The 115343-nt window shown below is 43.1% G+C and carries 94 protein-coding genes (2 of these 94 only partly in view); 28 read left to right on the top strand and 66 right to left on the bottom strand.

From position 1 onward, the window contains the following. From M1D84_RS09840 to M1D84_RS09785, 12 genes are all read right to left on the bottom strand, one after another. Positions 1 to 1171, bottom strand: the 5' portion of a protein-coding gene (locus M1D84_RS09840; RefSeq protein WP_073205816.1) for a CoA-acylating methylmalonate-semialdehyde dehydrogenase. The gene continues 290 nt to the left of window position 1, outside the view; 1171 of the gene's 1461 nt are visible here — the first part of the coding sequence; the start codon lies at positions 1169 to 1171; its stop codon lies beyond the left edge, outside the window. Between the two features lie 314 nt (positions 1172 to 1485). Beyond that, positions 1486 to 2817 (bottom strand): alpha-glucosidase/alpha-galactosidase, encoded by a 1332-nt coding sequence (gene melA, locus M1D84_RS09835; protein WP_073205819.1) that lies wholly within the window; start codon positions 2815 to 2817, stop codon positions 1486 to 1488. 31 nt (positions 2818 to 2848) lie between these two features. Further along, positions 2849 to 3679, bottom strand: a complete 831-nt coding sequence (locus M1D84_RS09830) for a carbohydrate ABC transporter permease (protein WP_073205821.1) — start codon at positions 3677 to 3679, stop codon at positions 2849 to 2851. Beyond that, positions 3679 to 4611, bottom strand: a complete 933-nt coding sequence (locus M1D84_RS09825; RefSeq protein WP_342492905.1) for a carbohydrate ABC transporter permease — start codon at positions 4609 to 4611, stop codon at positions 3679 to 3681. The genes M1D84_RS09830 and M1D84_RS09825 overlap by 1 nt, the downstream gene beginning before the upstream one ends. A gap of 30 nt (positions 4612 to 4641) precedes the next feature. Continuing rightward, a complete protein-coding gene (locus M1D84_RS09820) occupies positions 4642 to 5898 on the bottom strand; it encodes an ABC transporter substrate-binding protein (protein WP_342492906.1) in 1257 nt (418 codons plus the stop codon). A 219-nt stretch (positions 5899 to 6117) separates the two neighbouring features. Then, a complete protein-coding gene (locus M1D84_RS09815; protein WP_342492907.1) occupies positions 6118 to 7158 on the bottom strand; it encodes a LacI family DNA-binding transcriptional regulator in 1041 nt (346 codons plus the stop codon). A 185-nt stretch (positions 7159 to 7343) separates the two neighbouring features. Beyond that, a complete protein-coding gene (gene alsE, locus M1D84_RS09810) occupies positions 7344 to 8036 on the bottom strand; it encodes a D-allulose 6-phosphate 3-epimerase (RefSeq protein ID WP_024425190.1) in 693 nt (230 codons plus the stop codon). 17 nt (positions 8037 to 8053) lie between these two features. Continuing rightward, positions 8054 to 9316: a PTS ascorbate transporter subunit IIC gene (locus tag M1D84_RS09805; RefSeq protein ID WP_044334557.1), complete on the bottom strand. Its 1263-nt coding sequence runs from the start codon at positions 9314 to 9316 to the stop codon at positions 8054 to 8056. Between the two features lie 25 nt (positions 9317 to 9341). Continuing rightward, positions 9342 to 9608, bottom strand: coding sequence for a PTS sugar transporter subunit IIB (locus tag M1D84_RS09800; protein ID WP_024425192.1), 267 nt, complete (start codon positions 9606 to 9608; stop codon positions 9342 to 9344). A gap of 15 nt (positions 9609 to 9623) precedes the next feature. Further along, positions 9624 to 11660 carry a BglG family transcription antiterminator gene (locus tag M1D84_RS09795; RefSeq protein WP_458106239.1) on the bottom strand — a complete coding sequence of 679 codons (2037 nt, stop codon included), beginning with the start codon at positions 11658 to 11660 and terminating at the stop codon, positions 9624 to 9626. A gap of 293 nt (positions 11661 to 11953) precedes the next feature. Continuing rightward, positions 11954 to 12394 carry a rhs-associated protein gene (locus M1D84_RS09790; RefSeq protein WP_283860129.1) on the bottom strand — a complete coding sequence of 147 codons (441 nt, stop codon included), beginning with the start codon at positions 12392 to 12394 and terminating at the stop codon, positions 11954 to 11956. Between the two features lie 277 nt (positions 12395 to 12671). Further along, on the bottom strand, positions 12672 to 13640 hold the full coding sequence (locus M1D84_RS09785) for a helix-turn-helix transcriptional regulator (RefSeq protein ID WP_151039540.1): 969 nt from the start codon (positions 13638 to 13640) through the stop codon (positions 12672 to 12674). Positions 13641 to 13748: 108 nt separating this feature from the next. Here M1D84_RS09785 and M1D84_RS09780 point away from each other — a divergent pair, with 108 nt between their 5' ends. Further along, a complete protein-coding gene (locus M1D84_RS09780; protein ID WP_212051850.1) occupies positions 13749 to 14228 on the top strand; it encodes a GyrI-like domain-containing protein in 480 nt (159 codons plus the stop codon). Positions 14229 to 14249: 21 nt separating this feature from the next. Beyond that, complete coding sequence (locus M1D84_RS09775) at positions 14250 to 14714, top strand: hypothetical protein (RefSeq protein ID WP_024425197.1); 465 nt, start codon at positions 14250 to 14252, stop codon at positions 14712 to 14714. A gap of 255 nt (positions 14715 to 14969) precedes the next feature. On the opposite strand, the gene M1D84_RS09770 is transcribed toward M1D84_RS09775, so the two are convergent. From M1D84_RS09770 to M1D84_RS09750, 5 genes are all read right to left on the bottom strand, one after another. Next, positions 14970 to 15389 carry a hypothetical protein gene (locus M1D84_RS09770; protein WP_332284300.1) on the bottom strand — a complete coding sequence of 140 codons (420 nt, stop codon included), beginning with the start codon at positions 15387 to 15389 and terminating at the stop codon, positions 14970 to 14972. 133 nt (positions 15390 to 15522) lie between these two features. After that, positions 15523 to 15885, bottom strand: a complete 363-nt coding sequence (locus tag M1D84_RS09765; RefSeq protein WP_122631316.1) for a hypothetical protein — start codon at positions 15883 to 15885, stop codon at positions 15523 to 15525. Between the two features lie 143 nt (positions 15886 to 16028). Continuing rightward, positions 16029 to 16388 carry a ribonuclease toxin immunity protein CdiI gene (cdiI, locus tag M1D84_RS09760; RefSeq protein ID WP_226340878.1) on the bottom strand — a complete coding sequence of 120 codons (360 nt, stop codon included), beginning with the start codon at positions 16386 to 16388 and terminating at the stop codon, positions 16029 to 16031. Between the two features lie 19 nt (positions 16389 to 16407). After that, on the bottom strand, positions 16408 to 18036 hold the full coding sequence (locus tag M1D84_RS09755) for a T7SS effector LXG polymorphic toxin (protein ID WP_446699465.1): 1629 nt from the start codon (positions 18034 to 18036) through the stop codon (positions 16408 to 16410). 361 nt (positions 18037 to 18397) lie between these two features. Then, on the bottom strand, positions 18398 to 18817 hold the full coding sequence (locus M1D84_RS09750; RefSeq protein WP_342492926.1) for a MarR family winged helix-turn-helix transcriptional regulator: 420 nt from the start codon (positions 18815 to 18817) through the stop codon (positions 18398 to 18400). A gap of 170 nt (positions 18818 to 18987) precedes the next feature. Here M1D84_RS09750 and M1D84_RS09745 point away from each other — a divergent pair, with 170 nt between their 5' ends. Next, positions 18988 to 20508 carry an MDR family MFS transporter gene (locus M1D84_RS09745; protein WP_133744067.1) on the top strand — a complete coding sequence of 507 codons (1521 nt, stop codon included), beginning with the start codon at positions 18988 to 18990 and terminating at the stop codon, positions 20506 to 20508. A gap of 38 nt (positions 20509 to 20546) precedes the next feature. Here M1D84_RS09745 and M1D84_RS09740 read toward each other — a convergent pair whose 3' ends face one another. The 5 genes from M1D84_RS09740 to M1D84_RS09720 form a co-directional block, all read right to left on the bottom strand. Beyond that, positions 20547 to 21416: a class II fructose-bisphosphate aldolase gene (locus tag M1D84_RS09740; RefSeq protein ID WP_044335845.1), complete on the bottom strand. Its 870-nt coding sequence runs from the start codon at positions 21414 to 21416 to the stop codon at positions 20547 to 20549. Positions 21417 to 21418: 2 nt separating this feature from the next. Continuing rightward, complete coding sequence (locus tag M1D84_RS09735) at positions 21419 to 21877, bottom strand: PTS sugar transporter subunit IIA (RefSeq protein ID WP_024427781.1); 459 nt, start codon at positions 21875 to 21877, stop codon at positions 21419 to 21421. A 15-nt stretch (positions 21878 to 21892) separates the two neighbouring features. After that, the gene (locus tag M1D84_RS09730; RefSeq protein ID WP_133744068.1) at positions 21893 to 23308 is read right to left on the bottom strand and encodes a PTS fructose transporter subunit IIC; all 1416 of its coding nucleotides are present in this window, start codon (positions 23306 to 23308) and stop codon (positions 21893 to 21895) included. 13 nt (positions 23309 to 23321) lie between these two features. Then, positions 23322 to 24236: a 1-phosphofructokinase gene (gene pfkB / locus M1D84_RS09725; protein WP_133744069.1), complete on the bottom strand. Its 915-nt coding sequence runs from the start codon at positions 24234 to 24236 to the stop codon at positions 23322 to 23324. Between the two features lie 130 nt (positions 24237 to 24366). Next, a complete protein-coding gene (locus tag M1D84_RS09720; protein WP_024425669.1) occupies positions 24367 to 25143 on the bottom strand; it encodes a MurR/RpiR family transcriptional regulator in 777 nt (258 codons plus the stop codon). A 159-nt stretch (positions 25144 to 25302) separates the two neighbouring features. On the opposite strand from M1D84_RS09720, the gene M1D84_RS09715 reads away from it, so the two are divergent. Beyond that, entirely contained in the window at positions 25303 to 26709 is a 1407-nt protein-coding gene (locus tag M1D84_RS09715) for a phospholipase D-like domain-containing protein (protein WP_342492908.1), read from the top strand. Positions 26710 to 26716: 7 nt separating this feature from the next. Here M1D84_RS09715 and M1D84_RS09710 read toward each other — a convergent pair whose 3' ends face one another. From M1D84_RS09710 to M1D84_RS09700, 3 genes are read right to left on the bottom strand one after another with little or no spacing between them, the layout of a single operon-like run. Beyond that, positions 26717 to 27202: a DMT family transporter gene (locus M1D84_RS09710; RefSeq protein WP_342492909.1), complete on the bottom strand. Its 486-nt coding sequence runs from the start codon at positions 27200 to 27202 to the stop codon at positions 26717 to 26719. 21 nt (positions 27203 to 27223) lie between these two features. After that, positions 27224 to 27904: a Crp/Fnr family transcriptional regulator gene (locus M1D84_RS09705; protein WP_342492910.1), complete on the bottom strand. Its 681-nt coding sequence runs from the start codon at positions 27902 to 27904 to the stop codon at positions 27224 to 27226. Positions 27905 to 27917: 13 nt separating this feature from the next. Next, positions 27918 to 28343 carry a DMT family transporter gene (locus M1D84_RS09700; RefSeq protein WP_024425673.1) on the bottom strand — a complete coding sequence of 142 codons (426 nt, stop codon included), beginning with the start codon at positions 28341 to 28343 and terminating at the stop codon, positions 27918 to 27920. A gap of 211 nt (positions 28344 to 28554) precedes the next feature. On the opposite strand from M1D84_RS09700, the gene M1D84_RS09695 reads away from it, so the two are divergent. Then, complete coding sequence (locus M1D84_RS09695) at positions 28555 to 29982, top strand: aldehyde dehydrogenase family protein (protein WP_025093179.1); 1428 nt, start codon at positions 28555 to 28557, stop codon at positions 29980 to 29982. A gap of 71 nt (positions 29983 to 30053) precedes the next feature. On the opposite strand, the gene M1D84_RS09690 is transcribed toward M1D84_RS09695, so the two are convergent. Continuing rightward, positions 30054 to 30452: a DUF3221 domain-containing protein gene (locus tag M1D84_RS09690; RefSeq protein WP_285711127.1), complete on the bottom strand. Its 399-nt coding sequence runs from the start codon at positions 30450 to 30452 to the stop codon at positions 30054 to 30056. A 260-nt stretch (positions 30453 to 30712) separates the two neighbouring features. Here M1D84_RS09690 and M1D84_RS09685 point away from each other — a divergent pair, with 260 nt between their 5' ends. After that, entirely contained in the window at positions 30713 to 32533 is a 1821-nt protein-coding gene (locus M1D84_RS09685) for an assimilatory sulfite reductase (NADPH) flavoprotein subunit (RefSeq protein WP_342492911.1), read from the top strand. Between the two features lie 33 nt (positions 32534 to 32566). Further along, positions 32567 to 34285: an assimilatory sulfite reductase (NADPH) hemoprotein subunit gene (cysI, locus tag M1D84_RS09680; protein ID WP_073205848.1), complete on the top strand. Its 1719-nt coding sequence runs from the start codon at positions 32567 to 32569 to the stop codon at positions 34283 to 34285. A gap of 29 nt (positions 34286 to 34314) precedes the next feature. Here cysI and M1D84_RS09675 read toward each other — a convergent pair whose 3' ends face one another. The 10 genes from M1D84_RS09675 to M1D84_RS09630 form a co-directional block, all read right to left on the bottom strand. Then, positions 34315 to 36249: an AMP-binding protein gene (locus M1D84_RS09675; protein ID WP_342492912.1), complete on the bottom strand. Its 1935-nt coding sequence runs from the start codon at positions 36247 to 36249 to the stop codon at positions 34315 to 34317. 13 nt (positions 36250 to 36262) lie between these two features. Beyond that, complete coding sequence (locus M1D84_RS09670) at positions 36263 to 37786, bottom strand: acyl-CoA carboxylase subunit beta (protein ID WP_197172901.1); 1524 nt, start codon at positions 37784 to 37786, stop codon at positions 36263 to 36265. Positions 37787 to 37804: 18 nt separating this feature from the next. Beyond that, on the bottom strand, positions 37805 to 38587 hold the full coding sequence (locus tag M1D84_RS09665) for an enoyl-CoA hydratase (RefSeq protein ID WP_122631302.1): 783 nt from the start codon (positions 38585 to 38587) through the stop codon (positions 37805 to 37807). A gap of 12 nt (positions 38588 to 38599) precedes the next feature. Then, complete coding sequence (locus M1D84_RS09660) at positions 38600 to 39508, bottom strand: hydroxymethylglutaryl-CoA lyase (protein ID WP_122631301.1); 909 nt, start codon at positions 39506 to 39508, stop codon at positions 38600 to 38602. An 11-nt stretch (positions 39509 to 39519) separates the two neighbouring features. Beyond that, positions 39520 to 39735 carry an acetyl-CoA carboxylase biotin carboxyl carrier protein subunit gene (locus tag M1D84_RS09655; RefSeq protein ID WP_041085385.1) on the bottom strand — a complete coding sequence of 72 codons (216 nt, stop codon included), beginning with the start codon at positions 39733 to 39735 and terminating at the stop codon, positions 39520 to 39522. Further along, positions 39732 to 41081, bottom strand: coding sequence for an acetyl-CoA carboxylase biotin carboxylase subunit (locus M1D84_RS09650; RefSeq protein ID WP_342492913.1), 1350 nt, complete (start codon positions 41079 to 41081; stop codon positions 39732 to 39734). The genes M1D84_RS09655 and M1D84_RS09650 overlap by 4 nt, the downstream gene beginning before the upstream one ends. An 8-nt stretch (positions 41082 to 41089) precedes the next feature. Beyond that, positions 41090 to 42727 carry an AMP-binding protein gene (locus tag M1D84_RS09645; RefSeq protein WP_342492914.1) on the bottom strand — a complete coding sequence of 546 codons (1638 nt, stop codon included), beginning with the start codon at positions 42725 to 42727 and terminating at the stop codon, positions 41090 to 41092. Positions 42728 to 42769: 42 nt separating this feature from the next. Further along, on the bottom strand, positions 42770 to 43912 hold the full coding sequence (locus M1D84_RS09640; RefSeq protein ID WP_283860136.1) for an acyl-CoA dehydrogenase family protein: 1143 nt from the start codon (positions 43910 to 43912) through the stop codon (positions 42770 to 42772). 143 nt (positions 43913 to 44055) lie between these two features. Beyond that, positions 44056 to 45597, bottom strand: a complete 1542-nt coding sequence (locus M1D84_RS09635) for a glycoside hydrolase family 10 protein (RefSeq protein ID WP_283860137.1) — start codon at positions 45595 to 45597, stop codon at positions 44056 to 44058. Between the two features lie 24 nt (positions 45598 to 45621). Next, the gene (locus M1D84_RS09630; protein WP_283860138.1) at positions 45622 to 46428 is read right to left on the bottom strand and encodes a tyrosine-protein phosphatase; all 807 of its coding nucleotides are present in this window, start codon (positions 46426 to 46428) and stop codon (positions 45622 to 45624) included. Between the two features lie 150 nt (positions 46429 to 46578). Here M1D84_RS09630 and M1D84_RS09625 point away from each other — a divergent pair, with 150 nt between their 5' ends. Next, positions 46579 to 47343: a DeoR/GlpR family DNA-binding transcription regulator gene (locus M1D84_RS09625; RefSeq protein ID WP_133744081.1), complete on the top strand. Its 765-nt coding sequence runs from the start codon at positions 46579 to 46581 to the stop codon at positions 47341 to 47343. 17 nt (positions 47344 to 47360) lie between these two features. Here M1D84_RS09625 and M1D84_RS09620 read toward each other — a convergent pair whose 3' ends face one another. Beyond that, positions 47361 to 47939 (bottom strand): branched-chain amino acid aminotransferase, encoded by a 579-nt coding sequence (locus M1D84_RS09620; protein WP_458106457.1) that lies wholly within the window; start codon positions 47937 to 47939, stop codon positions 47361 to 47363. A 122-nt stretch (positions 47940 to 48061) separates the two neighbouring features. Between M1D84_RS09620 and M1D84_RS09615 the strand changes: the two genes are divergently transcribed. The 6 genes from M1D84_RS09615 to M1D84_RS09590 all read left to right on the top strand — a co-directional run bounded on the left by M1D84_RS09615 (position 48062) and on the right by M1D84_RS09590 (position 55787). Beyond that, entirely contained in the window at positions 48062 to 49195 is a 1134-nt protein-coding gene (locus M1D84_RS09615) for a CdaR family transcriptional regulator (RefSeq protein WP_341320011.1), read from the top strand. A gap of 78 nt (positions 49196 to 49273) precedes the next feature. Beyond that, positions 49274 to 50683, top strand: a complete 1410-nt coding sequence (gene glcD / locus M1D84_RS09610) for a glycolate oxidase subunit GlcD (protein WP_216100431.1) — start codon at positions 49274 to 49276, stop codon at positions 50681 to 50683. Beyond that, a complete protein-coding gene (locus M1D84_RS09605) occupies positions 50680 to 52020 on the top strand; it encodes a (Fe-S)-binding protein (RefSeq protein WP_341320010.1) in 1341 nt (446 codons plus the stop codon). The genes glcD and M1D84_RS09605 overlap by 4 nt, the downstream gene beginning before the upstream one ends. A gap of 72 nt (positions 52021 to 52092) precedes the next feature. Beyond that, the gene (locus M1D84_RS09600) at positions 52093 to 53577 is read left to right on the top strand and encodes a spore germination protein (protein WP_213405122.1); all 1485 of its coding nucleotides are present in this window, start codon (positions 52093 to 52095) and stop codon (positions 53575 to 53577) included. 12 nt (positions 53578 to 53589) lie between these two features. Beyond that, a complete protein-coding gene (locus M1D84_RS09595) occupies positions 53590 to 54690 on the top strand; it encodes a GerAB/ArcD/ProY family transporter (RefSeq protein WP_332284286.1) in 1101 nt (366 codons plus the stop codon). Further along, entirely contained in the window at positions 54687 to 55787 is a 1101-nt protein-coding gene (locus M1D84_RS09590; protein WP_073205883.1) for a Ger(x)C family spore germination protein, read from the top strand. The genes M1D84_RS09595 and M1D84_RS09590 overlap by 4 nt, the downstream gene beginning before the upstream one ends. A gap of 10 nt (positions 55788 to 55797) precedes the next feature. Here the strand turns inward: M1D84_RS09590 and M1D84_RS09585 are convergent, their stop codons facing one another. Continuing rightward, complete coding sequence (locus tag M1D84_RS09585) at positions 55798 to 56028, bottom strand: hypothetical protein (RefSeq protein WP_232624300.1); 231 nt, start codon at positions 56026 to 56028, stop codon at positions 55798 to 55800. Between the two features lie 845 nt (positions 56029 to 56873). After that, entirely contained in the window at positions 56874 to 57104 is a 231-nt protein-coding gene (locus M1D84_RS09580) for an excisionase family DNA-binding protein (protein ID WP_268478743.1), read from the bottom strand. A 167-nt stretch (positions 57105 to 57271) separates the two neighbouring features. On the opposite strand from M1D84_RS09580, the gene M1D84_RS09575 reads away from it, so the two are divergent. The 3 genes from M1D84_RS09575 to M1D84_RS09565 are packed head-to-tail and all read left to right on the top strand — an operon-like array spanning position 57272 to position 59221. Next, positions 57272 to 57679, top strand: a complete 408-nt coding sequence (locus tag M1D84_RS09575) for a GtrA family protein (RefSeq protein WP_415475045.1) — start codon at positions 57272 to 57274, stop codon at positions 57677 to 57679. Between the two features lie 4 nt (positions 57680 to 57683). Continuing rightward, entirely contained in the window at positions 57684 to 58565 is an 882-nt protein-coding gene (gene galU / locus M1D84_RS09570; RefSeq protein WP_332284281.1) for a UTP--glucose-1-phosphate uridylyltransferase GalU, read from the top strand. A gap of 53 nt (positions 58566 to 58618) precedes the next feature. Next, positions 58619 to 59221, top strand: coding sequence for a DedA family protein (locus tag M1D84_RS09565; RefSeq protein WP_024425701.1), 603 nt, complete (start codon positions 58619 to 58621; stop codon positions 59219 to 59221). A 38-nt stretch (positions 59222 to 59259) separates the two neighbouring features. Here the strand turns inward: M1D84_RS09565 and M1D84_RS09560 are convergent, their stop codons facing one another. Next, positions 59260 to 60081, bottom strand: a complete 822-nt coding sequence (locus tag M1D84_RS09560; RefSeq protein WP_198457388.1) for a uroporphyrinogen-III synthase — start codon at positions 60079 to 60081, stop codon at positions 59260 to 59262. 142 nt (positions 60082 to 60223) lie between these two features. On the opposite strand from M1D84_RS09560, the gene M1D84_RS09555 reads away from it, so the two are divergent. Continuing rightward, entirely contained in the window at positions 60224 to 60844 is a 621-nt protein-coding gene (locus M1D84_RS09555) for an acetate uptake transporter (protein ID WP_024425703.1), read from the top strand. A 38-nt stretch (positions 60845 to 60882) separates the two neighbouring features. Here the strand turns inward: M1D84_RS09555 and M1D84_RS09550 are convergent, their stop codons facing one another. Continuing rightward, complete coding sequence (locus M1D84_RS09550; protein ID WP_332284278.1) at positions 60883 to 61902, bottom strand: LLM class flavin-dependent oxidoreductase; 1020 nt, start codon at positions 61900 to 61902, stop codon at positions 60883 to 60885. A 183-nt stretch (positions 61903 to 62085) separates the two neighbouring features. Here M1D84_RS09550 and M1D84_RS09545 point away from each other — a divergent pair, with 183 nt between their 5' ends. Next, positions 62086 to 68550 (top strand): hypothetical protein, encoded by a 6465-nt coding sequence (locus M1D84_RS09545; RefSeq protein WP_458106456.1) that lies wholly within the window; start codon positions 62086 to 62088, stop codon positions 68548 to 68550. Between the two features lie 20 nt (positions 68551 to 68570). On the opposite strand, the gene M1D84_RS09540 is transcribed toward M1D84_RS09545, so the two are convergent. The 9 genes from M1D84_RS09540 to M1D84_RS09500 form a co-directional block, all read right to left on the bottom strand. After that, positions 68571 to 69131, bottom strand: a complete 561-nt coding sequence (locus tag M1D84_RS09540) for a CatB-related O-acetyltransferase (protein ID WP_044333005.1) — start codon at positions 69129 to 69131, stop codon at positions 68571 to 68573. A gap of 64 nt (positions 69132 to 69195) precedes the next feature. Next, positions 69196 to 70563: an MATE family efflux transporter gene (locus tag M1D84_RS09535; protein WP_332284277.1), complete on the bottom strand. Its 1368-nt coding sequence runs from the start codon at positions 70561 to 70563 to the stop codon at positions 69196 to 69198. 25 nt (positions 70564 to 70588) lie between these two features. Further along, on the bottom strand, positions 70589 to 72073 hold the full coding sequence (gene dacB / locus M1D84_RS09530) for a D-alanyl-D-alanine carboxypeptidase/D-alanyl-D-alanine endopeptidase (protein ID WP_122630968.1): 1485 nt from the start codon (positions 72071 to 72073) through the stop codon (positions 70589 to 70591). 126 nt (positions 72074 to 72199) lie between these two features. Further along, positions 72200 to 73174 (bottom strand): pectinesterase family protein, encoded by a 975-nt coding sequence (locus M1D84_RS09525; protein ID WP_122630969.1) that lies wholly within the window; start codon positions 73172 to 73174, stop codon positions 72200 to 72202. Between the two features lie 88 nt (positions 73175 to 73262). Further along, positions 73263 to 73964 (bottom strand): DUF421 domain-containing protein, encoded by a 702-nt coding sequence (locus M1D84_RS09520; protein WP_122630970.1) that lies wholly within the window; start codon positions 73962 to 73964, stop codon positions 73263 to 73265. Between the two features lie 66 nt (positions 73965 to 74030). After that, positions 74031 to 74354, bottom strand: a complete 324-nt coding sequence (gene nirD / locus M1D84_RS09515; protein WP_024422642.1) for a nitrite reductase small subunit NirD — start codon at positions 74352 to 74354, stop codon at positions 74031 to 74033. 23 nt (positions 74355 to 74377) lie between these two features. Next, entirely contained in the window at positions 74378 to 76789 is a 2412-nt protein-coding gene (nirB, locus tag M1D84_RS09510) for a nitrite reductase large subunit NirB (RefSeq protein ID WP_024422643.1), read from the bottom strand. A 69-nt stretch (positions 76790 to 76858) separates the two neighbouring features. Further along, positions 76859 to 79018 carry an assimilatory nitrate reductase catalytic subunit NasC gene (nasC, locus tag M1D84_RS09505; RefSeq protein ID WP_024422644.1) on the bottom strand — a complete coding sequence of 720 codons (2160 nt, stop codon included), beginning with the start codon at positions 79016 to 79018 and terminating at the stop codon, positions 76859 to 76861. Beyond that, positions 79015 to 81264 (bottom strand): FAD-dependent oxidoreductase, encoded by a 2250-nt coding sequence (locus tag M1D84_RS09500; RefSeq protein ID WP_458106454.1) that lies wholly within the window; start codon positions 81262 to 81264, stop codon positions 79015 to 79017. Before M1D84_RS09500 ends, nasC begins: the two co-directional genes overlap by 4 nt. A gap of 170 nt (positions 81265 to 81434) precedes the next feature. Here M1D84_RS09500 and M1D84_RS09495 point away from each other — a divergent pair, with 170 nt between their 5' ends. Then, positions 81435 to 82637 (top strand): nitrate/nitrite transporter, encoded by a 1203-nt coding sequence (locus tag M1D84_RS09495; RefSeq protein WP_024422645.1) that lies wholly within the window; start codon positions 81435 to 81437, stop codon positions 82635 to 82637. Between the two features lie 60 nt (positions 82638 to 82697). Here the strand turns inward: M1D84_RS09495 and gltD are convergent, their stop codons facing one another. Both gltD and gltB read right to left on the bottom strand, forming a co-directional pair. After that, complete coding sequence (gene gltD / locus M1D84_RS09490) at positions 82698 to 84182, bottom strand: glutamate synthase small subunit (protein WP_024422646.1); 1485 nt, start codon at positions 84180 to 84182, stop codon at positions 82698 to 82700. Between the two features lie 16 nt (positions 84183 to 84198). After that, on the bottom strand, positions 84199 to 88770 hold the full coding sequence (gene gltB, locus M1D84_RS09485) for a glutamate synthase large subunit (RefSeq protein ID WP_073205909.1): 4572 nt from the start codon (positions 88768 to 88770) through the stop codon (positions 84199 to 84201). A gap of 153 nt (positions 88771 to 88923) precedes the next feature. Between gltB and M1D84_RS09480 the strand changes: the two genes are divergently transcribed. From M1D84_RS09480 to M1D84_RS09470, 3 genes are all read left to right on the top strand, one after another. Continuing rightward, on the top strand, positions 88924 to 89826 hold the full coding sequence (locus M1D84_RS09480; RefSeq protein WP_024422648.1) for a LysR family transcriptional regulator: 903 nt from the start codon (positions 88924 to 88926) through the stop codon (positions 89824 to 89826). A 94-nt stretch (positions 89827 to 89920) separates the two neighbouring features. Continuing rightward, entirely contained in the window at positions 89921 to 91657 is a 1737-nt protein-coding gene (locus M1D84_RS09475; protein WP_122630976.1) for an ABC transporter ATP-binding protein, read from the top strand. Further along, positions 91650 to 93479, top strand: a complete 1830-nt coding sequence (locus M1D84_RS09470) for an ABC transporter ATP-binding protein (RefSeq protein WP_025093146.1) — start codon at positions 91650 to 91652, stop codon at positions 93477 to 93479. The genes M1D84_RS09475 and M1D84_RS09470 overlap by 8 nt, the downstream gene beginning before the upstream one ends. A 50-nt stretch (positions 93480 to 93529) precedes the next feature. Here the strand turns inward: M1D84_RS09470 and M1D84_RS09465 are convergent, their stop codons facing one another. Further along, positions 93530 to 94357: a MerR family transcriptional regulator gene (locus tag M1D84_RS09465; protein ID WP_133744100.1), complete on the bottom strand. Its 828-nt coding sequence runs from the start codon at positions 94355 to 94357 to the stop codon at positions 93530 to 93532. An 87-nt stretch (positions 94358 to 94444) separates the two neighbouring features. Between M1D84_RS09465 and M1D84_RS09460 the strand changes: the two genes are divergently transcribed. Continuing rightward, positions 94445 to 95017, top strand: a complete 573-nt coding sequence (locus M1D84_RS09460) for a GNAT family N-acetyltransferase (RefSeq protein ID WP_133744101.1) — start codon at positions 94445 to 94447, stop codon at positions 95015 to 95017. Between the two features lie 67 nt (positions 95018 to 95084). Here M1D84_RS09460 and M1D84_RS09455 read toward each other — a convergent pair whose 3' ends face one another. The 3 genes from M1D84_RS09455 to proC are packed head-to-tail and all read right to left on the bottom strand — an operon-like array spanning position 95085 to position 98315. Then, entirely contained in the window at positions 95085 to 96353 is a 1269-nt protein-coding gene (locus tag M1D84_RS09455; protein ID WP_044332966.1) for a glutamate-5-semialdehyde dehydrogenase, read from the bottom strand. Between the two features lie 18 nt (positions 96354 to 96371). After that, positions 96372 to 97490 (bottom strand): glutamate 5-kinase, encoded by a 1119-nt coding sequence (gene proB, locus M1D84_RS09450; protein WP_024428364.1) that lies wholly within the window; start codon positions 97488 to 97490, stop codon positions 96372 to 96374. Positions 97491 to 97517: 27 nt separating this feature from the next. Next, positions 97518 to 98315 (bottom strand): pyrroline-5-carboxylate reductase, encoded by a 798-nt coding sequence (gene proC, locus M1D84_RS09445; RefSeq protein WP_024422653.1) that lies wholly within the window; start codon positions 98313 to 98315, stop codon positions 97518 to 97520. 470 nt (positions 98316 to 98785) lie between these two features. Here proC and M1D84_RS09440 point away from each other — a divergent pair, with 470 nt between their 5' ends. Next, positions 98786 to 99982 carry a cytochrome P450 gene (locus M1D84_RS09440; protein ID WP_044332959.1) on the top strand — a complete coding sequence of 399 codons (1197 nt, stop codon included), beginning with the start codon at positions 98786 to 98788 and terminating at the stop codon, positions 99980 to 99982. Positions 99983 to 100112: 130 nt separating this feature from the next. After that, the gene (locus tag M1D84_RS09435) at positions 100113 to 102155 is read left to right on the top strand and encodes a molybdopterin oxidoreductase family protein (protein WP_044333012.1); all 2043 of its coding nucleotides are present in this window, start codon (positions 100113 to 100115) and stop codon (positions 102153 to 102155) included. A 240-nt stretch (positions 102156 to 102395) separates the two neighbouring features. On the opposite strand, the gene M1D84_RS09430 is transcribed toward M1D84_RS09435, so the two are convergent. The 3 genes from M1D84_RS09430 to xylA form a co-directional block, all read right to left on the bottom strand. Continuing rightward, positions 102396 to 103082 carry a glycoside hydrolase family 11 protein gene (locus tag M1D84_RS09430; protein WP_044332956.1) on the bottom strand — a complete coding sequence of 229 codons (687 nt, stop codon included), beginning with the start codon at positions 103080 to 103082 and terminating at the stop codon, positions 102396 to 102398. An 87-nt stretch (positions 103083 to 103169) separates the two neighbouring features. Further along, complete coding sequence (gene xylB / locus M1D84_RS09425) at positions 103170 to 104669, bottom strand: xylulokinase (protein WP_458106453.1); 1500 nt, start codon at positions 104667 to 104669, stop codon at positions 103170 to 103172. Positions 104670 to 104704: 35 nt separating this feature from the next. Continuing rightward, on the bottom strand, positions 104705 to 106042 hold the full coding sequence (xylA, locus tag M1D84_RS09420; RefSeq protein WP_025093137.1) for a xylose isomerase: 1338 nt from the start codon (positions 106040 to 106042) through the stop codon (positions 104705 to 104707). A gap of 210 nt (positions 106043 to 106252) precedes the next feature. Between xylA and xylR the strand changes: the two genes are divergently transcribed. Beyond that, positions 106253 to 107413: a transcriptional repressor XylR gene (gene xylR, locus M1D84_RS09415; protein WP_283859460.1), complete on the top strand. Its 1161-nt coding sequence runs from the start codon at positions 106253 to 106255 to the stop codon at positions 107411 to 107413. Between the two features lie 46 nt (positions 107414 to 107459). Here xylR and M1D84_RS09410 read toward each other — a convergent pair whose 3' ends face one another. From M1D84_RS09410 to csaA, 3 genes are all read right to left on the bottom strand, one after another. Beyond that, complete coding sequence (locus M1D84_RS09410) at positions 107460 to 109067, bottom strand: glycoside hydrolase family 43 protein (protein ID WP_458106452.1); 1608 nt, start codon at positions 109065 to 109067, stop codon at positions 107460 to 107462. A 24-nt stretch (positions 109068 to 109091) separates the two neighbouring features. Further along, positions 109092 to 110483 carry an MFS transporter gene (locus tag M1D84_RS09405; protein WP_034621364.1) on the bottom strand — a complete coding sequence of 464 codons (1392 nt, stop codon included), beginning with the start codon at positions 110481 to 110483 and terminating at the stop codon, positions 109092 to 109094. Positions 110484 to 110995: 512 nt separating this feature from the next. After that, positions 110996 to 111328: a chaperone CsaA gene (gene csaA, locus M1D84_RS09400; RefSeq protein WP_034621362.1), complete on the bottom strand. Its 333-nt coding sequence runs from the start codon at positions 111326 to 111328 to the stop codon at positions 110996 to 110998. 246 nt (positions 111329 to 111574) lie between these two features. On the opposite strand from csaA, the gene M1D84_RS09395 reads away from it, so the two are divergent. Then, the gene (locus M1D84_RS09395) at positions 111575 to 112054 is read left to right on the top strand and encodes a hypothetical protein (RefSeq protein ID WP_024422662.1); all 480 of its coding nucleotides are present in this window, start codon (positions 111575 to 111577) and stop codon (positions 112052 to 112054) included. On the opposite strand, the gene M1D84_RS09390 is transcribed toward M1D84_RS09395, so the two are convergent. From M1D84_RS09390 to M1D84_RS09375, 4 genes are all read right to left on the bottom strand, one after another. After that, positions 112051 to 113679, bottom strand: a complete 1629-nt coding sequence (locus tag M1D84_RS09390; RefSeq protein ID WP_458109644.1) for a YndJ family protein — start codon at positions 113677 to 113679, stop codon at positions 112051 to 112053. The two genes, M1D84_RS09395 and M1D84_RS09390, sit on opposite strands and share 4 nt — an antisense overlap. Then, positions 113669 to 114277: a DUF4166 domain-containing protein gene (locus M1D84_RS09385; protein WP_268423792.1), complete on the bottom strand. Its 609-nt coding sequence runs from the start codon at positions 114275 to 114277 to the stop codon at positions 113669 to 113671. Before M1D84_RS09385 ends, M1D84_RS09390 begins: the two co-directional genes overlap by 11 nt. Further along, positions 114240 to 115121: a membrane protein gene (locus M1D84_RS09380; protein WP_044332938.1), complete on the bottom strand. Its 882-nt coding sequence runs from the start codon at positions 115119 to 115121 to the stop codon at positions 114240 to 114242. The genes M1D84_RS09385 and M1D84_RS09380 overlap by 38 nt, the downstream gene beginning before the upstream one ends. A 148-nt stretch (positions 115122 to 115269) precedes the next feature. Beyond that, positions 115270 to 115343, bottom strand: partial view of a TetR/AcrR family transcriptional regulator gene (locus M1D84_RS09375; RefSeq protein WP_122630988.1) — the end only. Its footprint extends 499 nt past the window's final position; 74 of the gene's 573 nt are visible here — the last part of the coding sequence; its start codon lies off the right edge, out of view; the stop codon is at positions 115270 to 115272.

The raw sequence follows: 115343 nt of genomic DNA, 5'->3' as shown, positions 1-115343 counted from the left end.
CTGGGGCGAAAATCTCGTCCTGCCAAATTTTCATTTGATTTGTGACATGATCAAAGATTGTCGGTCCGACGAAATACCCTTCTCCATTTGTTTCGTGGTCTTGCCGGCCATCACGAATAAGGCTTGCTCCTTCTTCAATCCCTGACTGGATGTATTGAAGCGTTCGTTCTTTATGTTCCTTTCGAATGACTGGACCAAGAAAGACGTCTTCATTGATCCCGTTTCCAATGACGAGCTCGTTTGATTCATCCACTAATTTTTGAATCAACTCATCAGCCACTTCTTCTTCCACTGCGACAACGGCTGCGGCCATGCAGCGCTCTCCCGCTGATCCAAAGGCAGCCCCAATGATTTGTTTCGTTGCTGCGTCTAAATCCGCATCTTTGAGGACAATGGAGTGATTCTTTGCGCCTGCAAGTGCTTGGACACGTTTGCCATGCTCCGTTCCTTTTTTATAGACATATTCAGCGACTGGCTGAGAGCCGACAAATGATATGGCTTTGACCTTTTGATGTTCAAGCAGGCCGTTGACGACATCATGAGCTCCATTGACAATGTTGAGAACACCTTTTGGAAGACCCGCTTCTTCAAACAGTTCTGCTAACCGTGCTGCAAGAATAGGTGTTCGTTCTGAAGGTTTTAAAACAAACGTATTTCCGCAGGCAATTGCAAGCGGGAACATCCAGCATGGAACCATCATTGGAAAGTTAAATGGCGTAATGCCGCCGATGACGCCAATTGGATAGCGGTACATGCCTGATTCAAGTCCAGTCGCAATATCTGGCAGCTGTTTTCCCATCATTAACGTCGGTGCGCCCGCAGCAAATTCCACACATTCAATCCCGCGCTGTACTTCTCCTTTTGCCTCTGTTACACTTTTTCCGTTTTCGATCGTTACGAGTTCAGCCAGCTCATCCCAGTTCTCAACGAGTAACTGCTGGTATTTAAATAAAATGCGTGCACGGCGGGGAACAGCAGTTTTAGACCAAGTGGTAAACGCTTTCTGTGCTGCTTGTACCGCACGTTCAACATCCGTTTTTGTTGAAAGCGGCACTTCCGCGATGATTTTGCCAGTAGCTGGGTTATACACTGCCTCTGTTTGACTTGTTTCTGCCTCAATCCATTGTCCGCCAATATAATTTTTCAACATTTGTACATCTGTTTTGGTCATGTTCCCTCTCTCCTCTTTGTTAAAGAATGTCATGCTTAAAGGGTGTGTATGTATCGTCATTGTCTCATCTAACGGGCATTCATCTGTATACACTCTTTGTCAAATCAAACGGCAGTTTTGGTTTACGTTGTGATAATCTGGTTTGTTTGTGACATATGACACTAGAACGCCAAAAATCAATGATGTATTTTTGATTAACTGTTGGTTAACTTTAGAGAAATCATAATATGAAAATGACCCTCAGTCAATCCTCTTTTTGCTTCATAAGAAAAACCTGATGCGCGGTGCATCAGGTAGAGGCTGGTTCATTGATATTATTTGGTTGATGCGGCATATTGATTTGGTTCTATATAATTTGGCAGCATCTCTCCATGTGTTTCAATGAGTTCATCACATAATTTAATGGTGTCATCAATTGATAGTTCAGCGCTTGTGTGTGGATCCAGTAGAGCTGCTTGATAAATGTGTTCTTTTTTACCGCTGATCGCTGCTTCAATCGTCATCAGCTGTGAGCTGATATTCGTTCGGTTGAGTCCTGCCAATTGTTCAGGTATTTCTCCGACATAGCATGGCATGATGCCGCTTCGATCTGCCACACACGGTACTTCTACACAGGCTTTTTCAGGCAGGTTGTCAATGAGCCCGCCAGTGTTCAGAACATTTCCGCCAAATTTAAAAGGAACGTTCGTTTCAATCGCTTCAATGATCCGGGAACCATATTCTTTTGAGCGGGTATGTGTGATCTGTGTGTTTCCCACAAGGTTATGCTTCATTGTATTCCAATTGTTGATTTGTTCCTCGCAGCGTCTCGGGTATTCATCGAGCGGAATGTTAAACTGACCGATTAGTTCTGGGTACCGTGATTTGACGAAATATGGATGGTATTCGGCATTGTGCTCTGAGGATTCTGTGACATAGTAGCCGAATTTATCCATCAGTTCAAAACGAACCATATCATGATGCCTCGATTGCTGCTTTTCTTTTGCTCGTCTTTTGATTTCTGGATACAAGTCTTTTCCGTCCCGTTTCACCTCTAATAACCAAGCCATATGGTTAATGCCGGCGATTTTTTCTTCAATGCCTTCATGTTCCATTTCAAGAGATTCAAATAGGTCCTTTGTACACACCTGCACACTATGACAGAGACCAACCGTTTGAATCTGAGTATAGCGCAGCATCGCACCTGTCAGTGTGGCCATTGGATTCGTGTAATTTAACAATAAAGCATTTGGACAAACGTCTTCCATATCCTTTGCAAAGTCTAGCATGACAGGAATCGTCCGAAGGGAGCGAAAGATGCCGCCGATTCCTACCGTATCCGCGATCGTTTGTCTTAATCCGTATTTTTTAGGTATTTCAAAATCAATGACAGTACTTGGCCGATAGCCTCCAACTTGGATGGCATTGATGACATATTTTGCATCCTTTAAGGCTTCTTTGCGGTTGTGATAGGACTGAATGGTCACGTTTGCACCGTAATTTGCTTTTAAATGCGACAGCATTGTTTCTGATTCTTTCAGCCGGTTGTGGTCGATATCATATAATGCAAATTCAAAGCCTGCAAGGGCGGGAACAAACAGACAATCTCCTAATATATTTTTAGCAAACACGGTACTCCCTGCACCGATAAATGTAATTTTAGACATAGACGACTCTCCTTTTTACATCCATATTGGGCTAGCCTTTGACAGAGCCTTGTGAAAGCCCTGCGATAAAATATTTTTGCAAAAATAAAAACATCGTGACCATTGGCAGCATCGCAATGAGTGCAGCTGCCCCAACGAGCTGAAGCTGATGCTGATTTTGACCAAAAAAATGGGATAAGGCGACTGTGAGTGTATGCATCTCTTTATCTTGCAAAAAGAAGATAGCAAATTGATAGTCGTTCCAAATATACACGCAGGCAATGATTAATACAGAAGCGGTAATGGGCTTCAGAAGCGGAAAAACGACTGTGAAAAAAACTCTGAGTGTCCCTGCTCCATCAATACGGGCAGCTTCTTCAAGCTCCTTTGGAATTGTCGACCGGATAAAGCCTGCGTATAAGAAAATTGTCAGCGGCAAAAAAGCAGCCACATTATTTAAAATAGCCATTTGATAGGTATTCATCATCCCGATTTGAACGACCATTTTATAGAGCGGGACAAGGGCTGTAAGCGGTGGAATGACCATAATGGCAATAAATAAAACATAGACTGCTTTATTCAGCTTTGTGTTCCTTCTTGCAAGCGGATAGGCTGCAAGAGATCCAAAGATAATGAGCAATACAGCGGAACTGAACGTAATGATCACTGTATTCAAAAAGGACTGGCCAAGCTGAGCCTCTGTCCATGCTGTGCGGAAGTTTTCAAGATGCAGCGCTTTTGGAAACAGCCATTTTGAACTAAAATCTCCTATCCCCTTTAATGATGTCGTCACCAAAATATAAAATGGAATGAGGTGCAGCAATGTGATCAATAGTGCGAGGACGGAGTACCATCTTTTCTTGCGTTTATAGGCGTTATCCATCACACCTCGGTCTCCTTTCGTTTGAAATAAATCAGCGCTGCGACACTAATGACAAGGATGATGACTGCCATGAACACCCCTTGCGTCGCTGCATAGCCTGCATCCTGACGTTTGAAATACAGATCATACATAAAGGTCGACATGGATTGCGAGGAATCTCCAGGTCCGCCGCCCGTGAGTGCCACAATGACATCAAAGAGCTTGAGCCCGCCAATGACATTCAGCACAACATTAATGGTGATCGACGGCATAAGCAGCGGCAATGTAATCCGCCTGAATTGCTGGAAGCTCGATGCGCCGTCTAATTGCGCCGCTTCATAATAATCCTTAGGAATACTTTGAAGTCCTGCTAAATAAATGATCATCGCAATCCCCACGAATTGATATGTGTTGACAAGCACGATGATCCATGTGTTTAATTCTGGGTTGCCGAGCGCATTTATTTGATCAAATCCAAAAAGCGTCACCACATCATTTAAGGCACCGCCTTGGTAAGCAAACACAAAATACCAAATATAGCCCATCGCAATCGGGCTGATCATGACAGGTAAATAGATGACCGTTCTTGTGATGGCTTTCATCTTTAAGCTTTGATTTAATAAAAGAGCATATCCAAGTCCGATGATATTTTGCAAGATGGTGCTCCCAATTCCATAGAGAAGCGTGTTTTTGACAACAAGCCATGTCGCTTGATCCTGAAGCAGCCTTTGATATTGCTCAAGACCAATCCATTGATAAGTTTGTGAGAAACCGTTCCAATTCGTAAAAGAAAGCTGAATGCCGTTCAAAAAAGGATAAATGATAAAGGTACTGACGACGAGAACAGCTGGCATGTACATCCACCAAAGTGATGAATTCTGGCGTTTTTGCCTCTTTACTTTTGGTAAAGAGGTGAATACGGCTGGCTGCTTTGCTTTTGTGATGTCATTCATTGGCTTCACTCCTGTTTCAGCATCCATCAGCTATTGTTTTTTCAGACGCTTATATTCCTCTTCCATTTTCTTTGATAACTGTTCTGGTGTGATCGAGCCTGCTAATAATTCTTGACCCGTTGTTGCCATGACCGCCCACATTCCGCTTGGTAAGTATTTTCGATCGAAATACGGTTCAATCTTTACCTGTTCGTATTGATCGTAAAATGTAGAGTAATAGTTTTTCGCTTTCACTTGTTTTAGAGCTGTTTCAGAGGATGTGCCCTCTGCGATTTTTTTTGCGTTTTCAGGTTTTGCTAAAAAATCGATGAATTGTTTTGCTTCTTTTAGATGCTTAGAGTCTTTCCAAGCAGCAACAGTAAAACGTTCTCCGCCAATCCAGCTTTGTTCATCTCCTTCATGAATGGCTGGAACAGGCATCGTGCCTACTTTGATGGATGAATTCAGCTCTGTTGCTTCAGGTCCTAAGGATCCTCCGACAAAAGTGAAGGCGATTTTGTTTTGTGCCATGAGTTCGGGCGCTTGAGAGAGTTTCGCTGTCAGGACATCCTTGTTTAAAAGGTCTTCATCCTTCAGATCTTTCATGAATTGTGCAAGCGGTGTATAGAGAGACCAATCAAATGATCCGTTTTCAAGTTCCTTTCCGTATTGATGCTTTTGATCGGTAATTAATAAAGGCGTCGCCAGCTCATCAAAGACTTGGGCTATATTTGAGTTATCTCCTCCTGGTATCCAGAGCGGCACAACATCTCCTTTGCTCTTTTCTTTCACTGTCAGCAAAGCAGATTTTAATTCATCAAGTGTTCTAGGCACTTCTATGCCATATTCCTTTAATAGATTGGCATTAAAGCTAAGCCCGTCTTTTGCTTGATTCAGCGGATAAGCGTACACTTTCCCATCTTGGTCTTTTAAAATCTGGTCGAGTGAAGGATCAAGCTGTTTGACCCAATCCATCTCTTTTAAATCAGCCACATACTCGCTATAGCGCAGTTTGGCCCAGCCATGTGTATCAAACAGGTCTGGCATATCGTTTGCTCCCATTTTGACGCGGATCATATCTTCATAGCTGTTGCCTGGGAAATTAGCATCGATTCGAATCTGTTGATGCTCCTTCTCAAACTCGCGAATGACTTCTTCAAACGCTTTTCTTTCCCCGCTGTTGCTCATCGTTGAAAATAGCGTCAAGGTGACCTTTCCATTTGCTTCAGATGAGCTGTTATTACCGCAAGCAGACAAAATCATGGTCAAGAACACGGCTGCAGTCAGCAGCATGATTTTTTTATTCATGGTTTCCTCCTTTTAATCACTGAAAATTCAGACGATAATCGATAGAATTCATGCAGTTGCGGAAACAAAGGAAGTCCATTATACTGGAATTCTATTCTTTTCAAAGAGATAAGAGAGCATATCGGTAGGCTGCCTTGTGTTCAGCATGATCTGGCCATCATGCTAAGCAGCTTGCTTTCTGCTTTTTTGTCTCTTTTTTTGTTAGCTGAAATCGATGGTTCACCTCCTTTCATGGATGAGACATGTACTGCCTCGCTCGATGAGTGTTGTTGGCACGACGACTTTTAGAGGAAGTTTTCTTCCGTTTATTCTCTCAAGCAAAAGCTTCAGCCCGACTTCCCCCATTTCTTCTGTATATACTTTGACGGTCGTAAGCGGCGGGCTTGAAAATGACGCGGCTTCAATGTCATTAAACCCAACAATGGATACATCTGAAGGTACGTGTAGACCGGCTTCATGCAGAGCGCGCATTGCGCCGATTGCCATCGAGTCACTTCCAATGAAAAAGGCTTGCGGCAGTTTTCCCTTTTTGATCGCTTGCTGCATAAGCGTATAGCCTTCTTGCATGGAGTATTCACCAATGTGGATGTCTTCCATATGAAGAGCTCCCGCCTCCTGCATTCTTTTTATAAACGTCGTTTGTCTTTCGTCCTCAATCACAGCATTACCTTCGAAATAATGCTCCCGCTCTTTCCCGCCAATATAGCCTAGATGTGTATAGCCGAGAGATTGCAGATGGCGAATGGCGCGATCTGCCGCTCTGACAAAATCCACATGTACACAATCATACAAATCTTCATCTGCATAATGATTGATAAAAACAATGTGTTCCATTCGATTTGTCATTTTTTCAACCGTATCGGGGCTGATTCGTCCAATGACGATCAAACCGTCAATATCCTTTAGTATCGCCCCTTTATCCATGCTTCTTAGGCGAAAGGTATGGAGAGTGGACAAGCCTTGTTTGGCATATTCTTTTTCAATTCCTTTTCGAATTGATGAAAAAAAGGGATCATTTAATTCTTCGTCAATGGATTGAGCGACAACGACACCGATGACTGGGGATTCAGATGGGCTTTTTTCTTCTGCTTGATCGGCTTTTCTTGCTCTCACTGGGGTATAGTTTAACTTCTTAGCAATGTCGAGGATGTTTTGTCTTGTTGCGTGTGAAACAGCAAGCGTTTGATCGCCATTTAACACACGGGATACAGTGGAAACGGATACTTTTGCATCATGAGCAATATCTTTGAGTGTGGTCATAGGCAAACTCCTCATCGTTATTTGACTAAATATTTACTAAAGATATTTGAAGGATAACACATAAATAAAGCGCTTTCAATTATGAATTTGTGATTTTTATGTTGTTTTTGGGTAAGTTTTGGTGAATGAATTGTGTTTTAGTAAAATTTTCGTAAAAAAGAGGATGGTTTTCATCCTCTCTTTTACTAACGTGATTCGATTGAGGCTGTTTCTTTTGCAAATATTTGCTTCATTCTTTCCCAAGCAGTGTCGAGTTCTTTATGAAGTCCAAATAAACCTGAGGTGCCGATGATGTAAATCTCATTTCCAGCCTCAGCAAGCAGCCGGAACGTGCTCTCATTACAAGAGCCGTCTACTTCAATTGAAAACGAGTATCCTCCGTGTTTTTTGATATCTCTCACCTGTTTAATTTTTTGAAGCATTTCTTTAATAAAAGGCTGTCCGGCAAAGCCTGGATCGATTGTCATAATCGTCACCCTGTCTATTAAATGAATAAAGGAATCTAATGCTGCAACTGGTGTGGCGGGATTTAGAACAAAGCCAACATCACATTTTCTTTGGTGAATATGCCGGATGATTCGAAAGGCATCTTTTTGCACGACTTCTGGGTGTAAACAAATCATCGTTGCGCCTGCATCAATACATGCATCGATTAAAAATTCCTGCGGATGTTCGGCCATTAGATGAACATCAATCGGTAAATTTGTCAGTTTCCGAAGCTGTTCAATGAAAAAGGGTGATAACGTCATATTCTTCACATAATGCCCATCCATCACGTCGACATGGTACCGGTCTGCTCTCGTGTTGAGAAGATGAATTTGTTCACGGAAGTGCGTTAGATCCATGCACATCAGTGAAGGTGAAAAAACGGCTGTCATTCTCAGGCTCCTCCTTTTTACAGCTGAAATAAAAACTTAATCAATCCAATCAAGATTCCGATGATACCAAAGTCTGTATCTCCAAACGTCGTCCCTTCAAAGCCAAGGGCTCCTAACACAGGTAATAAACAGGCAGGTAAAAAGGAAAGAAGCAATCCATTTACAAAGGCCCCAGCGACAGCACCTCTAACCCCTCCTGTTGCATTGCCATACACCCCTGCTGTAGCACCGCAAAAAAAGTGCGGGACAAGTCCAGGGACAATGACAGTTAAACCAAACAAAGGTAAAAGAAAAATGGATACGATGCCTCCTGCAAAGCTGCATAAAAAACCGATAATGACCGCATTTGGCGCAAATGGAAAAACGGTTGGCGCATCAAGTGCCGGCTTTGCCCCCTTCACGAATCGATCGGCAATCCCTTTAAACGCAGGCACGATCTCGCCAATGGCCATCCGTACCCCTGCTAAAATAATGTACACACCAGCAGCAAACGTAATCGCCTGAATGAGAATGAAGACAGCGAAGTTCGTGCCCCCGCTAATTTTTTCAATAAAAGGAATTCCTGCAAACGGTGCAATCGCAAAGAACAGCAAAGCCATCGTAATCGAAATGGCAACAGATGTATCTCTTAGAAAACCGAGTGATTTAGGGACTTGAATGGTTTCCGTTGATTTTTCAGGAGATCCAACCCATTTGCCGATCATTCCCGCAGTAAAATAACCGAAAGTACTGAAGTGTCCGAGCGCGAGATCATTGCTTCCGGTGACTTTCCTCGTAAACGGTTGAAGTATTGCGGGTGCAATGACCATAGCTGCACCTAATATCATGGAGCCAGTGGAGATGAGCAGCCACCCGTGCATGCCGGCTGTCGAAAGAACGACGGCGAGCATCGCCGCCATATACAACGTATGATGACCAGTCAAAAAGACATATTTAAAAGGTGTAAATCTTGCAAGTAACAAATTGACCAGCATACCAAAAATCATGATAAGTGCTGTCTGTGTACCGAATTCCTTTTGAGCAATGGCGGCCATAGCATCTGTATTTGGGACAACCCCTTGAATGTGAAAGGCTGCTTCGAACATCTTTCGAAAAACCCCAAGTGAATCAGAGACGACTGTAGCGCCCGCCCCTAATATTAAGAAACCCATGGTTGTTTTCAAGGTGCCTGACACAGTGTCTGCAGCTGATTTTTTCTGCAAAAGTAAACCGGCTAGTGCAAACAAACCGATGAGAATGGCAGGTGTGCCCAATATATCGTTCATGATTAGTTCTATCATGATGTGAATCCCCCTTTTTCATGACTTAAATGTGTTGACGAAGGACGTCTTTAATGGCTTCCTGATCTAACAAATTGTTTAAGCCAGCCACATTTCTTGTGCCGTCATTCAGCTGGTCAATAATATCAGCAGCTCCGATATAAAGGTCTGCTTGTTCATTTTTACTTGTACTGAGATCGGTATGATCCACTTCAGCTTTAAGACCTAATTCTTCTAATGCTTTTTTGACATTCATTTCTACAATAAAGCTGCTTCCTAACCCGTTTCCACATACAACAAGAATTTTTTTCATTTTCTTACTCCCCCTTTATACTTGTGAAAATTGATCAATTAGCTTTTGAACCGATGCTAAATCTTCTGCTTCAATCAATTGTTTCGTGCGTTTCTCTTCACTTAACAGCATGGTCAGCTGTTTGAGTGCTTTCAAGTGGCTCATGCTGTCAATAGCGGCTAACACAATGACGAGCCGCACCTGCTTTTTTCCATCCTTTGAAAACGAAATGGGCTGTTTGAATGACATGAGCGTCATGCTCAATTTGTTCACGCCATCCTCGGGCCTTGCATGTGGAATGGCCACTTGTGGTGCAATGACAATATAAGGACCATTTTGATGAACAGACTGTATCATGGCTTCTACATAACTTGGTTTAATAGCATTTTGATCAAGTAAAGGCTGCGCCGCTTTTGTAATCGCCTCTTGCCATGTGTCTGCTGTTTGGTGGAGCTTGATGGTTTGTTCTGTTAATAAATCATTTAACACTGGGTTCCACCCTTTCTGATAGGATACATATGTGGGATGTAGCAGCTCCCGAATGTCATGAAGCAGTGCTTGTTTATTTTGTACAATGGTATGCTGCTGAATGATGTTGAATAAAGCGTTTACATGCTTCTCGTCAATCTTCGCTTCGGAGCCTTTCCCGTATTGAAGTAATGTTTTTTTCTCATAGGCAGTTAAAATAGGATGAACGAGATGAACTGGTTTTCCTTTAAACGAAATAGGTGTTGTGGACACAACGAAATCTACATCAACTGCTGCTAATTCTTCATATGCACGCTTTGATAACAGTCCGCGTACTTCAATGTAGCCGATTAATTCGAGAAGCTGAGTTTTCAGCATGTTACTTGTGCCGATTCCTTCTCCGCAGACAATGTATACAGAACGTCTGACAATGGATGAAATTCCTTCTCTTCTCATCCAGCTGCCAAAATGCATGGCGAGATATGCAATTTCATGGTCACTCAACTTTGAACAGGCCGCCTTTTCTAAATGACATGCAACTTTTTGAGTGATTTCAAACACTTCTGGCTGTGCTTTTTTTATAGAATCCGTCAGTTCGTTGATCATACCAATGTGATAGATGAGCCTGTAATAGGCTGGAATTAAATGCATTGTTAAGTTTTGCTCCAATGCTTTAGGTTCTTGAAAGGAAATACAAGCATATCGCTGAAAGTCAAAGATCATTTGTCTGGCGATGGTGCGAATGAGATGTTCTTCTGGTTTTTTAATTGATGGAAGTTTTTGTTTTTTGGCACTGAGCCATAAGGTGCTAAGAAAATAGATCTCATCATCATGAACAATGAGACTTGCCTCTTTTTGAATCTGCGCCATGAAACGAATAGCCGCCAAGCATTCCTCTGTTTCCTGCAATGTTCGCTTTTCTTCGTTTGAAATGTGTACGGCATGCCCTAGCTTCATCCGCTTGAAGTAAAAAAAGAGATCCAAAGAGAGCTGATCCAGCATCTCATCTGCAAATTCAAGCTTAAGTTCTTGTTCTGACTGCTGGAGGAGATGGTGTACCCGTTTGGATGAAATAGGTCCCTTTAACCAAAACGACGGAAACGTTTTTTCGTTTTTTATCATGGTGCGAATGAAATGTATATAAGGTTTGAGTGCCAATCGAATGGCCCTTTCGTCTCCTGAAATGACATAACCGCTTGCTGCCTGATAGCGGAGTGTGATCTCCTGCTTTGAAAGCGCTTCTTTTAGCTGTTTCATATCCTCGAGTAATGTATTTCGGCTCACCTTTGTCATCTTCATAAAATCATCTATTCTTAGGCAATACTCGCTGCATGCAATGGTTAAAAGCAAGATAGCCCTTCGTTCCTTTACACATGGTTCATAATCGTGACCAACAAGAATGGTATCAGCTTTTTGAATAATGATTTCTTTTTCATGAGGATTTAAATAATAGCCAAGTTGGCCTTTTCGCTGCACACCACTGAGCTGATGAGTTTTCAGCCAGCTGTTCATTCGCTTGATTTCAGCGTAAACGGTTCGAGTCGAAACGTTCATTCGATTCTGCAAATCTTCTATTGATAGATAAGATGTCGTATGAAGCAGCATAGATAGTAACGTCGTGCCCCTTTTGGTTAAGTACAGTTGGAATTCCTCCTTTCTTTCCCTTTGTTATAAGTCTAATCAACTCACATGCATCAAAGAAGCCCAAATGTCTTCAGCACGTGCTGTGCAGCGATTGTGTGCTCTTTTCATAAGAAAAACACACCATTTGAGTGTGCTTTCAGGCTTGTATACAATTTGAGAACCAATAAACGCAAAAAACCTAGAATGGTATAGAGCCAGTCAAGGTTTTTTCATTTCTTATCATCTTTTATTTTTCTTATATGTGAAGCTCAAAATTATTTTTTGTTTAAACTAAATCCGAAATCCAAATCGTTTTCAAATGAAATACAAATACACCAATCGCCTTCTAAGGATATAAAGTAGTGGTGCTGTGGGATATCTAAAAAATAGACTAGTAACTCTTTTAAATGTTTTAATTCAAACTGGTACCCAAACTCTGTAAGGTTATCCCCTATGTAAATTACTTGTAAGTTATTATCTAAATATTTTTCTTTTAATTCGGTTATAAATAGAAGAGCATCAGAAAGTAACGATTCATGATTTGAGCTCTTACTATAATGTTTATTGGTTTGTAACCAATCTATTTTTGAACCAGCAAAATCAAATTTTTGTTCTATTAAGTCTAAATAAATTTTTGGATTTTTATGTACTTTGACATATTTAAGAAGGTCTTTTAATTCCAAATCTTTTATTAGATCTTCATCATAAGAATTCAATAAAATTACCCCCTTTTATGTTTTTTAATGTCTTTCTTGTCAAAATCCATAGGCATCGCTGTTTTGTCATTTTGTTGCAATCATTTCAGTGTACAATGCCATTGAAGCTTGCTGATCCGTCTCTGACAAAGCATATTTATCTTTCTTCAACAGCTGAGATCTAAAGAAGATGGAAATAAGATTGGTGGTTCATTGAGATTTTGTTCGAAACTTGGAGCAAGAATTTTTTGATACGACTCACGTTCATGTATCTAGTATGAGGTCTAACCAGCATTGATTATGGACATGGACAATATAGGAGTAGTCTCTCTTGTAAACTTTCCAAGATTTCTACAGGCATTTCCCGGACCTTAATATCATCGCCTAGGAAAAGTAGCCAATTTGTCATTTCCGTTATTTCTTCTGAATGATTAACATCGATAAAAGTCTTTAAAATGGCTGTAGTTTGGTAAGGATTCGTATAAGAAATTGACATTTTGAAAGGATGGTATTTTTTGAACTGTGCAATTGCCTTTGGACCAAGTTCAAGGACAAGGTTGATTACTTCCTCCTGCTTACTTAGTTTTTCTAAAATCTTTTTCCTGCTTAATCGATTATTTGTAGAGCATGGTTCAACATCTGTGAGGTTGTCGACAGGCAAAATCCGTTTCTTCTCTTCCTTTAAATCAAAGCCTTCAATCAGCCAAAGGCTTTTTTCACGATAAAGGTTCAAGAGGTAAATAGGATAGGACTTTATCACTTTCTCCTCTCTCATGGTTATCAGTAAATATCGATCCAAAATAAGCAGTTGGATTAATTTTTCTAACATGGGATGAGGGAGATCTGTCAAATCAAGCAGATCAGGATTATTCGGATTAGTCCCTTCAAATAGCAAGAGGCGATTTAACAGAACAAGGTCATCTTGCTGGGTTTCTGAGATGAGTCCTAGTAATTTTTCAGCTAAAGACTGGCGACTCTTTAAATAAGGGAGTTGTTGGTTTCTCGTGGCCATAAAGGCAATAAAAAGAGCTTTAATCTCATTATCGGTAAAACGAACAGTTGGCAGGACAGAGTTGTTCATCACAAAATATCCTCCGTCCCTTCCGACTTCTGCGACAAGCGGCATCCCCATAACTTCAATTTCTCTAATGTCTCTAATTGCTGTCGAACGAGAGATATGAAATTCTCTCATGATTTCAGAAATTGTAAAGTTGGCGCGGTTGTTAATATACCGCATGATGGTATTAATCCGTTCAACTTTTTTCATCTGATCCCCCTAAACAGTATCATTTTTTGACATGGTTTAAGCCTATTATATATTTATCAAGTGAAAAGAAAAAACATTTGATCAATTTTTCAAAAGGAAGTGTTGAATATGGCAGATTATATACTAGAACAAAAAGACAGCTTTCACGTGTTAGGTATTGGAACTGAACTTAAGAGTCATTACACAGACTATGCGGGCATCACGAAGGAAAAAGCAGACTTTTGGCAAGCAGTCACACAAGAAGGTAAGCTTGACACCTTAAAAGCCATTGCCTCAAATGACTATATTTTTATCGTAAACGAAGCGGTAAATAACAAGCTGATGCATTATGTCGGGGTCATGACAGAGGAATCGTTACCAGAAGCGGACAGAGTGATTCAATTTCCTAAAGGGGAATATCTAATCGTTAAAGGGGAAGCTAAAACCGCTGATGAATTGCATCAAACGCTTACTGGTATTGCATTTGGTCAAGTCTTGCCTGAAGCAAAGAATTTCGCTTATGTTGGTGGACCAAATGCAGTGGTAGAGATGGGGCAGCAAAACGACTTATTACTTGGTGAGATGTGGATTCCTGTTGTACGAAAATAAGAAGGATATGGAGGGATAGAAATGGCCTATATCGTTGATTTTAAAAATGTGTCTACGATTGGTTTAGAGTCTTCACCTGTAGCAGAAGCACTTGCTGGCTTACGTGCTAATGAGGCTCGTTACTTTATGAACAAATATAAGCATGAATTTACAGTATTACCTGCCAGCGAAAGTCAGGATACCCTTGATTATGTGAACCGAGTGTTAAAAGAAGAACGTGAACTAGAGTTTGCAGCAAAACCTTTAGAAACGGCAAGTTTTCAAGTGGAAAATATCAAATGGACTTACGTCTTTTATGAGGATGGTCTTGCAATTAACGTCCTGTATACAGTGGATGACCCGAAAAAACGTGCTGTTGGTTTTAAGCTTTCTGAAGGTATGGAAGTACCAAAGGAATTAGAAGGGAAATTTAAATTTGCTAGGCAGAAGTCTAAACTTGCTGGAACGATTCGTGGGTCATTTTTTAAAATTAAAGGGGAATATTGAACCCGAATTTGTGAATCTGATGAAACAAATAAATAAAAATTATTTCCCTCTTCTAAACAGAGCAGCATTCTCTATGCATTATTAGAGGATGTTTTTCTGTTTATTGTACCAATTTCATTTTCTTATGAAGAAGTTATACGATGAGGTCCCGATCCCCTTTTGGTCGTTTTTTTTAATTTGAAGTCCAATAACACAAAAAGACTTGAAAGGCATTAAGCCAATCAAGTTTTTTTTGCGTAATCTCATTAAAACGAACTAATTTGAATTCATTTTTGAAAGAAAGTCTTGAAGAACTACTTTTACTGGTGAATTCGTAGTAGTAGCCATTACATGATTTACACGTTTTAAAATTTGAGGATGCTTCAATATCAATTTCTTGCCTTCTTCAATTGGGAAGCTTCTCAATGTATCAATACAAATCTCAAATAATTCGTTATCATTAGTATTCAACAAATCTATTAAAATATTTAGCTCATATTCATTGCACTCATTATCCAGGCAATAAGCAATTTTACGCTGCCACTCTATTGGTTTATTAAGCACCTGATTTGATAGTTCTTCCCAGTCATTTAGGCTAAAATCAGAGAGTATCTCACTAGCAATCAAACACCCGTCATCATACCATGAATCTACTGTTGTATCAGCAGATAAAAGAATATCTAATTCTCTAAACATATTGAATCCCCTAATTATGTAATTACTCTGAGAACACATTCTCGAGTACCTACAGCCTCAAAAATTGATCAAAAACGAGTAAAACTGAAGAAACTAGCGATGTTAATTTGTTAGTAAATAAGTACCTACTATTTTATTTCCACCAGTTGGATGTAATTTCTTTCAAATGAAATTCTATAAAATCAATCACTTTGGTATAGTCATCCGAGCTGAATTCCTCAATAGGATTGTCCCAATCTGTATTTTTAACTATTAGAACAAGGTAGTTACCATCAGAAGATAAATCAGGATACCACCCTAAATCCAATGTTATTGATGATTTCTCATGATAAAGTTGTAATAAACTTTCAGTGAACATAAACCATCTATCATCTTCTGCTTCTAACTTTTTAGGGTCAATTTCCCTGAAATTATTATAACGTACAATCCAACCTTCAGTTATTCTTAAAGGATGAATGTTGAATACAGGGACTTCGAGTTTTATATTTCTTCTCATTATTCTCCAACTTATTCATAAATTTGATAGTAATTTAAGTCCTAATTTATTATTCAGCCTATAAATTATCAATTAGAATTGTCTTTAATCATTCTACTAATTTCAATACTTAGTTGCTCAACTATTTTCAGAGGTTGCTTCTGTCAATTGGCCAATCTATATTTTTCAAAAACCTTCCTTAACACCTCGCTAATAGTTTTCTTATCCTGAGGATACTCTGTAATGTACGTGTTACAGGCTTGCTCAAGATAATAGTAGAATGTTTGATAATCAACAATAACCTCATCATCATGAAGTGCAAATAGTACTCCATGAAAGGGCTCCTCGTCGGGTTCCAGATCATTTGGAAATGTGCAATCCACATCGTTAATTCCATAACCTACTCCCGTAGATAAATGCTGAACAATATTTACAAAGCTATCATCAGTAATGGCATTGAAGAAAGCCACCACAGGAAAGTGTTCATCTCTTAACATTTGAGTTTCTAAAATTTTTTTTAACATACTATCTGAATCCTCCTACCTATAATTCAGGATAAAACGAGGTCACTGCCCCATCCTTATCTGTATAACCTCTCCATTTTATACCTTGTCCATCATAACCTTCCCATTCTCTCCCTAAAACACCTTTTGAAGAAGCATTATTTACAGCTTCTTTTCCTCGTTTAATAAAATCTTCATCAGAAATTAACTTAGGATCATAAACAGTTTTATCAAATGGCTTTGCTTTCCATCCAATTTTTTGACCTGTTTTAGCATCTAAAGAAGGAACTTGGTAAGTTATTTTTTCCACTCCTGGCAAAGCATCATGCTTCTTAACATTTAATATATTTACATCATTTTTCATAAATTCATCTTTGTTATGCGCCCCACCAATTCCTCTTCTCCTTGGAACATTGGGATCAACTTTTCTTATATGATCTTCTAAGCTAGATGAGAACTTAACGTTTTCCCTACCCGTAATTCCCATCTTCCCCCGAAAGCCTTTCGCCCCAAACGGCAAAAGCATCCCCAGAGCCGCGTTCATACTTGCTTCCTGCTGTTCTTTTGAGATCTTGTTTCCAAACATGTCTCGGCCTGTGATTGCTTCGCTGAATCCGTTGGTTGCAGTGAGGCCATATAGTCCTTTTTGAGATGTTTTTAAGGCGTCAAAGGATTTTTGTGATGTCTTGTAAATGTCGACTGCTCTGACTGCAGCTGATGTGGCTTGGGTGGTTTTATAAACAGCTTTCCCGCCTTTGAAAATGCGTCCTGCCCAGCCGACGATTGGGATGTAGCCTGCGGCTGCCATGCCTCCTGCCGCGACTCGCTGGCCTGCGGTGAGTTCCTCGCCTGTGATTGGATCGACGCCTGTTGCGGCACGTTTTGCATCGTTCACGCCAGTCAGTTCATTCACGATGTTTCCACCATAATCGAGGGCTTTTTCATACCAAGGGCGGTTGGCGAGGGCTTCTTGTTCCTTTGCGATCTTGCGGGCTTCTTCTTGTTCTTTTTTGATTTTCAGATATTCAGCAGTTTGCTTTTCAATATCGCTTTTTGCCTTGTAGATTTCGCTATTTTGATACGCTTTCTTGTCAAAATTCATAGGCGAAATCGCTTTTCCGTCATTTGTCGCATTGATCATTTCAGCGTACAATGCCATTGTAGCTTGCTGCTCCGTCTCTGACAAAGCATATTCATCTTTTAAATTTTGATCAAGCTCTCTTAGTTCTTTGACCGTCTTTTTTCGTTCATCTTCCGCATCTTCTATATTTTCATCAAAGGTTTGGCTATCAAATACCTCTAGGGAAATGAGGTCATCAATGTCTTGAAAAATCGTTTTGAGTGCCTTTTTTTGATCCTTCACAATGCTTTTGGCATTCTTGATGCCCATATGTACTGCGTTGTCTAAAAAGTGTTCTTCTACAAAGGTATCGCCGCCAAAGCTCGTATCATCCAGTGTCCCAGAAACACCTTCATGAAAGGCTTTTTGTTTATCAATGAAGCTGATAAACATGTCTACATTTCCAGCAAGCTCTTTATAGAAACTTTTAATATTATCTGCACCTTTCCCAGTGAAATCATCACCGAGATTGGCCACACCTTGTAATGCCTTTTTTAAATCTACCATTTGTTCGCGGAGTTCCTGATAGTGTTTTGCCCTTGTGTCCATGGCACTTGTTAGTGCTTTTGCATCAAGTATCTTGCCCAGAAGAATTCACTCCTTCCTATTCATTGACAAGGTCAATTTTACCAATAAAAATTTTGTCATTAAATAGGAATATTGATACAAAAAACAGCACTTATTATGTAAATGAACAAGGTTTCAATAGAATACTTTAGCTCCACTTTTGTCATAACAATTATAATGTAGTTTTTAGAACAATCTTTTAAATAGAACATTTTTTTGAGCTACTCCATTATAAAAAATGTTATAGAGCACTTCCATGGTAAGGAAGATGTCACTAGTCGAGGCAATCCCTACATGAATTAGGAATGCACTTAGAAAAAGCACACCCGCATCAGTGTACTTTTTACGATTTAGACTTCAGCAATTGCAGCTCTTGCTCCATGATATCTGCTGCTTCCATTATAAATTGAATAATTAAATCTAATTCTTCTGGTTTGTATTCATTTGTGAGTTCCTTCGTTGATGTTGATAAGGATCGAAAGAGTTCTTTTACCTGTGATTTCCCCGCTGTTAGAGGAACAATGATGACTCTTCGTTTGTCTTTTGGATCCTTTTCTCTTTTGGCGTAGCCCGCTTTTTCAAGCCGGTCAATAAGAGCTGTGACCGCACCGGAGCTAAGACCTGTTTTTTCACTTAATTCTCCTGCTGTGAGAGGACCGAGTTCGTTTAATAAATCGGCGGATTTGAGATCTGTTGGAAAAAGGCCGAGCGATTGAGCGGCCGCTTGGTGGAACAAAACGGTTCGTGTGGCGAGGCGCCTCATTGTATGTATGATCTGGGCTGCTCTGTCTTCAGCCTCGTTCTTTATTGACAACTTGTTCTCCTCCCTTTAAAATCAATTTATCTTGATCATCAAGATAAATGTTCTCTTACTTTATGGTTAATTTGATCATAGCAAAAATAATGAGAGAACGTAAGCAGGAGGTAAATGAAATGAATCATGTGGATAAAGGCAAGGCATCCACTCGCTTTGTTGTCATCGGTTTGCTGTTAGGGATTTTTATGGCAGCGATGGACAATACCATTGTTGCAACAGCAATGGGAAGCATCGTAGCAGATTTAGGCAGTTTTGATAAATTTGCTTGGGTGACAGCTTCTTATATGGTGGCAGTGATGGCGGGAATGCCTATTTACGGAAAGCTTTCTGATATGTATGGTCGAAAGCGTTTTTTTCTGTTTGGACTTATTTTCTTTTTAATTGGATCAGCGCTGTGCGGTATCGCACAAACGATGGATCAGCTCATTATTTACCGAGCCATTCAAGGGCTTGGGGGCGGTGCACTTCTTCCGATCGCATTTACGATTATCTTTGACATCTTCCCGCCTGAAAAGCGCGGAAAAATGTCTGGTATGTTTGGAGCAGTCTTTGGTTTATCAAGTGTACTCGGACCGCTTTTAGGTGCTATTATTACGGATTCGATCGGCTGGCATTGGGTTTTCTATATTAACGTGCCAATCGGTATTGTCAGTGTCTTCTTGATCGCCAGATACTATCAGGAATCGCTTGAACATCGTAAGCAGAAAATCGACTGGTCAGGTGCTATTACACTTGTCGTTGCGGTTGTCAGCTTAATGTTCGCGCTTGAGCTTGGCGGTAAATCTTATGCTTGGGATTCGGTGCAAATTCTCACACTTTTTGCTGTGTTTCTTGTGTTCGGTACGATCTTCTTTATTGTTGAGCGTAAGGCTGAGGAGCCGATTATCTCATTTTGGATGTTTAAAAATCGATTATTTGCAACATCTCAAATTTTGGCGTTTTTATATGGCGGGACATTTATTATTCTTGCTGTCTTTATTCCTATTTTCGTGCAGGCGGTGTACGGTGAATCTGCGACAAGTGCAGGGTTCATTTTAACACCGATGATGATTGGATCAGTCATTGGCAGTATGATTGGCGGAACGATGCAGACGAAAGTGCCTTTCAGACGTCTTATGACCATTTCTGTCATTTCATTTTTCGCTGGGATGCTGCTGCTTGCCAATATGTCACCAGATACAGCAAGACTGTGGCTCACACTCTTTATGATGATATCAGGCTTTGGCGTCGGGTTCAGCTTCTCCCTTCTGCCTTCAGCTTCAATGAATGATCTTGAGCCACGCTACCGAGGCAGTGCAAACTCGACCAATTCATTTATGAGATCACTTGGAATGACTCTGGGTGTCACGATTTTCGGAACGATTCAAACCAATGTGCTGACAAATCGTTTAGCAGATGCCTTTAGCGGAATGAAAGGAGCCCCTTCTCAAGTAGGCGATCCACAGGCTATTTTCCAAGAAGGTGCCCGCTCACAAATTCCGCCTGATATTTTAAATAAAGTCATCGATGCGATGTCACAAAGTATTACGTACGTATTTTTGCTTGCATTATTCCCGATTGCACTTGCGGCGATTACGGTCATATTTATGGGAAATGCACGAGTACGCACATCTAATGAAATGAAAGAAAACGAATAATGTGAAAAAGCAGAGCGATAGCGGCTCTGCTTTTTTTCTTATTGATATAACGGATGGGCTTTGCCTTCACTGCCAACGATTCGTATTTTCGATTGGACCATGTCTTTCGCTGCTTGTTTTGCTTTTTGTAAATACATACGCGGATCTAAGCTTTCAGGTTCGTTTGAGAAATGATCACGTATTGCTTCGGAATACGCATTTTTCAGTTCAGTTGAGACATTCACCTTTGCCATACCAAGTGCAACGCATCGCTTGACATCCTCATCTGGTACAGCGGAACCACCGTGCAGGACAAGTGGTACATCGACCAGCGCTGCAATTTGTTCAATGCGGTCAAAGTCAATATCCGGCACCCCTTTATAAATGCCATGGGCAGTACCAATCGCAGGCGCTAAAGTAGGCACTCCAGTTTCTTCTACAAATTGACGGCATTCTGATGGAACGGCTTTTTCAGCATCCTTTTCGTCAACGACGATATCATCTTCTACACCGCCTACCTTGCCTAGCTCTGCTTCGACATTTACACCGACTTTTAAGGCAAGATCCACGACTTCTTTTGTGCGGCGTACATTTTCTTCATATGAGTGCATAGATGCATCGATCATAACGGATGTATATCCAGCCCTGATACAGGTGAGAATCACATCAAAGTCTGTGCAGTGATCCAGGTGAAGACCGATTGGGATTTGATATTGATCAGCCGCCGCCTTCACTGTATCTGCAATCGCTTTTGCTCCAAGAGATTGAACCGTTCCAACCGTTGTTTGCAAAATCACAGGTGACTTTAATTCTGCGGCAGTTTCGAGCACCCAATAGATACTGTCAAAGGAGTGCACATTGAATGCCACAATTCCGTATTTTTCGTTTTTCGCAGCCTCAAGCATTGGTGTTGTTGAAAGTAAAGGCATGATCAAACATCCTCTCTAGTTAAAATATCCGTTTCTAATACAGCAAGCATGTCTTCATTTGTTCTTGTTTCCAGCAGTTTTTGACGTTTCGTTTCATCCATTAAGCCTCGTGAAAGGGCTGAAAGAGCTTTTAAATGAGTCGTCCCTGCTTCACTTTTAGGGATCAGTAAGGATAAGAAGAAAAAGCAAGGCTTCCCATCAAAAGCGTCCCATTCAATACCTGTTTCCGTGCGGACGATCACAAGTGCTGGTTTCGTGATGGCTTCTGTTTGAGTATGCGGAATGGCAAATCCATCTTGAAATCCGGTTGTACTCAGTGCTTCCCTTTCCGCTAACCCTTTTTTGACATCCTCTGGTGAGGTGCAAATACCTGCTTTGTAGGCAATGTCAGCAATGGCTGCGAACACGCCAGCCTGTGAAGAAGCTGTTTCGTGAAGATTCATATAGATATGTTCCATCATTTCTCATCCTCCCTTTTAAACTGCTGGGTTGTCTATTTTTTTACGGTAAAGTCCGTAGAGAATCGCACCTACGAGTGAGCCGATTAGTATGGAAAGCACCCATTGGAATGCACCTGTGACGACCGGAAGAACAAGGAATCCACCATGCGGAGCTGGAACCTGTACCCCAAACAAATATGTCAATATAGCAGAGATGGCAGAGCCAAACATGATAATTGGCAGGACAACGACCGGGTTTTTGGCCGCAAATGGGATGGCTCCTTCTGTAATATGTGTCGCTCCTAGAATATAGTTGATTGCCCCTGCATTTCGTTCTTGTGGCGTGAAATGTTTTCGGAAAATCGTTGTAGCAATCGCAATGATAAGCGGCGGTGTGATACATGCTGCTGACACACCTGCCATGAAGTAAAGGTTACCTTCTGCAAGTAAAGCCGTTCCTGTGACATAGGCTGCTTTGTTAAAAGGTCCGCCCATATCAAATCCACACATTGCTCCAACAATTAAGCCTAAAAGCAGCGGATTTGTGGATTGTACAGATGAAAGAAAGTCCATTAAGGAATTATTTAGCCCTGTGATTGGAACTAACAACGGGGTCATGACAGCCCCAATTAAGAAAATACCGATGACAGGATAGATGAAGATTGATTTTAATCCATCAAGTGATGCTGGTAATTTTTGAAGCAGGAATTGAAGAAGTACGATGATATACCCTGCTGCAAAACCAGCGATAATACCACCTAAGAATCCAGCGCCTCCATCATTTGCAAGGAGACCACCTATAAATCCAACGACCATCCCTGGGCGTCTTGCGATCGAATCAGCGATAAATGCTGCTAAAATTGGTACCATTAAGCTGAAGCCAAGTCCGCCAATGCTTTTCAAATAGGCAGCAAACGGATGATACGTTTCGTGCTTAGGATCAGCAGAGTAGATACCAAATAAGAAAGAAAGGGCAATTAAGACACCGCCTCCAACGACAAATGGCAGCATGTGTGATACACCGTTCATTAAGTGCTTATAAATGGTGTGTATCCATTTATTTGCCGACTTTTGTTGAGAGGATGAAGGAGCAGATGGTTTCTCCGTTCCAGAAGTTCTTCCTTTCACTTGATGAACGGGGGCATCTCCATTGATAATGCCTTGGATCAGTTCATTTGGCGTGCGGATACCCTTCGCTACAGGCACTTCAATTAGTGGTTTGCCGTGAAAACGATCTGTATTTACATCTTTGTCAGCTGCGACAATGACCCCATCGGCCTCCAGAATGTCTTGATCAGTTAAAGCGTTTTCAATTCCTACTTGACCATGCGTTTCGACTTTGATGTCGACCCCTAGCTGCTCGGCAGCGATTTTTAATGCTTCAGCTGCCATGAATGTGTGTGCAATGCCTGTTGGACAGCCGGTTGCAGCGACAATTTTTTTACGGCTCATGTGTTATTCCCCCTTATTTCTTCTGAATGTGTACTTGCTCAATCAATGAATCAATGTCATGTAAATCACTTAAGCCTTTAGAAAATGCAGTAGATGCGCCAGTTGCAATGCCGTAACGTAAGCACTCGTCAGATGAATGACCTTCAAGCTGTTTACTAAGAAAGGCTGCGAGCATCGCATCTCCAGAGCAAGCTGTATTTACTACAGTGCCTGTCGGTGCGTTTCCTTTTAAGACGGCGTCTTTCGTAATGAACAAAGCCCCTTCTCCCCCGCGGGAAATAAGCACTTGCTCTGCACCCATCTCAATGAGTTTCTCTCCTGATTGAATGAGTTCTTTTTCTGACAAAGGATGTGTTTTGCCGAAAAAAGCAGCGATTTCTTCTTCATTCGGTTTTAATAAATACGGTTTGTATTGAAGCGTCTCAAGAACCGCTGCGGAGCTTGTGTCTAAAATGAACTTGACCTTCTGTTGATGACAAATAGCTGCTACTTCTGAAAAAATGCTGGCAGGAACGCCCTTTGGCAGACTGCCTGACATGATGAGGATGCCTCCTTGCGGGATAGCCGCAATTTTCTCACGAAAGGCGTGAAGCGCTTTTTCTTCAATTGCAGGGCCTTGATTCACTAGCTTGTATTCTTCTGTCGTATTGATAAAAACATTAATGCGTGTAATGCCTTCAACCGAGATAAAATCGGTTTGAATGGAGAGATCCTTTAAGGATTGTTCAATATAAGAGCCTGAAAACCCAGCAATAAATCCTAGTGCAGTGCTGGTGAAGCCATATTTCTTTAGCATAATTGACACGTTCACGCCTTTTCCATTCGGCTGATAATCTTCATCTTCTGTGCGATTGACTGCATTTGCCCGCATTTCTTTTAATGCAATATATAGGTCAATAGCAGGATTTAAGGTGCAGGTATAAATCAATTGGTTTCACCTTCTTTCTTTTCTCTAAAGAAAGTATCTCATACGATTCAGTGAAAATGTTTTCAGAATGTGTAAAGGTTTTCATGAGAAAAAGCCTTCCAGATCAAACTCTCGAAGGCTTTCTTATTGGTTATTTCATTCGGATCACATAGGCGTCAAGTAAAATGCGGGCAATGACATGAAGAGACAGACGGGATCTGACTTCATAATCTGGGAAGAAAGATTGTTCCCCTTTATATCCGACTAGTGTCATATCTGATATTTTGCTTAATGTAGAATCTATTCTTGTCGTAACCGTAATGGTTGTGACTTGCTTCATACTGAGGTTTTGACACGCTTCAACAAGCTCAGCTGTTTCGCCATTTAATGAAACAAAGATGGCAAGCTCACTTTTTTCAATGTCTCGCGATTTCAGCCGAATGATATTCGGATCGTCGTGTACTTCACATGTTTTCCCGATGAGCTGTAATTTGATGGTCATCTCTTTGGCGATCATCTCTGAGAAGCCTCTGCCGAAAATATAAATTTTGTCTGCATTATGTATTTTTTGAACGGCATCTTCAATTTGTCCAATACTTTGCAGCTGTATCGTTTTTAAAACCTCTTCTTCATTTTTCCGAATGGCTAGTTTGATGTCTTCATCAATATTTTTGAGCTGGTCGCTTGCATCTGTCATTTTCTTTTCTTGTTTCAATCGATATTTAAAGGATGTATAGCCGTTATAGCCAATTTTTTTCATCAGCCTGACTATCGTGGCAGTCGATACATTGGCTCTTTCGCTTAAAGTGACAATGGATAAGGTGGAGATATCCTCTAAATGCTGGTGAATATAATTGAGTAAATAACGTTCTGTTTCACTTAACGTTTGATATACATCGCTTGGGATGTTAAATAATGATTCGTTCAATTCGATTCCCCCTTATTCATTTCATACTATAATTAAATGCCCAATAAAAACAAGATGATTCTTTTGTCATGTATTTAGATGAAAGGCGAAAATGAGTGAAATTTTATTTTTGACATAAACTAAGGAAAAGTTGTGTCTATGTGAAAGGAGCTGATCCGAATGCTTCATCTTTTGTTTTATCTGATCCTTCTCTATGTCGTTTATGTCTTTTTGACCGCATTTGTTTTGTTTTATTTACCGATCCAAAAAACATGCAAAGAACATTGTATCTATAAAGCCTCTTCGATCTCAGGAGATGATCAGGGCACAAATCAAGTGATGCTTCTTGACGATGGATTTGAGTCTGGTCAGGCCAGAATCCAAATGATTCGTGAGGCAAAGAGGATGATCCGCCTAAGTTATTATTCCATTCAAAAGGGAAAAACAGCCGAATGGGTACTAGGTGCTTTAATTGAAGCTGCTGATCGAGGGGTGAAAGTTCAGCTGCTTTTAGACGGCATCTGCCACAGTTTGCGTGGACCGCTAAAAGATTTACGATATGCCGTGGCAAATCACCCGAACATGGCCATTCGTTTTTATGAGCCCTTTCGGTTATTTAAGCCATGGACGTGGCATAACCGCCTTCATGATAAGCTGCTGCTGGCAGATGGCCGAGTGGCTGTCATGGGCGGAAGAAATATCGGTGATAAATACTTTGCAGATCAGCCGCCGAAAGACTTTGCATTTGACCGCGATGTGCTGCTCTATAACGACAAAAAAGGAAAAGTATTAGATGAAATGGAGCAATATTTCGTTTATTTATGGAATCATGACTTTACGAAAAGAACAAAAGCTGTATTCTCTAAACAAAAAGCAAAAAAAGGCTTAAAACTAAGAAAGAAACTGCTTAGATCCTATCAGGAGGCAGTGCATGCGAAAGAACCTTTTGTGATGTCGTCCTTTAATTGGGCAGCAGATGGCACCTCAGTAAAGCAGATTGCATTTTTTACAAATCCTGTGGAGCGCTTCAATAAGCGTCCTCTTGTGCTGAAAAAACTAAACGATCTTGCTCACCGGGCAAAGCGTTCTGTGCTCATACAGACGCCCTATGTCATCCCGACACGCCCCATGAAAGACGGCCTCACTCCCTTAGCCAGCGGGATTCAAACGACAGTTGTCACGAATTCTCTTACAGCGACGCCAAATCCGTTAGCTTTTGCAGGTTACTTAAGCACGAAAAAGGAACTGATGAAAACAGGCGTTCATTTGTACGAATATGAAGGTCCGTATTCCATTCATGCGAAATCAATGGTCATTGATGATTATTTAAGTATTATCGGAACATATAATTTAGATGCGAGGTCTAGTTTTTTAAATACAGAGTCGATTTTGGTCATTGATAGTGCCCCGTTTGCGCTATCACTTACTGGGGCAATTGAACGGAAAATCGCTTATAGCTATCTCGTCGCGAAGGATAAAGCAGCCTATAAAGCGGGGTCATATGGGCAGAAAAAAAAGCCTTTAATGAAAAGGCTCCTTTTAAATGGTTTATCCACGATAACCATTCTATGGCGGCGGTTGATCTAAAGGGCAGCTACTCTTGTGGCAGCCCTTTTTCTTCTGATTTCTCCTCTTCTGCTGCCTCCAATTTGGTCAATTTAAACACCAAGATCCCCGCAACAATCACAATGACACCTAATAGTTTTGCGGTAGAAAATTCCACTTTCTCTAACCCAAGCCAGCCGAGCGAATCGAACAAAAGTGCGGAGCCGAGCTGTGAAATCAGGACAATCGAGATTCCATAAGTCGGACCAAGACGTTTGATGCTTTGAACGAGGCAGATGACCACCCCTACTCCAATGGCTCCGCTAATCCAGTACCACGCTTCCATATGTCTTAATTGAAACATGCCGGTTCCTTCTAGCAAAAGACCCATCAAGAGTGAAGCAATAAAGCCCATACCTAGAACGAGAGTGGTCGTTGACCAAGAGCCTGTCTGCTCATTGACCTTACTGTTAAAAATGGTTTGTAAGCTGACAAGTGCGCCAGCCGTAATGGCTAATCCTATTCCTATGATCATGTCTGTATCCCTTCATTTCTTCTATTCATAAATGTTTCGCTCCGCTATTTCTAAGAGTCCTTCCCGGTCAAGAATCGTAATCTCCCCTCTTCGCCTCTTGATCAGCCCTTTTTCACAAAATTGCTGAATCACCCGGTTAATATGACGGTAGCTTGTACCAATTAAGCTTGCCGCATCAGTAAGACGAAGTGCGCTCGCGCTGTTATCCCCTGTTAACACAGACAATAAGTAGCTTGCGAGTCTGACCTCTACAGGGTATAAAAGGTGGAAGCTCAAATCGTTTGATTTCGTATAAAATTTGTTTGTGATGCCCTTTAGTAAAAAGGTTAACACGCGGGGGTCATCTTTCGCATGGCGCATGAGCGCTTGATGAGAAATCCTTAGCATATGTACTTCTGTGACAGCCTCCACTGTATTGACCATATCAGTCTGCTGAACGTATTCAATATCTCCAATCGCTTCAAGAGGATGTTTAAAACAAAGAATGAAGGTCTTTCCTTCTTTTGTGGTGGTGAAAATCTTTAATTTTCCTTTTACTAACAAGTACAAGTGCTCCCTCTGATCTCCCTTTGAACAAATCAGCTCACCTTGCTCATAGCGCCATAAGCTGACGTGTGATATGAGTTTCTGATGAAAGACGTTTTCTAATTCATGTGCTTTGAGATAAGAGGAAAATAGAGATTGATCATGAAGCTCCTCCATCTAACGCCCTCCTTTATAGCTTTAAAATGATTACGCCTGCGATCATCAATAGAATTCCTGCATAATGCTGCCATTTCATTTTCTTCTTCTGTACACCAAACCATCCTTTTGCATCGATTGCAAAGGTGAAAGCAAGCTGTGCAATGAGTAAAGCAGCGATGGTCAGTGTGACACCGATCATTTGAATCGCAGTCACTTCATTGAAAATAATAATGGCTGCAAATGCACCGCCTACTAAATAAAGCGGCTGCACCTTTTGATATTCCCTGAAGTGTCCGTCACGTACGATCAGTAAAATGATCAGTGCGATCATAAAACCGGTCAGCTGCGTGATGGTTGCCGCCTGCCATGTCCCGATATCCTGGCTGATTCTTGCGTTTGCTACGCCTTGCAGTGTAATACAAGCGCCTCCTAATAAAGCGAAAATAACACCTTTCATTCGTTCAAATGCTCCTTCTTTTTCAGTCTAGTTCCATTAAAAGATAGATGCCCTCATGTTGAAAAGGACATATGTCCCACTTTGCGTATTATATCAGAAACTTTTTCTTTTACAGTTGCATCGTTTTAGATTTTTCACAGTGGGTACAGTTTTATATCACCTGAAAACAGAATATTGAATTGAATCACATATAAAAAGGAGACATGTCAGAATGAGAAATCAAGAGAAACATTTTATTAACGGAGAATGGATCGCATCAACAGGAAACGAAACGACGGAGGTCATCAATCCTGCTACAGAGGAAGTCATTGGCACCATTAGTTTAGGTACAAAAGAAGATTTAGATAAGGCAGTCAAAGCCGCTCGTGCCGCCTTCCCTTCTTTCTCAAAAACATCTCGAAATGAACGCGTAAAGATGCTGGAAAACATTGTGCGCGGCTACGAAAAGCGTAAGGATGAACTAATTGAAGTCATGACACAAGAGCTCGGTGCACCGCTGAAAGTATCAGAAGAAGTTCATTACAAAATGGGACATGAACATTTTTCTAAAGCAGCGGAAGCACTTAAATCGTATACATTTACTGAGGACCGCGGCGGACACACCATTATAAAAGAAGCGATTGGTGTCAGCGGATTGATTACACCTTGGAATTTCCCAACGAATCAAACATCACTTAAAATCGCGGGTGCCATTGCAGCAGGATCGCCAGTTGTCTTAAAGCCTGCGGAAATTACACCTTTTGCCGCAATGATTCTTGCAGACATCATTGATGAAGCTGGCGTACCGAAAGGCGTCTTCAACCTAGTAAACGGAACTGGTGATGTCATTGGTGACGGCATTAGCTCACACCCTGATATTGACTTTGTTTCATTTACGGGATCAGGTGCTGTCGGCTCTAAAATAATGGAAAATGCTGCAGACAATATTAAGAAAGTGGCTCTTGAGCTCGGCGGGAAATCCCCTCTTATCGTCTTAGATGATGCAGATGTGGATGAGGCAGCCGAAACAGCCGTTCATCATATTGCGATGAATACAGGTCAAGTGTGTTCCGCAGCTACACGTGTGCTGATTCCTGAATCAATGAAAGACGCATTTGAAAAAGCGCTGCTGAATGCCCTGCCGAAGTTTACAGTTGGTGATCCGCGAGAAGATCACGCCACTGGCCCGCTTGTCTCCAAAAAGCAATGGGATACCGTGCAGTCTTATATTGAAAAAGGAATTGAAGAAGGTGCTCACCTACTTGCTGGGGGAACTGGTAAGCCGGACGGACTAGACAAAGGATATTTCGCTAAACATACTATTTTCACAAATGTGAAAAATGATATGACCATTGCGCAAGAGGAAATATTCGGACCCGTCATGAGTGTGATCACATATCAAGACTTGGATCATGCCCTTGAGATTGCCAATGATACAGTGTACGGTCTTGCTGGCTATGTGGTTGGAAAAGATGAAAAAACATTAAAATATGTAGCTGAACATATTCGTGCCGGTCAAATTACCATTAACAATGCCGAAACAGATTACTTTGCCCCGTTTGGCGGCTTTAAGCAATCTGGTATCGGAAGAGAATGGGGAGACTTCGGTATCGAGGAATATTTAGAAGTGAAAGCTGTGATGGGACTTCCAACAGCATAATTTGAAAAAAGGAGAAAAACTCTAAGGTTTTTCTCCTTTTTTATGATAGAAAGAATCTGCCCCCTGCTCCCCTACTTATCCATCATGATTTTATATTTTTCGACCTTTGCTTTAGGAGGAAACGATTCTTGTAACTCATCAAACCAAACCTCAATCGTTTGACCCTGTGACAGCTCTTTAGAATCTACTTTCGTTAAATCCATAACGATGAGATCATTTTTATACTTTTCAATAAGAAGATGAGTTTTCAATGAATCATCGCTTTTTAATGGCGTTTTATTGTTTATAAGAAGTAAATTCGTCTCCCCTTTTCTTAGCAGGATGCCTTTTTTTGAAAAAGGTGCTGTTGTTTTATTCTGATTGTATGAATCTTTTATATTATCCTTTGGAGAATTGCACGCTACTAATAAAACGAGAAAAATTAAGATGACAAGCCGAAAACATTTTATATTTTTAAACTTTATCTGCATCAACTTTCATACACCCCTTTTCAATCCCTTACGATCGTCTCTTCATTCAAAACGGCCCATTTTTCTTAAGGTGCTTTATACAGTTAAGCGATTCACCTTCAAGTTCTGTCACTTTGCAAAGGTATTAGAAATCTTAATCATGACAATCAATATTATATATTTTACTTAATGGCAAACTTTCGGTAAAGTTCAAATTGAACCTATATATATAATTCCTATCGAATTAATCTATGTTTATATTCCTTGTGAGGTGGATATTGTTGCAACTTCATGTATTGAACAGTCCGTTTAGTCAGGAGCAGGCAGAACTGCTTAATCAGCTGCTTCCGACTTTAACAGATCAGCAAAAAATTTGGCTTACCGGTTATTTATCAGCACAGGCAGCTTTAGCCGGATCAGAAAATACTGCCCTAGCCCCTTCTCTTTCTGCCGCAGCACCAGCGCAGCCTATCAGCAAAGATGTGACCGTCCTTTATGGCTCACAAACAGGCAATTCTGAAGGGTTAGCAAAAAAGACAGCGCAGCATCTTGAAGAGAAAGGTTTTCAAGTGACGCTCTCTTCTATGTCAGATTTTAAACCGAATAGTCTGAAAAAAATAAACAATTTACTGATTATCGTCAGCACACATGGCGAGGGAGATCCGCCTGATAATGCCCTTTCTTTCCATGAATATGTTCACGGCAGACGTGCACCAAAGCTCGATCATTTAAGCTTTTCTGTCCTATCACTTGGTGACAGCTCTTACGAATTCTTCTGTCAAACAGGTAAAGAATTTGATGAGCGCTTAAAAGAGCTTGGCGGAACGCGTCTTTTCGATCGAGTGGACTGTGATCTTGATTATGATGAGCCGTTTTCTGAATGGCTTCAAGGGGTGGCATCATCACTTAGCGAAGGCGGAGCTGCGACAGCCCCGCAGGAATCAGCGGAAGCGAACACTCAAACAGCTGCATCTGAATACTCAAGAACAAATCCTTTTTATGCTGAAGTGCTTGAAAATATCAACTTAAATGGCCGCGGTTCTAACAAAGAAACCCGTCATTTGGAGCTTTCTCTTGAAGGATCAGGACTTGTTTATGAGCCGGGTGACAGCCTTGGTATTTATCCAACAAATGATCCTGCGCTTGTTGATGAACTGATCACAACATGCGGATGGAATGCAGAGGAAGCCGTAACCGTTCATAAAAACGGCGACACGCTTCCTTTAAAAGAAGCACTTACCTCTCATTTTGAGATTACCGTATTGACAAAACCTCTTCTTCAAAAGATGGCGTCCTTTACAAAAAGCGAAGCCTTGCAGGCCCTTTTAGAAGAAGGAAACGAAGAAAAATTAAAAGCATATATAGCAGGAAGAGATTTAGTAGATGCTGCTCGTGATTTCGGTCCTTTTGAAGGAACAGCGGCAGACTTCACTGCCATTTTAAGAAAAATTCCGGCTCGCCTTTATTCCATTGCAAGCAGCCTGAAAGCAAATGAAGAAGAAGTTCATTTGACGATTGGTGCTGTGAGATATGATGCTCACGGACGAGAACGTCAAGGTGTCTGCTCAATCTTATGTGCGGAGCGCTTAGAGCCAGGTGATAAGCTGCCTGTTTATATCCAGCACAATCAAAACTTTAAGCTTCCTGAAAATCCTGAAGCACCGATCATTATGGTAGGACCAGGCACAGGCATCGCCCCTTTCCGTTCCTTTATGCAGGAGCGCGAGGAAGTCGGTGCAGACGGAAAGTCATGGTTGTTCTTCGGTGATCAGCACTTTGTGACGGATTTCTTATATCAAACCGAATGGCAAAAGTGGTTAAAAGATGGTGTGTTAACGAAAATGGATGTGGCTTTTTCAAGAGATTCAGAGGAAAAAGTATATGTCCAGCACCAAATGAAGAAACAAAGTAAAGAATTATTCGAATGGCTGGAGCAAGGTGCCTATGTATATGTCTGCGGAGATGAAAAACATATGGCGCATGATGTTCATAATACCCTTCTATCAATCATCCAAGAAGAAGGTGCGATGAGCAAAGAGAAAGCTGAAAGCTATCTAGCCAACTTGCAGCAGCAAAAACGCTATCAGCGTGACGTATATTGATTGAATGCTTGAAAGAAAGGAGCTTTTACTTACATGGTGAAGACAGCATTAACAGCGCCGGAAGGACCTCCGAGCGACGTAGAGGAAATCAAAGAAAAAAGTGATTATTTACGGGGTACTTTAAAAGAAGTGATGCTCGATCCGATTTCAGCGGGTATTCCTGATGATGATAACCGTCTGATGAAGCATCACGGCAGTTATTTACAGGATGATCGTGACCTGAGAAATGAACGGCAAAAACAAAAGCTTGAGCCTGCCTATCAATTTATGCTGCGCGTCCGCCTGCCTGGCGGAATCGCTACATCCAAACAGTGGCTTGTAATGGATGAGCTTGCTCATAAATATGGCAACGGTACGTTAAAGCTGACAACTCGTGAAACCTTTCAGCTTCACGGTATTCTAAAATGGAACATGAAAAAGACCATTCAAGACATTCATTCCACTATGCTTGATACGATCGCTGCTTGCGGCGATGTGAACCGTAATGTCATGTGTACGTCAAATCCTTATCAATCAGAAGTGCACCATGATGTATACGAGCTCGCCAAAAAATTAAGTGATGACCTGCTTCCGCAAACAAGAGCGTATCATGAAATTTGGCTTGATGAGGAAAAGGTAGCAGCAACGCCTGATACAGAGGTTGAGCCGATGTATGGTCCACTTTATTTGCCAAGAAAATTCAAGATTGGTGTGGCGGTCCCTCCGGCTAACGATATTGATGTATTTTCGCAGGATTTAGGCTTCATTGCGATTATTGAAAATGATCAATTAGTCGGTTTTAATGTTGCGATTGGCGGTGGAATGGGCATGACTCATGGTGATACAGCGACCTATCCTCAGCTTGCAAAAGTAATTGGCTTTTGTACACCGGAACAAGTTGTAGAGATTGCCAAACAAGTGATCACCATCCAGCGGGACTACGGAAACCGTTCGGTGAGAAAAAATGCCCGCTTTAAATATACAGTGGACCGCCTTGGTCTTGAGAATGTAAAAGAAGAGCTTGAGCGCCGCCTTGGATTTACCCTATTAGACGCAAGAGATTATCACTTCGATCATAACGGTGACCGCTATGGCTGGGTAAAAGGCATTAATGGCAGATGGCATTATACGATGTTTGTAGAAGGCGGACGTATCACGGATTACGATGATTATCCGCTGATGACAGGCATTCGTGAAATCGCAAAGATTCATACAGGTGACTTCCGCTTAACAGCGAATCAAAATTTGATCATTGGAAACGTCACATCTCATAAAAAGAAACAAATCGAGCAGCTCATTGAGGAGTTTGGTTTGTCAGATGGACAGCAGCACTCTGCACTGCGCCGCAGTTCAATGGCCTGTGTTGCTCTTCCGACATGCGGCTTAGCGATGGCAGAGGCAGAACGCTACCTCCCGCGCTTAATTGACAAAATTGAAGAGATTGTCGAAGAAAATGGCTTAAGTGATAAAGAAATCACGATTCGTATGACTGGATGTCCAAATGGATGCGCCCGTCATGCGCTTGGTGAAATTGGCTTTATCGGGAAATCACCTGGTAAATACAACATGTATCTTGGCGCTGCGTTTGATGGCAGCAGATTAAGTAAACTGTACCGAGAAAATGTAGGAGAAGAAGACATTTTAAACGAGCTTGGCTCTCTTCTCCCTCGCTATGCAAAAGAACGCGCGGAACATGAACATTTCGGTGATTTTGTGATTCGGGCAGGTATTGTAAAAGAAACAACAGATGGCACGAATTTTCATGTGCAATAAAAAAGACAGGACGCTCTCCTGTCTTTTTTTTATGGACTTTGTTTCCTTTTCAAGTATTCGCAAATGCTGTTATACACATCAGGATTATCTAGAGACGAAAGATCTGGTGAAGGCTGCTGTTCATAAGCTCCTTTTAATAAACGCCGGACGATTTTTCCGTTTCTTGTTTTCGGTAATGCTGAAATGAGATGAATTTCCTTTGGTGTGAGCGCTTTTCCCGCATATGAACCAACATGTATTTTGAGCTCTTGAATGAGTGCTGCTTCTTCGAAAGACTGTGAACTGGCCACTATGAAACAAACTAGTGCTTCTCCCTTCACCTCATCCTTTACTCCAATCACAGCAGCCTCATGTACGGCTGGATGCCCGACAAGAATGGATTCAATTTCAGCTGGACCAATGCGTTTACCTGCTGTATTAATGACATCATCCGATCTGCCCGTGATATGGAATGCGCCATCCTCTGATTGCATCACCCAATCACCGTGCGTCCACACCCCATCAAATCGCCTAAAATAGGTGTCTTCATATCGCTCCGGATCTTTCCAAAACCCACATGTCATGCCGACCCACGGCTTTTTCACAACAAGCTCCCCTACCTCATTCAGAACGCTCTCTCCTGCCTCATTATACACATCTGCCGCCATTCCTAAGATGGCCGCATTAAAAAGGATCGGTTTGATTGGACGAAGCAGCGTACTTCCTACAATACCGCCAGAAACCTCTGTTCCCCCTGAGTAATTTAAGATTGGAATGTGCTTTTGACCAATGGTGTCAAAAAGCCATTGCCATGGTGCTTCATTCCACGGTTCACCTGTAGATATGATGGCTTTCACATGCGGCAGCTCAATGTCTGAAAGGTTTTGCTGCATCGCAGAACGAACAAAAGTAGGTGAAAGTCCAAAATGGGTGACTTTTTGCTCGTGGATGAATGACCAAAGGTGCTGTTCATCTGGATAATCGGGGGCGCCGTCATATAAAACAATTGCAGCTCCATTGATCAAGCCGCCAAAGACGAGAAAGGGCCCCATCATCCATCCCATGTCTGTGAGCCAAAACAAACGGTCTCCTTTTGCAACGTCCATACAAAGACCGGCATCAAAAGCCGCTTTTACAGGAAAGCCTGCGTGTGTATGGACAGCCCCTTTTGGTGTACCGGTTGTTCCAGACGTGTATAAGATCATAAGGGGATCTTCATTTGAAAGATAAGTCGTTTTACTCAGTGGTTCCTCTTTTAACAAATCGTTTAGCTGAATATCCTCTTTATATCCAGTAGAAGAGGAAGCATGTACAATGACTGTTTGGACAGTCTTGGTTTTGTCGATCGCTTCTGCCGCACATTCACGCATGTTGATTGTCTTTCCCCGGCGCGTCACGCTTGAGCCTGTGACGACAATGGTTGCACCTGATGCACGAATACGTACGGCAAGAGGCTCGCTTCCATAGCCAGAAAAAACCGGGCTAAAGATGACACCAATCTTTGCAAAGGCAAGCATGACGGCAGCTGTTTCCGGAAGCATCGGCATATAAATGACCGCTACATCCCCTTTTTGTATTCCCTTTTTCAAAAAACCAGCAGCGAGACGATTGACCTTTTCTTGAAGTTCGAGGAACGACCATCTTCTCTCTTCTCCCGCTTCATTTCTCCACATCACAGCTGGTTGATGCTGGGTTTCTTCATTCTCTGCCCATTTGTCAACAGCCGTTTCGACCACGTTGAGCCGTCCGCCTTTATACCAATTGGGCCACATGAATGAATCTTGGCCTAATGCGGCTTCATACGGCTTCTTCCACACGATGCCGACCGCCTTTTCGGCTTCTCTCCAAAACCAATCGGTCCGCTCGATACTAGCTTGATAGAACGCATCATAAGTAGAAAAACCAAGTGAATGCATCCATTTGTAAAGGCGTGTTTGTTTCATCATCTGTTCTTCGGGTATCCACGCTGGTTTTAGGTTCATCATGAGGCCGCCCCCTTTAGACCGGATAAACCGGGTGTTTTCGTCTTGTAAATGTCATCTCTTTAGAGGTATAGGCTTGTAATCTATGACAAAGCTCATCTCGCAAATGGTCAAATGGGATGACACCATCGACAATCATTTCAGAGGCAAGCTCATATATATTCATATCTTCCTGGTATTCCTTGCGTTTCTCTTGAATAAATGCCGCTCTTTCCTCAGCAGGCAGTTCGGCAATTTTATTCGCATAGACAGCATTTACAGCGGCTTCTGGCCCCATGACAGCAATTTGTGCTGATGGGAGTGCGAGACAGCAGTCCGGTTCAAAGGCCGGTCCTGCCATTGCATATAAACCTGCACCATATGCTTTACGAACAATGACGGATATTTTCGGAACGGTTGCCTCTGACATGGCGGAGATCATTTTCGCTCCGTGCCTGATAATGCCTGCTTGTTCCACTTTTGTTCCGATCATAAACCCCGGTATATCGGCAAGGAAAAGGAGTGGAATATGAAAGGCGTCACATAGCTGAATAAACTTAGCGGCTTTGTCTGCTGAGTCATGGAATAAAACGCCGCCTTTTACCCTCGGCTGGTTGGCAATAAGACCGACAGGCTGACCATTCATGCGGCCAAAGCCTGTGATCAATTCTGCGGCAAACAGTTTTTTGATTTCAAAAAATGATCCTTCATCAATGAGTAAATCAATGAGCTGATACATATCAAAAGGGGTATTCTGCCCTTTAGGAATGAGGTCTTGGATGGTGATCTCTGATGGTTTAGGTGCGATTGCGGCTGCCCGCTTTGGTTTTTCTGTATAGTTGGCAGGCATGTAAGTTAAATAAGTGCGGGCGATTTGAATGGCTTCTTCCTCTGTTTTTGCTAAAATATCGCCGCATCCAGAAATGCTGCAATGCATTTTTGCGCCGCCCATTTCTTCAAGGGATACTTTCTCTCCAATCACCATTTCGGCCATTCGCGGTGAGCCTAAGTACATTGAGGCATTCCCTTCGACCATGACGACGATGTCACAAAAAGCAGGAATGTAAGCACCTCCGGCTGCCGAAGGACCAAATAGTAAACAAATTTGCGGAATACGTCCAGACAGCTTCACTTGGTTATAAAAAATGCGGCCTGCACCCCTTCTGCCTGGAAACATGGCGATTTGATCGGTGATTCTAGCACCCGCTGAGTCAACTAAATACAGCATTGGGCAGTTGAGCTTTTCGGCTGTTTCCTGGATTCTAATGATTTTTTCTACCGTTTTGACGCCCCATGATCCTGCCTTGACGGTAGAATCATTTGCCATAACGCAAACAGTCTGCCCATTCATCCGCCCTGTCCCTGTGACAACACCATCTGCTGGTAAATGTTCATTTTGACACTCGGCAAACATGGCATCCTCAATGAAAGAATCCTCATCTAATAACAACTGGAGGCGGTCACGGACAAACAATTTTCCTTTTTCTTTGTTTTTTTGATGGTATCGGTCTGCCCCGCCTTTCAGAATCTGCTGTTTTTTTAGTTCATATCCTTCGATCATACCCATTCCCCTTTCTTGCTACCTGCCTCTGTATTGAGGCGTTCGTTTTTCTTGGAAGGCTTGAAGACCTTCCGTTCGATCTTCTGTCTCAATGAGCCGTAGATACGCTTCGTATTCCTTTGTCAAACCTGTATGCAAATCGTGATCAAGGCTTGATTGAATCGCTTGTTTCGCTTCTTTTAAGGCAAGCGGGCCATTTTTGATGATTTGTTTTGCAAGAGAGATGGCATCGTTCATGAGGGAATCTGCTACAGAGATATGCTCAATCAGCCCAATTTGAATGGCTTCTTCTGCTTGTAATGATGCGCCTGTGAAAATAAGTTCTTTTGCTTTACCGAGTCCAATGAGGCGCGGAAGGCGCTGCGTCCCTCCGGCTCCTGGTATGATAGCTAGTCCTGTTTCTGGCAGGCCGAGTCTTGCTCCGGCTCGTGCAATGCGGAGATCACAAGCGAGCGCGAGCTCAAGTCCTCCGCCCAGTGCGTGTCCATTTATCACTGCAATGACAGGTACAGGAATAGATTCAATCTCGATAAAAGTTTGCTGAATCGAAAGAACAGCTCCTTTCGCTTCTGCTTCTGTCATCAATCGTCGTTCTTTTAAATCTGCTCCAGCACAAAAGACTTTTGAACCGGCTCCTGTAATGAGAAGACAGCGAATGCTTTCATCGTGTTTGATTTCTTGAATGATTTGATTGATCTCCTCCAGCATTGGAGCAGATAGGGAATTCGCTTGTTCTGGCCTGTTTAAGGTCATGATTCCGATCTGTTCATCTTGTATCGAAAAATGGATCAATGATGTCATGTTATTCATCCTTTATGAAGTAGTCTGAGAGTGATAAGCGCGTAAACAGTGACTAGGCAGGATTCGATCTACTTTTGCTTCAATCCATTCTGCCGCTTTAATTAATGCAGGAAGGTGAATATTTGTCTCAATTCCTAGTTTTTGAAGCATATGCACCACATCTTCTGTCGCCACATTTCCGCTGGAACCAGGTGCGTAGGGACATCCGCCAAGCCCGCCGCTGGAGGAGTCAAATATGGTGATCCCTGCTTTTAATGCCGTATAAATATTCGCAAGAGCCATCCCCTTCGTATCATGAAAATGAAGAGCGATTTTATCAGCAGGAAAACGTTCGAGTAAAATGTCTAAGCGTCTTTCTACTTGAAGCGGATGGGCTTCACCGATGGTGTCACCGAGAGATATTTCATCAATGCCATAAGAAAGCAAAATATCCGTTAACCGGAGGACTTGATCCATTGGCACTTGTTTTTCATATGGGCAGCCAAACACGGTGGAAATATACGCGCGCGTGTTTTTTCCTGCTGCTTTTAAATCAGCTGTCATTTGTTTGATAACAGGAAGTGTTTCGTGGATGGATTGATTCATATTTTTCTTGTTATGTGTTTCACTCGAAGAGATGAACATAGCGCCTGTGTCAAGATTGGCTTCAAAAAAATGAGCTAAGCCTTTTTCATTGGGAATGAGTGCTGCATAGGTGATGCCGTCTTTTTTGTTAAAGGATTGGGTGAGTTCTTTGGCATCTTTTAAGGCTGGAACCCATTTAGGATGAACAAATGATGTGACTTCAATATAAGGGAGCTGGGCTGCTGCGAGCAGATCAATCCACGTTCGCTTCTCGCCTGTGTCAAGCCAGACTGATTCATTTTGCAGTCCGTCCCGCGGGCCGACCTCCCTGATAAGCACACTCTTTGGTAATGCCATCTGGCTCCCTCCTATTCTGATAGTTCTAAAAGAACCTCTCCTTCATCGACAAACTCTCCCTCTGCCTTATACACTTTACTGATGATCCCGCCCTCTTCAGCAACGATCGGAATCTCCATTTTCATTGATTCTAAAATGGCAACCTCCTGTCCTTTTTGCACTTCATCGCCTTGTTTCACAAGAAGCTTCCACAAGTTTCCGGCCATTTGAATTGTGACATTTTTCATGAACGGTTTTCCTCCCTTTTTTTCATGAGAAAATCGGTGGTGATGCTGCCTTGTAAGAAAGCAGAAGATCCGGCCATTTCCCTTAAAAGCGGTAAGTTGGTTTTGATCCCTTCTATTTCATATGCTTGTAATGCCCCTTTTAATCGTTCTATTGCAAGTTTTCGTGTATCACCGTAAACGATCATTTTCGCAATCATTGGATCGTAAAAAGGGGTAATGATGCTTCCATTTGTCACGCTTGACTCATGACGGATATACGGAGCTTCAGGTGTGGAAAGCCGAGTGATCGTTCCTGGTGATGGATAAAAGGTGACGGGATCTTCCGCATAAATTCTAACCTCGATGGCATGGCCGATTTGATGAATATCCTCCTGATTAAAGGAAAGCGGCTCACATGCAGCGATTTTCAGCTGTTCCTCGACAAGGTCAATGCCTGTAATTTCTTCTGTGACAGGGTGCTCTACTTGTAATCTTGTGTTCATTTCTAGGAAATAAAATTGTTGATGCTGATCGACTAAACATTCAATCGTTCCTGCATTTTCATACCCAATCGCTTTGGCTGCTTTGACGGCCATCTCCCCCATCTGATGTCTCACCGATTCATCGAGACAGACGGCTGGTGCTTCTTCAATGATTTTTTGATGTCTTCGCTGGAGTGAACAGTCGCGCTCAAATAAGTGAACCCCATGGCCGAAGGAATCAAAAAGGACCTGAATTTCAATGTGCCGAGCGTTTTCAATGACCTTTTCCATATACAGCGTCCCATCGTTGAAAAAGCTTTGCGCTCTTTTTTGATTCCCTTCAAAAGCCCTGTACAGCTCCTCGTCATTTTGCACGAGCTGCATGCCAATTCCTCCGCCCCCGCTTGATGCCTTGAGCATGATCGGATAACCGAGTGACTGCGCTTGACTGACCCCTTCTTCTGCATCATGCAGCGGAGCTGAAACGCCTGGTACAATGGGGATACCTGCTTGAGCCATCGTTTTTCTTGCTTCAATTTTATTCCCCATTCGCTGAATGACTTGTGCGGATGGGCCAATAAAGGCGATTCCTTCGCTGCGGCAGCGTTCTGCAAAGGCTGCATTTTCTGATAAGAGGCCATATCCTGGGTGGATGGCCTCTGTATTTGTCTGTTTGGCTACCCTAATGATGGCTTCCATGTTTAAATAGCTTTCAGATACTTTCGCACCTCCAATCGGATAGGCGCTGTCTGCTTCTTGCACATGAAGTGCATGCTGATCTGCTTCTGAATAAACGGCGACGGTGTGGATTCCGAGCCTTTTAGATGTTCGAATAATTCGCCTGGCAATTTCGCCTCGATTGGCAATCAGTACTTTTTGAAACATCGCTGCCTTCACTCCTTTATTAGATCAAGTGCCTGCTTTTTCAGACGAAATTTTTGAATCTTCCCTGATGCGGTCATTGGATACTCGTCAGTGATGAAAAAATATTTAGGAATTTTGTAGCGTGCCATTTGCGACTGACAATAGCTGGTGAGTGTCTCAATTGTCACGGTCCTACCTTGTTTAAGCCGAATGAATGCGGCGGCTTCTTCTCCATACGTCTCGTCAGGTATCCCAACGACCTGTGCATCAAGAATGGCCGGATGAGTATAAAGAACGTCCTCAATCTCTTTTGGATAAACATTCTCTCCGCCTCTAATGATCATATCTTTCAGCCGTCCTGTGATTTTCACATAGCCGTCCTCATCCATCTCTGCTAAATCACCCGTATGAAGCCAGCCGTCCTGATCAATCACTTCATTTGTGGCTTCTTCATTTTTATAGTAGCCTTTCATCACATGATAGCCTCTTGTACACAGCTCTCCTTGTTCTCCTCTTGGTACTTCCTCCGGCGTGCCTGGAACGGTGATTTTCACTTCAATGTGAGGAAGCGCCCGGCCGACCGTTTGAACCCGCCTTTCAAATGAATCATCCGTTCTTGTTTGGGTAATGACAGGAGAGCTTTCAGTCTGTCCGTAGGCAATCGTGAGCTCCTTTAGTCCCATTTGTTCAATGACGGCTTTCATCACATGGGATGGGCAAAGAGATCCTGCCATAATGCCCGTTCGTAATGTGGACAGATCGTATTGGTGAAAATTCGGATGTTCGAGCTCTGCAATGAACATTGTCGGGACGCCGTGAAGGACGGTGCACTTCTCTTTTTCCACGGTTTGAAGGACTCGCTCTGGATGGAAGGATTCAACTGGAATGATCGTTCCTCCTTTTGTGAGACAAGCAAGCACGCCAAGAACAGATCCAAAGCAATGAAAGAAAGGAACGGGGATACACATTCGGTCCTTTTGGGTGAGCTTCATACAATCTGCGATTTGGCTAGCATTGCAGACGATGTTTGTATGGCTGAGCATGACTCCTTTTGGATAGCCGGTTGTGCCTGAAGTATATTGCATATTAATGACGTCATCTGGCGCAAGCTCATCCATTCGTTTCTCCCACTCATGATCCTCTGTTCTTTTGGCAGCTGCGTGAATACTGTCCCAGCTGCGCATGCCCTTTGGCGTGTGCTCACCTATATAGACGACACTTTTTAAATAAGGAAAAGATGAGGATGTGATCTCACCTTGATGAGCGTTTTGAAGCTCCGGTATGAGTTCTTCAAGCATTTTGACATAGGATGTCTCTTTAAACCCGTCTACGATAAACAGCATGCTGCTATCAGAGTGCTTGAGTAAATAAGCGAGTTCTTGTGATTGAAAGTTTGTATTCACGGTGACAAGAACGGCTCCAATCGACGCGCAGGCGAATTGCAGCATGAGCCATTCGGGTACATTGGGCGCCATGATGGCGATATGATCCCCTTTTTGAACCCCTAAAGCCATAAGACCTTTCCCAGTTTCCTTGACTTCTCGATAAAACGCTTCATATGAATAACGTAAAGAACGTTCTGGATACACAATGGCTTCATGTGCTGGATGCTGATCCCGTTTCTCTTTTAATAACGAGCCGATTGTCTGTGGATGAATCGACATCATGGCTTTCCTCCTCCATTGATGGTAAGCGTTTTCATTATCGAATTACGCTAACAGTTGTCTTGCGATGACTAGACGCTGAATTTCAGAGGTCCCTTCTCCAATTTCCATCAGCTTGGCATCTCTCACAAGCCGTTCTACACCACATTCTTTCATGTAGCCTGTTCCTCCGTGAATTTGGACAGCATCAAGACTTGCTTTTGTCGCCATTTCAGAAGCGAAAAGCTTGGCATAGGCAGCTTCTTTTGTAAACGGCTTGCCGTGATCTTTCAGCCAAGCAGCTTTCCACACCATTTGTCTAGCGAGTTCTATTTGCATCGCCATATCTGCCAGCTTAAACTGAATGGCTTGGAAGGAAGAAAGGGTCTGCCCAAATTGCTTTCTTTCCTTTGCGTAAGAGAGCGAAGCATCTAGTGCAGCTTGTGCGATGCCAACTGATAACGCAGCGATTGAAATGCGCCCCCCATCTAATGTATATAAAAATTGCTTAAAGCCTTTCGCTGGGTCTCCTAAAATATTCTGGGCTGGTACACGTACACCGTCTAAAATGATTTCTGCTGTATCTGAACCGCGCACGCCCATTTTGTCATATGGATTTGTAATGGTCAGCCCTTTTTGCCCTTTTTCCACAATAAAGGCGGAGATGATTGGGCGGCCGTTTTCATCTTGATCCGAGACAGCAGTGACGATAATGGTTCTGGCAAAATTGGCGTTTGTGATCCAGCACTTCTCCCCGCTAATGACATACTCTTGTCCGTCTTTGACTGCTTTTGTTTTCGTCCCTTTTGCATCTGATCCTGCGTTTGGTTCTGTTAATCCGAAGGAACCAAGTGCTGTCCCAGAAGCCAGCGGAACAAGGTGGTCCATCTTTTGCTCCTCTGTACCGAAGTAATAAAGCGGGCTTGCGCCTAAGGAGACGGCTGCGGCATAGCTAAGACCTGTACTGGCACACTGTTTTCCGATTTCTTCTACAGCGAGTGCATATGATATCGTATCTCCTCCTGAGCCGCCGTATTTCTCTGGAAAGGGGATGCCCATAAAGCCGAGCTCCCCCATTTTTTGAAACGTTTTGGCTGGGAATACGGCCTGTTTATCAATGGTTTGAGCGATTGGTGCAATTTCTGCTTTGGCGAAATCTTTGACCATCTGGCGGATCATTTGTTGTTCTTTCGTTAATTCAAAATCCATCTTGCTTCCCCCTTTAGCTCTTTTCTATCATATTTATTAATCAAGCAGCTGCTTCATGCCAAGCTTGATTGAATTCAGAAAATTAAAACAAGAATAATAGAAAAAAAGCATGAACGAAGAAAATCTCACTCATGCTTTTTCTGTTATTTCACTATTTTTGTAGAAGGCTTGCTTTCGTGATGAAGACGATTAAGAGCCGTAATCTTGTAAGTATCCATTTTCTTTTGATTGACTGGGAGGTCTTTAATCGTTGTTATGGCGCCTTTTTCTTTTCTAACCGTTTGCAGCAATTCATATGTTCCTTTATTTGTTAATCGATAGACCGCATAATAGGATACGGTAGAATGCGAATCATTTTTGATTTGTAAAGCCGCACCATCCGCTGTCTTTTTCACAGATTGAATGATTGGTTTTTTAGGTGCTTTCTGATGAAGCCAAGGCATTTCTGGAATGAGAGCTGGTTTGCGGTATGACTCTTCTATCAATCGATCCTTTACATTCAAAGGGTTGCGATTGATATCCTTCAGGCTGAAATGCATGCTTCCCTGCACAAGCTGTGACTGCCTGTTCAGCTCAATCTGCCTAAAATATTCTTCCGGGTCAGACCAAGCAGGGTCACTGTTTTGATTAATTTTATATGCCGCCTGCCCAATGTACAGGTGAACCGGCTCCCCTTTCACCTCATTTGACCACCATTTCGTCAGCACATCATAAGCGGCAGCTTGAAAGCCGATGCTCCAGTAAATTTGCGGAGTAACATAATCAATATCGTGCTGCTGAATCCACTCTCTTGTATCAGCATATAAATCATCGTAGTTGGTCATTCCTGCAGTGGTGTTTGAACCAGTCGGGTCATCTTTTATGTTGCGCCATACCCCGAATGGACTAATACCAAATTTCACATACGGTTTTTCTTTCTTAATGGTGTCATTGATTTGCTTTACCAGCTGATTCACATTATCTCTTCGCCAATCTTCTATATGTGTAAATGCTTTTTTTCCATATTTTTCATACGTTTCTTGATCTGGAAATGGTACACCGGCTATTTTATATGGATAAAAATAATCATCCATATGCACTGCATCAATATCGTAGTTTTTCACAACTTCTTCGATACCGCCGATAATGAAGTCCTGAGTTTCAGGAATACCAGGATTGTAATAAAGCTGATTACCATACGCAATCGTCCAATCAGGATGTTGTCTTGCAGGGTGATCGGCAGACAAACGGCTGAGATCAGTATGATTCATTGTGATTCGGTAAGGGTTAAACCAAGCGTGAAATTCAAGGCCGCGTTTATGAGCTTCTTCGATCATAAACTCAAGCGGATCGTACCCCGGATCTTTCCCTTGTGTTCCAGTCAAATATTCTGACCACGGCCCGTATGCTGAAGGATAAAAGGCATCTGCTGTTGGTTTAATTTGCATAATGACGGCATTCATATTCATCGCTTTGATTTCGTCTAACAAACGAATAAACTCTTGCTTCTGCTCTGCTACGGGCAGCCCCTTCTTTGAGGGCCAATCTAAGTTATAAACCGATGCAATCCATACCGCGCGCATCTCTCTTGTGCTCTCAAGCTTCCCTTTTGGCACTGCACGAGCTGCTAGACTGCTAGAAGGAATCAATAAAAATACAAACATCAACATCAGTGTTAAAACTGTCATACTGATCTTTTTCAGCATGTTTTGCATCACCTCACCTTAAGTTTATTCCGCTTTTTGTGATGGAATGCCAGCAGATGGTATAAGCAGAATGTTTTTCATTTCATTGAGATGAGCTTCAGGGACTTTGCAGGCTTCAATTAAATACCGCTCTGCACTCCCGTATGTCTCCAGCATTTCGTGCAGCACATCTTCAAGATAATCTTGCTGCACACCGACAAGCGGCTGAATTTGTTCTTTTGACACCCGGTATAAACTCATCAATCGGACAAATCGTTCCTGCCTTCTGACGAGCATTTGCACGCCTTCATTGGAACGCATGTATTCACTTAAAGCTACAGCCAGCGGTACACCTGCCACCAACTGAATCAGGGCAGATAAAAAACCTGTACGGTCCTTGCCACTCGTGCAGTGAAGCATCAGCGGGTAATGGCTTTGATCTGAAAGCAGTGTGAACAGCTGCCGAATCTCTTCTTTACGCTCTGTCAGCATGCTTTGATATAACTCTTTCATGATCGGTGTAAATGAGAGAGACTTCCCTTCTGTTACCAGCATACGAAACATGGTCCATTTACTTGGCATCTTACTGTCAGGCTGCATCGGAATATGGACGATTTTGTCGTGTTCCTTGATCTTTGGCGGATGTGATTTACGTTCTGAGGCTGTACGGAGGTCACAAACGGTTTGAATTCCGAGTGCTGAGAATATCTCGATGTCTTGTTTCGACAAACGGGATAAGTCTGCGGATCGATAAATCATTCCCTGTTTGATCACCATCCCATCTGTTGTTTGAAGTCCCCCTACTTCTCTAAAATTCGCAAGCTTTGAAAATGGGTTGTTTGATTGATTCATAGAAGTGAAAGTTCCTTTCTGGTTTCTTTCTTTTTTCTATCATACGCTTTTATATCAAAGGAGAAAAGAGAATCAATTGACCTAATCCATGTAAGAGAATTTATTGGTATAATGGAAAAAGGACATTCGGATTGATTGGAGATATGAAGTATGATAAAAACAAAACGGATTCAGCAAATCAAAGAGTATGTGTTTGACCGGGAATCTGCCTCACTTGATGAGCTTGTTGCGCATTTTGGTGTCTCAAAAAACACGATACGCCGAGATGTACAGGCGTTGGTCGAGTCCGGCGTACTCAAAAAAGTGTATGGCGGAGTGGCTGTGAACCACTCAACGTTAGTGGTGTATCAGGAGCGAAAGATCCGTCAGCTCAGTAAAAAGCAATTGATCGGTCAGACGGCTGCCGCTTTTGTGGAAAACGGGGATATGATTTTTATTGATTCTGGTACGACAACGCTTGAGATGCTCCCCTATTTGACGGAGAAACAGGTGACCATTGTGACCAATAATGTGGATTTCATTACACAGGCGATGCCTTATGAAAATCTCACCATCTTTTCCACTGGTGGGATGCTTGAAAGAAAAACGAATTCTTTCGTTGGTTATCAAAGTGTTGAGCGCTTAAAAGCTTACAATGTCAATAAAGCCTTTATCGCATCAACTGGTTTATCCATTGATCACGGCGTCACGAATTCTTCTCCGCTTGAAACCGATATTAAAAAGACGCTTGTTCAAAAAAGTGCCAAAACCTTTTTATTAGTGGATGATAGCAAATTCGATCATTACGCCTTGACCACGTTTTGTGATTTGCACGAGATTGATATCGTCGTGACCAATCAGGAGCCACATGAAGATTATCTTCAATATGGAAAAGAGCATGATGTACAGTTTGTCACACCTTCATCAAATGAATAGATGGACAAAAAAACGGCTCAGGAATTTGAGCCATTTTTTGATTCATTGATTTCAAGCTGTATGATCATACGGAATAAAAATCGATACACGGCCGAGATGACGTCAATGAAAGCCGTATCTTCGTGGATATTCTCAAGCTCAAGAAGCTGCAAATTCACATCAAATAAGCCATCTTGTCCATTAAATTGAAGCTGAGCACCATTTAATGGCGATAGCATGTCCTTTAGAATATTCGTGTCTTTTTTAGGACGTTTTAAACCGAATAGGACGGTATACGTTTGAAACACTTCATCCCATTCAATGGCCAAGCCATCCACTTTCACGACATCAAACCACTTGGATTCGATATAAATGAATTCTTTTTGATGTTTTTTCACATATGTAAGCGGTGTGTTTAGAAATGAGGCGTTTTCTGTTTGAATCATGTTCTCTGATTCCTTGTCTACACGCTCTATATATACATCGCCAAAACGGGCTTCTTCTTTTATTCTCGCTCCTTCTAATGTCCAATTGCGACGCGCCGCTTCATCATATTCGAAGTCTGTCAGCGCCTGTCCTTCTTTTAATAGTTCTTGTAAGCGATTTAGTAACGACATGGCTATGTCTCCTTTCTTCTTCATGTGCATTCATTATTTTAGCATAACTCATGAAAAGAAAGATATGTCCTAGCATATGATGGTATGATAGTGTCAAAAGAAACATCTCGGAGGGGTACGTTTTGCTCACAATGACACTGGCAGAAAAAATCGTAGATGAGGTTAAAAAGGTGCTGACTGAGGAAATCATCATCGCACAAACAAACGGCACCATCATTGCAGCAACAGATCCAGCGCGCGTTGGACAATTTCATGAAGGAGCGTATCTGACATCTTTTGAAGGACAGAAACGAATTCTCACAAAGGATGACCAGCAGCACATGAAAGGCGTCAAAGCTGGCATCAATCTGCCTATTTATTTTAAGCAAGAGGTCATCGGGGTCATTGGAATGACAGGAGATCCTGTACATGTGTCTCCTTTTGGCGAAATATTAAGAAAAATGACCGAGCTGCTTATTCATGAACATGAATTTTTTCAAGAAACTGAAACGGATGAACGTCAGCTCGAAGCGTTTGTATTCGACTGGCTTCATCTGCCAGAGACAGCGATTGATCTCACTGAAAAAGCGTCGCGGCTTCAGCTTGATATCAACAAGGAGCGCGCAGTTGTTCTGATCGATTGTCAGGATGAATCGTTTATGAAGCAGAATCAATACAAAGAATTGAAGGAAACGCTGCATCTCAACAGCCAGGAGATCATCGTCCGCTGGGGGCATGGCCGCTTTTTACTCATGCTGCAAACAACAGCAGATGATCGTAAAGCCCTACAGCAGCGCCTGTTTCACATCCATGCCTCCCTTACGGCGCGGAGCTCGCCCGGGGTTTTGATTGGAGCGGGAAAACCAGCAGCTGCTCATTTGATGAAGCAATCGTTTCAACAAGCCTTTCGAGCATTAAAAATGGCACATGCTAGTACGCCGATTGTATTTGATGAAGATTTAACGCTCGAACTTTTTATGGAGGAAGTGAGTCAGGAAACAAAAGAAGTGTTTCTTGATCGAACGATCGCCCCTCTTCTCCCCTATCCTGAATTAGTGAAAACATTGCGGGTACTCATGACCTCAGATTGCTCATTGAAATATACCGCAGAAGCGATGCATGTCCATATCAATACACTGCATTACAGGCTAAAACGAATCCAAGATTTAACGACACTTGATCCAAAGCGCATGCAAGATGCCATGCTCTTTTATTTAGCCTTCATGCTATTAGATGATGATCCAAAAAAACGAAGTGAACAGCCCGATATTTTGTAGAATCGTCCATAGGCATGAGGCGATTCTTTTTTTATACTGAAAGAAACGATACGTCTCATCAATAGGAGTTGAATGCGTATGTTACATTCTGAATTTTTAAATCAATTAAAAAAGATTGTTGGCGCGTCTTACGTGCAGGACAGTAAAGCCGATCGGCTTGCCTACTCTTATGATGCAACACCAAATTTTCAGCATATGCCAGATGTCATCGCAAGCCCGCATACGGCTGAGGAAATCCAGCAAATTGTCCGGCTCTGCGCCTCATATAACATACCGATCGTGCCAAGAGGATCAGGAACGAACCTTTGTGCAGGCACATGTCCCACTCAAGGCGGACTTGTGCTGCTGTTTACAAGAATGAACCAATTAATAGAAATAGATGAAGAAAACCTGACAGCAACGGTGCAGCCTGGTTTGATCACACAGGAACTTATTCGCCAAGTAGAGGCGAAAGGCCTCTTCTATCCACCTGATCCAAGCTCTATGAAAATCTCTACATTAGGCGGAAATATTAATGAAAATTCAGGCGGTCTAAGGGGGTTAAAGTATGGAGTGACGAGAGATTATGTCCTTGGACTTGAAGTCGTTCTGCCAAACGGTGACATCATCAAAACAGGCGGCAAGCTTGCAAAGGACGTGGCCGGGTATGATATGACCCGTTTGTTCGTAGGTTCAGAAGGAACGCTCGGGATTGTCACTGAAGCCACGCTAAAGCTTTTGCCGCTTCCAGAAACAAAACAAACGATGCTTTGCTTATATGAAAGTTTAGAGGAAGCCGCCGCTTCAGTGTCGGCGATTATTGCAGAGCGTATCATCCCCGCCACATTAGAATTTATGGATCAGCCGACTCTGGAAGTCGTTGAAGACTTTGCAAAAATCGGTTTGCCGACTGACGTTCAAGCGGTGCTGTTAATCGAACAAGACGGCCATCCTGAAGCGGTTGCCCGTGATATGCAGCGCATCGCAAAAGTGTGTCAGCAGCATGGTGCAAAAGAAGTGAATATCGCACATTCTGAAGAAGAGGCAAATGCACTTTTAACAGCGAGACGATCCGCTTTATCTGCCCTCGCCCGCTTAAGCCCGACGACCATTTTAGAAGATGCCACAGTTCCCCGGTCTGAAATTGCCAGCATGGTGCGGGCGATCGAAGACATTGCGAAGCAGTACAAAGTGAAAATCTGTACATTTGGTCATGCAGGTGATGGCAATTTGCATCCTACTTGTGCAGCAGATGCAAGAAATGAAGAAGAAATGAAACGGGTGGAAGAAGCCTTTCAGGCCATTTTTGAAAAAGCAGTCTCACTTGGCGGCACCATTACGGGTGAACATGGCGTGGGTCTTATGAAAGCCCCTTACTTAGAACTGAAGGTTAAAAAAGAAGGCATTGCGGCAATGAAAGCGATCAAACAAGCGCTTGACCCGGAAAATATCATGAACCCTGATAAAGTGTTTGGAAAAGCCGCAAGAAAGCGGGTGGTGGTCTCATGAGTTCTAAACAAACAGAGATTCAGCAAGCATTTCAGCAGCAAATGGACGAAAAAGAGCTGCTCAATTGCATGCGCTGCGGATTCTGCCTTCCTTCCTGCCCTACTTATATTGAATCTGGTCAACAAGAAACACACTCTCCCCGCGGCCGAATTGCTTTAATGAAGGCGGTGAGAGACGGCGTCATTGAGCCAGATGAAGATGTCGAGCATTCACTGAATCTTTGTCTTGGCTGCCGTGCATGTGAACCGGTCTGCCCTTCCGGCGTTAAATATGGACGGTTACTTGAAGATGCAAGAGACATCATTCAGCAGCACAAAAAACAATCCATCCCTGTCAAACTTGTAAGACGTGTCGTGTTTAAAGGTCTCTTTCCTTCACAAAGCCGAATGCGGAAAGCAGCAGGACTTCTTCGTTTTTATCAAACATCTGGTCTGCAAACGGCTGCCCGCAAAACTGGCATGCTGAAGGTGCTTCCACCGCATTTACGTCTGATGGAACAGGCGCTTCCAAAAGTGCCGCGTCAACGAAAAAGCCGTTTGACGGAATACAAAGCCGCCGGCCCAGCGAGAAAACGGGTCGCCTTTTTTACTGGCTGTTTAATGGACACCGTTTTTTTCAGCACAAACGAAGCGACCATCCAGCTTTTGCAGCTGGCAGGCTGTGACGTCATCGTCCCTCCTATTCAGTCGTGCTGCGGAGCGCTCCATGGCCATAGCGGTGAAAAAGAACAAGCGAAACAGTTAGCAAAGCGGAATATTGAAGCATTTGAAGAGATAGATGCGGATGCCATAGTCATGAATGCAGGCGGTTGTGGCGCTTTTTTAAGTGATTATGATCATTTGCTTTGCGATAATCCGGATTTTCAAAAGCGAAGTGAAGCCTTCTCAAAGAAAATCACGGATATATCAGACATTTTAGTGGAGCTGGAATTTCACCGCCGCATGCCGCTTGCTTTGCCAGAGCAGGTCATCACCTATCAGGATTCTTGTCATTTGCGGAACGGAATGGGTGTACAGCATGCACCAAGGGTGCTGATGAAGGCCATTCAGGGTGTATCATTTAAAGAAATGAAGGATTCGGGCCGGTGCTGCGGCTCAGCTGGCATTTACAACATCTTGCAGCCAAAGATGTCGATGCAAATTTTAGATCATAAAATGACAGAAGCCACTCAAACAAAGGCCGCTGCCATCGTTACGTCTAATCCAGGCTGTCAGCTGCAAATGGCAGCAGGCATCAAACGCTCAGGGCACTCACCGAGCATGCGTGCCGTCCATCTAGCTGATTTATTATTAGAAGCCGTTCTATATGGAAAAAAAGCGTCCAGCCCATCAAGCTGAACGCTTTTTTCATGCATATCTTTAGACAATCGGTTAGATAATAGAGGCAAATCGCCGAAGGAGCTGGTCCAAATGCTGAAGAAAAACAAACAACAAAAGGACCCGAATTCAGTATTTGAAGCATTGTCACGTTCTGCTGATTTTACAAATGAGCTGTCTCGAAATGGAGATTTTCTGTATAGGATTTCCTTTTTTCGTTCATTGATTAATGGACATCTTCTACATGAACAAATTTTCCCTTCCCTCAAACAACTGCACCTGTCACCCACTCTTGAAGAGCTGAAAGAACGAATTCCCATTGAGCAGGCTGTCATCACGAGCGATCTTCAAAAAGTGCAAGAAGCCCTTCACCGGGGCAGCATTGCGATTAGACTTGAGACAGACTGGGGCAAAACGCTTCTCTTGCCGATCGAAGAAAAGAAAGGCAGGCAAATAGGTCCGCCTGAAATTGAATTTGGGATTATCAGTGCACAGGAAGCATTTGTGGAGGTTTTAGATACCAATTTAAATTTGGTCAGACGGCGGCTGCCGACGCCTAACCTGAAAGTTGAGGAAAAGACGGTTGGTACGCTCTCTCAAACAAAAGTTGCCGTGTTATATATTGAAGAAATCGCCAACCAGGAGAACATCGAAACGGTTCTTCAGCGAATTGAGGACGTTGATTATGATCAGATTTTAGATGCGAATTACCTCGCTCAAATGCTTTATGATGTATCCAATACGATCTTTCCGTTGTTTTTGAATACAGAAAGACCCGACCGCGTGTCTTCAGGCTTATCAGAAGGGAAAATTGCCATATTAGTGGATGGTTCGCCTCATGTCTTGCTTGCTCCGACTATTTTACTTGAGTATTTTTCCACTATGGAAGACTACAATATGTCATGGATTGCGGCTTCTTGCTTTAGGCTGTTACGCATATTTGCTGTGATATTTTCCATTTTTGCGACACCTTTATATGTCGCCGTTTTAACCTTTCATTATGAGCTGATCCCAAAGGATTTATTAGAAACCATTGTCTCCTCGCGCTATCTTGTGCCATTTCCTCCGATCATTGAGGCACTATTTTTAGAGATTTCGATTGAATTACTAAGAGAAGCAGGTTCAAGGCTCCCAGCTAAAGTCGGTCAGACGCTCGGGATTGTTGGAGGGATTGTCATTGGACAGGCTGCTGTAGCAGCAGGATTAACGAGCAATATTTTACTCATTATTGTTGCCCTGTCTGCTCTCGCCTCATTTGTCACACCTATATACAAAATGGGCAGTGCCATTCGGCTGCTGAGATTTCCTTTTTTAGTTGCAGCACAGGTTTGGGGCGCATTAGGTATTGCTGTGATGGGATCTTTTCTGCTCACCCATTTAATGAAATTAACTTCAATTGGCCGGCCGTATTTAGAGCCTATTTTTCCAATGCGCCTTGCTGATTTAAAAGGCAGTTTGATTCGTCCTCAGCTCCGTTTTTTGAACAAAAGGCCGGAAAATTTACGTCCGCAAAATGAAACCATCCATCGCTCTAAGCCGAAGCAAGGCCGCAAGGGGAAAAATGATTTTTATGAATAAGGAAGTGAAGGCATGAGCTCTTCTTCTGTCAAAGAGAAATTTCAAGTATCCCCTTATTTTGTGTTTTTTCTCATCAATGCCAATCAAGTCGGTGTCAGCATTTTAAACTTTCAAACAAACCTTGTTCGTTCTATCAATAATGATGGATGGATCGCTATTTTGATTTCCGGCATGAGCGTCAATGTGATGATCTTTCTCATGTACTTGATGTTTAAAAAGGCCCCTTCGGATGAATTTGGTGAAATCACGCAATATGTATTTGGCAAATGGATTGGGCAATTATTCAACATTCTTTATATCTTATATTTTGCTTCTTTGTCGCTGACCGTTCTTATCCATTACATGGATGTGATCCATGTATGGCTGTTTAAAGAAATTCCTGGTCTTTTGTTTGCGTCTGTACTGCTGCTGCTTGTGTATTACATTCATACTGGCGGCTTTAGAACCATTGCTGGATGGGCATTTTTTAGTGTTGTACTGACATATTGGATGACGTTTATCTGTTTTTATGCCATGAAATATAGTCACCTTCGTTTCATGTTCCCAATGTTTGATCATACATTTTCGCAAATGCTTGTGGGAGTCAAAGATGCATCCTTATCCATGTTTGGTTTTGGCACGCTGCTTGTCTATTATCCCTTTATTAAACAAGCTCAGACATCTCAAAAATTTGCTCACATGGGGGCATTATTTACGACATGCTTAAACTTGCTCACTTTTCTCGTCTCTATAGCGTATTACTCAAGTGCTCAGCTCAAATTAACAAAATGGCCGACGCTAACGTTAACGAGCATTGTGAAGCTTCCGTTTATCCAGCGCTTTGAATTTATTGAAGTGTCTCTTTGGCTGCTTCTGATCATTCCTAATATCACGATTCCATTATGGGCAGCGAGCCGAATGGCCAAAAAAATGCTTCATACGAGCCAGCGCGTCACGTTCATCGGGCTCAGCATCCTCATTCTGATCATGTTTTCGTTTTTTGCCAGTGCAACTTCTTTTGAAACCTTTAATCAATGGGTGGAATTTAGCGGATTCATTCTGATCTATGGATTGATTATCTGTATGGTCATTGGACTGATGCTGAAAAAAAGGAGGGGGAAAAAACGAGCATGAAACGTTATATACTTACGGGCCTCATGTTGTGTAGTCTTTTGTTAACCAGCTGTGCAGAGCCCCACCTTTTAGATGAATTAAATATCTCTCAGGCGGCAGGATTTGATTTATTGGAAGATGGAGAAATGAAGGGCTTCTTTGTCTTCCCTGTCTTTAAAAGTCAAGAGCAAGGAAGTTATCAAATATTAAGCGGAAAGTCAAACACCATTAGTAATATTCAATTTCTCGTGTCAGAAGAATCACCTTTTCCAGTAGTCATGGGCCAGGTGCTCGTTATTTTAGTCAGTGAAAAGTTAGCAAAAGAAGTCGGCATGATCGATTTAATGAATTATATTTATCGTGATCCTATCATTGGTTCACGTCAAGTGTTTGCGATTGTAGGCGGAGAAGTTGAAGAGTTATTATACACAAAAATGAATCAAACGAACTTAAATATAGGTGTATATCTCTCTGATCTGCTCGCCCAAAATATGCGAAATGGCAATGAACCTGTCACCAATCAGCATATTTTTATGAATCAGATGCTGGCAAAAGGGGTCGATGCATACCTCCCCTACATTAAGAAAAAAGGCAATGTCATTAAGATCACAGGAGTCGCTCTGTTTGATCATGAAAAAATGGTCGGTCATATCCCTGGAAAAGACACGTTCACATTTAAAGCGATGATTGAAAATCATAAAAATGGCATCTACGAATTTCAATTGGCTGATCATGCAAAGACCCATGTCGTCATTGAAAATATCAAATCCCATGTGTCTTACCGAATTAAACCAACGGAAAACCTAACAAAGAAGCCTCAGATCATGATTGATATCAAACTGAAAGGTGAATTAAAAGAATTCATGAAGTCCAAAAAAATTGATAAACCATCTATATTGGACCATGTTGAAAAAGAAGTAGAAAAACGTGTCGCTCAGCAAGGACAAGACCTTGTTCAATCCTTTAAAAAGCAAAACATAGATCCGCTTGGGCTGGGCCTGAGGTATAGATCAAAAGACAAAGCAGTAACACCAGAAAAGTGGAAAAGCATTTATCCTGATGCAGATGTACAAGTTAAATGCCACATGAAGATTGTTCAAACCGGAGTCAGCCAATAAAAAGGCTTATTCAAATGTCTTGCTTGTTCTCCAAGATGTTGGACACTTTCATTTTCACTCGTGGAACCGGATCTTTTTGATGAACATCATGTAAAATCTTTTCTACTTCATTTTGATCAGTTCTAAGAATTTTAGGTGAAAATTTTTCCACAAGAGCCGGTCTATTCCCTTTTGCACAGTTTGCCATTGTATCTAGTGCAATGAAGCAGAAAGGTCTTCTTTTGTTTAGCCAAGATTTCATTCTCTCCCAGGTTGGGCAGCTGACGGCTGCCAGCCTTTCCCACTGATCGTGAAAATGGGTGCAATTTGACTCCATCCAATCCAAAATTTTGTGAGAACGGAAACGATGCAGGCAAATAAAAGCCTCTAACGGCAATTCTTTTTCACTGATCGATTTCAATTTTTCTAATATAATCCCTCATCTCCCGGCAAACTGCTGGCTGCTGCCCATGAGTAGGTAAAGGAATTCTTCGTCCTCGTGATCCAAAAGTTCCCTGACCCATTCAGCGGCAAATGTATCTAGAACATCACCCGCGATCTCTAACATTCACTTCGGCATGCTCTGTTTCATGAAACCTACTTTGAATAGAATCCAAGATTTTTTGCTGGTCGTGCTGTTTCAAAGCATCGATGACATCATCCTCAAGAAACCATCTAGTGATTGAAAAGTCTAATATAGACACCAAATCATGCTTAACGTCTTTTAATGTTGGAGCTTTCTCGCTTTTGGTGATGACGACATTCTCCTCTAATTGAAAAGCCTGTCCGTCCTCTCCATAAAAATCATCGCGGGAGTAAAAATTGTTTAGAGGAATGGAGAACAGCTAGGTTATACCATTCAATAGGCCGTAACGAATAGCTGAACAGTCTTTCGTGGCATTGATGGCCTGTTTCGGTTCATCAGACGATTCTACAACGTTCATTTCGTTTTTTTGACAGGCTTCACATAAAGTAGTTGCGTTTTCACTTCCTTTTACTGCTATTCTGCTTCTTTCATTGGAGCAAGCTTAAGGTGAAATAGAAATCATTCTTTCTATAACCGCGGCCATTCGTCCATATTGTTTCAAATGAAGAAATAACGATCTTCTAATCTTCATCCTTTACATCGGGGTCTTCCGGAATCGGTTCATTTAAGATCTCTTGGACGAGCTCTTTATATTGCTCGAGCTGCTTTAAATGCGTTTGAAACTGCCCTTGATAAATGAGATAAGATTCCCCGTCAAATACGTAACGAATCTTTTTTTGCTGGATTAATTTTTCAACATATGCTTCAGATACTTCTAAGTATTCAGCTGTTTCTCCAATTGTTAAATACATGCATGTGCACCACCGTTCGTTTCATCTTACAAATTATATCACGAGCTGGTGAAAAAACAGTTATCGCTTGTTCATGTTTTTTTCATCTTTTCTTCACTGATTCGTCAACTCGCTTTTGTACAGTATTCATACATCCACTCAAACACTAGGAGGTGATGATCCTTCGCATGACAAAGAAAAATATTCGGATCTATGCCGCATTTTTAACTGTAGGCGCTAGCAATACGATGATTGACTTTCTGTTCTTCTTTTTTTTAACTGCTTGCTTTGTTCCCTCTTTTCTTGCACAGTGCTTGTCCTATACGGCAGGAATGCTGAACAGTTATGTGTGGAATCGAAAATGGACGTTCCAAGTGAAAAAGAAAGCTGACAAGTGGGAATGGATCAAGTGGGCCACAGTCAACGGCGCAGCGTGCCTCCTCACCTATGTGGTCTTATATGTCATACAGCAAGCAGGTTTCTCATTATTCATTAGTAAAACGATTGGTACCCTTCTTGGCATGATGATCACTTTTACTGGAAGCCGCCTATGGGTTTTTCCATCAGAAAATAAACCATCAGAAATGGAGCGATGATTCAATGAACATTAAAAAAGCCGTCATACCAGCAGCCGGATTAGGCACACGTTTTTTACCCGCAACGAAAGCACAGCCAAAAGAAATGCTGCCTATTATCGACAAACCCGCCATTCAATACATAGTTGAAGAGGCTGTTCAATCAGGCATTGAAGATATACTGATTATCACAGGAAGAAATAAAAAATCGATTGAAGATCACTTTGACCGTTCGATTGAGCTAGAACAGAATTTGCTTGAAAAAGGGAAAGAAGAACAGCTGGCTGAAATCAAACATATTGCGGATATGGCCAATATTCATTATATTCGTCAAAAGGAGCCCTTAGGTCTTGGACATGCGGTATTATGTGCACGTCATTTTACTGGCAATGATCCTTTTGCGGTCCTTTTAGGTGATGATGTCATGGTGTCAGAAAGACCTGCACTCTCTCAGCTCATGGAAGTCTTTGAAGACAAACAAAGAGAGGTCATTGGCGTCCAGCAAGTGGATCGTCTAGATGTCAGTAAGTATGGTATGATAAGACCAGCTAGAATAGACGGTCAAGTGTTTGAAGTCACAGACTTAGTGGAAAAGCCAGCAATTCATGAAGCTCCTTCCGATTTAGCCGTCATGGGCAGGTACCTATTAACACCATCGATTTTTCCTATTTTACAAGGAATCGAGAGAGGTACCGGGAACGAAATCCAGCTGACAGATGCGCTGAAAATCATTGCACATGAATCACCCATTTATGCAACACAATTAGAGGGGATGAGATTTGACGTTGGTGATAAGCTCGGCTCATTTAAGGCAGCGGCAGAACTTGGATTAATGCGTCATGATATGCGGCCAGCCATGCTAGCATATATGCAAAGCATACTCATGAGAGAAGAAAAACAAGCATAGGCTCTTATAAGGATGCTTGAAGAAAATTCGTATTTAAAGGCAGAGTGAAATGAATGGGAACCTTGTTTAATGAAATTTTAACCTGGCTGACAAGCCTAGGTTACGCGGGTGTTGCACTTGGACTGATGATTGAAATCATTCCGAGTGAAATTGTACTTGCCTATGGCGGATATATGGTATCAACAGGCACAATTGGTTTTGTAGGAGCTGTGATTGCCGGCGTCATCGGTGGTACGCTCGCCCAGTGTTTTATTTACTGGATCGGTCTGTACGGCGGACGACCTTTTTTAACAAAGTATGGAAAGTATTTATTCATCCATGAACATCATATCGCGACTGCAGAGCGCTGGTTTGATCGATATGGAACCGGTGTAGTCTTTACCGCCCGCTTTATCCCTGTTGTCCGTCATGCCATCTCGATTCCAGCGGGTATTGCCAAGATGCCTTTTTTGAAATTTGTTTTCTTGACAGGATTAGCTGCCATCCCTTGGTCTATCTTATTTATCTATCTTGGCATGCAGCTTGGGACGAAATGGGATCATATTCAAAGTGTTGCTCATGCTTATACAACTCCTATTATGGTCATTGCCATCGTCCTGATTGTTCTCTACTTTGTACTCAAAAAAATTCGGACGAATCGAAAACGGACAATCTAACAAAAACGCCTTTCACTGATCTGGTGAAAGGCGTTTTTTTATTTGTGTGCTGATTGTTTTTTCATATATTGAGATAATTCTATAATCATTGCTCCCATTCTCTCAAGTGACGGGGCAAGAATTCGGTCTATTCCTTCTTCTTTTAAAGCTTCAGCCGTAACTTTTCCGACAGCTACTGCCAGTACATCCTGTTCGAATAATGCTTGCAATTCTTCTTTTCTGCCCCACTCTGCGGCTAGTTTGAAAAAGGCGTGGACCTGGACAGCGGTTGTAAAACAGACGGCATGAACTTGTCCATCTTTCATTTCTTGCAGCAGCGTTTCAGCTGCCTCTGGTTCAGGAGGTGTGTGCTGATATGGTAAAAGCGGCAAAACATCTGCCCCCTTGTCATGTAAAAACTGAATGAGAGCTGGTGCATTTTCACCATGAAGCTGCACCATCACGCGTTTGCCTTGAAACTCCTTGTCTTCAAGCTTTGAAATCAAGTCACGAACCGTTCCGTCTTCATCAGAGACCTCTGGCTGAATTCCGCGTTTTTTCAGCGCAGCAAAGGTTTTGTACCCTCTTGAAGCAATATGTGCGTTTGATAGAATGTTCATAAATTCTTTACCAAGCTGCAGCTCTTCTGCACTCTCAATCAATGTATCTGTACCGATGCCTGTTGTCAAGATCACCCAGTCGGCCCCTTGCCTCACAAAGGTTTCTATGCCTGGCTTTAAATCCTCTTTGGCTAAAAATACGGTTCCTTGAAGAGAGCGAATAACGGCTTGTCCTCCTTGTTTTTCGACAAGTGTACGCATTTCTTCTGTTTTTCTTGTTCCACAAATGGCAATCGTTTTTCCAGATAAGCCTTTACTCATGTTATCCCTCTTTTTCTATCACATTTGATATGTATTAAATATAGATTTATTTGGAAGACGATGCAAGTGTCTACTAAAAAAGAGCTTGACGTTTCTATCGAATTCGAGTATCTTTTGTAAGTGCAAATTGTAGGAGGTCATTATGGAAAAACAGAATGTTCAAGCAATTCGATTATCAATTGCAGACCCAACACCACTTGGTTTGTTTGGTTTAGCAATGGTGACGCTCGTTGCGTCCTCACAAAAACTAGGAATCACAGATGGCACTTCCCTTATTTTACCTTGGGCTATCTTCCTTGGAGGAATCGCGCAGCTGATCGCGTCCATACAAGATTCAAAGCATCATAATATTTTTGGAGCCACTGCTTTTGGCGCATTCGGTCTTTTCTGGATGGGCGTTGGAACAACTTGGCTCATTCAAGCCGGCGTCTTTGGGAAAACGCTTGCGGGAGCAGCAGATCCAAAACAGCTAGGCTTTGCGTTTATTGGTTATTTGATTTTCAGCTTGTTTATGACGATTGGTGCAATGGAAACACATAAAGTGTTATTTTTGATTTTCGTCTTTATTGATTTCTTATTCATTGGTCTTTCCCTTAGCACTTTTGGTGTGATGTACGATGTGACTCATACCATGGCTGGTATTGCAGAATTGATCATTTCCCTGCTTTCATTTTATGGTTCTGCAGCTGTTGTTCTTAATACACATTTTGGCCGTATTGTTCTGCCAATCGGACAACCATTTCGCATTTTTACAAAAGCTTAAATAAAAAAGAACTGCTCTGTGCAGTTCTTTTTTTATGTTTATTTTTCTTGTGCCTCTTGAAAAATCTCTCCGATGATTTCATACGAGCGCATTCTTTCTTGATGGTCAAACATATCCGAATTAATCATCACTTCATCTGCTTGAGTAGCTTCTATAAAGGCTTCTAATTCTGTTTTCACTTTTTCTTTATCCCCAATGATAGTCGAGCTTAATTGTTCATCCACCATCGCCTTTTCATATGGACTCCAAAGACCGTCCATGCTGTCGACAGGCGCCTTCAGTTTTCCTGGTGTGTTGCGAATGAGACTTAAAAACCGCTGATAATGAGAGGTTGCCAAATATTCAGCCCGTTCTGTTTGATCTGAAGCAAAAACCGTCACACCGACCATGGCATAAGGCTCTTTTAATACATCAGAAGCTCTAAATGACTGTCTGTACAACTCTAACGCGGGAATTGTATTTTTAGGTGAGAAATGTGCTGCAAAGGCAAATGGCAAGCCAAGTTCTCCTGCAAGTCTAGCGCTAAAACCGCTTGAACCAAGGAGCCAAATTGGAATGTCCAGGCCTTCTCCTGGAACAGCTCTTACATGTTTTTTAACCTGTCCGGTCGGCTTGAAATATTGACGAAGTTCTTCTAGCTGCTCAGGGAAATCTTCTCCGTTTTGAAGATTACGTCTAAGCGCTCTTGCTGTTAACTGATCTGTCCCTGGTGCTCTGCCAAGACCTAAATCAATTCTCCCTGGATACAATGTCTCAAGTGTGCCAAATTGTTCGGCAATGACAAGTGAAGAGTGGTTTGGCAGCATAATCCCGCCAGATCCTACTCGAATTTTTTCGGTTCCTCCCGCAATATATCCAATTAAAACAGACGTTGCAGAGCTCGCTACCCCTTCCATGTTATGGTGTTCTGCCAGCCAGTATCTATGATAACCCCACTTCTCCGCCTTCTTTGCTAAATCCATACTACGATCAAAAGATTCTTTAATGGTACCTCCTTCTGTCACTGAGGATAAATTTAAAACGGAATAGGCTTTGCCTTGTAAAACTGATTGACTCATATATGATGTCCCCATTTCTGTCAAAAATCATACTATTTTATACTTTCAACACCATAACACAAATCAATGAAAGATTTAAATGATTTGATTCGATGATTTTCGAAATGATGATTTTCTAGGTTTTACTTCCAATTTGAAAATTTGCACATAGAATGAAATATCAATTCTAGGAGATGGGCAAATTTGTACAATCAATTCGAACACAAATGTCCCTTTTGCGGTAAATACCATGAACAGCCTCATTACAAAAGATCACGTCATGACCGTCCTCGAAAAAGAGACTGTCCATTCATTAAACAAGAATATTCAAAACAAAATACATCTCAAGGGAATCAACCTTGCCACATTGCAAAAGGAATAAAACAATCAAAACAAAATCAAAGAGCTGGACCAAGAGGCCCGGCAGGCCCAGCAGGTCCCCCTGGACCAACCGGACCTACTGGACCTGCTGGCGGGTTAACCGGCGCCCTTCCTTTTAATCCCTCACAATCACAAGATTACGATGCAGGGCAAGTGGTCACGTTTGATGGCAGTACTTACATTGCCAATGTTGACGCTCCATCAGGAATACCTGGACTCTCCCCCGACTATACCCTTTTAGCTGCTTCTGGAGAAACTGGTCCTACGGGTCCTACTGGGATCGGATTAAGTGGTATTGAAGCCTATGATCCTGTTATGGCACCAACATATTCAGTAGGTCAAGTGGTCACTTATGGTGGTGGTACGTATATTGTGGATTCTGCACCACCTTCAGGTACGCCAGATACGTCGCCAGATTACACACTTTTAGCAGCACCAGGTGAAACTGGCCCTACCGGTGTGGCGGGTACCACAGGTAACACTGGACCAACAGGTCCTACCGGCGCCACTGGGATCACCGGATTAACCGGACCTACTGGTGCTACAGGTATCACTGGAGTAACTGGTGATACGGGTGCCACGGGGATTACCGGGTCAACTGGACCTACTGGTGCCACGGGGATTACCGGATCAACTGGGCCTACTGGTGCCACGGGGATTACCGGATCAACTGGACCTACCGGTGCCACGGGGATTACTGGATCAACTGGGCCTACTGGTGCCACGGGGATTACCGGATCAACTGGACCTACCGGTGCCACGGGGATTACTGGGGCTACCGGACCTATCGGTGCCACGGGGATTACTGGATCAACTGGACCTACTGGCGCAACGGGGATCACTGGAGCTACCGGTCCTACTGGTGCCACGGGGATTACTGGAGCTACCGGTCCTACTGGTGCCACGGGTAGTACTGGATCAACTGGTCCTACCGGCGCCACGGGGATCACCGGATTAACCGGACCTACTGGTGCTACAGGTATCACTGGAGTAACTGGTGATACGGGTGCCACGGGGATTACCGGATCTACTGGTTCTACCGGTCCTACTGGTGCCACGGGTAGCACTGGATCAACTGGGCCTACCGGCGCCACTGGGATTACCGGATCAACTGGAGATACGGGTACTACAGGCAGCACTGGTCCTACTGGGGTGACAGGTATCACCGGATCAACTGGAGATACGGGTGCCACGGGGATCACCGGATCTACCGGGCCTACCGGCGCCACTGGGATTACCGGATCAACTGGACCTACCGGGGCTACAGGTATCACTGGGGCTACCGGACCTACCGGTGCCACTGGGATTACTGGAGCTACCGGGCCTACCGGCGCAACGGGAATCACCGGATCAACCGGACCTACTGGTGCAACTGGTATTACTGGGTCAACTGGAGATACGGGTGCTACAGGTATCACTGGTTCAACAGGTCCTACCGGGGCTACAGGGATTACTGGGGCAACTGGAGATACCGGTGCCACTGGGATCACTGGGTCAACAGGGCCTACTGGCGCAACGGGGATCACTGGATCAACTGGTTCTACCGGTGCCACAGGTAGTACTGGATCAACTGGACCTACTGGCGCAACAGGGATTACGGGAGCTACTGGGCCTACTGGTGCCACAGGTAGTACTGGATCAACTGGTCCTACTGGTGCCACTGGGATTACCGGATCAACTGGTTCTACCGGTGCCACTGGGATTACTGGGTCAACTGGAGATACCGGTGCCACTGGGATCACTGGGTCAACAGGTCCTACCGGGGCTACAGGGATCACTGGAGCAACAGGGCCTACTGGTGCAACGGGAATCACCGGATCAACTGGGCCTACCGGCGCCACTGGGATTACCGGATCTACTGGAGATACGGGTACTACAGGCAGCACTGGACCAACTGGTCCTACTGGGGTGACAGGTATCACCGGATCAACTGGAGATACGGGTGCCACGGGTAGCACTGGACCAACAGGACCTACTGGTGCCACGGGAATCACCGGATCAACTGGAGATACTGGTGCCACGGGTAGCACTGGACCAACAGGACCTACTGGTGCCACGGGGATCACCGGATCTACCGGGCCTAACGGCGCCACAGGGATTACCGGATCAACCGGATCTACTGGTGCCACTGGGATTACTGGAGCTACCGGGCCTACCGGCGCAACGGGGATTACCGGATCTACTGGAGATACGGGTACTACAGGCAGCACTGGACCTACTGGTCCTACTGGTGCCACGGGGATTACTGGAGCTACCGGGCCTACTGGTGCCACGGGTAGCACTGGATCAACTGGGCCTACCGGCACCACTGGGATTACCGGATCTACTGGAGATACGGGTACTACAGGCAGCACTGGACCTACTGGTCCTACTGGGGTGACAGGTATCACCGGATCAACTGGAGATACGGGTGCCACGGGTAGCACTGGACCAACAGGACCTACTGGTGCCACGGGGATCACTGGGGCAACTGGACCTACCGGTGCCACGGGGATTACCGGATCAACTGGACCTACCGGGGCTACAGGTATCACTGGGACTACCGGACCTACCGGTGCCACGGGGATTACGGGAGCTACCGGGCCTACCGGCGCAACGGGGATTACCGGATCTACTGGAGATACGGGTACTACAGGCAGCACTGGACCTACTGGTCCTACTGGGGCTACAGGGATCACTGGAGCAACAGGGCCTACTGGTGCAACGGGAATCACCGGATCAACCGGACCTACTGGTGCAACTGGTATTACTGGGTCAACTGGAGATACGGGTGCTACAGGTATCACTGGTTCAACAGGTCCTACCGGGGCTACAGGGATTACTGGGGCAACTGGAGATACCGGTGCCACTGGGATCACTGGGTCAACAGGGCCTACTGGCGCAACGGGGATCACTGGATCAACTGGTTCTACCGGTGCCACAGGTAGTACTGGATCAACTGGACCTACTGGCGCAACAGGGATTACGGGAGCTACTGGGCCTACTGGTGCCACAGGTAGTACTGGATCAACTGGTCCTACTGGTGCCACGGGGATTACCGGATCAACTGGTTCTACCGGTGCCACGGGGATTACCGGATCAACTGGAGATACGGGTACTACAGGCAGCACTGGACCTACTGGTCCTACTGGTGCTACTGGTGCTACTGGGATTACTGGAGCTACCGGGCCTACTGGTGCCACGGGTAGCACTGGATCAACTGGGCCTACCGGCACCACTGGGATTACCGGATCTACTGGAGATACGGGTGCCACGGGTAGCACTGGACCAACAGGACCTACTGGTGCCACGGGGATCACCGGATCTACCGGGCCTACCGGCGCCACAGGGATTACCGGATCAACCGGATCTACTGGTGCCACTGGGATTACTGGAGCTACCGGGTCTACTGGTGCCACGGGTAGCACTGGGGCAACTGGATCTACCGGGCCTACCGGCGCCACAGGGATTACCGGATCAACCGGATCTACTGGTGCCACTGGGATTACTGGAGCTACCGGGTCTACTGGTGCCACGGGTAGCACTGGGGCAACTGGACCTACCGGTGCCACTGGGATTACCGGAGCAACTGGACCTACCGGGGCTACAGGTATCACTGGGGCTACCGGACCTACCGGTGCCACTGGGATTACTGGAGCTACCGGGCCTACCGGCGCAACGGGGATCACTGGATCAACTGGTTCTACCGGTGCCACAGGTAGTACTGGATCAACTGGACCTACTGGCGCAACAGGGATTACGGGAGCTACTGGGCCTACTGGTGCCACGGGGATCACTGGACCTACTGGTCCTACTGGTGCCACTGGGATTACTGGAGCTACCGGGCCTACTGGTGCCACGGGTAGCACTGGACCAACTGGTCCTACTGGGGTGACAGGTATCACCGGATCAACTGGAGATACGGGTGCCACGGGTAGCACTGGACCAACAGGACCTACTGGTGCAACGGGAATCACCGGATCAACCGGACCTACTGGTGCAACTGGTATTACTGGGTCAACTGGAGATACGGGTGCTACAGGTATCACTGGTTCAACAGGTCCTACCGGGGCTACAGGGATTACTGGGGCAACTGGAGATACCGGTGCCACTGGGATCACTGGGTCAACAGGGCCTACTGGCGCAACGGGGATCACTGGATCAACTGGTTCTACCGGTGCCACAGGTAGTACTGGATCAACTGGACCTACTGGCGCAACAGGGATTACGGGAGCTACTGGGCCTACTGGTGCCACAGGTAGTACTGGATCAACTGGTCCTACTGGTGCCACGGGGATTACCGGATCAACTGGTTCTACCGGTGCCACGGGGATTACCGGATCAACTGGAGATACGGGTACTACAGGCAGCACTGGACCTACTGGTCCTACTGGTGCTACTGGGATTACTGGAGCTACCGGGCCTACTGGTGCCACGGGTAGCACTGGATCAACTGGGCCTACCGGCACCACTGGGATTACCGGATCTACTGGAGATACGGGTGCCACGGGTAGCACTGGACCAACAGGACCTACTGGTGCCACGGGGATCACCGGATCTACCGGGCCTACCGGCGCCACAGGGATTACCGGATCAACCGGATCTACTGGTGCCACTGGGATTACTGGAGCTACCGGACCTACTGGTGCCACGGGTAGCACTGGGGCAACTGGACCTACCGGTGCCACGGGGATTACCGGAGCAACTGGACCTACCGGCGCTACAGGTATCACTGGGGCTACCGGACCTACCGGTGCCACTGGGATTACTGGAGCTACCGGGCCTACCGGCGCAACGGGGATTACCGGATCAACTGGAGATACGGGTACTACAGGCAGCACTGGACCTACTGGTCCTACTGGGGCTACTGGGGCTACAGGTATCACTGGAGCAACAGGGCCTACTGGTGCCACTGGGATCACTGGACCTACTGGTCCTACTGGTGCCACTGGGATTACTGGAGCTACCGGGCCTACTGGTGCCACGGGGATTACCGGAGCAACTGGACCTACCGGCGCTACTGGGATTACCGGACCAACTGGTCCTACTGGGGTGACAGGTATCACCGGATCAACAGGGCCTACTGGCGCAACAGGGATCACTGGAGCTACCGGACCTACTGGTGCCACTGGGATTACTGGACCTACTGGTCCTACCGGCGCAACGGGGATCACTGGATCAACTGGGCCTACTGGTGCCACTGGGATTACTGGACCTACTGGTCCTACCGGCGCAACGGGGATTACCGGATCAACTGGACCTACTGGCGCAACGGGGATCACTGGAGCTACCGGACCTACTGGTGCCACGGGGATTACTGGAGCTACCGGGCCTACTGGTGCCACTGGGATTACCGGAGCAACTGGACCTACCGGCGCTACTGGGATTACCGGACCAACTGGTCCTACTGGGGTGACAGGTATCACCGGATCAACAGGGCCTACTGGCGCAACAGGGATCACTGGAGCTACCGGACCTACTGGTGCCACGGGGATCACTGGATCAACTGGGCCTACTGGTGCCACGGGGATTACTGGACCTACTGGATTAACTGGTCCTACTGGTGCCACGGGGATTACCGGATCAACCGGATCTACTGGTGCCACGGGGATTACTGGAGCTACCGGGCCTACCGGCGCAACGGGGATTACCGGATCAACCGGATCTACTGGTGCCACGGGGATTACTGGAGCTACCGGGCCTACCGGCGCAACGGGGATTACCGGATCAACTGGACCTACTGGCGCAACGGGGATCACTGGAGCTACCGGACCTACTGGTGCCACGGGGATTACTGGAGCTACCGGCGCTACAGGTATCACCGGACCAACCGGACCTACTGGCGCTACCGGTGTTACTGGTGTCACTGGGGCTACTGGGGCTACTGGAACAGGTGGTTTTACGGATACAGCACTTTATGCTGCTAATAGTTCTGGATCTACCATTATCACTGTAGCTAGTGGAACGAATATTCCTCTGCCGAATTTACAAAACATTACTAACTTTACCGCAAACGGAACGAGCACTGTTTTTACCGTTTTGCAAACTGGTAAATATTATATTACGTATCAAGTCAACACCACAACAGCTCTTTTAATTAATACACGTTTGCTTTTAAATGGAGATACTGTGCCTGGTTCTGTTCAATCACCGGTTATCTCTACTTCGTTTCTCAATAATACTTTAATCGTCAATATAACAGCTGGAAGCACCATTTCACTGCAGTTTTTTGGGGCAGTTGTCACAGCTATTTTAGTTGGCGGGGGCGGTGCTGCAGGTGCTACCTTGACCATCATACGGCTCAGCTAAACTAAAAAAGAAAGGCTTTCTCAGCCTTTCTTTTTTATATCTTCTATTACAGTTATACAACGTTCAATATCATGAGATTGTAAAAGGTGAAAAATAGATTGGATGATTGAAAGCTCTAAATTCCACCATTCTAATAACTGCAGTTTTTCGATTATTTCGGATGAAAATCGATATTTCATGAGCTGCTGGGGATTTCCTGCGGCAATTGCATATGGCGGCACATCTTTTGTGATTACACTATTTGCTCCGATCACGGCCCCGTTTCCTATACATACTCCTGACATAATCGTTGCACCATATCCAATCCATACGTCATGTCCAATATGAACATCCCCCTTCGATTTGGGATGTCCTTTAATATGGGCAGCTTCTTTAAAAATTTGATTAAACGGGTACGTTGTGACCCAATCAGTACGGTGTTCCCCGCCTAGAAAAATTTTCACCTCGTTTGCGATAGAACAAAACTTCCCAATATGTAATGTCGTTCCTTCCCCCCACGTCAACACTTGGAAATCTGGTCCGGCATAAGAAAAGTCACCGATATTGTACGAGCTTAGTTCACTTCTTTGATTCAAAAACATAAAAGATCCGGCCTCCTTAAAAGTGAGAGATCTTCGTATGTATATGCTGCTTTACGCTTTCACATTATGATTGAACAAGCGCTACAATTTGTTTTTTCTTCCATACGAGCTGATAGTAGCTGTATTGGAGGAGTAAGTTCACAAAGAACGCAGCAGGGTAGCCAATCCATATTCCCTTAATGCCAAGGGATGTATAGTGTGATAGCACATAAGCGACTGGTACTTCTACAAGCCAAATGGAACAAATACTAAAGATCGTTGGCCAAAGAACTGTCCCGCTTGCTCTCATTGTGGCTGCAACAATTTGGGCCGTTCCAAAAATGAGATAGCTCCATAGTGTAATGACGACCAAACTATAGGCAATGTCTATCGTCTTAGGATCTGTTAAAAAGATAGATAAAATCTGCGGTGCAAAAATATAAACGAAAATAATGATACATCCGCCTATGGCAAAGTTAAGTCCTAACCCAATTTTAATGACATCTTTCAGTCGATTCATATTCCCTGCACCAATGAATTGTGCTGCAAAGATCGAGACCGCAATGCCAAGACTCACTGCCGGCATCTGCACATAACTCACGACTTGATTGACAACACCATAGGCAGCTGTCGCCTGTGATCCATAATCGTTGACGAAAGAAATAACGGCAATTTCTGATAAAGAAATAAGGATCATATTAATGCTTGATGGGATACTAAGCTTTAATAACGTTTTTAATAGATCCCCTTTCATCAATAAATGCTTTCTCACCGATGCATCAATGCGAAGCGGGTGCTTTGTCTTATATAAGTAGATATGTAGAATGATAAACGTCACAATTGTTGAAATCACAGAAGCATACGCAGCGCCATATAAGCCGAACGCCGGCAGTCCCAGCCAGCCAAATAATAAAATGGGCAGCATCAAAATATTCGTTGCCGTACTAATCATTAAGAAATAAAAAGGTGTTTTCGAATCCCCTGTTCCCCTCAAGAAGGTCGTATAAACAAAATAAAGAAATAAGATCGGCATTGAGATGAATAGAATTCTGGCATATGCCGCACTTTCCTCCACGATATTAGCGGGTGTTCCCATGAGGTTTAAGATATTAGTTGCGAAAAAACCTCCAATGATCGCTAAAGATACCCCGATTAAAAAAGTGAATGAAAGCGTTGTGCCAATAATTTCTTTTAATTTCTGTTCATTTTTTGCTCCATACGCTTGTCCAATAAGGATCGAGCTCCCCGATCCAATGCCAATGGAAAAAGAAACGAGTAAAAAGAAAAGCGGAAAGAATGCAGAAATGGCAGCTACTGCATCCTCTCCAATCCATCTTCCGACAAGAACAATTGACACTAATTGTCCGATCGATTGCAAAATATTACTTAGCAAAAGCGGGATGAGAAAAATGGACATGGTTTTTACTAAAGATTGATTATTATCTAACGTCATGATGGTTCTCCTTCTCTCTCTAAATCTAAAGATTCTCAGCTAGTATGCTGACAATACGGTCTTCTATCTCTTTCCCTTTTTCGTCATCAACAAGGTGATTTAATAAAATGGAAAAAGCGAGCGTTTTTCCGCCCTGCGTGTCAATATATCCAGAAAGTGTGCTGACCGTTGTTAACGACCCTGTTTTTGCACGTACTTTTTCTAGTGTAGCTGGTTCCTTCAATCTGTTCCTTAACGTTCCCCCCACCATTCGTTCACTTGCCCCTGCTAAAGGGAGCGCATGTTCATAGGTTTTAAACCATTTTTCTTTTTGAATGTTTGTCAAAAATAAAGTGAACTGGTTAGCGGAGACAAGGTTAATAGGTGATATCCCCGATCCGTCACGCAGCACTGCAAGCGAAGGATCGATGCCAAACGCAGGAAGCCGTTCATTCATGACATCCAGCCCAGCTTCAAAGCTCCCTTTGTTCTTCACTTTTTTACCTAGTTCCTTTAGCAAAATTTCTGCATGGGTATTGTTGCTTAATTTCATCATAGGAACAAGCAGCTCTGATAATGGCATCGATGTATGGGAAGCAATTTTTTTGGCTTGTTTAGGAACTTGTTTTGATTTCAGCGGTCCCTTTACTTGAATCCCTTCCGCCTTTAACGCTCGTTTCATTAAGTCTAAAGCATAGGCGGCCGGATCCAATAAAGCTACCCATTGTTTAGATGAGCTTGCTTTCACCGGAATGGTCCCAGTCAGCGTAATCTTGTTGGTTCCGTGAGAGCGCTTAAAAGAGATTTTCTTTTTTCCGCCTTCTGGAACTGTTTTCACTTGATTGATGACTTGAGCGACATCCGTTTTCGGAATCATATCATATGCGGCTTTCTGTCCTGCTTTTTTTCCTGGTTTTACTTCCAGAATCACGGTCCCTGCATCATAATCTTGATTCGGTGAAGCCGTGAGAGCAGAAATTTGTGCCCCGTAATATTGATCCTCATCACTCCAAGGCAGGTCAATCGAGTATCTCGTGTCATCAAACCAAGTGTCATCTGCCGCAAGCTGTCCGCGAATGGTATGTATTCCGGCCTTTTTGACCTGTTTGGCGAGTGCTGCAAAATCCTCCTCTAATAAAGTCGGATCGCCGGTGCCACGAAGATAAAGGCTGCCATGTAGCGTTTTCTTTTGAATAGAACCATCCATCCAGATGTCTGTAGGGAATGTGTGTGTTTCTCCAAGTATATCAAGTGTGATGGCTGATGTGAGCAGTTTCATATTAGAAGCAGGAGTAAGACGAATATCGGCTTGATGTTCATAAAGAAGAGAGGTGTCAGAAGTATCGCGGACGCTGATGCCAGAGATCGCGCCCTCTAAATCAGGTGCTGTTCGTATGAATTCGTCTAAAGCTGTCATCCATTGAAGTGAATCGTCACGAGCTTTGAGTTGTTCATCTTTCGCTGAAAAAGGGAGAAATAAAATCGACAGGATACATATTTGTAAAAACATGAGCTGTGAAAAACGCTTCACGCAATCCCTCCTTTTTGTTGCAGCCAATTTTAGAAGAATATGTTCATTATACACAAAAGAACGTTTGTTCTCAAAGGTTTTTTAAACAGAAAAGTCAGCTTTCTTTGACGAAAACTGACAAGCCCTTTACCTCTTTTCTGGATTCCAGCCATCGGCTCCGCCAAGAACAGCCTGAACTGTGATTTGACTTGCTTCATTTTGGGTTAAAATGGTTGACCATTTTACGCGGTTTGCTGGACTGCTTCCCGCTCCTGTCGATCCAAATTCTTTATATCTGGCCGTTCTTTCGTTGTCACGGTTATCCCAGTTATGCCATCCCTCTGCTTTCACATGATCATCCATTTTTGTATGGAGGAATGTTACAGCCGAATAAGGTCTCCACGGACGTCCTAAATAAACCGATTGCACAGCTGCCGTCCCCTTTTTCAGCGTTGAGTCCATGAATACATAGCCGTACCTTTGCGCTTCTGTAGTGGATGCTGCAGTAATATACCCATTTCCAAGGCTTTTTATTTCAGCTCTTTTAAACACAGCTGTGGCTGATCCAAAAATAAAATCGACCGTGCCTTCAATATAGCAGTTTTCGTAATATTGCCGCCCTGTGCCTGTTGCATAAAGTGTATCTTGATAGCCTAACACACGTATTTGTTTGAACACAGCCCGGTCGCCAGACACATACAGCGCAACTGCCTGACCCGCATGTCTGCCAGCTGTATTTTGAAAGGTGATATTTTCTGCATAAAAATCGTTTGCACGAATCATTGTGCTTGAGCTGTTTGTTGTACTCCCAGTGCTTGCATTTGTATCATCATACGTAAGAATCGTCTTGTGCTGGTTTTCGCCAATAAAGGATACGTGTGGTTTATTTTGCGGAAGCAATATTTTTTCTTTATATACGCCATTTTTAATATAGATCGTTGCCGGTTGTTGATTGTTTGCTGGAATCGCATCAATGGCAGACTGAACGGTGCGGTATGTCCCGCTTCCCTTTTGATCAACGACAAGGACGCGGTTATGCCCGGCTTCTGCTGCTTGAAGTGAAGCTGGGTCAAAAAGAAAGAAAGACAAGACCATGACCATCCATACGTTTCTAAATTTCATCACATATCTCCCCCTCATTTTGTGAACGTTTTCATCAAACATTCTTTTTGATCCTATTCCGTACACGCACAAAAAAACACCCACGTTTTTATGTTGTGGATGTTTTTTTAGACTCTTCATATTGCATCGCATAAATCCCTTCATTTTCAATCCATTCACAAAATAGAACGTCTCGATAAGAGGAAATATGCTGCTTTTTTAATTGCTCATTTAGCCAGGATTCATCAAAACCGGCTTCTTGAAGATCTTTTTTTAAAATTTCGCCGTCAATAATAAACGTTCTAGGCAATTTCACTTCTTTTCCCTTCACGTTCACATCTTCGGCTGTGGCTGGGGCGTATTTCATTTTCGGAAGAACGCTGACAGAGCCGTCCGTTTCCAAAATAGCATATTCAATTTCATTCAGGGCAAAATGGCCTTTTGCGCGAACCAGTGTCTGCAGCTGATTGATATCAAGCATATTCTTCTTCAACCGATTGTAGCGAATCTTCCCCTTATCAATCACAAGACTAGGTCTTCCTTCTAAAAAAGCGCGAATGGATTTAAAGCGCTGTGAAAGCCATTCAACTGTATAAATGAGAACGCCCCATACTGCAACAGCAAATAAAATGTGCTGAATCCTGACTTCCGGATCAAAAATAGCGTTTCCGACCATTTCGCCTAAAATTAGTGCAGAAATGAAATCAAACGGTGTGATTTGTGCAAATTGTGTTTTCCCTAATAATTTTGTAATAAAAAATAAAGCGAAAAATCCGATTAAGAGTTCAATCAAAATATTAACGAACGGCACAAAAATTCCTTCCTTTCTTGCTGCATTTATATACAGCATATACATGAAAGGAAGGATCTAAACCATTTATGAAGGCAATAAAATAAAGACATTATCCCCTTCAACGAATGTTTCATATGTTTTAACGCATCCGTGATCTGGTGCTTGAACGTTTCCTGATGAAAGATCAATCTTCCAATCATGCATTGGACAGAAAACGTGATTGCCGCTGACCATGCCTTCAGCCAGAACGCCGCCTTTATGAGGACAGCGATTTTCAATGGCTTTGAACTGCTTATTAGAAGTTTGAAAAACAGCTAATTCAAGTGTACCGGCTTCAACTGTTTTCCCTAGCTGGAGCGGAAAATCTGATAGGGTGCCAATGTGAACTTTAACAACTGAAACTGTCATATGATCTCATCCCTTCAATTGATTTATACGGAAGCCGTCGCTTTTTGAAATAATTGTCTCGTGTCTTTTTGGCTCTCGCGAAGCTCCTGCCAAGGCTCTTCATATGTTGAAAGCGCAATGTCCATTCTTTCGATTAAGGCTGCTCGTTTTTCATCATCCAGGAGTACTGATTGAATATGATCTAACCCAAGTCGCTCAACCCAAGCAGAGGTTCTTTCTAAATAATTTGCCGTTTCTCTGTAATATTGCAGGTATGCTGCGGCCATTTGCTCTACTTCTTCTGCTGTACTGACCTTCATTAATAAATCTCCAGCCCGCAGGTGTGTGCCGCCATTTCCGCCGGCGTACAATTCAAACCCTCCATCTATCCCCACGATACCGAGGTCTTTAATTCCAGACTCTGCACAGTTTCTCGGACAAGCAGAGACGGCCATTTTTACTTTATGCGGTGTCGCAAGACCTTCAAATTTCTTTTCAAGTGCAATTCCAAGAGCCATGGAGTCCTGCGTGCCGAACCTGCAAAATTGTTCTCCAACACATGTTTTAACTGTTCTTAAAGATTTCCCATAAGCATAACCCGATGGCATATCTAGATCCGCCCACACTTTTGGTAAATCTTCTTTTTTGACACCTAGAAGATCGATACGCTGACCGCCAGTCATTTTCACAAGCGGTATTTCATATTTGTCGACGACATCGGCTATTTTCCTCAAGTCATTTGCATTGGTGACGCCGCCGTACATTCGCGGAACAACTGAATAGGTACCATCGTTTTGAATATTGGCATGCATCCGTTCATTTACAAAGCGTGAGCTCTTTTCATCTTTGTATTCAAGTGGATAAAGCATGCCTAAATAATAATTCAGTGCAGGTCGGCATTTTGAACAGCCCTCTTCTGTATTCCAGTCAAGTACATTCATTACTTCTTTGACATGCTGCAAGCCTTTTTCTTTGATTTCATGAATGACTTCATCTCGTGAAAGAGTGGTGCAGGCACAGATGGTTTCTTTTTGGGCTGTCCGGCTTGCATCCTCACCTAGCGTATGCCAAAGAATCTCTTCGACAACAGGCTGACAGCCTCCGCAAGATCGTGAGGCACTTGTACATTGCTTGACTTCCTGAAACGTTGTTAAGCCTTCTTTCTGAATGGCTTCTACAATCTGCCCTTTTGACACGCCATTACAGCCGCAAACGATATGGTCGTTTGCCATGCTGTCAATCGTGCTTTCTTGCGCCGAATCATTGGAGGTTAAGACAGATACCTTCTCCATATCCGACATATCTATTCCTTCTTTAATGTACGAGAATAAACGAGGTCCGTCGCTTGTTTCTCCAAACATGACGGCGCCTACTAATCGGTTTTGCTGGAAGACGAGTTTTTGATAGATGCCTTTTTGTTCGTCAAAAATTTTAATCGCCTTTTTCTCATCGTTTTCAATAAAATCACCAGCTGAAAACACATCAACTCCTGATACTTTCAGCTGTGTTGAGAGAACAGAGCCTTCATATGGAGCAGGGTTCAAGCCGCATACATGCTTGGCAAGTACAGCCGCTTGATCGTATAAAGGAGCAACTAATCCGTACGTTTGTCCCCTGTGTTCCACACATTCGCCGACGGCATAAATGCCCGGTACACTTGTTTCCATGAAATCATTGACAATAATCCCTCGGTTCACTTCAAGCCCGCTTATTTCTGCAAGCATTTTACTTGGTTTAATTCCCGCAGCCATGACGACTAGGTCTGTCTCAAGTGTAGTGCCGTCTGAAAATGATAATCCTTCTACTCTTGTATCTCCTAAAATCTCATTTGTCTGTTTTCCAAGCAGGAATTTCATCCCCTGTTCTTCTAATGCTTTTTGAAGAAGCTGGCCTGCAATAGGGTCTAGCTGGCGTTCCATTAAATGAGAGCTGAGATGAATGACATTCACTTCCATGCCTAAGTTTAATAGGCCGCGTGCTGCTTCAAGCCCAAGGAGTCCGCCTCCGATGACTGCTGCTTTTTTGTACATGGTAGAGGCATTGACCATTTCCTCAGTGTCTTGCAATGTACGAAAAGCCGTTACGCCTTTTTTATCACTCCCTGGAATTGGCAGGATGAATGGAAGGGACCCAGTTGCTAAAATCAATCGGTCATAATGCACGGTCCGTCCTTGATCACTGATGACCGTTTGGTTCTCTGTATCAATCTTCACAATGGTCTCGTTTGTAAACAGCTGAATATTATGCTCTTGATACCAGTTCCAATCGTTTAACGTAATATCCTCGACCTTCGTATCTCCTTGAAGCACTTTCGATAAAAGAATTCGGTTATAGTTAGGATGCGGTTCACTCCCAAATACCGTCATGTCGAATCGTTCGCCGTCTGTTTTTAAAATGTTTTCAAGGCTTCGAATGCCCGCCATACCATTCCCCACTAATACGAGTTTTTCTTTCATGAATAAACACCCCTCATGTGATCATTTTTTAGAAAATACCATAATCTAAACATAGATGGAAAATACATGTTAAAATTTCTCACATAGTTTTTCATTCACATAGGCTGACAGCTGTACAGGACAATATTTAAAGCCTGGCATTTTACTGTGCGGATCTAGTTGATCATCAATTAATAGATTAATTGATTGATGTTTGCTCCAATGAAATGGGACAAACACGGTATCTGTTCGAATGGTGTCTGAGATGCGGCATCTGATGATGACACTTCCTCTTTTTGACTTGATGGTCACGAGCTCCCCGTGCTGAAGTCCATATGTTTTCGCTGTGTCAGGATGAAGCTCTGCATATGCTTCAAACTGTCTGGCAACAAGAGAGGTGCTCCTTCTTGTTTGAACGCCTGTTTGGTAATGAGCCATCACCCTGCCGGTCGTTAAATAAAGAGGGTATTCTTGACTGACGGGTTCCTTTGCAGCCTTTTTTTCGTGTGTGACGACGGCAAACTTCGCTAAACTGTCAGAATGTGAGAATGCATGTTCAAATAATCTTTCAGTTCCCGGGTCTTCTAAATGAGTACAAGGCCACCTAATGCCTTGTTCCTTCCTCAGCCTTTCATAGGTTATGCCTGAATAATCAGCCTTTGCACCTTTCGTTACGGCTCTTAATTCCTCAAAGATCTCTTCTGCGGATGAAAAGGAAAAATGGCTTCCTTTGCCTAATACAGCTGCTATTTCACAAATGATTTGCCAATCGTGCTTTCTTTGGTGTTTAAGTGGATATGTTGCTTCTCTAAGCGTAACGCGGCCCTCTACGTTTGTCACGGTACCTTCATCCTCTAAATATGACGAAGTCGGTAAAATTACATCTGCCAGCGCAGCTGTCTCAGACATAAATAAATCAACGGCAACAAAAAAGGACAAGTTCTTGATGGCTTGCTGAATCAAGTGCGCGTTTGGCCCTGATTGGACAGGATTTGAGCACATTAAAAAGAGCGCTTTGATTTCACCTGCCTGCATTTTTTCAAACATTTCAAAAGCAGACACGCCCTTTCCTGGAAGTTCTTTTTCATCAATGTTCCATCGTTCAGCCATTTCTTTTCTGTGAGCAGGGTTTGAGATATCTCGATATCCTGGAAGCTGATCTGCTTTTTGCCCATGCTCTCTTGCTCCCTGGCCATTTCCCTGGCCGGTTATTGCGCCATAGCCGCATCCAAAGCGGCCGATCTTCCCAGTAACAAGCAGAATATTCAGGAAATTACGGACAGAGGCTGTACCGTCTATTTGCTGCTCAATGCCTCTTGCTGTAAAAATCATACCTGTCTTTTCTTGCGCGAATTTCCTTGCTATTTTCTGCATCACATCAATCGTCACGCCAGTTTGCTCAGCAATGTCTGGCAAGGAGATGCGTGAGATGTGCTCCTTTAGTTTTTGGAAACCTGATGTTCGTTGATGAATAAATGATTCATCGATTAAATGCTCATGCAGCATGATGTGCAATATGCCGTTTGCCAGTGCGGCATCTGACCCTGGTTTTAGGCTGACATGTAAATCGGCTAATTGGGCTGTCGGAGTTTTGCGCGGATCAATGACGATGAGAAATGCGCCATTGTTTTTTGCCTCTTCAATGTAGGGCAGGAAGGTTGGCTGACATTCCGCTATATTCGTTCCAACCAATATCAACACCCGTGCATGCTTGATGTCGCTTAAAGGAAAGGTCAGACCACGGTCAAGTCCGAATGTTTGATTTGCGGCAGTTGCTGCCGAAGACATACATAGTCTGCCGTTATAATCGATGTATTTCGTTTTCAGCGCCACTCTTGCAAATTTCCCGAGTAAGTACGCTTCCTCATTTGTTATTGATGCGCTTCCGTACACACTGATCACATCATGGCCATGCGACAACTGAAGGGATTCTATGTTTGTTTTGATTTCTTCGAGAGCCTCCTGCCATGTCGCTTTTACAAATTGTCCGTTTCTTTTGATCAGCGGGTGATTCAGGCGATCTTTATGAAGCGCGTGCTGGTGGGCATGCTGTCCTTTCATACAAAGTCTTCCGTGCGTAGTTGGATTGTGTACACCAATCGTTTGGTAGCGTGTTTGCCCTTCCACATGCTGCTCGATTAATTGCATTTTGCACTGCATACTGCAAAAAGGACATTGGGCTGGGAACACTCGCTTTTGTTCTTCCTGCTTTGATTTTTGCTGGGCATATTGTAAAAAAGATTGACTCATACCTTCACATCCTTTTGTCTTACATTTCCTTGTCTGCTTTGGTCAAATTGCGCACAGAGCTCTTCTCTTATTTCCTCATCAAGTAACTTTTCTCGAATAGAAATGTTTCCTTGCCGTGACAGCCAATCGCCAATGGATTCTTGAAAGTAAGCATTTTTTCTATACTCTTCAAGCAGCGCTTTTAAAAAAGGAATAAGCTCACTTGAATGAGCCAAGGTGTAAAAAAGCTGGCCTCCTATATAAATGTTCCATTCACCCAGCTGCTTTTTCAGACAGATGTCATCAATTGGAGCAAGTTTACACGTGCAAGAAGCACCGGTGATATGAATGGAGGTGACAGCTGGTAAAAGTGTATCTTCCACTTGTCTTTCCAGCTCCATCACAAGTGACGTGACAGCTGGATCGTCACAGTCGCATGAAAGGATATGAGATAGTCTTCTTTTCTCATTAGGCATAATTGGCCAATGATTTTTGACGATTTGTGCCGCCTGTTTTGACACACCGATGAGCCGTATTCGTTTATGCTTTGTCAGCTCTGCCTGCTCAATCAGCCTGTTCTCTAACAAAGACGTAATGATTTTCAAAAAATCCAGATCAAGCCGGCCTCCATATAATTGAGGAAGCAACATGTCTTCCTGTTCAGCAGCGCCGATTTTTTCCACCGATCCTTGAAATTGCTCGAGATAGTATTGAATGGCCGGCCGGCAGATGCCGCAGCCGTGATTCGTTTTCCATTGAAAATGTCTTTTTATTTCTTCAGCATTCACCGGTTGCTGTTTTTTAATAAACGAAAAAATGGTCTGCTCCTCTACTTCTGTACATGGACAAAAAAAGGCCTGCGATTCCGTTTGATCATGTGATGGTAACTGGCAGCAAGCACGGACGAGCTCTTGACAGCCGCCGCACCCAGTTGCTGCCCCAGTATGTTTTTTCACCTCGTCTAAGTTTGTCAGCTGATGAACCGAAATGCTTTTTAAAATCATCCCTTTTGTAACGGTTTGACATTGGCAGACGAGGTCTTCCATTTTTAATGAATCTAGTGGGGATGACTGCTTTTCATGAAGGGCTTTCATGACCACACTTTTATCACGTCCCACTTTTACATCTTGCAAAAGCTGATCGGCATTCCCCAGCTCTCCGACGAATAAAATACCTGCCAGCGCCTGACGTTCAAAGACGAATTTTTTATACACCTCTTGCTCTTCATCTAAATAAGTCACAGCTGACATAAACGGAGAATGATGTTCAATACAGCCAGCAGAATAAATCGGCAAATCAGGTACTTTTAATTTTGTTGAGTAAATGGGCTTTGGTGTATGTGTGATTTTTTCTCCTAAAAGATGCTTAGCGAGCACGCTTGCTTGTTCATAAATGGGCTGAACAAGGCCATGCACCATCCCTTGGTGCTCTGCACATTCTCCAATCGCATAAATATTCGGGATATTTGTCTCCATCACGTCATTGACAACAATGGCTTTTCTCGTGTGTATGCCATGATTCTCTGCAAGCTGTATATTCGGACGGATACCTGTTGTAAAAACAACAAGATCAGCATCCACGATATCGCCATTTTTCAATAGAACGCCTTCTACCCTCTCACCGCCTAAGCATGCAATGGTATGGGCATTTGTTTTCACCTGAATGCCTTTTCGTATGAATTTTTGCTGTAATAATCCGGCTGCTGTTTCATCTAATTGGCGCTGCATCAGCCGCTCCGTATAATGAATGATGGTGGTTTCAAGCCCCGCCATCTGCAGACCAGCTGCTACCTCCACACCAAGCACGCCGCCTCCGATCACTGCTGCTTGTTGATAATGCACCGCATCCGCACAAATGGCCTCATAATCATCAATTGTCCGAAAAGCGTATATCCCTTTTTTGGACACACCCTGAATAGGAAGAAAATTCGGCGATGAACCCGTTGCAATGACGAGCTTGTCATAGGGAATTGCCCGGCGCGCATCTGTCATGACACACTTTCGATTTGTATCGATATGTACAACTGATTCTCCTTTGTACAATGTGATGTCATGCGCGGTGTACCATTCTTTTTCCTTTAGTTGAATTTCAGCGAATGATTCGCTTTTTTGTAAAATCGACGAAAGTTTTATTCGATTGTAGGCAGAGTGCTTCTCTTTTCCAATGACTGTTATGGCATAATGTTCTGGCTGCTTTTGAATGATCTCTTCGATACATTTCATACTCGCCATGCCGTTTCCGATAAACACAAGTTTGCGTTTTGCCATCTGAAATCAACCTTTCTAAGCCTCTTGCTCGAGCACATTGTATGGATTGATTATGGCACATACTTGTAAAAAAGTGTTTATTCATGTCAATTTTTCTCACATAATACTTTCATTACATAAGTGAACTCGCTATCTTTAAGTCAGAAAATTCAAAATGGAGGAGGCGTTTTATGAAACTCTCAGAATTAAAATCAAGTGGTCATCCTAAAACATTGTTTGGTTCCTTTTTATATTTTGATGTGAGCTTTATGATTTGGGTTTTGTTAGGGGCGCTGGGTGCTTTTATTGCACAAGATTTTGCTTTATCAACCGTAGAGAAAGGCATGATTGTGGCCATTCCAATTCTATCTGGTTCTTTTTTTCGGATTGTGCTTGGTTTATTCACCGATCGAATAGGACCTAAAAAGACTGCAGTGATAGGAATGCTTTTAACGACGATTCCGCTTATTTGGGGGTTTATCGCTGGTACAACCCTTTCAGAGCTCGTACTGATTGGGATTTTGCTTGGAGTAGCAGGAGCAAGTTTTGCTGTTGCTTTGCCAATGGCAAGCCGCTGGTATCCTCCTCACTTACAAGGAGTAGCCATGGGGATTGCAGGCGCCGGGAATAGTGGAACACTAATCTCCACCTTATTTGGTCCAAGACTTGCGGAGATTTACGGGTGGCATGCCGTAATGGGGCTCGCTTTGATTCCGTTAAGTCTTGTCTTTTTGTTTTTTATTTTCACTGCAAAAGATGCACCAAATCAGCCCGCTCCTCAGCCGATTCGGTCGTACTTTTCAGTATTTCAAGTGAAATCGACATGGTTTTTCTGTTTGCTTTATGCGATCACATTCGGAGGGTTTGTCGGGCTTTCCAGTTTCCTCAGTATTTTCTTTGTGGATCAATATGGGGTTTCGAAGATTCATGCTGGTGATTTTGTGACACTTTGTGTGGCGGCAGGCAGCTTCTTTCGGCCTGTGGGCGGTCTCATTGCCGATAAAATAGGCGGAATGAAAGTACTGCTTGGATTATTCGGAATCATCGGCATCTGCTTAGGAGGCGTGAGCAGTCTTCCAGCTTTACCTGTGGTCATTGCGCTTTTATTTGTGGGGATGATGTGCCTTGGGATGGGAAATGGCGCTGTTTTTCAGCTGGTGCCTCAAGTATTTCATAAAGAAATTGGGATTGTGACCGGAATTGTTGGGGCTGCTGGAGGCATTGGCGGATTCTTTTTACCTAATATTCTTGGCAGTTTAAAAGAATTGACTGGCTCATATACGTTTGGCTTTTTGACCATTTCCCTTTTTGTTCTGATTGTCTTCCTCTGTTTAGTCGTATCGCAGCTTAAACGTAAAAAAGTGTTGATCAACCGTACCATTTCTGAATCATAAAAAGCCATGACCACACGTTGGTCATGGCTTTTCTTTATATTGTAACACCCTTTGTTTGACCTATTTTGGCAGAACCGAACTCCCCATTAAATAACGGTCTACCTCGTGCGCCACTTGTCTGCCTTCATTAATTGCCCAGACAATCAAGCTTTGCCCGCGTCTTGCATCTCCCGCTGCAAATACGCCTTCTACATTTGTTGTATATTCCCCATATTTTGCGTCAATGCGATTGTTTTTGCTGTCCACGCCAAAGTGTTTCACAAGCGGCTGTTCAGTTCCCTCAAAACCAATTGCAATAAAGACGAGCTGAGCAGGCCATACCTTCTCTGTCCCTGGAATTTCATGAAATTCAAACTTCCCTTGTTCGTTTTTCACCTTTTCCATTTGAATGGTATGAAGCTCTTTTAATTTTCCATTTTTATCTGCCACAATTTTTGTGGTTTGAATTGAATATTGACGCGGATCTTCTCCGAATTTTGCTTGTGCTTCTTCATAAGCATAATCCAGCGAGAAGACATAAGGCTGTTCTGGCCACATGTTATCCCCTACACGTGTATCCGGAAGCTTTGGATGCTTCCCGAATTGAACAACACTTTTTGCTTTTTGGCGAAGTGCAGTTGCCACGCAGTCCGCACCTGTATCTCCTCCGCCAATCACAATCACGTCTTTTCCTTTTGCATCAATGAAGTTTTTGTCTTTAAATCCTGAATCAAGCATGCTTTTCGTTGCAAGGGTTAAATAATCCATCGCAAGGTGAATCCCTTTTGCTTCCCGGCCTTCAATCAATAGATCACGCTGCTTTTGTGCACCTGTACAAAGGATAACTGCATCAAACTGCTCTTTCAGTTCATCAGCAGTAATATCCACGCCGATTTCTGTGTTTGTCACAAAGTCAATGCCTTCTTGTCTTAGAAGTTTGACTCTTCGCTCGACCACTTCTTTGTCGAGCTTCATATTCGGAATCCCGTATGTCAGCAGTCCGCCAAGACGGTCAGAACGCTCGAACACTGTGACAGCGTGCCCTGCTTGGTTTAATTGATCAGCACTTGCAAGTCCTGCTGGTCCTGAGCCGACAATGGCAATTTTCTTCCCTGTACGGCTTGAAGGGATTCTTGGTGTGATCCATCCATTTTCAAAACCTTTATCAATGATTGTGCGTTCGATATTTTTAATCGAAACAGCCGGATCATTGATAGCGACTGTACATGACCCTTCACAAGGTGCAGGACATACTCTCCCAGTAAACTCTGGGAAATTATTTGTTTTTTGCAGTCTTTCGAGAGCTTCCTTCCATCTCCCGCGATAGACAAGATCATTCCATTCTGGAATTAAATTGTAGATCGGGCAGCCAGACACGCCGCCCCTGATCTCCATCCCAATTTGACAAAACGGTGTTCCGCAATCCATACATCTAGCGCCCTGCGTCTTCAATACGTCATCTGTATAAGGAGCTGAATATTCTTTCCAGTCATTTTGACGAGTGAGAGGGTCACGTTCATTTGGCTTTTCTCTTTTATAATCCATAAAACCTGTTGCTTTGCCCATTGTCCTCTCCCCTTTCTTAATGAGCGAGGGCTGCTTTTTGCCCGTTTGCCGTTTCTTGATTTTTCGGTTTTGTGTTTGCTTCAAAGGCAAACATCACCGCTTCTTCATGACTGAGGCCCGCTTGTTTTTGTTCTTCAATGCTTTGAAGCATCATTTTGTAATTTCTCGGAATGACTTTGATGAATTGATCCTTTTCTTGCTCCCAGTTTTCAAGAAGTGCTGCTGCTTTTGAGCTGTTTGTATAATCAAGGTGTTCCTTGATCATCTGCTTCACTTCTTGTTCTTCTTCATGATCTGTGAGCTTTTCAAACATGATCATTTCCATATTGCACATTCTTTTGAACTGTTTCGCATCCGATGTATGGATGTAAGCCACACCGCCAGACATACCTGCACCAAAGTTTTTCCCAACGTCTCCTAAAATAACGACACGTCCGCCAGTCATGTATTCACAGCCGTGATCTCCAATTCCTTCAACAACCACATGTACACCTGAATTACGAACAGCAAATCGTTCACCAGCACGGCCGTTAATATAAGCTTTTCCGCTAGTTGCACCGTAAAATGCAACGTTTCCTACAATGACGTTTTCATGTCCATTTTGTACAAAATGATCAGACGTTTTCACAGCAATTTTGCCTCCTGAGAGTCCTTTGCCGATATAGTCATTTGAATCACCTGTTAAATAGAGAGACATGCCCTTTGGCACAAATGCGCCAAAGCTTTGTCCAGCTGAACCAGTGAATCTGAGTGTGATCGTATCCTCTGGCAAGCCCTCTTCCCCGTAGCGCTTAGACACTTCACTGCCAGTAATGGTTCCGGCCACACGATTGATATTGCGAATGTTCAATGATAGATCAACCGGTGTTTGATGATTCAGCGCTTCTTGCACATAAGGAAGGATTTCATTCATATCCAGCGATTCGTCAATTTTATGATTTTGCGGTGTTCTGAATGTCCGCGCTCCTTCTGGCTGATAAAGCAGTGTTTCAAGGTTTAGCTGACCTGCTTTCCAGTGAGCTTTTGCTCGTTCACTGACCGCCAGGACGTCCGTACGTCCGATTAATTCATCCATTGATGTAAAGCCGAGTTCCGCTAAGATTTCTCTTACTTCCTCTGCAATAAACATCATGAAGTTCACAATGTGATCAGGGTCACCCATGAATTTTTTGCGAAGCTCTGGGTTTTGTGTGGCAACACCGACTGGGCAAGTATCTAAATGACATGCTCTCATCATCACGCAGCCCAGCACGACAAGTGGAGCTGTCGCAAATCCGTATTCTTCTGCTCCTAAAATCGCAGCCATCACAACGTCGCGGCCAGTCATTAACTTTCCGTCTGTTTCAAGAACGACTCTCTCGCGAAGACCATTTAACACAAGGGTTTGATGCGCCTCTGCCAATCCAAGCTCCCAAGGAAGCCCTGTGTGTTTAATACTTGTTTTCGGTGAAGCTCCTGTACCGCCATCATAACCACTGATAACAATGACGTCCGCAGTTCCTTTTGCTACACCTGCTGCAATCGTACCAACGCCGGCTTTAGATACAAGCTTGACACTGATGCGTGCATCACGGTTCGCGTTTTTCAAATCATGAATCAGCTGTGCCAAATCCTCAATGGAATAAATATCATGATGCGGCGGTGGTGAAATCAATCCGACACCTGGCGTAGAACCACGTACATCGGCCACCCAAGGATACACTTTATTTCCTGGCAGCTGTCCGCCTTCTCCAGGTTTTGCTCCTTGCGCCATTTTAATTTGCAGTTCATCTGCATTGACCAAGTAATGACTTTTTACACCAAATCGGCCAGAAGCGATTTGTTTAATCGCACTTCTGCGGTCATCACCGTGTTCATCTACTGTAAAGCGGGCAGGATCTTCTCCGCCTTCTCCGCTGTTACTTTTACCGCCAATTCGGTTCATCGCAATCGCAAGTGCCTCATGCGCTTCTTTACTTAAAGATCCAAATGACATGGCACCTGTCTTAAAGCGGCGCACGATGGATTCAGCAGATTCAACCTCTTCCAGACGAACCGGCTTTTGTTTTGGCTGAAATGCAAACAAGTTTCTGAGGAAGCCGATTCTTTCTTCATCCGCTGCTTTTGTATATTGTTTAAATAGATCGTAATCTTCATTACGGCATGCCCACTGGAGCGTATGGATCGTTTTTGGGTTAAAAGCATGATGCTCTCCATTTTTTCTCCACTGGAATTCACTGCCTGATTCAAGTGTCTGGTCTGTTGCTGCTTGATACCCTGCTTCATGGCGAAGTTTTGCCTCATGAGCAATGGTGTCAAGATCAATCCCGCCAAGCTGTGAAGCTGTTCCTGTGAAATACGCTTGAATGACGTCTTCACTAATCCCAACTGCTTCAAAGATTTGCGCGCCTCTATAGCTCTGCACAGTGGAAATTCCCACTTTGGACATGACTTTGACGACACCTTCTGTCACGCTTTTACCAAACTTTGTAACAGCTTCATCAAAGCTGATCGAAATCGCTTCGTCTGCAATCAGCTGTTTGTACGTTTCATAGACAAGGTAAGGGTGAATCGCATCTGCGCCGTAGCCAATTAGTGCGGCAAAATGATGGACCTCTCTCACCTCTCCAGATTCAACGATCAGACTGACCTTTGTCCGTAGACCTTGACGCACAAGATGCTGATGAAGTGCACTTAGCGCAAGAAGTGGTGGAATCGGTACTTTTTGTGCTGTCATTTCACGATCTGAAAGGATTAATAAAGAGACACCTTCTCTGATCGCTTTTTCCGCCTCTTCAAACATCGCATCCAGTCCGCGCTTTAAATCATCGGTGAAAAGTGTATGGATTGTTTTGCTTTTAAAGGCATTATGAACAATCGTTTTCAAGCCGTTAAATTGTCCGCTCGTTAAGACCGGTGTATAAAGTTTAATTCTTCGGCATGAATATTCATTCGGATGTAAAATATCGCCTTCGGCACCTAACCAAGTCATGGTTGATGTCACGAGCTGCTCACGAATGGCATCAATCGGCGGGTTCGTGACTTGTGCAAACAGCTGCTTAAAATAATGAAAAAGAGACTGCGCACGATCTGATAACACAGCAAGCGGTGTGTCACTTCCCATTGAACCGATTGGATCCTTGCCTTCCTCTAGTAAAGGAATTAAATACTTTTGAATGTCTTCATACGTATAATGGAACGCACGCTGACGCGTCAATAAATCATCCATTATACTAGAATTTTCTGAATTTTCTTCCGAGCGATTGACGTGGACCATTTCTTCATCGAGCCATTTTTGATAAGGCAGTTCATTCGCAATGGTCGATTTCACTTCTTCGTCAGAAATAATTCGTCCTTCTTCTAGATCAATGAGCAGCATTTTACCAGGCTCAAGTCGATCTTTATACTTCACATCTTCTTCATTTGTGTCAATTACGCCAACCTCAGAAGAGAAAATGATATGATCATCATTCGTGACATAATATCTTGCCGGTCTCAATCCATTTCGGTCTAAGATGGCCCCGATTTGTTTCCCGTCCGTAAAGGAAATGGCTGTTGGTCCATCCCACGGCTCCATGAGAGAACTATGGTATTCATAAAATGCCCGTTTCTCTTTCGACATGTGCGTGTTTTCCGTCCAAGGCTCAGGAATCAGCATCATTGCTGTATGAGCAGGTGTACGGCCTGCAAGCACAAAGAATTCAAAGGCATTGTCTAAAATGGATGAATCACTTCCGTCTGCATTCAGCACTGGCAAAATCTTGTCTAAATCGTCTCCGAAGGCTTCAGATACGAATTGTTGTTCTCTTGCTCTCATCCAATTGATGTTTCCTCTTAATGTGTTGATTTCTCCGTTGTGAATTAAGTAACGGTTTGGATGGGCTCTTTCCCATGTAGGAAATGTATTTGTACTAAATCTTGAATGAACAAGTGAAAATGCAGAAACAAATGTTTCATCCTGTAGATCAAGATAAAAAGCATCGACTTGATCTGATGTTAAAAGCCCCTTGTATACGATGGTTTGACTCGACAGGCTGACAAAGTAAAATTGCTTTTCCTCTCTTGTTCCCCAGTTCTCAGCCTGCTTACGGATGACATATAATTTTCGTTCAAATGACAAACGATCTGTGATGTTGTCGTTTGCTCCGATAAAGACCTGTCTCACAACCGGACAGCTCTTCGCTGCGACAGTACCAATTTTTCCTGGATCGACAGGAACCGTTCTCCAGCCAATTAATGTTTGGCCTTCTTGTTTAATGAACCCGTTGATTTTCTGTTCGATGGCTTGACGCGTTTTTTCGTCATCATCTTTTGAAAAGAAGACCATTCCTACCCCGTAACGGCCTTTTTCAGGAAGTGCAAATTCTTTGCAGTTCTTTCTAAAGAAAGCGTCTGGCAGCTGTACCATTAAACCGGCACCATCACCTGTATACGGATCACTGCCTTGCCCGCCGCGATGATCAAGCTGGCACAGCATTTGTAATCCCTTTTTGACGATGCTATGTGTCGCCTCCCCTTTTAAATGGGCGTACAGTCCGATTCCACATGCATCATGTTCAAATTCAGGACGGTAGAGACCTTGTGGTTGTGGTAGTTGATTATAAGTCATCGTTTCTCTCCCCCGTTTAAAAGATCCGTTTTTTCACAGTAATAAAATCTCACAAACTCTGTAACTTATTTTAAGTTTTCAAATTGATATAAACAATATATAATTTAGATCAAAACAATCTCTTTTTGAGATAGATGGGTGTGAAGTGCAAAAATGGAGCTTCGTCAGTTACGTTATTTTGTAGAAGTCGCAGACCGTGAACACGTGTCAGAAGCGGCTGAAAACTTACATGTTGCCCAATCTGCCATCAGCCGGCAGATTGCGAATTTAGAAGAAGAACTTGGAGTGGCCTTATTCGAACGAGAAGGACGAAATATCAAATTAACGAAGATCGGCAGACAATTTTTAGATCATGTCAGAACTGCACTCAAAGCCATTGATTATGCGAAAGAGCAAATTGATGAATACTTAGACCCGCACAAAGGAACGGTGAATATTGGCTTTCCTACAAGTCTAGCAAGCCAAGTACTCCCTTCTGTCATCTCCGCCTTTAAGCAGGAATATCCAGAGGTCGATTTTTTACTTCGTCAAGGATCCTATAAATTTCTCATTGAAGCGGTCAAAAATCGAGATATCGATCTCGCCTTTTTAGGACCCGTACCGACAAACGATTCTCAAATAGAAGGAAATATTTTGTTTTCCGAAAGCATTTATGCCCTTTTACCAGTTAGCCACCCCTTTAGCGGACAAAGGAGTATTCATTTAAGTGATTTAAGAAGGGATCATTTCGTGTTATTTCCTGAAGGGTATGTGCTGAGACAAATTGCGGTTGATGCTTGCAAGCAGGCAGGCTATGAGCCTACCATTTCATCTGAAGGAGAAGATTTGGATGCGATTAAAGGTCTCGTCTCGGCAGGTATGGGTGTTACCTTATTACCCGAAAGCGCCTTTTATGAAACAACACCGCGATTTACAGTGAAAATTCCGATCGATTTTCCTCAAGTGAGACGAACGGTTGGAATTATTGCATCTAAAACGCGCGAAATGTCTCCTTCTGCCCATGATTTTTATGTGTTTGTGAAGGATTTCTTTTCTAAAATTGAACAATATAAATAATTCATTAAAAGAAGACATTTCATTTGTAGAAATAATCCCTCATTGTATATGATGGGTTACAGAACAAAAGACTATATGGAAGAAAGGTATTCGTATGAAATCAATTTTATCGTTTTTAAAGCCGTATCGGCTGTCCGTTGTGTCCATTGTCATTCTCACCTTTTTAAGCAGTATGCTCCAGCTGTATTTACCGACGTTAACAGCAGATATCGTTGATGTCGGTATCGTCCAGGGAGATATTGCTTACATATGGAAGGTTGGCGGCTGGATGGTGGCTTGTTCTTTACTCGCCATTTTGCTCACCATTTGGAAGTCTTACTTGTCATCAAAGACAGCACTTGGCTTCGGCCGTGATATGAGAAGACAGCTGTTTGTGCATGTCGAACAATTTTCATTAGAAGAATTTCAAAAGATCGGCACATCTTCCTTTATTACTAGATCAACAAATGATGTGAAACAAGTCCAAGATGTGACGATTATGATTTTACAAATGATGACGCGGGCCCCGCTCATGCTTGTGGGCGGAATTATTTTGGCTGTTTCCAGGGATGCTGTCCTGTCTCTTATCTTTTTGGCAGCCCTCCCCCTTCTTGGCGGATTCATCTATTTGGTGTCAAGAAAAGCCATCCCTCTATTTGGCCAGCTTCAGAAAAAAACAGACCGGCTGAATTTAATTATGCGGGAATCTCTTTCAGGCATCCGCGTTATTCGTGCATTTAACCGTGTGGATGATGAAAAGGAACGATTCCAAGAAGCCAACACGTCCTATAAGGACACTGGTCTTAAAGTCAACCGATTAATGGCTTACTTGTTTCCATTTATGCTGATCATCATGAACTTCACGAATATCGGCATTGTCTGGCTTGGTGCAAACCGAATTGATGCCGGAGAAATGGAAGTTGGGAATCTCATTGCCTTCATTCAATATGCGATGATGATTTTAATGGCACTGATTATGCTGTCGATGAGCTTTATTATGGTCCCAAGAGCACAAGCGTCAGCTAAACGCATGAATGAAGTGTTAAACATGGAACCAAAGATTAAAGACAAAGAAGAGTCTATGACTGACCTTCACAAGCCCGCTCAATCCATTCGCTTTGAGGATGTGTCATTTTATTACTCAAATGCTGAGAAACCGGCCGTTCAAGGTATCACGTTTGAAGCCAAAACTGGTGAAACGACAGCCATCATCGGAAGTACGGGTTCTGGGAAAACAACGCTTCTCCAGCTGATGACGCGCTTTTATGAAGTGACAGAAGGCCGGATTACACTAGATGGTGTAGACATTAGAGAGCTGCCTCAGGAGAAACTGAGAAACCAAATGGGCTATGTCTCTCAAAAAGCTGTTTTATTCAGCGGAACCATTGCCGAGAATGTACGCTTTGGCAAACAGGATGCAAGCGATGAAGACATCTGGCAGGCGCTGCGAACTGCGCAGGCCGAAGAATTTGTTTTGCAAAAAGATGGCGGAATTGATGCAGAAATTGATCAAGGTGGTTCCAATCTATCCGGCGGCCAAAAGCAGCGGCTTTCCATTGCAAGGGCGCTAGTGAGAAGACCATCATTCTATCTGTTTGACGATAGCTTTTCAGCACTTGATTACAAAACAGATGCGAAGCTGCGGGCATCATTAGAAGCAGAAAAAGCTCATGCAGCCCTCATCATTGTGGCTCAACGAATCAGTACAGTGAAGCATAGTGATAAAATCATTGTACTTGATGAAGGGAAAATCGCAGGTATCGGAACACATGAACAATTATTAAAGGACAATCTTGTATACCAAGAGATTGTCGCATCTCAGGAAGGTCAGGAGGTGAGCGAGAATGAGTAAGAAAATGTCTTCTGGCATGGGGCATAAAGGCGGCCACCCTAAAGGGCCAGCCGCAAAACCGAAGGAATTTAAGAAAACACTGCTACGTTTGACAGGCTACTTAAAACCAAGGAAATTTCAGCTGATCATCGTCTTTATTGCAGCAATTGGTTCAACTGTCTTTAACGTCATTAGTCCAAAGCTGCTTGGGGATGCCACCTCTTCCCTATTTGACAGCTTTACGAATGGAACAGCCGTTCAATTTGACGTCATTTCACGAATTCTTTTACTGCTTGTCGTGCTGTACGTCGTTGCCTCCCTCTTTTCATTCGTTCAGCAATATGTCATGGCTGGTGTCTCTCAACAGACCATTGCTGAATTACGGCAGGAAGCAAATGACAAGCTCACACGTCTCCCCCTGCGTTATTTTGATAAAACAACCCATGGGGACACGCTAAGCCGTGTGATGAATGATATCGATAATATTAATACATCGCTTCAGCAGGCGCTCACCCAAGTGATTACATCTGTGATTACAGTCATTGGGATTGTCGTCATGATGCTCTTCATCAGTCCGCTGCTTACATTGCTTGTTTGTTTGACGCTGCCACTCAGCCTGTTTGCGATTCGCGGTATTACGTCATTTTCTCAAAAGCATTTTAAAGCGCAGCAAAAAGAGCTTGGCACGATCAATGGACATATCAATGAGATGTTCACAGGACATCAGACAGTTCGTGCGTATGGCTACGAAAAGAAAGCAATCGATACATTTGATGAATTAAATGAAAAGCTGTATGAATCATCAAGGAAAGCGCAGTTCATTTCTGGTTTAATGATGCCAATGATGACCTTTATCGGGAACCTTGGCTATGTGGCAGTCAGTGTAGCCGGCGGGATTCTAGTCATTAACGGGAATATTCGTGTCGGGGATGTGCAGGCGTTTATCCAATACACACAGCAAATGTCTCAGCCGCTTGTGCAAGCATCAAGCGTCGCAAACTTAGTTCAATCAGCGATCGCTTCTGCTGAAAGGGTCTTTGAAATTCTTGATGAGGAAGAAGAAAGTACCGAAGAAGATGCGGCAATTGATCTTGCATCACTCTCAGGCGATGTGAGCTTTGAACAAGTTCAATTCGGATATGAAAAAGATCATCCGATTATTAAAGATTTGAATTTAGATGTGCAAGAAGGACAGACGGTTGCCATTGTCGGACCAACAGGCGCGGGAAAAACGACCATCATTAATCTTTTAATGCGTTTTTACGAATTAGATCAGGGCTCCATACGCATTGGCGGTGTCAAAACAACTGACCTCAGCCGTCAGCAAGTACGAGAATTATTTGCGATGGTTCTTCAAGATACATGGCTCTTTGAAGGAACGATTTATGACAACATTGCCTATGGCAGGCAGCACGTTTCCAAAGAGGATGTCATCAAAGCCGCCAAACATGCCTATGCAGATGATTTCATCCGCACGCTACCAGATGGATATGACACACTGTTAACAGAAGATGCAGGCAACCTGTCTCAAGGTCAGCGCCAGCTGTTAACCATCGCCCGTGCCATTTTATCTGATCCAAAGATCTTGATATTAGATGAAGCAACAAGCAGTGTGGATACACGGACAGAGATGCATATTCAAAAAGCAATGAATGAATTGATGAAAGGCAGAACGAGCTTCGTGATTGCACACAGACTTTCAACGATTAAGGATGCAGACCTTATTTTAGTCATGAAGGATGGAAGCATCATTGAAAAAGGATCGCACAGCGAACTTTTAAAACAAAAAGGCTTCTATGCAGACTTATATATGAGTCAATTTGCCGAAAATCAAGTGGGATAACATCAAAAAAAGAGGATAGACACGCATGTCACATGCTGTCTATCCTCTTTTCAATTGTCATCTGCTCGCTTCTTCACTTTTACACTGAGCTTCGTTATATACTCTGCTTCATCTTTAGACATGAGCGAATGAAGTAAATACTCCTCATATACATCTCCATCCAGCATCATGCCCTCTTTCTCGATTTCATCTAACAAATGCGAATAAGCAGATTCGATCTCATCAAATGTTCCTTGATCATACATCACCGCATAGAGCCCGCCTGGTTTTTTGACTGCCCCCGGGCCATCCATTCGGCAGAACAGCTGATCTGACTGATGATAGTGCCGTTTACGGAACTGCTCCTTTTTTAAGACAGAACCATTTGCCGCAGCCCCTTTTATGCCAACTTCCTTTAAAAATTCCCCTACAATACGTGATATTTCTTCTACAGGTGTATTGAAATCGATCGGGTTTGATGCACTTAGTACAACGGGTTCTTCTGGCAGCTCTTGAAACAGGACCTCCCCTATTTTCACAGTTGCTAATTCATGTGTCGTCTCCATCACCCGCATAAGAAAAGCCTGGATGTCTTGAAGTTTTTCAATCTCTTGTTTGACTTTTTTTATTTGGTCGGCCGCAAGGCTTTGCAGTCTCTCGCGGGAAGGTTCTGTGAAATATTGTTTTAACTCTTTGATCGGAAATTGAACAGCCCGCAAGGATTGAATCGCAATAAAATGGTCAAATTGCTCAAGTGTATAGTAACGGTATCCATTTTCGTGAACACCAGCCGGCTTAAATAAATCGATTTTATCATAATACAGAAGCGTATCTTTTTTGACATCAAATAGCTTGGCAAATTCTCCAGTGAAAAACGTTTTTTGCACATCATTGATCATGATGAAGGCTCCTTTCTTGACTATGGAGTAACTCCATCCTTTATTATAACATCCAGAAACATCACTACGCATGGAAAGGATAAAAAAATGAACAAAATAACTCAACATGAAGTAACATTAGCACAAGCAAATAAAGAGGACTTCCCTTCAATGAAAAAAGAGCTCCAGAAAGCTTTTACAGCTGGCGTGATCGATGCATTTGGCGATGCGCATGGTGGACCAATTCCTCCAGATGAAGTGATTGATGAATCCTTTCATTCAATTGAACACATTGTTTATCATATTATGCTAAATGGTGAAAAGGCAGGCGGCGTTGTGATCAAAATCAACCAAGAGACACATCACAACTCGGTTGATTTGCTATACATTTCATCATCCTTTCACAGCCGGGGCATTGGTCAGGCAGCATGGAAAGCCATCGAGGCGCAATATCCAGAAACGATTGTATGGGAGGTTGTGACTCCATACTTTGAAAAACGCAACATTCATTTTTATGTCAATAAATGCGGCTTTCAAATAGTTGAATTTTATCACTTACACCATCCAGATCCAAACGCACCTCATGAAGCACATCAAGGCAATGAACCTTTAGCACCAGAGGAATTTGAATTTTTTAAATTTGAGAAGGTCATGAAGAAAAATTGTGCAAACGTAGGATAACGTGTATTTCTTTTAAATAAAGTTAAAAACACTACCTCATAAAAAAGGTAGTGTTTCTTGAATCTTTCTAGCTTCTAATCTGACCGTCACCACACAGAAGCAGCTTAGTTGTCGTGAGTGCAGGAAGTCCCATCGGCCCTCTGGCGTGCAGCTTTTGCGTGGAGATGCCGATTTCAGCTCCATAGCCAAGTGCACCGCCGTCTGTAAAGCGAGTCGATGCGTTATGATAAACAGCCGCCGCATCTACTTCGTTTAGAAACGTGAGTGCATTTTTTTCATCTTCTGTCACGATCGCTTCTGAATGTTTTGTGCCATACTGATCGATATGGCTGATTGCTTCGTCAATTGAATCGACTACCTTTACTGCAAGATCCAGACTTAAATACTCATCTGTCCAATCCACTTCTCCAGCAGGAACCGCGTTTGAAAAGTAAGACTCTGCTGCCTGGTCGCCATGTACAGTGACACGATGCTCCTGCAAAGCTTCATTTAATGAGGCTGCATTCTCTTTCAGCCATTCGCGATGAATGATCAGCGTCTCAAGTGCATTACATACAGCCGGACGATTCGTTTTTGCATTGATCACGATTTCAATGGCTTTTTTCACATTCGCGGTTTGATCAATAAAGACATGACAGTTTCCTGTCCCTGTTTCAAGCACTGGGATAGTGGATTCTTCTACCACTGTTTTGATTAAAGAGGCTCCGCCTCGCGGAATTAAAACATCGATCCACTCTTTTAGTTGAAACATCGCCTGAACCGATGAACGATCTGTTTGTTCAATTAATTGCACCGCATCACGAGGAATCTTTGTTTGATCCAATGCTTCATGGATCACGCTGACAATGGCTTTGTTGGAAGAAATAGCGGAGGAACCGCCTTTTAAAATCACTGAGTTGCCTGCCTTTAAGGCAAGGCCTGCTGCATCGACAGTGACGTTCGGTCTCGCTTCATAGATCATCCCGATCACGCCGAGCGGTACTCTTCGGCTTTTTACGTGTAAGCCGTTATCAAGAGTCCATTCATCCAATATTTCTCCAACAGGATCTGTTAATCTCGTCACGAGCCGCAAGCTTTCAGCAAACTCATGAATTCTTTCTTCATTTAACAGTAATCGATCCAAGAGTGCCTCTGTGAAGCCCTTTTCTTTTCCAGCATCTAAGTCCTTTTGATTCTCCTGTAAAATAAAGCGGCTGTTTTGCTCTAATGCTTCTGCCATTTTAAGAAGCGCGTCATTCTTTTCCTCTGTTTGAAGTAAACTTAGTTTTTTTGAAACATGCTTTGCTTTTTTCGCTTTTTCTTTGACCGATGTGACAACTTCAGCTGTCAGTGTCATGGAATTCCTCCCTTTTGGTTAACAAACTGGAATCGATAAATCTAAATGACAAACAAATGCTTCAAGATCGACGACATGCACGATCTCATCTTGTAACAAATCACTCTTACGTGCGAGTTCATCTGACGCATAATTCACAATGCCAAGACCTATTTCTCTTCCATCTTGATCTAAAATACGGACCACATCGCCTTTTTTAAACGAACCTTTTACGTTGACAATCCCATCAGAATCAAGGCTTCCCTCTCGGTGCATGAGGAATTCCTGTGTTTTCTCTTGAACCACGATCTCACCCTTTGGTCCAGAATGAAAGGCAATCCACTGCTTCTTATAATTGAGCGGCGCTACATTTTCGTCAGCGGTAAAATAAGTACCGTCCTCTGTCCCATTGATGGCTTTGTCTAAAATGTCAGGCGTATCTGCTTTTCCTAAAAAGCCGTTGATCCCTGCGGCCATTGATATTTTAAACGCATCGAGCTTTGATTTCATTCCGCCTGTACCTACGCTGCTGCCTGCGTCTCCAGCAGCTGCTTCGATGTCTTCTGTGATGTCTGTCACTTCAAGAATTCTCTTCGCATTTGGATTTGTATGAGGATTATCTTCATACAAGCCATCAATATCAGATAAAATGGCAAGGAAATCCGCATCAATGAGTCCAGCTACTTTTGCAGACAATGTATCGTTGTCTCCAAACTTCAACCGATTGATCGTCACTGTATCATTTTCATTAATAATTGGGATGATGCCTCGATCTAATAACACGTTCATTGTGTTACGCACATTTTGATAGCGCGTTTCATCAGAAAAATCACTTCTTGTAATTAAGAGCTGTGAGGCAATATAACCGTGTGATAAAAATAAAGTAGAATATGATTCCATTAAAAGCCCTTGCCCAATTGAGGCAGATGCCTGCTTTTCCGGCAGTGTTTTGGGTCTATCAATAAATCCTAATTTTCGGTAACCAGCTGCAACCGCACCAGATGAAACCAAAATGACTTCGTGTCCTTCATCTTTGAGTTTCACAATTTGATTGACGAGGTTTTCTAGTTTTTTCAAACTAATCTCACCTTGAAAGCTAGTAAGAGAGCTGCTTCCGATTTTCACAACAATTCGTTTTCTCTCTTTATCTGCGTACACCTAATCACTCCTGTACCTGAGCTCTATTTATATAGATACTTTTTGTTTTTGCTGATTGCTTATTTCTTTTGATCGATTGGCAGCATGCTTGACAGCCTGCTTGATCGCTTCTCCTCCGCCAAAATCATCTAATGCATTGAGTCCTGCAGCAGTTGTTCCATTTGGTGACGTAATTTTCTCTCTTAGGACAGAAGGATTTTCCTCTGTTTCTTGCAGCATTTTTGCCGCACCGAGGAGTGTCTGCGCGCCAATTTGGCGAGACAATTCCTTTGATAAACCTGCCTCTTCTCCTGCTTCTTCGATTCTTTCCATTAAGAAATAAAAGTAGGCGGGCCCGCTTCCAGCAATTCCAGTAAAAATATCCATTTGCTCTTCCTGAATGGTATAGACTTCGCCCATTTCAGATAAAAGAGCCTGGCTTATGCTCATATGGTCGTTTTTCACGTAACGTCCAGCAGATAAAGCAGTCGCTGATGCCCCGATCGTACTTGATGTATTTGGCATGACCCTCATAACAGGCTGGCCTTCATGCAGCATGTCTTCAATATACGATAGCTTGACACCTGCAAGGACAGACATGATGAGCTGATCTGGCTGAATACGAGGTTTTAATGATTCAAGGGCTGCTTCAGCATCCTTTGGCTTCATGGCCAGGATCAACATATCCATTTCTTCAAAAGGAAATGAATCCATTGCGGCTGTTTGGATTCCGTATCGTTTCGTTAGTTCATTCAATCGAAGTTGATTTTGTCTGTTTGTTGCGTAAATTTGGTCTAGCGGCATCTGTCCTGATCGCACAATCCCTGCAATCATTCCTTCAGCCATAGAGCCTGCTCCAATGAAAGCAACTTTCTTTTGATCAATGATATTGATCCTCTCCCTTGTTCGCTTTTTGTTCGTGTTTTTCGCACGTTAGTAATCGTAACATGATGAGAAATCGTGTCAAGAAAGAGCCAGCGCTTTTCAAAAGTCCCGAATGCATGGCCGACAGCTTGCTGCAAGTATGTTAGCCGTGTTTTTCAAATACAGTAATTTAGATCAAAAGAACTATGATCATTTGAATCATAGGACCCTTTCGTTCGACTGGATTCACCAATTTATTTTTGGTTTCGGTGACTTCAATTCTATTTTTCAGAAAGCGCTCTCATTTTAATAACTTTCTATTTTCCTATATAGTGAATGTGCTTGAATCTTTCGATTAGACTATTGACATATTTTAGAAAACATGTCCGTTGAAATGATATTTTACTGGTGATACCGTGAAAGAGAAATCATGTGAAAAAGGAGCGTTCATAATGAAAGTGAAAGAAAACTATGTCAATGTGATTCCAATGAAAGAAATCCGTTCTACCGATGACCTTCTTTTCCCATTCCCTATTTACAATGAGCTGCGTGCAGAAAGTGATATTAGATATGATGAGACAAGAAAGTGCTGGGATCTCTTTCGATATTCGGATATCCAGTCTGTTCTAAAACAGCCTAAAGTGTTCTCTTCACAGCGAGGAAGAAGCACGTCTAAAACAAGTATTTTAACGATGGATCCTCCAAAACATACAAAGATGAGAGCGCTTGTGAATAAAGCGTTCACCCCAAAAGCGATCAAGCAATTAGAAGATAAGATCAAAGACTTGACACATGATCTATTAAATCAAGTTAAGGACCAACGTACGTTTGATATTGTGCAAGATTTAGCAGCTCCCCTGCCAGTGATGATCATCGCTGAGCTTCTCGGTGCAGAGGTGCAGGACAGAGAGCTGATTAAAAAACATTCTGATGCCCTTGTGGCAGGTGCTAAGGATGAATCAAAAGAAGCCATTCAGGCTGTTGTAGATATGCAGAAACGCGCTGAAGAGGAGCTGTCCGTTTATTTTGCTCATTTGATCAAAAAACGAAAAGAAACACCAGCCGATGACTTGATCTCGCTTCTCATTCAAGCGGAAATTGATGGAGAGCGTTTAACGGAAAATGAACTGCTTGGCTTTTGTATTCTACTACTCGTTGCAGGCAATGAGACAACGACCAATTTAATAACCAATGCCGTACGACTGCTGACAGAGCAGCCGCATATCGCTGAATCAGTTCGGCAGGACCCCTCTCTTATTCCTCAATTAACTGAGGAAACGTTACGGTATTATCCGCCTGTTCAAGCCATTGGCCGAATCGCTGCAGAAGATGTTGAAATTGCAGGCGCGCGCATTGAAAAAGGAGACTACCTCATCAGCTGGGTTGCTTCAGCAAATCGGGATGAACAGAAATTTGAAGATCCAGATACGTTCCGGCTTGACCGAAAATCAAATCCGCATATGAGCTTTGGGTTTGGCATTCACTTTTGTCTCGGTGCACCGCTTGCCCGGCTTGAAAGCAACATTGCGCTTGACGTTTTACTCCATACGTTTCAAGACATCACCTGTATTGCAGATCAGCTAAAACCTATTCAAAGCACGTTTGTTTTTGGGGTAAAAGAATTTCCTGTACAAGTCACCCGTTTTTAAAAGTCCCTTTTCAGGGGCTTTTTTTCATTTACTTCAATTCATCATCTCTTTCTTACCTTCCTCCTCCGAACATGCTAAAATAAAATCCATACAAAGTGATAACGGAATGCAGAAAGGAAGCCGAAAACTCATGACCGATTATACAGCGATGAAAGACGGAATATTCAAATCAGTTTGTTCGTTAGACTGCCCGGATCAGTGCGGTCTTTTAATACATAAAGAAAATGGAAAGATCGTGAAAGTGCAGGGAGATCCGGACCACCCTGTCACACAAGGAAACATATGCAACAAAGTGCGTAATGTCACAGCCCGTTTATATGATGAAAAAAGACTGACCACTCCTTTAAAACGTGTTGGCCAAAAAGGCGAAGGTCAGTTTGCACCGATTACGTGGGAAGAAGCCATTGAAACCATTCGGCAAAAATGGACAAAGTTGATCGAAGAAAAAGGACCAGAAAGCATTCTGCCTTACAGCTTCTATGGAAACATGGGCAATCTCAACGCAGAAGGAATGGACCGCCGCTTTTTTTATCGTCTTGGTTCAAGTCAGTTAGACCGGACAATCTGTCAGTCAGCAGGAACGACTGGCTATAAATATACAATGGGTGCCAGCATTGGGACAGATCCTGAAGAAACCATTCATACGAAACTATTTATCTTTTGGGGCATCAATGCCGTGTCGACAAATATGCACCAAATCACCTTGGCACAAAAAGCACGAAAGCAAGGAGCGAAGATTGTCGTAATTGATGTTCACAAGAACCAAACCGGCCGGATGGCAGATTGGTTCATTCCGCTTCGGCCTGGTACTGACAGTGCACTTGCCCTTGGCATCATGCACGTCCTTTTTAAAGAGGAACGTACAGATGATGCATTTTTAGAGGCTTACACGGTCGGCCATAAGGAGCTGCGTGAGCATGTAAAGCAATATGATCCAGACACAGTTGAGCGCATCACAGGTGTGCCTAAGGATGACATCATTACACTTGCGAGAATGTACGCTGAGACATCGCCCTCTCTTATTCGGATTGGGAATGGTTTGCAGCACCATGATAATGGCGGGATGAGTATTAGAACCATTTCCTGCCTCCCTGCCCTGACTGGTCAATGGCTGCACAAGGGCGGCGGAGCGATGAAATCAAACTCTTCTTTTCTCAGCTATAATGAGACAGCTCTTCAGCGGCCGGATTTATTAAAAGAACGAACGCCTAGATCATTTAATATGAATCAGCTGGGCAGCGTGCTGACAAACGCAGAGCCTTCCGTTGATTCTCTCTTTATCTACTCGTGCAACCCAGCGGTTGTGACACCAGAAGCGAATAAAGTCAGAGAAGGTTTGCTGAGAGAGGACTTATTTACAGTGGTTCATGATTTATTCCTGACAGAAACAGCGGCGTATGCAGACATTGTCCTGCCAGCGACATCAGCCTTTGAAAACGAGGATTTTTATACATCGTACTGGCATCATTATATTCAAATTCAGGAGCCTGTGATAGAACGCTACGGAGAAAGCAAATCAAATACTGAAGTATTCCGCCTGCTTGCCCATGCGATGGGCTTTGAAGATGAAGCCTTCCGCGAGACAGATGCTGAACTGATGGAACAAGCTCTTCATCATCCAGAAAATCCGCATTATGAGGACATTTCATACGAAGCATTAAAAGAAAAGAAATGGATCAAAGCGAAACGTGGACCTTTCCAGGAATTAAAGCTTCAAACCCCAAGCGGGAAAATTGAGCTTTATTCTGAACAAATGAAAAAAGACGGGTATCCAGCACTTCCAACCTATGTGCCCCTTTATCAGGAAAGCGATTATCCGCTTACCTTTATACCGGGACCGAACCATAACTTTCTGAATTCTACCTTCTCACTTCATGAAAAGCATCAAAAGCTTGAGAAATTTCCGAAGCTTCACATGAATGAACAAGATGCAAAGGAAAGAAAAATCGAAGATGGTGACATGGTACGTGTGTTGAACGATCGAGGAGAATGTGAGCTTGTCGTGTCAGTCGGTCAAAATGTATTATCTGGTGTGGTGGTCAGTCAAGGATTATGGGCAGATCAAAAAGGCAAAAAGCATTTAGTGAATGGGTTAACGCCTGATCGATTGGCAGATATGGGCGGCGGCGCGACGTTCTTTTCTGGCAGAGTGGAAGTTGAAAAGTTATCATAGAAAAAATAAAAGCCAGCAAAAAAACTGCTGGCTTTCAGATTGTTTACAAAGGGCTAAAATGATTTTAGCCCTTTGTCTTCTTTTCAGCGTGATAGAAAACCTTTGCAGCCTAGGAAGGACGAGTACCGGCGCGGAGCGAATTTGACATTCGTGAGCACCGAAGCGCAGACCTGACAACGAATGCGAGGGTTTGTCTACACGCTGAAAGCCAGCAAAAACTGCTGGCTTTTTTATAAGCTTTTATCGTCCAATAAACAGCTGATTGGTCATCACATTCGCACTTCCGCTGCTTTGGTAGCCTTCTACAGTAAATGCTGTTTCATACATTTTGCCCATTGGCATTCCTAAGCTTTCCCATTTATTAAAATGCGCACTGACGGAGACCGTTCCGCTTGTACGTTTTGTTTGACGTACACTCCAATATTGCTTAAAGGTTGCGATCCCGATAATGGAAGGCTGATTGACACGGGTCGTTTCATAAATGTCATATGTGCCTCCATCTGCATAGAATGATCCTTTATACGCTCCTGTTGGACGATATGTGCCCCATGAATCAACAATGTAGTATTCTGCTAATGGAGATTGTGTCCAGCCATAGACACATAAATAGGAATTCCCGCCTGGGTTAAAGTTTGCGTTGTAATTGATGGAGATGTTGCCAAGCTGATGATGAGTTTTAGTGGAATCAAACTTCTTTCCTTTCCGAAATAAAGCATTTCCGATACTGTTCCAGCCTGCAGTAAATGCCCCGCCGTTATTGAGTGTCATTGAGGTGTTTCCATAATCCTTCCATAATTCATAATCGTATCCGCTATGTGTACCCATTTCATTATTATAAATCGTTTTCGCATGAGCTGGCACAGCCGTCAGTGTCAGCACAAATCCAATACACATCACAAACAAAAGCCTCAATCTTTTCAAATTCATTTTCCATCCCTCTCCTTTTTTCATCCGTATTGTTCTGTCATCCCTAAGGTGAAAAACCCATCACCTCCTTTCATGCAGCCTTCTCAGTTAGATGGAACGATACTGCTTTAACCCGGCATGGATGTCTTTTGTTTGTGTATAAATCCTTTGATACAAATGAAATAGATCAGCATATACTTCCGCATGCTGCTGATTTGGCTCATAAACAGCAGCTTGATGGATCAATTGATTAGCACATACTTCAAGTGACGGATACCATCCGCAGCCAACCGCAGCAAGCATGGCTGCACCTAAAGCAGGCCCTTGTTCATTGTCTAACTGGATGACTTCAGCCTGAAAAATGTCTGCTTGCATTTGAAGCCAAGTCCGGCTTCTCGCACCGCCGCCAATGGACACAATAGAATCTATGTTTTTTCCTGCCTGCCGGAATAATGCGATAGATTCATTTAGCGAAAAGGTAATTCCCTCTAACACAGCTCTGACAACATGTGCCCTTTCATGCCTGCTGTCTAATCCAATCAAGCTGCCGCGAATGATCGAATCCGCATGAGGTGTTCTTTCCCCGACTAAATAGGGAGTAAAGAGCAATCCTTTCGCTCCTGGCGCTACATGAGCCGCACCTTCTAAAAGTGATTGAAACGATTCCTCAGGAGCCAGTAAGTGTTTTACCCAGTTAAGGCTATATCCTGCTGAGAGGGTGACACCCATTGTGTAAAAAGCGTCTTTTTTTGCATGATGAAACAAATGTAAATTCCCTTGAAGCTCTCTTTCATGATCCTCTTCGTAGGAGAGAATCACCCCAGATGTGCCGATGCTGCATAATGTGCGGTCAGAGGACAAGATGCCAGCACCAATTGCTCCGCAAGCATTATCTGCCCCGCCGGCAAAAACCTTCGCGCCTTCTTTCATCCCAACATCACGTGCAATGTGCGGCAAAAGTGTACCAACCTCCGCCTCTGATGTGACAAGCGGCGGGCAAATATGAGGAGAAATATCAAATGCCTGACAAATCTCCTCACTCCACGTCTGTTCACCGATATTTAACAGCAAAGTGCCAGCCGCATCAGAATAATCCATATGGACAGCGCCAGTTAAACGAAATCTGACATAATCTTTTGGGAGTAAAAACATGTCGATTTGCTGATCAATATGTGGTTCATGTTCCTTTACCCATAATAATTTTGGCAGTGTGAATCCTTCTAACGCCTGGTTTTTTGTGATCTTTTGCAGCCGGGCTCCCAGCTTTTTTGTGATGTGTGCACATTGTACTGTCGTTCGTGTATCATTCCATAAAATTGCAGGGCGGAGCACTTCGCGAGATTCATTTAGTAGAACTAATCCATGCATCTGGCCGGAAAAGCTGATGCCTTCAACTTTTCTTGAATGAACAGGCTGCTTTGCCATCAGTTCTTTCATCACAGCCATTGTCTGGTTTACCCAATCCTCCGGGTGCTGCTCACAATATCCAGGCTTCTCTTGAATGAGGCGGTACGGCTTAGAGGCTTCACAGCACACCTTCCCGCTCTCATCCACTAATATTGCCTTTACCCCGCTCGTTCCAAGATCAATTCCCATCACATATTTCATGTTTTCACTCCTTCAAAACAGGTCAGCCCCTTCAATTAATCTTCTAACAAGTATTGATTTAAACGGGCTTTCAGCTGTTCCTCTCTTCCCGATTCGTTTCTGATCAAAGGATGTTTCAGCGCATATTCTTCTAATGTATGAAAGTTTGCCTTCCCTTCTGAAATGTCACGGCCAATTCCTTCAGAAAAGCTGCGATACCGGTGCTTTATAACATCTTCAAACACACGGTCTTCTATGAGTCTATGAGCGACCCGCAGTCCTTTTGCGAATGCATCCATCCCAGCAATATGAGCATATAAAATATCTTCAAGTTCAAAGGAAGCTCTTCTCACTTTTGCATCAAAATTAAGACCGCCAGATCCTAGACCGCCATTTTGCAAAATTTCATACATGGCAAGAGTTGTCGCATACAGATCGGTTGGAAATTCATCTGTGTCCCATCCAAGAAGCGAATTGCCTTGGTTTGCATCAACAGAACCGAGAAGCCCATGTATTCTTGCGACACGTAATTCATGCTCAAACGTATGGCCGGCCAGTGTCGCATGATTGGCCTCGATATTTAATTTAAAATGGGAATCTAATCCGTATTGTTTTAAAAAGGCGATGGATGTCGCTGCATCTGTGTCGTATTGATGAGTGGTTGGCTCCTTTGGCTTTGGTTCGATTAAAAATTGGCCAGTGTACCCAATTTCTTTTGCATAATCAACAGCCATATGCAAGAAAGCCGCCATGTGATCAAGCTCTCTTTTCATATCTGTATTGAGCAGCGTATCGTACCCTTCTCGTCCACCCCAGAAAACATAATTTTCTGCACCGAGTTCTTTGGCGGTTTCAATGCCTTTTTTAACCTGTGCGGCCGCGTAGGCAAAGACATCTGCATGACAAGATGTCGCAGCACCGTGTACAAATCTAGGGTGCTTGAACATATTGGCTGTGTTCCACAGTAGCTTTACTCCGCTTTGCTTCATGTATTCTTTCATTCTTTCTAAAATGATGTCTAATTGTTGATTGGTCTCTTGAAGCGTCTCCCCCTCTGGCGCGATGTCACGGTCATGGAATGAAAAATACGGAACATCCAATAGGTCAAAAAGCTGAAAAGCGACTTCCAATCTAGCTTTTGCTAAATCCATTCCGCTATAGGTGTCCCAGGCTCTTTGCATCGTGCCAGTTCCAAACATGTCTGTTCCATCAGCCGTCAATGTATGCCAATAAGCAACTGAAAAGCGCAGGTGGTCTTTCATTGTTTTTCCGCCAATCACTTCGCTTGGATTATAGTATTGAAAAGCGAGTGGATTTTTTGATTGTTTTCCTTCATATTGAATTTTGCCGATTCCTTCTAGACTGTATAATGTTTTCATATTTGATTTGGCCATTCTTCATTCCTCCTGAGTACACTTTGTAAGTTGATACAACAAACTAATGATCAATCTATGAAAAAATCACTTTGAATTTTCCATATTTTTTAGTTTTTTAAAAATATTTTCGTTATAATAAAGTTAAAATCATCTTTCTTATCGAATACATGCGGAAAAAAGCAGCTCTTCTCAACTTAATCTAAAGACGAAACAAATGGAGTGGATAACGTGGATATCGCTGATCAGAACTTTGTCAAAAAAATAAATCAAAAACTTTTATTAAAAGAAATTCTCCAGCATGCGCCCATTTCGAGAGCAAAATTATCTGAACGCACTGGATTAAATAAATCGACTGTTTCCTCTCAAGTAAGTACGTTAATGAAAGAACATCTTGTCTATGAGATCGGTCAAGGTGAGTCTAGCGGCGGGAGAAGACCGGTTTTACTGATGTTTAATAAGCGTGCTGGCTGTTCCATCGGAATCGATGTCGGCGTTGATTACGTCAATGGCATATTAACTGACCTTGAAGGGTCTATTCTTTACGAAGAGCAGATCAATCTCCCACCCAGCTCTCCTGAGGTGACGATACGTAAATTAATTGAATTAATACAGCAGCTCATCACACAAATGCCCTCTTCCCCATACGGGCTCATTGGCATCGGCCTATGCATACATGGTTTAGTGGATGCAGGTGAACAAATCGTGTTTACGCCTCATTCGAAATGGAAAAATGTTGATCTAAAAACCACGCTGCAAGAGACATTCCAAGTACCGATCTTCATTGAAAATGAAGCAAATGCCGGTGCATATGGTGAAAAAATCTTTGGTGCCGCTAAACATTATGACCATTTGATCTATGCAAGCATCGGCACTGGCATCGGGATCGGAATCATCATCAATCATCATTTATACAGAGGAGCGTATGGCTTTTCTGGTGAAATGGGACATATGACAATCGATTTTAACGGACCGACATGTAGCTGCGGGAACCGTGGGTGCTGGGAATTGTATGCTTCTGAGAAGGCCTTGTTTCAGTCTCTTCAAACAGATGATCAGCACATCTCCCATCAAGATCTGGAACAGCTGGCCAAGTTAAATGATATGAAAACGCTCAATGCCCTGCGCAACTTTGGCTTTTACCTTGGTGTCGGTCTCACAAACGTCCTGCATACCTTTAACCCGCAAGCCATTATTTTAAGAAACAAAGTGATCGAATCACATCAGGCGGTTCTACATGTGATTAAGGAGGAGGTATCCTCGCGAATGGATACGCAATTCAGCTCACATGTAGAGCTGCTCCCTTCATCATTAGGACACAATGCACCAGTATTGGGGATGACATCTCTTGTCATAGAAGCTTTTCTGCAAGATGCCACCCTCACAACCTGATCTATTTATTTTTCAAAAAGAGGCAGCTCGTAGCGAGTTGTCTTTTTTATTCGTCTGTTTCCTCATAGCGAAAATAGTGAAAATCAGCAGGAAGACGCTCGCCGCTCGTATCTTGGCACTGCATACCGACAAATGCCCCTGTAAAAAACCCCCCACCTCGAATGAAATCATCGGATAAATGGATGGATTCAAACGGTACATCAATTTCTTTCCACTCTTTCTGATCAAATGAATAAGAATATTTATATGTCTCTTTCCGAACGGTCACTTTTAAATAGACATAAGTGACCTCGTCAGGAATGATGATTTTATGTGCCAATGGCTGAGAAAAGGCAAGGTTTTGACAAACAGATAGTTCCAGCGTGCGGCCAAGTTCCTCATCATATGTCACCTGGAGTGCTGTCCAGTTTTCCGTATTATAATAATTCACAAGACCTGCGGCTTGCTGAAAGTTTTCTGGGAAGAACGAAACAGCTGTCTCTGCTTCAAAATAAAAGCTTTGCCAGCGTCTTGCAACAAATGCTTGGGTAAACTTAGACGTTAAAGATTCACGGCCGAATAATCTTAAATGCTGCGGTTTCTCCGTTAACGAACCAATCTGATCGGTAAACGGAATTCTTAATGTTTGGAAGTGTCTATTTAGTGTTGATTCTTTAAATTCATCGACTGTATGATAGGTTGGTGCAAAAACCTTTTCTTCGATCTTTGGCGCTTCAACCTCTAGCGTCCCCTCTTTTCCGCCTACAACATAAGGCCAGCCATCCTTCCATTCAAGCTTTTGTATCGCTGTTTCTCTTCCTAAAGGGCACCACCCTCTCTGTTGAAAAATCGATTCCTTGCTTGATTGAATCGGGCGGCCAGTGAGATGAGCGAGATACCATTCATTTGTATGCGTTTGAACGATTGAAGCATGCCCGCATTTTTGAAGCGGATGTTCAGGCACATGGAAGGCACTTAAAATCGGGTTATCAGGATGAACCTCATAAGGCCCTTCAATATGCGAGGACCGGGCGATCGTTGCTGCATGCTCATACCGGGTACCTCCTTCTGCCGTTAATAAATAGTAGTAGTCACCGATACGGTACAGATGCGGCGCTTCTGTCAATTTAATCGGTGTGCCTTTAAAAATGACCTTCCTTTGTCCGATGAGCTTCTTTTCAGCCACACTATATTCCTGCAAGGCAATACCTGCAAACGAATGATGCTTCTCCCTATGATCCCACAGCATATTTAAGACGTATTTCTTCCCGCTGTGATCATGGAATAAAGATGGATCAAAGCCGGAGCTGTTGAGCAGGATCGGTTCACTCCAATCGCCGTCCACCTCGCTTGCCGTGACCAAATAATTATGACCGTCTTTAAATGGGCCATCCACTACTTTGATATCTGAATAAATAAGCCAAAACTGCCCATCAGCATAGCTTAAGCACGGCGCCCATACCCCGCCAGAGTCAGGATTCCCCTTCATATCCAGCTGCGACGTTTTTTGCAATGGACGCGCAGCAAGACGCCAATGGACGAGATCCTTTGAATGATAAATTTGCACCCCTGGAAACCATTCAAATGTAGAAACAGCCATATAATAATCTTCTCCTACACGGCAAATACTTGGATCAGGATTAAACCCTTTGAGCACTGGATTGGTAATCTTCATTGAACTTCCTCCTCTTTCAGAGACCTACATTTTAAAATCGTCCATATGATCGATATACACTTTGTCTCTATTCTCAAGCTCCCGTACGACTTTTTTATGTTTTTCTTCGTCTAGGTTATAAAAATTAATATCCACCATCGCTAAAATCAGTAAGCATACAGGAATCACCGTTGTCGTGATTAAAATGCCAAGTAAAGCTTCTGGTGATTGCATTTGGTTCGCAACATAGCCAAAGCGATCGAGTACAAGCCCTGGCACAATCCCGCCTAATGCCATCCCAAATTTAAAGAAGAATCCGATGATGGCATAGATGAGCCCGCCCATCCTTTTCCCTGTTTTATATTCGCCATATTCAACGGTTTCAGGAATGAGCGCCCACATGTAAGCACCGGCTGTAATACTTCCTGCAGCTGCAACGAGCCTAAAAATCAGTATTAAAGTGATTTGACTCGGCGGTATCACAAGTAATGCAAGAAGACCTACGATATTCAGCAATAATGAATAATTCAGCAGCTTTTTCTTTCCTAACAGCTTGTGCAGTTTTGGAATAAACGGCAGCACCATTAAAGCTGGCAGACTGCCAATGAGTCCGTACCATTTCACTAAATCTTCTCTGCCGAGGTTATACGTCACATAATAGATCCCAACAGAGTTACTGATCGAGTTCACCCCAAAAATAATAATAAAGAAAATGCTTAATACAACAAGCGGACGATTCACACGTAACTGCACAAAGATATCACTGAACTTAATTTTTTCCTCCGGCTTTTGAAGCGTGACACGTTCATTCGTGCTTTTAAAACAGAAAATAAGTAATGCACCGCCAAGAACGCCGAGAAAAGCCATCGTCATCTGCCAGCCGAGGGCTGTATTTCCTGTTTTATCGCTCAAAAAAGTCGCAAGAAAAGGAACAAAAAAAGCAACAACTAGACCTCCGAGATTAGCAAAAAGCATACGAACAGACGTAATACTGACAACCTCTTGGTTATTTCTTGTCATTGCGGATGTTAAAGCACCATAAGGAACATTGATGAATGTGTATGTAAGCGATAAACCAACATACGTGATGTAGGCATAAACGAGTTTACCCATTTCAGAAAGATCAGGTGTTGTAAAGCAAAGGATAGCAAGTACCACAAAAGGAAACGCACCGAATAACAAGTAAGGTCTAAACCTGCCAAAACGGCTGTTCGTTCGATCCACCAATGCACCAATAAACGGATCTGCAAGCGCATCAATGGCGCGGACAACTAAAAACATTGTTCCTGCTGCCGCCGCTGATAAACCATACACATCTGTATAAAAAAATAATAGATACGTAGAGACAGTTGCATAAATTAAGTTACATGCGAAATCTCCTGAAGCATATCCCACTTTTTCAGACATACGAATCTTTTTTAAATTCTCACTTACCATGAGCTTTCTCCCTTCTTCTCTTAGCCTCTTCTAATGAACAGATGATGGAGGGCAGCAGCAGTCAATACAAAGAATATAAAGCGCTTTCAATTTGTTGTAAAAATGAAGCTGAACATCTGATCCTTCAGCTTAGCCCACATAGACAGCAAATGATTTGAATGACGGAATCATCCCCTTTAATGACCGGATCATCACTTGGAATTCATCTTAGTTTATCGACTAAACAAACTAAGATGAATTCATTTTATAAAATCTGATCTGACTTTTCAATATTTTTTGAAAAAATAATCCAAATAATTGATTTCTTGTCATTTTTCTGCTGAAATGACGTGAAAAACTGAAGTAAAGCATTTAATGGTTGCAATTCCGATCACCTCATGCTATATTAATCAAGCGATGAGCTGAATTGTGTAAGTCGGGTAACATGTCTCCTTGAGACACACACGAATGTGGCGTGTGGTTATTCCGCCTCAATACGCAAAAGACATCTTCTCAGGAAGATGTCTTTTTTATTACCCTATTTTTGTTCCATTTTCGACAGGCTCATCTGTGGCTAGTAAAACCACGTCTTCTTTTGACGGCATGCCCCCTAAGACAAGCACTTCTGATTTGAATCCTGCAATTCTTCTTGGCGGAAAATTGACGACTGCTACGATTTGTCTGCCAATAAGACTCTCAGCCGTATAACGTTTTGTCAGCTGAGCACTGGATTGCTTTAGACCAACCTCTTCACCAAAATCAATCTTGAGTTTTAATGCAGGTACTCTTGCCTCTGCAAAGAATTCTGCTTCAATGATCGTCCCAACACGAATATCTAACGCCAAAAACTGTTCAATATCTGCCATCTGATTCTCTCCTCTTCATTCAAGGGTAGGTTCATTTACTAGAGTTAGCTATTGTTTTTTTCATTGTAGCACATTCATTTCGTAAAAAAAGTGAGTCAAAAAGCCGATTCATCGCAAAAACTACCCTTTAGTTTACATAATGTTTTTATCGTCATGTATTAAATATTTGCATCCTGAAAATGAATTCAGTAAAATGGCAAATAATCCTACTGCTTCCTCCCAAATATATTGGGGAGGGGTTAACACTTGTTTACATTATCAGATATGTGGACATTTTGCTGGTCGTTTTTCGTCATTCTTCCTATCGTTGCCATCTTGCATCAGCTTGGCCATATTATGGTCGCATGGATGTTTGGCGCAAAGGTTTCTTTTGCTCTTGGCAGAGGCAAAAAAGTATTGAAAATAGGTGTTGTTGAAATTAGACGAATCTATTTTCTAGATGCATTTTGCCATTATGAAGAAATGAGGAAAAATAACCGATTCTCGCATATTCTTGTCTACCTAGGCGGATCATTATGCAACCTGCTCAGTGTTCTCATACTGAATACAATGATCGCCAATGATATCCTGCCAGAACATCAATTTTTCTATCAATTTGCTTACTTCTCTGTCTACTATGTATTTTTTGCACTGCTGCCAGTCCAGTATGCAGATCATCATCCGAGTGATGGGCAAGCGATTGTGAACATCATTCGGCACGGTGAACCATGTGACATCATTGACTAACAGGATGGCTTCCCGCTGTCAATTTGATAATGAATCGTTAAAAAGGGAATATCGAATAGCTTCATTTGATGAACTGCTGTGAGACTTTTATCTGTCTCCGGCTTCATATGAAAGCTTTCTTCCATTGGCAGTTTCATGGTGATAAAAGGTGTATGCAAATACAATCCTTCGTCACCGGTACTGCCTTTTGGACATGCACTTTTTAAGAGAAAGTCTTCCTTTTCATTAAAAGGTTTTAAAATGGCGGTCATCTGAGAATATGGAAGCGGCAGCGCAATATTCATATAGCCCGCAGCTGCATCGTGATGATGAGCATAAAGTGCAAAAAAAACCTGCTCCCCTTTTTCGTTATAACGGATCCACGCCCTGACATTCTTTCGCCCTTCTTTAGGATGTTGAAATGTAGTCAGACGCCCCTTCATTTCATACGGGATACGAGATGTCCCCAAATAGAGCTGGCCTATTTTCTTAAAAACTGGCTGAAGTAAAAAAACAAACGGCCTCACCCACCAATGAAAACAGACTGCTGCTTTTAACGTGAACGCCATCGGATTCTCATAAAACCTTCGAATCACAGGTGACACCCTGTCAGCTGAAAATGTCGTTCCATTTAAATCATCAAGTGAATCGACTAAACCGAGGTTCTCTCGATCATGCATTCTTTCCTTTTGAAAAGAGATCAAATGAAAACGGCCATGCACTTTTGATATCGGAAAGTCCTTCTGCTTCAATTGATCCTTTGGCCCTTCGATCAGCCATCCAATCAAACCTGGTAAAATAACAAAAAAGGCATTAATACTGCCATGAAACCAAATCATCTGATCAATGCTGATGTAGGTCACGCGCATGAGCATGCCAGCGGAATAAAGAAGAGATAGCACGATCGTTCCCATTAAGACGCAGCTAGAAAACACAATCAGCACTTTTGCCACAGACGATCGAAACCTTGTTTTCATACAAAGAATACCGTACAAGTAGAGTGCAATGACATATAGCGTAACGCTGAACGTATCAAATAGACGGGAGAAGCTAATCCCAACAGCAATCATCACAGGCGACAGCAAAATCACCCAGCCTGCCGCTTTGTATAAAGCTGTCTCTTTTTCTCGCTGTCTCCCTAATAATCCATAGAAAAGCGGGATAAAAAAAGCTGAGTAATGAAAATGAATAGCGGTCAAAAGCACGATGATTGGTGAAAAGGTCATCACCTGTATATCTGCCGTGTACAGCCAAAACCAAAGCCCTCCTAAAGCGAGATACATCCATGCACCATCGATGATCAATTCATGAAGCGGAAAGATTCCCCTTTTCAGCAAACGAGTAAAGCCATATAACGCCAAAAGAATCGTATACAAAAACCATCCCGATGCAAACAAAGCAGAATGATAGATGAATGCAGCCGTTGCACAAAGAGCAGCTAATGGAAAGGCTTTCATTAAAAAGCCGAGCAGTATCCCCGGCTTACTCTCCCGCTCTTCCTTCACAAAAAAGGCTAAAATTGCAGGAAGGAAAAACAGAATGGCTATCAGTACAAATAACTCTGCTGCCGGACCTGTCATCAAGCGGGTGGCGATAAAACAGCACATGAAGACGAGGCTTGATATCAAATGCCATTTATTCATCATGAGACATCACCCTTTCAGTAAACCGGCCTTTATATGTAAAAAGGGTCCCAAACAGTCGATTTTTCACATGCACATCAATGGTATACTCACCCGCGTGCTCGTTGTAGCCTTCTGTGACATCTGATACACCGTAAAGCCATGAAGGCAGCGGCCACTCACGTCCTAACATCAACAGCTTCTGCCGGCCGGATTGAATGTGAAGGAACCCATGCTTTGTTACTTTAAAATGAAGCTCTGACATAAGAAGTCTAGGCTTTCCAAAATAGTCTAGTACTTTATGACTCTTCTGATCAATGATCATATCTGCATCAAAGTGCCGTTCCTTCTTTGGGAAATAAAACGTACGAAACCAGTGCATGCCTTCCTCTCCCTTATTTGTCATAAAGGGTTTATTCACAATCCGGAAAGGAATGTTTTTTCCTCTCTCAGGGAAAAAACAGCGAAACAGTGGACCAATTTTGAAGAAAAATCGAATGAGCCTCGTTCCGCCGCCTATTTCCTCCATAGTGCCTTCTGCGGTAAACGCACGGTTGTATCTCTCTTTTAATTTTGGATGAAGCTTATCGTAATCCTTTACTTGATGACGATGAACGACCATGTCTACCTCCCCTTTTTCGTTTGATCGAAAATACGTCTATACAATCTTTTAAATTAATCATTCCTGCAATGGATAGGATCAAAAATGCACTCATCACAAGCGGCTCATGAAGTGTCGTTTGGGGGGATAGGATCCCGATACAAAGCATCAGCAGCAGAAACACACTTTGAAGAATGAACAAATATTTCTTTGATAGCTTAGGTATCAGCCATGATACGCCTATAAGGGCATAAAACAACCGAAATCCTGTGCTATGATCAAAAGCAGAATGTGAAAAAGGGATAACCGCTTGACACAGCCAGACGATGGCAAACAGCAAACAAATTCCATAATGGGCAAGTGTTCTCTCCAGTAACAACCGAGGGTGCGTACCCTTTTCAAGCCACGTCTTTAGTGCGCCAAAACTAAAGGCCGTCATAAACCCCATCATCGGGCGAAAAAGAAATCGATCTGCCCACGCCCATCCTTTTCCTTCTTTCGGTTCATAATCAAATTGCGTTTGAAACACAATATGATCGTTCGTTTTCACATATTTCCAATAGCCGCCGCCTTCTTTGATAAAAGACAATGGGTGTGACGATTTAAATTTAAGCGAGGATGCCCGTTCATTCCGTTCATCCATCATTCTAGTTCGATATGCTCCTGTCCCTGTGACACTTACCCCAAAAGCAAGATGCTTTTCATACAAAAAGGTTTGGGGCTGTTCATCTTGAGGTCCATTTAATGAAATGGTTGAAAAGCGCAAATCCCACTGTTCATGAAGCTTTGGATTTTGCGTATATTCCCATACTTTCTCTAAAGGTGCATGAATGGTTGTTTCCACATAAACAGGCTTTCTTTTCATCTGCCTCTACTCCTCTATGTGAATTATTTCACATAATAAGCATACCATGTTTCACAAAACTGTCAAATCTTTATTCGTTTTTCTCGCTAAAAAATTGTGCCAGACGGACGCTCCTTTATGATATCGATTTGCTATAAAAAAAGACCTGTCAAATAGACAGATCTTCTTTTTGCAATACACCTGTGATATAGAGCCGAACCGCATAGCTCACACTTTCTTCAA

The organism is Bacillus sp. PK5-006, assembly GCF_054161415.1.
Note: the sequence above shows the minus strand (reverse complement) of the source record. Positions and strands in the feature narration are given on the sequence as shown.

What these genes read in the sequence shown, in the direction of transcription:
- M1D84_RS09480 (WP_024422648.1), top strand. Translation starts at nt 88,924, where the DNA reads ATGGAGCTTCGTCAGTTACGTTATTTTGTAGAAGTCGCAGACCGTGAA.
- M1D84_RS09470 (WP_025093146.1), top strand. Translation starts at nt 91,650, where the DNA reads ATGAGTAAGAAAATGTCTTCTGGCATGGGGCATAAAGGCGGCCACCCT.
- xylB (WP_458106453.1), bottom strand. Translation starts at nt 104,669, where the DNA reads ATGAAATATGTGATGGGAATTGATCTTGGAACGAGCGGGGTAAAGGCA.
- M1D84_RS09695 (WP_025093179.1), top strand. Translation starts at nt 28,555, where the DNA reads ATGAGAAATCAAGAGAAACATTTTATTAACGGAGAATGGATCGCATCA.
- M1D84_RS09555 (WP_024425703.1), top strand. Translation starts at nt 60,224, where the DNA reads ATGGAAAAACAGAATGTTCAAGCAATTCGATTATCAATTGCAGACCCA.
- M1D84_RS09755 (WP_446699465.1), bottom strand. Translation starts at nt 18,036, where the DNA reads ATGGACACAAGGGCAAAACACTATCAGGAACTCCGCGAACAAATGGTA.
- M1D84_RS09645 (WP_342492914.1), bottom strand. Translation starts at nt 42,727, where the DNA reads ATGATGTCGATTCATCCACAGACAATCGGCTCGTTATTAAAAGAGAAA.
- M1D84_RS09460 (WP_133744101.1), top strand. Translation starts at nt 94,445, where the DNA reads ATGAACAAAATAACTCAACATGAAGTAACATTAGCACAAGCAAATAAA.
- M1D84_RS09385 (WP_268423792.1), bottom strand. Translation starts at nt 114,277, where the DNA reads ATGGTCGTTCATCGTCATCAAGTAAAGGATTACGATAAGCTTCATCCA.
- M1D84_RS09715 (WP_342492908.1), top strand. Translation starts at nt 25,303, where the DNA reads ATGCTTCATCTTTTGTTTTATCTGATCCTTCTCTATGTCGTTTATGTC.
- M1D84_RS09735 (WP_024427781.1), bottom strand. Translation starts at nt 21,877, where the DNA reads ATGATGGAACATATCTATATGAATCTTCACGAAACAGCTTCTTCACAG.
- M1D84_RS09380 (WP_044332938.1), bottom strand. Translation starts at nt 115,121, where the DNA reads ATGAAAAGAAAGCCTGTTTATGTGGAAACAACCATTCATGCACCTTTA.
- M1D84_RS09500 (WP_458106454.1), bottom strand. Translation starts at nt 81,264, where the DNA reads ATGGCAAAACGCAAACTTGTGTTTATCGGAAACGGCATGGCGAGTATG.
- gltB (WP_073205909.1), bottom strand. Translation starts at nt 88,770, where the DNA reads ATGACTTATAATCAACTACCACAACCACAAGGTCTCTACCGTCCTGAA.
- M1D84_RS09585 (WP_232624300.1), bottom strand. Translation starts at nt 56,028, where the DNA reads ATGAAATCTTGGCTAAACAAAAGAAGACCTTTCTGCTTCATTGCACTA.
- xylA (WP_025093137.1), bottom strand. Translation starts at nt 106,042, where the DNA reads ATGGCCAAATCAAATATGAAAACATTATACAGTCTAGAAGGAATCGGC.
- M1D84_RS09550 (WP_332284278.1), bottom strand. Translation starts at nt 61,902, where the DNA reads ATGAGTCAATCAGTTTTACAAGGCAAAGCCTATTCCGTTTTAAATTTA.
- proC (WP_024422653.1), bottom strand. Translation starts at nt 98,315, where the DNA reads ATGGCTGAAGGAATGATTGCAGGGATTGTGCGATCAGGACAGATGCCG.
- M1D84_RS09690 (WP_285711127.1), bottom strand. Translation starts at nt 30,452, where the DNA reads ATGCAGATAAAGTTTAAAAATATAAAATGTTTTCGGCTTGTCATCTTA.
- M1D84_RS09620 (WP_458106457.1), bottom strand. Translation starts at nt 47,939, where the DNA reads ATGTCGTTACTAAATCGCTTACAAGAACTATTAAAAGAAGGACAGGCG.
- M1D84_RS09745 (WP_133744067.1), top strand. Translation starts at nt 18,988, where the DNA reads ATGAATCATGTGGATAAAGGCAAGGCATCCACTCGCTTTGTTGTCATC.
- alsE (WP_024425190.1), bottom strand. Translation starts at nt 8,036, where the DNA reads ATGACAGCCGTTTTTTCACCTTCACTGATGTGCATGGATCTAACGCAC.
- cdiI (WP_226340878.1), bottom strand. Translation starts at nt 16,388, where the DNA reads ATGTTAAAAAAAATTTTAGAAACTCAAATGTTAAGAGATGAACACTTT.
- M1D84_RS09815 (WP_342492907.1), bottom strand. Translation starts at nt 7,158, where the DNA reads ATGACCACACTCAAAGATATTGCTCATGATGCAAAAGTATCCGTTTCC.
- M1D84_RS09705 (WP_342492910.1), bottom strand. Translation starts at nt 27,904, where the DNA reads ATGGAGGAGCTTCATGATCAATCTCTATTTTCCTCTTATCTCAAAGCA.
- M1D84_RS09650 (WP_342492913.1), bottom strand. Translation starts at nt 41,081, where the DNA reads ATGTTTCAAAAAGTACTGATTGCCAATCGAGGCGAAATTGCCAGGCGA.
- M1D84_RS09775 (WP_024425197.1), top strand. Translation starts at nt 14,250, where the DNA reads ATGGCCTATATCGTTGATTTTAAAAATGTGTCTACGATTGGTTTAGAG.
- M1D84_RS09525 (WP_122630969.1), bottom strand. Translation starts at nt 73,174, where the DNA reads ATGAAATTTAGAAACGTATGGATGGTCATGGTCTTGTCTTTCTTTCTT.
- cysI (WP_073205848.1), top strand. Translation starts at nt 32,567, where the DNA reads ATGGTGAAGACAGCATTAACAGCGCCGGAAGGACCTCCGAGCGACGTA.
- M1D84_RS09805 (WP_044334557.1), bottom strand. Translation starts at nt 9,316, where the DNA reads ATGATAGAACTAATCATGAACGATATATTGGGCACACCTGCCATTCTC.
- M1D84_RS09560 (WP_198457388.1), bottom strand. Translation starts at nt 60,081, where the DNA reads ATGAGTAAAGGCTTATCTGGAAAAACGATTGCCATTTGTGGAACAAGA.
- M1D84_RS09675 (WP_342492912.1), bottom strand. Translation starts at nt 36,249, where the DNA reads ATGATGAACCTAAAACCAGCGTGGATACCCGAAGAACAGATGATGAAA.
- M1D84_RS09660 (WP_122631301.1), bottom strand. Translation starts at nt 39,508, where the DNA reads ATGGCATTACCAAAGAGTGTGCTTATCAGGGAGGTCGGCCCGCGGGAC.
- nirB (WP_024422643.1), bottom strand. Translation starts at nt 76,789, where the DNA reads ATGAAAGAAAAACTCGTATTAGTGGGGAATGGTATGGCGGGCATTCGA.
- M1D84_RS09750 (WP_342492926.1), bottom strand. Translation starts at nt 18,817, where the DNA reads ATGAGGCGCCTCGCCACACGAACCGTTTTGTTCCACCAAGCGGCCGCT.
- M1D84_RS09475 (WP_122630976.1), top strand. Translation starts at nt 89,921, where the DNA reads ATGAAATCAATTTTATCGTTTTTAAAGCCGTATCGGCTGTCCGTTGTG.
- M1D84_RS09785 (WP_151039540.1), bottom strand. Translation starts at nt 13,640, where the DNA reads ATGAAAAAAGTTGAACGGATTAATACCATCATGCGGTATATTAACAAC.
- M1D84_RS09710 (WP_342492909.1), bottom strand. Translation starts at nt 27,202, where the DNA reads ATGATCATAGGAATAGGATTAGCCATTACGGCTGGCGCACTTGTCAGC.
- M1D84_RS09605 (WP_341320010.1), top strand. Translation starts at nt 50,680, where the DNA reads ATGAGTTCTAAACAAACAGAGATTCAGCAAGCATTTCAGCAGCAAATG.
- M1D84_RS09765 (WP_122631316.1), bottom strand. Translation starts at nt 15,885, where the DNA reads ATGAGAAGAAATATAAAACTCGAAGTCCCTGTATTCAACATTCATCCT.
- M1D84_RS09465 (WP_133744100.1), bottom strand. Translation starts at nt 94,357, where the DNA reads ATGATCAATGATGTGCAAAAAACGTTTTTCACTGGAGAATTTGCCAAG.
- M1D84_RS09820 (WP_342492906.1), bottom strand. Translation starts at nt 5,898, where the DNA reads ATGAATAAAAAAATCATGCTGCTGACTGCAGCCGTGTTCTTGACCATG.
- nirD (WP_024422642.1), bottom strand. Translation starts at nt 74,354, where the DNA reads ATGACAGTTTCAGTTGTTAAAGTTCACATTGGCACCCTATCAGATTTT.
- M1D84_RS09670 (WP_197172901.1), bottom strand. Translation starts at nt 37,786, where the DNA reads ATGATCGAAGGATATGAACTAAAAAAACAGCAGATTCTGAAAGGCGGG.
- M1D84_RS09770 (WP_332284300.1), bottom strand. Translation starts at nt 15,389, where the DNA reads ATGTTTAGAGAATTAGATATTCTTTTATCTGCTGATACAACAGTAGAT.
- M1D84_RS09800 (WP_024425192.1), bottom strand. Translation starts at nt 9,608, where the DNA reads ATGAAAAAAATTCTTGTTGTATGTGGAAACGGGTTAGGAAGCAGCTTT.
- M1D84_RS09410 (WP_458106452.1), bottom strand. Translation starts at nt 109,067, where the DNA reads ATGAAGATTACCAATCCAGTGCTCAAAGGGTTTAATCCTGATCCAAGT.
- M1D84_RS09635 (WP_283860137.1), bottom strand. Translation starts at nt 45,597, where the DNA reads ATGCTGAAAAAGATCAGTATGACAGTTTTAACACTGATGTTGATGTTT.
- M1D84_RS09600 (WP_213405122.1), top strand. Translation starts at nt 52,093, where the DNA reads ATGCTGAAGAAAAACAAACAACAAAAGGACCCGAATTCAGTATTTGAA.
- M1D84_RS09540 (WP_044333005.1), bottom strand. Translation starts at nt 69,131, where the DNA reads ATGTTTTTGAATCAAAGAAGTGAACTAAGCTCGTACAATATCGGTGAC.
- M1D84_RS09430 (WP_044332956.1), bottom strand. Translation starts at nt 103,082, where the DNA reads ATGAATTTGAAAAGATTGAGGCTTTTGTTTGTGATGTGTATTGGATTT.
- gltD (WP_024422646.1), bottom strand. Translation starts at nt 84,182, where the DNA reads ATGGGCAAAGCAACAGGTTTTATGGATTATAAAAGAGAAAAGCCAAAT.
- M1D84_RS09625 (WP_133744081.1), top strand. Translation starts at nt 46,579, where the DNA reads ATGATAAAAACAAAACGGATTCAGCAAATCAAAGAGTATGTGTTTGAC.
- M1D84_RS09700 (WP_024425673.1), bottom strand. Translation starts at nt 28,343, where the DNA reads ATGAAAGGTGTTATTTTCGCTTTATTAGGAGGCGCTTGTATTACACTG.
- M1D84_RS09495 (WP_024422645.1), top strand. Translation starts at nt 81,435, where the DNA reads ATGAAACTCTCAGAATTAAAATCAAGTGGTCATCCTAAAACATTGTTT.
- M1D84_RS09435 (WP_044333012.1), top strand. Translation starts at nt 100,113, where the DNA reads ATGACCGATTATACAGCGATGAAAGACGGAATATTCAAATCAGTTTGT.
- M1D84_RS09535 (WP_332284277.1), bottom strand. Translation starts at nt 70,563, where the DNA reads ATGACGTTAGATAATAATCAATCTTTAGTAAAAACCATGTCCATTTTT.
- M1D84_RS09730 (WP_133744068.1), bottom strand. Translation starts at nt 23,308, where the DNA reads ATGAGCCGTAAAAAAATTGTCGCTGCAACCGGCTGTCCAACAGGCATT.
- M1D84_RS09655 (WP_041085385.1), bottom strand. Translation starts at nt 39,735, where the DNA reads ATGAAAAATGTCACAATTCAAATGGCCGGAAACTTGTGGAAGCTTCTT.
- M1D84_RS09825 (WP_342492905.1), bottom strand. Translation starts at nt 4,611, where the DNA reads ATGAATGACATCACAAAAGCAAAGCAGCCAGCCGTATTCACCTCTTTA.
- csaA (WP_034621362.1), bottom strand. Translation starts at nt 111,328, where the DNA reads ATGGCAGATATTGAACAGTTTTTGGCGTTAGATATTCGTGTTGGGACG.
- M1D84_RS09595 (WP_332284286.1), top strand. Translation starts at nt 53,590, where the DNA reads ATGAGCTCTTCTTCTGTCAAAGAGAAATTTCAAGTATCCCCTTATTTT.
- M1D84_RS09740 (WP_044335845.1), bottom strand. Translation starts at nt 21,416, where the DNA reads ATGCCTTTACTTTCAACAACACCAATGCTTGAGGCTGCGAAAAACGAA.
- M1D84_RS09580 (WP_268478743.1), bottom strand. Translation starts at nt 57,104, where the DNA reads ATGTATTTAACAATTGGAGAAACAGCTGAATACTTAGAAGTATCTGAA.
- M1D84_RS09640 (WP_283860136.1), bottom strand. Translation starts at nt 43,912, where the DNA reads ATGGATTTTGAATTAACGAAAGAACAACAAATGATCCGCCAGATGGTC.
- M1D84_RS09795 (WP_458106239.1), bottom strand. Translation starts at nt 11,660, where the DNA reads ATGCTGCTTCATACGACATCTTATCTATCAATAGAAGATTTGCAGAAT.
- M1D84_RS09565 (WP_024425701.1), top strand. Translation starts at nt 58,619, where the DNA reads ATGGGAACCTTGTTTAATGAAATTTTAACCTGGCTGACAAGCCTAGGT.
- galU (WP_332284281.1), top strand. Translation starts at nt 57,684, where the DNA reads ATGAACATTAAAAAAGCCGTCATACCAGCAGCCGGATTAGGCACACGT.
- M1D84_RS09630 (WP_283860138.1), bottom strand. Translation starts at nt 46,428, where the DNA reads ATGAATCAATCAAACAACCCATTTTCAAAGCTTGCGAATTTTAGAGAA.
- M1D84_RS09390 (WP_458109644.1), bottom strand. Translation starts at nt 113,679, where the DNA reads ATGATGAATAAATGGCATTTGATATCAAGCCTCGTCTTCATGTGCTGT.
- M1D84_RS09455 (WP_044332966.1), bottom strand. Translation starts at nt 96,353, where the DNA reads ATGACACTGACAGCTGAAGTTGTCACATCGGTCAAAGAAAAAGCGAAA.
- M1D84_RS09665 (WP_122631302.1), bottom strand. Translation starts at nt 38,587, where the DNA reads ATGACATCATTGATCCATTTTTCGATACAAGATGAACAGATCGGAATC.
- M1D84_RS09780 (WP_212051850.1), top strand. Translation starts at nt 13,749, where the DNA reads ATGGCAGATTATATACTAGAACAAAAAGACAGCTTTCACGTGTTAGGT.
- melA (WP_073205819.1), bottom strand. Translation starts at nt 2,817, where the DNA reads ATGTCTAAAATTACATTTATCGGTGCAGGGAGTACCGTGTTTGCTAAA.
- glcD (WP_216100431.1), top strand. Translation starts at nt 49,274, where the DNA reads ATGTTACATTCTGAATTTTTAAATCAATTAAAAAAGATTGTTGGCGCG.
- nasC (WP_024422644.1), bottom strand. Translation starts at nt 79,018, where the DNA reads ATGAGTCAATCTTTTTTACAATATGCCCAGCAAAAATCAAAGCAGGAA.
- M1D84_RS09405 (WP_034621364.1), bottom strand. Translation starts at nt 110,483, where the DNA reads ATGGTAAGTGAGAATTTAAAAAAGATTCGTATGTCTGAAAAAGTGGGA.
- M1D84_RS09590 (WP_073205883.1), top strand. Translation starts at nt 54,687, where the DNA reads ATGAAACGTTATATACTTACGGGCCTCATGTTGTGTAGTCTTTTGTTA.
- M1D84_RS09440 (WP_044332959.1), top strand. Translation starts at nt 98,786, where the DNA reads ATGAAAGTGAAAGAAAACTATGTCAATGTGATTCCAATGAAAGAAATC.
- M1D84_RS09575 (WP_415475045.1), top strand. Translation starts at nt 57,272, where the DNA reads ATGACAAAGAAAAATATTCGGATCTATGCCGCATTTTTAACTGTAGGC.
- M1D84_RS09830 (WP_073205821.1), bottom strand. Translation starts at nt 3,679, where the DNA reads ATGGATAACGCCTATAAACGCAAGAAAAGATGGTACTCCGTCCTCGCA.